Source organism: Mycobacterium sp. E1214 (genome assembly GCF_001666755.1).
Lineage (GTDB): Bacteria > Actinomycetota > Actinomycetes > Mycobacteriales > Mycobacteriaceae > Mycobacterium.
Genome location: NZ_LZJC01000140.1, coordinates 1 through 106,544 on the forward strand (window position 1 = coordinate 1; position 106,544 = coordinate 106,544).

Sequence of the window (106,544 nt, forward strand, 5' to 3'; positions counted from 1 at the left end):
TGGCCGTCATCGGTGGAACCGTCGGCATCATCGGTTTCCTCACGCTGACCACCGGCGCCCTGGTCGCGGTGCAGGGCTACGACACCCTGTCCAACATCGGTGTCGAGGCGATGACCGGCTTCCTGTCGGCGTTTCTGAACGTCCGGATGATCGCGCCCTGCACCGCGACCAGGGCGCCGGTGGTCAGCGTGAGGAAACCGATGATGCCGACGGTTCCACCGATGACGGCCAAAGCGCCTGTGCCCATCCCCATTTCGGCGATCAACCGCAACAGCTCACCCGGGTAGCGGCGCACCGCGTCGACGGTGGCGGCCAGGGACTGCCCGTAGAAAACGGTCTGCTCGCCCAACTTGCGGGTCGAGGCCACCAGCCTGGGCCCGACGGTGACGAACCACGGCGGTTCGCCTGCGACGCCGGTCATTTCGCCGTGACCTTCACGCCGAGCGCGGTGGTGAGGATGTTGATGAAAAACAGCGCCATGAACGAGAAAACGACCGTCTCGTTCACCGCGTTGCCGACCCCGGTGGGGCCGCCGCCCACCGACAAGCCCTTGTAGCAGGCGATCAGGCCCGCGGACAGCCCGAACAAGGTCGCCTTGATCAACGAGATCACCACCTGCGGAAGGCCGGTCACCAACGTCATGCCCGCGATGAACGCACCCGGGGTGACGTGCTGGACGAAGACCACGAAGACGTAGCTGCCGGTCAACCCGGTCACTGCGACCACCGAGTAGAGCAGGACGGCGACGAAGGTGGCGGCGATGATGCGCGGAACAACAAGCGCCTGAATGGGGTTGATGCCGATCACCTTCATGGCATCGATCTCCTCATTGATCGTGCGCGCGCCCAAATCGGCGCACATGGCCGTCGAGCCGGCACCCGAGACCACCATGGCGGTGACGACCGGCCCGACCTGCGTGACCGATGCCAGGCCGGCGCCGGCGCCGGACAGATCCCCGGCACCGATCTCGACGAGCAGAATGTTGAGCACGAACACGATGAGGACGGTGTAGGGAATCGACAGCATGATCGTCGGAAAGATGGATACCCGGGCGACGAACCAAATCTGTTCGAGCACTTCGCGCCACGCCCACGGCCCGCGCACCATGGCGCCGAGCGCCTCGGCGCAGAGCAGGAAGAATTGGCCCAGCGCGTTCATCGGCTTGGCCAGGCTCTGGCCATTCACCGAGCTGACCCAACCCGACGGCGGCCTTTCCGACTCACTGAAGACCCCCATTGTTCGTAACACGGTTATCCGTGCGTAACTAGCCGCTCGCGACGAGAACAGCGCTACTTACGCGCGGCCACCGTGGCACGTCGCGCACTAGGTTCCAGGAATCTACGGGCAACCCAGCCCGCACCGTCAGGTTTGCGCTCATCGAGATGCAATGTCACGAAGTGATCACGCGGCGCGCGTGCCGCAATGGGGCGGCACTTCGATCGCCACAGTTCGGGCAACGACGCTGTCCGGCAAGGGTTTCCCTCAGGGTGAGCCGAACGGACCCGCTCCGGGGCCCGCCCCGTCTGGTTAGACTTCCCGCGTGACCGATCACCCGTCGTCATACCTGGTGCTGGCCTCCCAGCGCAGCGGCAGCACGCTGCTGGTCGAATCGCTGCGCGCGACCGGCGTCGCTGGTGAACCGCAGGAGTTCTTCCAGTACCTGCCGACCACCAGCCAGGCCCCACAGCCCCGGGAGTGGTTCGCCGGTGTCGAAGACGAGACCATCCTGAGCCTGCTGGACCCGCTCGACGCCGGGACACCCGACCTGGCGCCGGCCGACGTCTGGCGCAGTTACATCCGCACCGTCGGCAAGACCCCGAACGGCGTGTGGGGCGGCAAGCTGATGTGGAACCAGACCCCGTTGCTGCTCAGTCGCGCCCAGGGTTTGCCCGACCGTAGCGGCGAGGGGCTGCGCGCTGCGATCCGCGACGTCGTGGGCGAGGAGCCGCTCTACATCTACGTCTACCGGCCCGACGCGGTGTCGCAGGCCGTGTCCTTTTGGCGCGCCGTACAAACCCGCGTGTGGCGGGGCCGCCCCGACCCGGTTCGCGATGCCCGCGCCACCTATCACGCCGGTGCCATCGCGCACGTGGTCACCATGCTGCGGGCCCAAGACGAGGGCTGGCGGAAGTGGTTCGCCGAGGAAGGCGTGGAGCCCCTCGAGATCCCCTATCCCGTGTTGTGGCGCAACCTGACTCAAGTGGTGGCGACCATCCTCGAATCGTTGGGCCTGGATCCGCAGCTGGCGCCCGAGCCGGTGCTGGAACGCCAGGCCGACAAGCGTTCCGACGACTGGGTCGACCGCTATCGCGCCGATGCCGAGGAACAGGGTCTGCCGACCTGACGCGTGGTCGCCGCCCGCCGTTCTGCGCCGCTCGACCGCAGCTGCGGCGCTAGATTCACCCCGATCCAATAACTTGGCTCCCCCGGTCCCGCGGGCAACCATTCCGACAAGGGCGCGCCGACGAGGGGCCCCCCGAAACCAAGAGGAGTGCTCGTGGTGGTGCAAGGCGCACCGGAAGGCGATGGCGGCGGCCCGGATACGCCGCGACGGAACGGCTGGCTGACGCGGCTCGGCGAAGATTGGTGGGCGACCATCCTGGCCGGCGTGATCACCGCGCTGGCGGTGGCAGGCGTGCTCCCGAAGATTCCGTGGTGACCCGGGTGAGCACCGTCAGCGTCGAACCGGACGAGACCACCGACGCCACCTTCACCAGCGCCAGGCCACTGGACTACGTTCCGGGCCTGTTGCTGCTGGTCGCGGTGGGCGTGCTGGGCAAGTACGCGCAGATCTGGTGGAATTCGACTGCCAAGCACCATCATTGGACCGTTCCGGACATCGAGTACGTGCTGTGGGCAATCGTCATCGGCCTGATCATCACCAACACCGTCGGCCTGCACCGGGTATTCCGGCCCGGGGTGCTGACCTATCAGTTCTGGCTCAAGGTCGGCATCGTCGCGCTCGGCTCGCGCTTCGTGCTGGGCGACATCGCCAAGCTCGGCGCCACCAGCCTGGTGCAGATCCTGGTGGACATGGTGATCGCGGGAACGATCATCATCTTCGCCGCCCGCGCGTTCGGCCTGTCCGGCAAGCTCGGTTCGCTGCTGGCCATCGGGACGTCCATCTGCGGGGTGTCGGCCATCGTGGCGGCCAAGGGCGCGATCCGGGCCCGCAACTCCGACGTCGGTTACGCCATCGCGGCGATTCTCGCGCTGGGCGCGGTGTCGCTGTTCGTGTTGCCACCGCTGGGACACGCGATCGGGCTGACCGACCACGAATTCGGGTTGTGGGCGGGCCTGTCGGTGGACAACACCGCCGAGACGACGGCCACCGGCTACCTGTATTCGGATCACGCGGGCAAGATCGCCGTGCTGGTGAAGTCGACCCGCAACGCGCTCATCGGGTTCGTCGTGCTCGGCTTCGCGCTGTATTGGGCCGGACGCGGCGAGGCCGACGAGATCGCGCCGGGAGCGCGGGCGAAGGCCGCGTTCGTGTGGGCCAAATTCCCGAAGTTCGTGCTGGGATTTTTGGCGGTGTCGGCGATCGCGACGGCCGGCTGGTTGAGCAAGGGCCAGACCGCCAACCTGGCCAACGTGTCCAAGTGGGCGTTCCTGCTGACCTTCGCGGGCGTCGGGCTCACCACCGACATCCGCCAGATCGCCCGCACCGGTTGGCGCCCGCTGGCCGTCGCGGTCATCGGCCTCACCGTCGTCGCCACCGTGTCGCTGGGTATCGTGCTGTTGACCTCGCGCGTATTCGGTTGGAGCGCAGGCACTTAAACCGACACCCAGAAAAGCCCGCCTACGCTTTCCGGCGCAGGCGGGCTTTTCGCTCGAAGGTCCGTCAGCCGATCGCCGCGCCGCCCTCGGCGATCCTGCGCACCGCCCTGAGGAACACGTCGATCTCGTCGAACGTGTTGTAGAAGGCGAACGACGGCCGCACGGTGGCCTCCAGGCCCAGGCGCCGCAACGCCGGCTGAGCGCAGTGGTGCCCGGCCCGCACGGCGATGCCCTCGGCGTTGAGGGCCTTGCCCACCTCGAGCGGCTCGTGCCCGGCCAACACGAACGACAACACGCTGGCCTTCTCCGTCGCGGTGCCGACCAGGCGCACACCGGGGATGTCGGCCAGCCGCGGTGTGGCGTATTCGAGCAGCGCGTGCTCGTAGGCGGCGATGCGCTCGACACCGAGCCGCTGCACGTAGCGCAGCGCCTCGGTGAGCCCGACGGCGTCGGCGATGTTGCCGGTGCCCGCCTCGAACTTGACAGGTGGCCCCTGGTACAGCGACCGTTCCAGGGTGACGTCGGCGATCATGTGCCCCCCGCCCTGCCAGGGCGGGGTCTCGGTGAGCGCGTCCGTGGTGCCGTAGAGCGCGCCGATGCCGGTCGGCCCGTAGATCTTGTGGCCCGAGAACACGTAGAAATCGGCGCCCAGCGCGGCGACATCGGTCGGGATGTGCTGGATGGACTGGGCGCCGTCGATGAGCACCCGCGCGCCGTAGCGATGCCCCAACTCCACGATCTTGTCCACCGGCACCACCGTGCCCAACGCGTTGGACACCTGGCTCGCGGCCACCAGCTTGGTCCGCGGACCGAGCAACTGCTCGAACTCGTTGAGCAACAGGTTGCCCGCGTCGTCGATCGGCGCGACCTTGAGGACCGCACCGGTTTTCTGCGAAATCAATTGCCAGGGAACGATGTTCGCGTGGTGTTCGAGGTGGGTGATGACGATCTCGTCACCCGGTTGCAGGTGCTTGCCGCCCCATGCGTGCGCCACCAGGTTGATCGCCTCGGTGGTGCCGCGGGTGAACACGATGTTCTCCGAGCTCGGCGCGCCGATGAAGTCGGCCACGGTGTCGCGGGCCTCCTCGTAGGCGTCCGTGGCCCGCGCCGCCAGTTCGTGCGCGGCGCGGTGGATGTTGGAGTTCTCGTGGCTGTAGAAGCGCACCAGGCGATCGATCACCACCTGGGGCTTCTGGGTGGTCGCGGCGTTGTCGAACCAGATCAGCGGCTTGCCGTTGATCACTTCGGCGAGAATCGGAAAGTCCGCCCGGATCGCGTTGACCTCGAACACCTCGTGTTCGTCGGGCAGTCGCGGTATCGGCCCCGCGCCCGTCAGGAAGTGATAGTTGCCCTCGTCCCCCGCGCCCGGCGCGGCCGCGGACGCGGCATCGGACCAGCCCAGGTCGCCGACTCCCGGCGCTCCCGGCAGCCAGGACGGCGATTCGCCCCGGGGGGCCACCGGCGCGGCGGCCGGGGCGGCGCCGGCCAGCACTCCGGGCACCGTCGGAACGATGCCCTGGCTGGGCACGGCGTACGCACCGAAGTCGGTGGGCACCGCGAAGGGATGCGCGGTACCCGCCGCTGCCGCGGCCGTCGGGTCGAGGCCGCCGCCCCAGGGCGCGACCGGCAGCGTCTGCGGCGGTGCGTCCGGCTGCGGGGAGGTCGGCGCCGGGACGTAGACGTCCCGAAAGCCCACCAGGGGAACGGGATTCGAATACACGTCGGCCGCGCCCGCCGCCGTGCGCCCGGTCGACGTGGGGGTGGTGGCGTCGGGAACGCTGCCGCGCGGTGCGACCGGCACCGTCTGTGGCGGGGTCTCGAGCGACGGCGACGTCGCGGCGGGCAGGTAGACGTCGGAGCCACCGGCCAGCGGCGCCGGCGACGGGTAGGCGTCGGCGGTGCCCGCCGCGGTCCGCGCGGCGGACGTCGCGGCGGTCACGTCCGGCACGCTGCCCCGCGGCGCGACCGGTGCCGACTGCGGGGGGCTGTCGGGACCGGGCCGGATGCTGGCCGCATACAGCTGGCTGGCCAGCGCGGCCAGTTCCGCGGCGCTGATCGGCAGGTCGCTTTCGGCGTCTACCGCGCGGTACTCACTTGTACTCATGGAACTGGTCCACGGCGACGCCGTCGAGCACGGCGAGCGCGTCGTCGGTCAGGACAGCCAGGGATGTGTACAGGGTGACCAGGTAGGTCGCGATCGCCGACTGGTTGATGCCGGTGAATCGGACGGAGAGCCCCGGCGCCTGCTCGCCCACCAGACCGGGCTGGAACAGGCCGACCACGCCCTGGCGCTCCTCACCGGTGCGCGCCAGGATGATCTTGGTCTTGCCGTCCTCCACCGGCACCTTGTCCGACGGGATCAGCGGGATGCCGCGCCACGTGATGAATTGCGCCCCAAAAAGATTCACGACGACGGGCGGTACGCCGCGGTAGGTGGCCTCGCGGCCGAACGCCGCGATGCCCAGCGGGTGGGTGAGGAAGAAGCTGGGCGTCTTCCAGACTTTGGTGATCAGCGCGTCCAGATCGTCGGGGGTGGGAGCGCCGACCCGGGTCTGGATGGTCTGTTCGGGCGTCGCCTGGGCGAGCAGCCCATATTCGGGGCTGTTGATCAGCTCGAACTCCTGGCGCTCCTTGATGGTCTCGATCGTCAGCCGCAACTGCTGGGTGATCTGGTCGTGGGGGCTGGAGTACAAGTCGGAGACCCGGGTGTGGATGTCGACCAGGGTGGAGATGCTGCGCAGCGTGTATTCGCGGGGGCTGGTCTCGTAATCGACGTAGGTCTCGGGCAGGGGCTCGTCGGTGCCGGCGCCGGCCTCGGCCTTGATGGCGACCTGCTCCGGGTTGACCACGCGGTTCACCCGGTAGATGCCCGCCTCCACCGGCACCCAGCTCAACAGGTGCAGCAGGAATCGGGGCGTGATCGTCGAAAGCTGCGGGACGGTCTTGGTCGCGTTCGCGAGTTGCCTGGCGGCAAGATCGCCGAGGGTCTGAGACTCGCTCTGAGCCGACGTCATGATGGTCCTTTCGTTTCCGTGGAAAACACCAGGGCGGTAGTGGTCGAATTCACCCGCGAAATACAATCTCGCCGAGCCGCGGCAAGTGTAAAACTCAGTGAGAATTTTTTCGCGCTGTCCGGCTTATCCGCAGGCCGGACGAGCCCGCGCACATCATGCCCTATGATGGGCCGCATGCACCAAGCCCCACAGCTGCGCCGTATGCCCTCGCGCTGTCTTGCTGTGTGCTGTTGTCGCTGTTGTTGATTGCCTGATTCGGCCATTCTCGCGTTCTAATCGTCGCGCTTTTTTCGCTGACGGGTGATATTCGCCCTCGCGCATAGCGCGCAACTCTCGAACTTCAGGAAGAACAGCAACCCATGACAGTGTTGTCCATACCGCCACGCGCCTCGGCGCCCGTGACGACCCGTCGCCGCGTCCTGGTCCGGCCCACCACCGAGGTCACCCGCATGACGCGTTATCGCGGCGGCACCTACTCGCACACCGTCGACACCATCGAGTTCGTCGACGGCAGCCGGGCGCGCACCGACCTGATCCGGCTCAACCCGAACCTGCGTGCCTACTCGCTGGATTTCTGCGGCATCGCACCCGACCGACCGACGCGCTACCGCCTGGGCACCTGGTCCACCCTGCCCCATCTGCACACCCGCGGGCATGAGGCCGAGGTCGACTGGATCCTGCGCAACTCCTTCCCGATGCGCACGACAGCGCAGTTGAGTGGGCAGTTGCGCGCCGCCGGGTACCTGCAGGGCCCGGCCAACATCAGCGAGCACCACGCCATCGCCGCCACGCAGGCCGCGATCTGGCAGTTCACCAACGGCCTCGCGCTCGACACCCGGCCCCGCAATGTCCCGGTGCGGGTGCAGCGCGGTCCCGGGCCGTCGCTGACCTTCGAATTCGACGGCGAACCGCAGCTGGGCGGCTACTCGGTGTGGACGGAGGCCGCCGGGCCCGTGCACCTGCGCTTGCAAAAATCCACCAATGGGACTGTCTGGCAGGACGTTTCGGGTTCTCACCTGACGGTGGACGCGGGCGCCGGCCGCCACCAGCGGACGCTGGGCGTCGGCAGCACGCTGTCGGCCAGCCGGCACGGCCGCGCCGGCAGCGGCTACCGCCACTACCGGTTGCTCGCCACGGCACAGGGCGGCGATCCGACGATCGACGAGGTGCGATTCTGGCTGACCGATACCCGCCACTACCGCAACGCCGACATGGTCGTGCACCTGTACAACTACCTGATCGACGGGGCGCGCAACGCGGCGCGCGGCGCGGACGAACTCCGGCTGGTCGAACACCAGGCGACCGCCGACTCGCACCTGGTGGGCCCGTTTCAGGTGCCAATCCCGTTGGCCCTCAGCGTCACTGAGGGACACACGCTGGTCGACGCCGACGGCGCGGTGATTCGCGATATTGTTGAGCCCGGCAGCGATTTCTACCTCCGTCCGGCACCAGGCACATCGGCAACGACAATGACAGCAAAGACAGCGCACAACCTCACCGGTCGCGTACTGACCGGGGTGGCCCTGGACGGCGCGCCGTACCGACTGACCCCCATCGCCCTGACCGTACCCACAGATGTAGCCATCGAATTCGACATCATCTGGCAGGCGAACGAGCCCTGTTCCGACACCGCTTAAGGGAGCTTCATGAGCATCGCGCAGGACGTCACACAGCTCATCGGCAATACGCCGCTGGTCCGGCTGAACCGGGTCACCGAGGGGGCGGTGGCCGACGTCGTCGCCAAGCTCGAGTTCTTCAACCCGGCGAACAGCGTCAAGGACCGCATCGGCGTGGCGATGCTCGACGCGGCCGAGGAGGCCGGCCTGCTCAAGCCGGACACCATCGTCTTGGAGCCGACGAGCGGCAACACCGGCATCGCGCTGGCGATGGTCTGCGCCGCGCGCGGCTACCGGTGCGTGCTGACCATGCCCGAGACGATGAGCACTGAGCGACGAATGCTGTTGCGCGCCTTCGGCGCCGAGATCGTGCTGACCCCCGGCGCCGAGGGCATGGCCGGCGCCATCGCCAAAGCCGAGGAGCTGGCCAAGAACGACCAGCGCTACTTCATCCCCCAGCAGTTCGAGAACCCCGCCAACCCGGCGATCCACCGCAGGACCACCGCCGAGGAGGTGTGGCGCGACACCGAGGGCAAGGTCGACTTCTTCGTCGCGGGCGTGGGCACCGGCGGCACCCTGACCGGCGTCGCCCAGGTGATCAAGGAACGCAAGCCGTCGACGAAGTTCGTCGCGGTCGAGCCCGCCGCCTCGGCGGTGCTCTCCGGCGGCCAGAAGGGGCCGCACCCCATCCAGGGCATCGGCGCCGGGTTCGTGCCGCCCGTGCTCGCGACCGACCTGGTCGACGAGATCATCCCGGTCGGCAACGAGGACTCGCTATCCATGGCCCGACGGCTGGCCCGGGAAGAGGGGCTGCTGGTCGGCATCTCCTCCGGCGCGGCCGTCGTCGCCGCCCTGCAGGTGGCCCGCCGCCCCGAGAACGCCGGAAAGCTCGTCGTGGTGGTGCTGCCGAGCTTCGGTGAGCGCTATCTGAGCACCCCGCTCTTCGCCGATCTGGCGGATTGACATGCTTGCCGACATTCGCCGCGACATCCGGGCCGCCAGGGACCGCGACCCGGCCCGGCCGACCACGTTGCAGGTGATCCTTGCGTACCCGGGCGTGCACGCCGTGTGGGGGCACCGGATCAGCCATTGGCTGTGGGGCCGCGGCGCGCGGGTGGCCGCACGGGTCTTTGCCGAGCTCACCCGGATCGGGACCGGGGTCGAGATTCACCCCGGCGCCGTCCTGGGCCCCGGGCTGTTCATCGACCACGCGACCGGCGTGGTGATCGGCGAGACGGCCGAGGTCGGCGAGGACGTCACGATCTACCACGGCGTGACGCTCGGCGGCAGCGGCAAGGAGACCGGCAAGCGCCACCCGACCATCGGTGACCGCGTGGTCATCGGCGCGGGGGCCAAGGTGCTCGGCGCGATCAAGGTGGGCAGCGACAGCCGGATCGGCGCCAACGCCGTCGTCGTCAAGGAGGTTCCCTCCGATGCGGTGGTCGTCGGGGTGCCGGGTCAGGTCATCGGCCGCAGCCGCCCCGCCACCGACGACTCGGGGATGCCCGACCTGGTCGGGGTGAGCCTGCAGTCGCTGCTCACCCGGGTGGCCGAGCTGGAGGCCCGCGTCGACGGCTCGCACACCGACCGCGTCATCCGGCCCCCGAAGGGCGGGGTCTGGTATGGCGAGGACTTCTCGATCTGACGGGCTGAGGCGATGACTTCCAGCGCGTGCACCGCACCAGGCGGTCCGGCGTGAGCGCGATGACGATCGCCGCGGTGGCGATCATCGTCACGCTGCTCGCCGCCGGGGCGGTGGGCGTCGTGATGAACCGGCGATCGGGCGTGTTGCGGCAGACCGCGCCCGCCGCGGAGCAGGACACCTCGGATTTGGGCTTGTCGCACAGCGGTCCGACGGTCGTGCATTTCAGCGCCGACTGGTGCGGGCCCTGCGCGTCGGTGCGCCGCGTGGTGGACCAGGTCTGCGCGGACCTGCCCGACGTCGCGCACGTCGAGATCGACATCGACGCCAATCCGGGTGCGGCCAAGCGGTTTTCGGTGCTGTCGCTGCCGACCACGTTCATCTTCGACGCCGACGGCCGGCAGCGGTACCGCACCGCCGGCGTGCCGAAAGCGGCGGACCTGCGTTCGGCGCTGGAGCCCCTGCTCGCCTGAGGTGCGTGCAGCGGGCCGGCGGGTTACCTGCCCGCCACCTTTAAATCGCCTGAGAGTCAAATACTTTCACTTCGTCATAGGCGGTGCCCTGACGTATAGTCAGGTGATGCACCAGCATGCAACGACGGCCGCGGCCTTTTCGTGTCGCGTCGCCGCGCGCTGTTGCTAGTGGCCTTTCACTGTTTCGTCACGACTCACCTTTGCGGCGGCGATGCCGCATGTCAGGCATCCACGACCGAGGAGATTCGACCATGATCGACGGGCTTACCAGCAGGGCACCGGTCAACCAACACCGCCGCGACACCACACGCGTGCTCGACATGGCGGTGGGCATCCTCATCGGGTGGCGCCGGTGCAGCGTCGACGCCGCGTTCGGCGAGTTGATCAACGCCAGCGAGCGGCACGGGGTCGGCGTCTTCGCCATGGCTTCGGGCCTGGTCGCCCTGGCCACCCGGCACGCCGAGGCCCCAGGCGCCGCCGGCAACGCGGCCCAGGTGGCCGCCGAACGCGAGTGGGGCCTGAACTACCTGCTGTGAGGGGTCAGGCGTTGACGGGGGCGGCGCGACCGGAGCGGCGCGGCGCGAGCAGCCGCCGCGCGGCGAGGTCCATGCCGAAACCCAGCACCCCGATGACCACGATCACCGCCACCACCTGGTCATAGGCGAGCTGGTCGCGGGCGTTGAGGATTTGGTAGCCCAAACCCGAACGGACGCCCAACATTTCGGCCGGGACCAGCACCACCCAGGCGATGCCCAACGCGATCCGCAAGCCCGTCAGCACGTGTTGGCGCACGGCCGGCAGCACGACGGCGGTGAGCAGCTCGAGGCGGGTCGCGTGAAACGTTCGGGCGACGTACAAGTACCCCGGTTCGATCGCGTGCACACCCGCGGCGGTGTTGAGCAGGATCGGGAACACGGCGGCGACGGTGATCAGGAAGATCACCGGCTCGTTACCGATGCCGAAGACGGCCACCGCGATCGGCGCCCAGGACAGCGGCGAAATCATCCGGACGAACTGCACCAACGGCAGCATCGCGCGGTCGATCGCCCTGCTCAGCCCCAGCGCCAGGCCGGCGGGGATCCCGAGCACGGTGGCGGTCAGCAACCCGATCACCAACCGCCACAAGCTGATTCCGATGTCACCGGTCAGTACGCCGCGGCCGAACAGGTCGGCCAGCGCAGGCGCCACCTTCTGCGGGGCTGTCTGGCGCAGCAGCGAGTGGGGCGCGGCCAGCACCGTGGTGGTGAGCCACCACAGCCCGATCGCGACAGCGGCCCCGACGATCGGCAGGAGCAGGCGGGCGACGGCGGTGCGCCGGCGCGGTCCCGGGCCCGCGGTGAGCGGCGGCGCAGCGTCGTCGTCGATCATCGTCATAGCGGTTGCACCTGTTCGATTCGGGTCAGGTCGGCGGCGAGGCCGAACGATGACGGGCCGCCGACGGCCGCAAGCGATTTGCGCACGAACGCGTCGTCGACGAGATCTTCGTGCACCCGGGACGGGTCGAGGCGGCTCAAGAAGCGCCGGTCACCGTCGACCACCGTCTGGTCCATGGCCTCGATGAGCCGCTGGGTGAACGTCGGGAAGGGGAACGGCTGATAACCCACGCGCTGCGGCGCCCAATCCGGGTGGGCATAGGCATACGGCGGCTTCGGGTAGGTCAACGCGAGCCGAATCGCCGGCTCGGGCTGGGGCAGGTACTTGCCGCCCGCGAGCGCGGCCGCCGCGGCATTCCGGTTGGCGTCGATGCGCAGTTGCGCGGCGACGACCGCATTGAGCAGTCCCTGCAGCGCCTCGGGGCGTCCGTCGATGACGTCCTGCCGGGTGATCAGGACGCAGCAGGCGTGGTCGCGCCACACGTCACCGAGGAACGTGTGGATGCGGCCGATCTTCTTCACCTGGGCCACCGCGTTGAAGGGGTCGGCGACCACGTAACCGCCGATCGACCGGTTGGCCAGCGCGGGCACCATGTCCGACGGGCTCATCACGATGAGCTCGACGGTGCGGTCCGCCCGGGACGCGCTGCGGCGCAGCACCGGCCGCAACCCGTGCGCGCGAAGGAGTTCCTGCAGCACGATGTTGTGAATCGACCACCAGAACGGGATGGCGACCTGCGTGCCGGCCAGGTCGGACAGGTCGGTGATGTGCGGCGCCACCGTGAGCGCGGAGCCGTTGGTGTGGTTCCAGCCCAGCACGCGCACGCCGCTGCCCAGGCCGTAGCGCAGCTGCACGGCCATCGGCATCAGCAGGTGGGCGACGTCGACCTGTCGGCTGATGAACGCCTCGGCCAGCGACGCCCAGCTGCGGAACAGCACGGGCCGGGCGGAGCTGACGCCGCGGCGCGGGTACAGCCCCGCCGCATGGGCGATCAGCAGCGGGGCCGCGTCGGTGATCGGCAGGTAGCCGACCCGCAACTGGCCGGTGAGGTTGCCGGGGTCGGTAGCCGCCGCGCGCGCGAGGTCGGCGATGCCGAAAACGCCTCCGGCGGTTGCCAATCCGGCCACAGCACCGGTCAGCACGCGCCGCCGGGAGAACGTCGGCGCGGTCACGGCGACACCGGTGCCGCGACCCGGTAAGTGTCCAGGACCTCACCGCGCAGCTGGGCCCGGTCGGCCGCCTCGTCGAGGGCCCACTCGCGGCGGATGCGCCCGTCCTCGCCGAGCAACACCACGCGTCGCGCCAGCGCCAGCGCCTCGTCGACGTCGTGGGTGACCAGCACGACCGTCACCCCCAGCTCGGTGGCCAGGTCCGCCAGCCACCGCTGCAGTTCGCCGCGGGTGGCGGGGTCCAGGGCGCTGAACGGCTCGTCGAGCAGCAGCAGGCGCGGCCGGGTGGCCACCGCGCGCAGGATCGCGACGCGTTGCGCCTGTCCCCCGGACAGCTGTTCGGGATACCGGCCGGCCAACGCGTCCAGGCCGAATCGGGTGATCAGTTCCGCCGCGTAGCGGGCGTCAAAGGTCTTGCGATGCGCGGCGAATCGCTTCGCGAACACCACGTTGTCGGCGACGGTCAACCAGGGCATCAGCAGCGGCTGCTGAAACACCACCCCGGTCTGCGGGCGGGTGCCGTCGGCGGGCCAGGTGATGGTTCCCGCGCTCAACGTCTCCAGGCTGGCCAGCACCCGCAGCAGCGTCGACTTGCCCGAGCCGCTGCGGCCGACGATCGCCAGCACCTCGCCGACGGTCACGCTGAGGTTGATGTCGGCCAGCACCTGTGACGCGCCAAAGCGCTTGGCCCCGGCCGTGATGCGTACCGCTTCTGTGGCCACCGGAGGCGTCCTTCCGAAAGTGAGGGAACCCGAGGGTTCACTGTCGCACACCGGCGGCCCACACCGCTCGGCGAGCGGGCAGCGGCCCGGCAAATCCGCAGGCGCACAGCGACTCCCGCCGACAACCCGATACGGACGTGCCCGGTATGCGGGACGACATTGGCACAGACAGAACGATCTGTCTACGTGGGTTGTGTGGTTAAGCTGCAGCCATGAGCACATCGTCGACCCGCGCGCGGGTGGGGAAGGCCGCGCGGACCGGGACCGCCCGACCCTCGGACCGGCTCTTGCGGGTCGCCTCCGAACTTTTTGCGGCACAAGGCATTCGGGCGGTGGGCATCGACCAGATCCTGCGCGACGCCGGGGTGGCCCGCGCCAGCCTGTACAGCTGGTACGGCTCGAAGGACGCGCTGGTGCTGGCCTATCTGACCGATTTGGATCAGGCTGACCGCAAGCGGTGGCGGCGCGCCGCCTCGCGCCTCGCCGCGCCGGGCGACAAGGTGCTGGCATTCTTCGACCTCGCGCGCGCGGCCGCGCCGCGGCGCGGGTATCGCGGTTGCCTCTACGCCAACGCCGCCGCCGAGTTTCCCGGCGTCGACCTCGAACCGGTGCGCGCACATCGGCGCTGGATGCACGCGACCATGGCGGACCTGCTGACCACCGCGGGAGTTGGCGGCGCGAACGACGTCGCGCACGAGATCCAGCTGCTCTACGACGGCGCGCTGGCCGGCGCGAAGATGCAACGCTGCGTGGCGCCGATCGTTCTGGGTCGCCGGCTGGCGGCCGACGTGCTGCACCGGGCGACCGGCGCCCGCCCGGGGGTGACGCGGTCCATGTGACGACCGCGCTGGTCGAGCGCGCCAACTGCAGGGGGATCCTGCACGTCGACGGCGGTCAAAGCGCCGGCCACTGACGCCCAGAAGATGCTCCCCCGCCTGGACTCGAACCAGGAACCTATCGGTTAACAGCCGAACGCTCTGCCAATTGAGCTACAGGGGATCAACACAATCGCGGGACGACTCTAGCGTACTGGCCCAACCGGGCCCAACTAACCGCGCGGTCCGGGGGCGGCCGCCGCCGGCTGCGCGGGCACCCCGCCCGGTGAGGCAGGATGGAACCAACGATCGTCGGGAGGAACGCTTTGATCCGGTATGCCGTGGTGCTGGGGTTGGGTTATGTGCTTGGTTCGAAGGCCGGGCGGCGCCGGTACGAGCAGCTCGTCGGGACCTATCGCGCCCTGACCAGCAGCCCGGTCGCCAAGTCGATGATCGAGGGCGGGCGCCGCAAGATCGCCAACCGGATCTCCCCGGACGCCGGCTTCGTCACCCTGACCGAGATCGACGACCAGACCGCGATCATGGAGCGGGACCCCGAGCGGGCAGGTGACGAGGCGCTCACACCGTCACATCGCCGCCGCTAGCCTGCTCCAGCAGGCTGCGGCGGTAGGCCTCCATCGCCACCAGGTCGCCGAACAGCGCGTGATACTCGTCGCCCTGCTCGATGGGCGACATGCGCTGCAGCTTCGATTTCACCTCGGCGATCTGCCGGCCCATCCACACCTCCTGCAGCCGGGCCAGCACCCCGCCGATGTAGCGCGGGAGCTTTTCCTCGTCGACGGCGATCGTCTCGACGCCGAGCTCGCTGATCAGGCCCGCGGTGAGCTCCGCCGTCGCCCCCTCGCGCACCGCCTCGATCCACTGCCCCCCGGTGATGCCGCTGGAGGTGCCGCCCGCGGCCTCGATGGCCGCGCGGACGGCGGCGTAGCCGGGGTGCGTGAAGCTCTCGACGGTCAGCGTGTCGAACACGGGGCCCGCCAGCGCCGGGTACTGCAGCGCCGACTTGAGCGCCTCACGCTGCGGCCACAGCGTGGGGTCGCGGGGGTCCGGGCGGGTGGCGGCGGGCCGGGCGGCCGCGCGGGGCTGCTGCTGGGTGGCGCGCCGCGGGGCCCCCTGCCCGGCCACGGCCCCGGCCTTGGCGCCCTTGGCCTGGCTGCGGACCCGGTCAATGACCTGGGCGACGTCGTCCCAGCCGACCCACCCGGCCAGCTGGCGGGCGTACTCGTCGCGCAGCGTCGGGTCCTTGATCTGGCTGACCATCGGCACGCAGCGGCGCAGCGCGGCCACCCGCCCCTCGGCGCTGTCCAGGTCCAGCTCGGCGAGGGCGGTGCGAATGGCGAACTCGAACAACGGCGTGCGCCGGGCCACCAGGTCGCGCAGCGCGCCGTCACCGGACCTCAACCGCAGGTCGCAGGGATCCATGCCGTCGGGGGCCACCGCGACGAAAGACTGCCCCGCCAAGTTCTGCTCGCCGTCGAAGGCCTTGAGCGCGGCGGCCCGCCCGGCCGCGTCGCCGTCGAACACGTAGATGAGTTCGCCGCGAAAGAAGCTGTCGTCCATCATGAGTCGGCGCAGCATCGCCAGGTGGTCGTCGCCGAACGCGGTGCCGCAGGAGGCGACCGCCGTGGTCACCCCGGACAGGTGCATCGCCATCACGTCGGTGTAGCCCTCGACGACCACCGCCTGGTGACCCCTGGCGATGTCGCGTTTGGCCAAGTCGATGCCGAACATCACCGACGACTTCTTGTAGAGCAGCGTCTCGGGGGTGTTGATGTACTTGGCTTCCATCGGGTCGTCGTCGTAGAGCCGCCGGGCGCCGAAGCCGATCACCTCCCCCGCGGAGGTGCGGATCGGCCACAGCAGCCTGCGGTGGAAGCGGTCCATCGGCCCGCGGCGACCCTGCCGGGACAGGCCCGCCGCCTCGAGCTCCTTGAACTCAAAGCCCTTGCGTATCAGATGTTTTGTCAGCGAATCCCAGCCCGAGGGCGCGTAGCCGCAACCGAACTGGCGGGCCGCGTCGGCGTCGAAATTGCGTTCCGTCAGATATTGCCGGGCCGGCGCCGCCTCGGGGGTCTCCAGCGCCGCCGCGTAGAACTCCGCGGCCGCCGCGTTGGCCGTGATGAGCCGGGTGCGGCTGCCGCGGTCGCGCTGGACGCTGGTCGCCGGCCCGGTGTAGTTGATGGTGTGGCCGATCCGGTCGGCGAGCAGTTCGACGGCCTCGACGAAGCTGACGTGCTCGATCTTCTGTATGAACGCATACACGTCACCGCCCTCCCCGCAACCGAAGCAGTGGAAGTGCCCGTGGTTGGGGCGCACGTGAAACGACGGCGACTTCTCGTCGTGGAAGGGGCACAGGCCCTTCAGCGAATCCGCACCGGCGCGGCGCAATTGGACGTAGTCACCGACGACCTCGTCGATGCGCACCCGCTCGCGGATGGCGGCGATGTCGCGGTCGGGGATGCGGCCGCGGCCGCGGGTCCGGCCGTCGGCGCCCCGCGCCCCGTCCCCCTCCCGGGGGGTGGGATAGCGCGAGCCGGCCGGGCTGGTCATCGGTTCAGTGTAGGGCGCCGGGCGGTTCGGCTAGCCCGTACCGATCACACCGCAGGCGACCCGGTCCATCGCGGTGTCGGTGTCGGAAACGCCGTGCAGCATCAGGGCGGTCTTGGTGCCGGCGAGCAATTCGTCGCGGTTGACCGCGTCGGTGGTGGTGACCAGGTAGGCCGACCCGTCCTGGCGGACCTCCAACGCCGTCAGGTCGCCGCTCTCCGGCTTACCGGTGTGACCGGGCGCCTGGTAGTGACCGCCGGCGGACAGGAAGTTGCCGGCCGGGCCGCCGGTGGGGGCGACGGAGTTCGGCTCGCACTTGCCGATCTCGTGGATGTGCAGGCCGTGGAAGCCGGGCGCCAGGATGCCGGGCGTCGTGGTCTTCACGGTGACGGTCACGTACCCGCCGGAGAACTCGAAGGTCGCGCTGGCCACCGACCGGCCGTCCGGCGCCTTGAGCTGCGCGGTGAGCGGGCCGGCGCCGGCGGCCGGGGTCGCTTCGGCGGACGACGAGGGCGCGTCGCTCTTCACGGGCGGGGTGGTGCCCGGCTGATTGCTCGCGTGCTGCGGTGAGCTGCAGGCGGTCACGGCGGCGACGGGAAGCCCGACCAGGAGAGCGGCGATGGCGGTGGGGCCGCTGAACTTCGTCATGCCGGGCAGCCTAACTCGCCAGCGCCGCGACGCCGCCACGATGGGACGACTTGGTCGCCGTCGACCGGCTACGGCGCGGCCTGGCGGGCGTCGATCTGCTCCAGCCGGCCCTCGGTGTAGGAGGCGATCTGGTCGACGACCACCCGCAGCCGCCCGTCGTCGTCGGCGGCGGCGGTGAATGCGGCGGCGAAGATGGGGTCCAGCGTCCGGGGTGCGCCGGCATGCAGCCACTCCGCCACCCGGTGGATGCGGTCGCGCTGCCCGGCCTGGGTCTGTTGATGGCGCGGATCGGACATGATGAACTGCAGCGCCAGGATTTTCAGCAGCGCCACCTCGGCGCGCACCAGGTCGGGCACCTCCAGGTTCGCCCGGTACCGCGCCAGCGGGCCCGGTCCGGCGGCCGCGCGGGTGGTGGCGATGGCGGCCGAGGCGAACCGGCCGACCAATTCGCTGGTCAGCTGCTTGAGCGCGACCGACGCCGCCAGCGTGGCGTCGTATTTGCCGACCGCGGCCACCACCGGCAGGCCCGACAGCCGCCGCGCGGCCGCGAGGAAATCGTCGGCGCTCAACCACGCGTGCTCGCTGGCCCCCAGCGCGGCCAAGGCCGCCGCCTCGTCGTCGTCGCCGAGCACCCGCAGGTCGATGCGCTGGGACACCACGCCGTCCTCAACGTCGTGCACGGAGTACGCGACGTCGTCGGCCCAGTCCATCACCTGAGCCTCCAGGCACGTACGACCTTCGGGCGCGCCGGCGCGCACCCAGGCCGCCGGCTCGCGGTCGGCGTCGTAGAAACCGAACTTGCTGCACCCGGCGGCGAGCCCCTCGGCGCGGGTCCACGGGTACTTGGTGACGGCGTCCAGTGACGCCCGCGTGAGGTTGAGCCCGGCGCTGTTGCCTTGAGCGTCAAGCACTTTCGGCTCGAGGCTGGTGAGGATCCGGAAGTTTTGAGCGTTGCCCTCGAAGCCGCCGTAGCCGGCGGCGACCTCGTCGAGCGCGCGTTCGCCGTTGTGCCCGTACGGCGGGTGCCCGATGTCGTGCGCCAACCCCGCCAGCTCGACCAGGTCGAGGTCGCAACCCAGCCCGATGGCCATCCCCCGCCCGATCTGGGCAACCTCCAGCGAGTGCGTCAGGCGGGTGCGCGGCGTGTCGCCCTCGCGCGGCCCGACCACCTGGGTCTTGTCGGCCAGGCGCCGCAGCGCGGCGCTGTGCAGGACCCGCGCGCGGTCCCGCGCGAAGTCGGTGCGGTGCTGCCCCTCGGTGCCCGGCAGGCCGGCGGTCTTCGGCGCTTCGAGGACCCGTCGGTCACGGTCGAAGTCGTCGTAGGGCTCGTGCTCGTTCGTCATCACCGAGGCACAGTCTGCCAGGCAACGCCCGGCTCGCCCGTCGCCGCCGCACGCAGTGGCACGGGACTAAATTGGCGGCTATGCGCATCGCCCGCCTGCTGGCCGTCGTCGCGACGGCCGTCGCGGTCGCCCTCGGCGGCGGTGTGCTGGTGGCGCCGCCGGCCGGCGCCCAACCGCCGTTGCGGCTGGCCGATTACGTCACCGATCAGTCCGCGGCGCTGTCGGATTCGGGGCGTGCGGCGGTGACCTCCGCGATCGGCAAGCTTTACGACGATCGCCACATCCGGTTGTGGGTCGTCTACGTCGACGACTTCTCCGGGTACAACGCCGTCGACTGGGCGCAGCGCACGGTGCGCTCCAGCGAGCTGGGCGAGTTCGACGCGCTGCTGGCCGTCGCCACCCGCAGCCGCGCCTACGCCTTCCTGGTGCCGTCCACCATCAAGAGCATCCGCCCCGGTCAGGTCGACGCGTTGCGGCGCAACAAGATCGAGCCGGCCCTGCATAGGGGTGACTGGAGCGCCGCCGCCGTCGCGGCGGCCACCGGGCTCGACACGTCGCCCCCGGCGTCGGGCCGGCTGGCGTTGCTGGCCATCCTGGCGGCGCTGCTCGCCGCGGTGGCGGTCCTGCTGCTGGTCATGCGGTATCGCCGCCGGCGCCGGCGGGCCGCCGCGCTGGCCGCCGCGCGGCGCGTCGACCCCACCGACGCCGCCGCCCTGGCCGCGGTGCCGCTGGAGGCGCTCGACGACCTGTCCCGGTCGCTGGTCGTCGACGTCGACAACGCCGTGCGCACCAGCGCCAACGAGCTGGACTTGGCCGTCGAGGAATTCGGCGACGAGCGGACCCGGCCGTTCACCCAGGCGGTGAGCAACGCCAAAGCCGCGCTGTCGCAGGCGTTCAGCGTGCGCCAAGAGCTCGATGACGGCGTCCCCGAGACCCCGGAGCGGCGCCGCGACCTGCTGACCCAGGTCGTCGTCGCCGCCGCGCGCGCTGACCGCGAGCTGGAGTCGCAGACCGAGGCGTTCGAGCAGCTGCGCGACCTGGTGATCAACGCCCCGTCCCGGCTGGACGCGCTGACCCAACGGTATGTCGAGCTCACCACCCGCATCGCGCCGGCGGAGCGGCGGCTCGCCGAGCTGCACAACGAATTCCACGCCAGCGCGCTGACGTCCGTCGCGGGTAACGTCACGGCCGCCAACGAGCGGCTGACCTTCGCCGACCGCAACATCGGCACCGCGCGCGAACTCGCCGCGCACGCCGTCAGCGGGCAGCAGGCCGGCCTGGTGGATGCGGTCCGCGCCGCCGAGGCGGCGTTGGGTCAGGCGGGCGCCCTGCTCGACGCGATCGACCACGCGGCCGGGGACATCCAGCACGCCGTCGACCGGTTGCCGTCGGCCATGGCCGACATCGGCAACGACATCCAGCGCGCCGACGAGCTGTTGCGCCGCACGGGCGCCGACGCCGCGCACCGCGACGACCTCACCGCGGCCCGCGAAGCGGCCGCCAGCGCCGTCGAGGGCGCGCGGGCGGGCGCCGCCGACGATCCGCTGGCGGCCTTCGCCCGGCTGACCAAGGCCGACTCCGACCTGAACGGGATGCTGGCCACGCTGGCCCAGGAGCAGGCCACCGCCGAACAGCTCACCCGGTCGCTGGAGCAGGCGCTGTTCACCGCGCAGACCCGGGTGCGCGCGGTCTCCGACTACATCGACACCCGCCGCGGCAGCGTCGGCCCGGAGGCCCGCACCCGGCTCGCGGAGGCCCAACGCCATCTCGACGCCGCGCAGGGCAAACGCGCAACCGACCCCACCGAGGCGATCGCCCACGCCAACGCCGCGTCGACGCTGGCCGCGCGGGCCCAGGCGCTGGCCAACGAGAACGTGCAAACCGCGCAGCGCGTCTACACCCGCCGCGGCGGGAGCGACCTGAGCGCCATGCTCGGCGGGATCATCATCGGCGACACGCTGAGCGCCGGGATGCGGGGCGGCTTCGGCGGGTGGAGCCCGACGTCGTTCGGCGGTGCGCCCACGTCTTCCGGCGGGGGATTCATGGGCGGCGGCGGCCGGTTCTGACCGGCCCGGCTCCTAGCCGGCGGCGGGCGAGTGCGGCACCACGCGGCCGGTGCGCGGCATCTCGAAGCGTGGTTCGGCGTCTCCGGCTGCCCAGCCCTTCCAGTCCTCGGTCACCATGGCGGGGCGGGGACGGTCGGTCGTGTCGGCGTCGGCGGTCACGTCTGACTTCGGCGCCCAGTGGTCGTAGTCGTCGGGCGGCACGGCCACGCCCCAGACCAGCGGGACGGACAGGCCGCCGAGCATGCCGGAGTCGCCTCGAACCGCCTCGACGGAGTCGTCCGGCAATGGTGAACCTAGAGGCAATAGCACCCCTGCCCCCTTCAACAGCAGACTTCCGGTGCGTTCGGACGCTGTGGCGAACTTAACAACACCTAACGGGTCACATAGTAAATCAATCGGAGAGCAATGGCCGCAAAACCTCGAATTTGTTTTACGTTCTCAGGCACAACGGGCGCTCGGGCAGCGGGGCCCGAGCCCGACGCAACGACGGCAGCCGGGGGCGAGCGGGCGGCCCGAGCCCGACGTGTTGCCCCGAAATCGTTGTCCGACAGTCGTTTCCGATACGTCGGGCAGCGGCGCGGCGGTAGGACCGCAGCCCCGCCGCCGCACCTCGGGAGGCGGCGCGCGTTTGCACAACGTGCGACAGAACAATTCCCGCCTGGGAACCGAAACATTGGCCGCCCGACGAATCACGAACCGCTAAATGCGTGCTAGCCGCGTTTCGATCGCGGCACCACGCGTGGGCGCTGCTGGACCACGTGCCGACCTCCGGGACCGCGGCCGACCACCTCGCGGTTCTCGCCCTCCGGCGCGCCCCGCCGGCTCATCGGCATCGCCGTCACGGGGGTCCCGCCGGCCGCACCCACCGCGCCGGCCGCCCCGGCCGCGGTCGGCGAGACAGCCACCCCCGCGATCGCCGGGGTGGGAAGGTAGGCCGGCATCGCCCCGGGCCACGCGGGGGGCACCGCGATCGGTCCGACGAATCGGGCGGTGCCGATGCCCGCCGACGCCGCGCCCAGGGCGCTCAGTCCCCCGCCGCCGCCGGCGGCGATCGGCTGCAGCGCGTAGACGGCGCTACCCGCAGCCAGCGGGGCCTCGACGGCGGAGGCCGCGCTGGTCGCGGCGGTCGCACCGGCCAGCGTCGGCGCCCCTTGGGCCGATCCCTGCGCCGCCGCCACCATCGGCGACATCAGCGCGGTCGCCGGCAGCAGCCCGACCTGCGCCACCGACGTCAGCGTCGACACCGGCGCCGAGGCCGTCGACATCAGCGACGTGACCGTCGAGATCGCGGGCGAGAGCGCCATGAACACCGACTGCAGCTGCGGGAAGAGCGAGACACCCGCCGACGACAGCGCCCCGGCGAACTGCGACACCAGTTCGGCCAGCGGCGTGGTGACCAAGCCGGCGAGGCCGGCCAGGCCGACCGGCGCCGCGGTGAAGGCCGGCAGCGTGGCGGCCACGGACGTGGCCCCCGCCTGGTAGCCGAGCATCGCCGCCACGTCCTGGGCCCACATCTCGCCGTACTCGAGCTCGGTCATCGCGATCGCCGTGGAGTTCTGACCCAGGAAGTTGGTCGCGATCAAGACCATGAGCCGGATCCGGTTCTCGATGACCTGCGGGGTGGGCACCGTCGCCGCGAATGCCGCCTCGAATTCGCTGGCCGCCCAGTTGGCCTGCGTGGACGCGGCCGCCGCCTGGGCCGCGGCCACGTTGAGCCATTCCACGTAGCGTTCCGCCGCCGCCACCATGGCCGCCGACGACGGGCCCGACCAGGCGCCGGCGACCAACTGCGTGATCACGGCCTGAAACGACGCGGCCGCGTCCGCCAGTTCGGCGGCCAGCATGTCCCACGCCGAGGCGGCGGTGAATAACGGGCCCGATCCCGCGCCGCCGTACATCAACGCCGAGTTGATCTCCGGGGGAAAGAACGCAAAAGCAGGAATCATCACAACCCAACCGACCGAAACGGCACGTTCTGCACAGCCCGACACCCACCCGCGGCGAGTAAGTACCCAAAACCGGATCTTAAGGCATGCTCGGCGGTTACGGCCGGTTCTTTATTCAACCCTTAATTGGGGGCTTCGGCGCTCGGTGGGGCCGGGGATTAGCAGCCCTTGAGGCGGGTCGCCAAGTAATCGGTCACGGCGTCGATGCCGACCCGTTCCTGCGTCATGTCGTCGCGGCGGCGCACCGTCACCGCGTGGTCGTCGAGGGAGTCGAAATCGACGGTCACGCAGTACGGCGTCCCGACCTCGTCCTGGCGGCGGTACCGGCGCCCGATCGCGCCGGCGTCGTCGAAATCGATGTTCCAGTACTGGCGCAACTCCGCGGCGAGGTCGCGCGCCTTGGGGCTCAGGTCGGCGTGCCGCGACAGCGGCAGCACCGCCGCCTTGGTGGGCGCCAACCGCGGGTCCAGGCGCAGCACCGTGCGTTTCTCCAGCACCCCTTTGGCATTGGGGGCCTCGTCCTCGACGTAGGCGTCGATGAGGAACGCCATGAACGACCGCGTCAGCCCGGCCGCCGGCTCGATCACGTACGGGACGTAGCGGGTGTCACTGACCTGGTCGTAGTAGGACAGGTCGACACCGGAATGCTTTGCGTGCGTTGACAAGTCGAAATCGGTGCGGTTCGCGATGCCTTCCAGTTCGCCCCACGGGTTGCCGGCGAAGCCGAATTTGTACTCGATGTCCACGGTCCGGTCGGAGTAGTGCGAGAGCTTGTCGGCGGGGTGCTCGAACAACCGCATGTTCTGCGGATCGATACCCAGGTCGACATACCATTGGTGGCGGGTGTCGATCCAATACTGGTGCCATTCCTTGGCGGTCGACGGCTCGACGAAAAACTCCATTTCCATTTGCTCGAACTCGCGGGTCCGGAAAATGAAGTTGCCGGGCGTGATCTCGTTGCGGAAGCTCTTGCCGATCTGACCAATCCCGAACGGCGGTTTGCGGCGCGAGGTGGTCACCACGTTGGCGAAGTTGACGAAGATGCCCTGGGCGGTTTCCGGGCGCAGATAGTGCAGCCCCTCCTCGGTCTCGATGGGCCCGAGGTAGGTCTTGAGCATCATGTTGAATTCGCGCGGTTCGGTCCACTGGCCGGGGTCGCCGGTGTCCGGGTCGCGGATGTCGGCGAGGCCGTTGGGCGGTGGGTGCCCATGCTTGGCCTCGTAGGCCTCGATGAGGTGGTCGGCCCGGTAGCGCTTGTGCGTGATCAGCGACTCGACCAGCGGATCGTTGAACACCTCGACGTGCCCGGAGGCGACCCACACCTGGCGCGGCAGGATGATCGAGGAGTCGAGGCCGACGACGTCGTCGCGGCCGGTCACCACCGCGCGCCACCACTGCCGCTTGATGTTCTCCTTGAGCTCGACGCCGAGCGGGCCGTAGTCCCACGCCGACCTCGTGCCACCGTAGATCTCCCCGGAGGGATAGACGAAGCCACGCCGTTTGGCCAGGTTCACTACGGTGTCGATGACGGACGCCACGGGGCGCTCCACTCCCTTTCTCAGCTCGGACAAGCGGGCGCGACGGGTGGCCGCGGCCCGCGAAACCTCAGCCATGGTATCGACCGGCGCCGCCGTCTTTGACATGCGTCATCGTGCATGTGACAGTGGAAGGTAGCCCGGCGCTCGAGTCGACCGCGACTACCGCGCCCACCTGGCACTCCTTCGAGGTGATGACGAGTTCCATGACGATGCCCTCCCCCGCGCCCTCCCCCGCTTCGCCCTCGCCGGCGGCCGCCACCCCGCCCGGTGCCGGCGGCATGGCGCTGGAGGTCGACGCGCACGATCACGGCGCGCTCGAGGCGGGCCTATCCGGCCTGACCGACTACCCGGTCCCGCCGCCGCGGGAGATCCTCGACGCGGCCGGCGAACTGCTGCGCGCGCTGGCCGCGCCCGTGCGGATCGCGATCGTGCTGCAGCTGCGCGAGTCGCACCGCTGCGTGCACGAGCTGGTCGACGCGCTGGGCGTGCCGCAACCGCTGGTGAGCCAGCACCTCAAGATCCTCAAGGCGGCCGGCGTGGTCACCGGCGAACGGTCGGGCCGCGAGGTGCTCTACCGGCTGGCCGACCATCACCTGGCGCACATCGTGGTCGACGCCGTCGCGCACGCCGGCGAGGACGCGCCGTGAGCACGCCGGCGACGATGCAGAGCGAACCGATGAGGTGGGGGCACCCCCCGCTTGCGGAGGAGAGCGGCGCCGATGGCTGAAGCGAGCGTCCGCTCCACCCGCCAGCGGGCGGCGATCGCCACGCTGCTGGAGACCCTCGACGAATTCCGCTCGGCCCAGGAACTGCACGACGAGCTGCGGCAGCGGGGCGAGAACATCGGGCTGACCACCGTCTACCGGACGTTGCAGTCGATGGCCGCGGCCGGCCTGATCGACACGCTGCGCACCGACACCGGGGAGTCGGTCTACCGGCGCTGCTCCGAGCACCACCACCATCACCTGGTGTGCCGCGACTGCGGCGCCACCATCGAGGTGGGCGACCACGAGGTCGAGCAGTGGGCGGCCGAGGTGGCGGCCAAGCACGGCTTCTCCGACGTCAGCCACACCATCGAGATCTTCGGGACCTGCGCCGACTGCCGGTGATTCGTGGCGTGTCAGGCGGTGAGAGTGCGCCCGATTCCGGCGCCGGTGTCGAGCACCAGCAGGATCAGGGTGCGCAGCGCCTCGTCGGTGAGGCCGGCGCCGGGGAAGTTGTAACGCAGCATCACGTCGGCGGTCTTCGACGCCCCCCTGCTCGAGTTGCGTTGCACCGCGGCCTTTTTCGCCTTCTCGATCAGCGTGACGCTGCCGAAGTTGGTGTCGCGCGCGGCCGCCGACACCTGGTCGGCCACCTTCTTGGTCAGCGGCAGGTCCCACGCCAGGATCTGGGTGAGCGAGATCAGGTCGAGGTCCTCGGCGATGTTGACCACCCGCAGCGAGGCGATGGTTCCGTCGTGCCGCACGGTCAGCGCGCCGTCGTCCTCCCGCACGAACGCGACGACGTCGGCGAGCACCGAGGGCAGGCGTTGTTGTAGCGAGGGCATCACGCGCTCCCGAATCGACGGTTGCGCGCGGCGTATTCCTCGCAGGCCGCCCACAGGTCGCGGCGGTCGTAGTCGGGCCACAGCTTGTCCTGGAAGATGTACTCGGCGTAGGCCGCCTGCCACAGCATGAAGTTGCTGGACCGCTGCTCCCCCGAGGTCCGCAAGAACAGGTCGACGTCGGGGATGTCGGGGCGTTGCAGGTGCTGGGCCACCGTCGACTCGGTGATGCGCTGCGGGTTCAGCCGGCCGGCCGCTGCCAGTTGGGCGATTTGCTTTGTGGCCTCGGCGATTTCGGCGCGGCCGCCGTAGTTGACGCAATAGTTGACGGTGATGACGTCGTTGTCCTTGGTCATCTCCTCGGCGATCGCCAGTTCGTTGATGACGCTGCGCCACAGGCGGGGCCGCGAGCCCACCCAGCGGATCTTCACCCCGATCGCCCGCAGGTTGACCCGACGCATGCGCACCACGTCCCGGTTGAAGCCCATCAGGAAGCGAACCTCCTCGGGCGAGCGCTTCCAGTTCTCGGTGGAAAAGGCGTACAGGCTCAACCACTTGACGCCGATTTCGATTGCGCCGCAGACGATGTCGATGACCACCGCCTCGCCGGCCTTGTGGCCGTCGGTGCGGGTCAGTCCCTGCTCGGTGGCCCACCGGCCGTTGCCGTCCATCACGATGGCCACGTGCCGGGGCAGGCGCTCCGCCGGGATGCGCGGCGCGGCGGCCTTGGAGACGTGCTGCGGCGGCCGGCTGGGCCCCCCACCCGGAGACGGCGGCAGGTCCGGGAAGACGACGGGCCAGGTCGACTTGTCGGGGAACACCGGGTAGTCGTCGGGCGCCGGGGGCAGCTGCGGGAAGCGGCTAGTGGTCACTCACGCCCCGCTGGCCTCGGGTGGGGAACACGGTGGCGTTGTGCCCGCCTCGCAGCGACAAGTCTCGACGTCCCGCGGTTGTCGCTGTGAGGCGGGCACAACGCATGCCGGCCCGACACAGGTGCCGGTGCGACGGGTGTGATCACGGCGCGCAGAGTCGTCCCGTCAACCACAGTCGCTATCCTGCCCGATCAGCGCCGCGCGCCGTTCGGCGATGGTGCGGTCGATGCGATACGTCCGCTCGACCAGGGGCAACGTCTTGAGCTGGCGCTCCAGATGCCATTGCAGATGCGCGGCGACCAACCCGCTGACATAGCTGCGGTGCGCCTGCGGTGTCTGTTCGGCGAAGTCCCAGTCGCCGTCGTGCAGCGCGGACATCAGGTCCAGCACCCCCGGGGGCGGCGTGGTCGCACCGGCCGGGCGGCAGTGACCGCAGACGCTGCCGCCCGCGCCGACGTGAAACGCCCGGTGCGGGCCCGGGGTGGCACAGCGGGCGCACTCGGTGAGCGCCGGGGCCCACCCGGCGATGCCCATCGCGCGCAGCAGGTAGGCGTCCAGCAGCAGCTCCCGCGACCGGCGGCCGTCGGCCACCGCCCGCAAGGCGCTCACCGTGAGGCGGTGCAGCGCCGGGACGGGCGCCCGCTCCTCGCCGGCGAGCCGCTCGGCGGTTTCCAGCATCGCGCACCCGCAGGTGTACCGGCCGTAGTCGCTGACGATGTCGGTGGCGAAGGCGTCGATCGACACGACCTGGGTGACGATGTCGAGGTTGCGGCCGGGGTGCAGTTGCGCGTCGATATGGGCAAACGGCTCCAGCCGGGCACCGAATTTGCTGCGGGTGCGCCGCACGCCCTTGGCCACTGCCCGGACCAGCCCGTGGTCACGGGTCAACAGGGTGACGATCCGGTCGGCTTCGCCGAGCTTGTGCTGGCGCAGCACAACAGCTCGGTCTCGGTACAGCCGCATCACAATAGTTTTGCACCCCGCCGCGACATTACGGGGATCCGCGCCGTTAGTCTCGTACCCCGTGATTGGCGCTTCCGGGTCCGGTTTCGGGGCCCTTTCCGGCTCGGGTTCCGGCCCCGGCCAGCGCCGTCTGCCCACCCTGACCGACCTGCTGTACCAGCTGGCCAGCCGCTCGGTGACGTCCACCACACTGGTCGGGCGCTCGCTGCACGCCATCCATGCCAGCCAGCCGACGCTCAACGCGTTCCGGGTGGTGCTCACCGAGTCGGCCCTGGCCGACGCCGCGGAGGCCGACCGGCGGCGCGCGGCCGGCGACACCGCGCCGTTGCTGGGCATCCCGATCGCGGTCAAGGACGACGTCGACATCGCCGGCGTGCCGACCGCCTTCGGCACCGAGGGAGACGTCGCCCCGGCCACCCACGACTCGGAGGTGGTGCGCCGCCTCAAGGCCGCCGGGGCGGTGATCGTCGGCAAGACCAACACCTGCGAACTGGGCCAATGGCCGTTCACCAGCGGGCCGGGCTTCGGCCACACCCGCAACCCCTGGTCACGCAGGCACACCCCGGGCGGATCGTCGGGCGGCAGCGCCGCCGCGGTGGCCGCCGGGCTGGTCACCGCGGCGATCGGCTCCGACGGCGCCGGCAGCATCCGGATCCCCGCGGCGTGGACGCACCTGGTCGGCATCAAGCCGCAGCGGGGTCGCATCTCCACCTGGCCGTTGCCCGAGGCGTTCAACGGGATCACCGTCAACGGCGTGCTGGCCCGCACCGTCGCCGACGCGGCGCTCGTGCTCGACGCCGCGTCCGGAAACGTCGAGGGCGACCGGCACAAGCCCCCGCCCATCACCGCCTCGGATTACGTCGGCAAGGCGCCCGGCCCGCTGAACATCGCGCTGTCCACCCGGTTCCCGTACACCGGCCTGCGGCCCAAGCTGCACCCCGAGATCCTGGCCGCCACGAAGGCCGTCGGGCACCAACTCGAACTGCTCGGTCACACCGTGGTCCCGGGCAATCCGGATTACGGCATGCGGCTGTCGTGGGACTTCCTGGCCCGGTCGACGGCGGGCCTGCGGGACTGGGAGGAACGACTGGGTGACGGCGTGGTGTTCGATCCGCGCACCCTGTCCAACCTGCGCATGGGACACGTGCTGGGACAGGCCATCCTGCGCAGCGCGCGCCGCCACGAAGCCGCCGACCAGCGCCGGGTCGGTTCGATCTTCGACATCGTGGACGTGGTGTTGGCGCCGACGACCGCGCAACCGCCGCCGCTGGCCCGCGCCTTCGACCGGCTGGGCAGCTTCGGCACCGACCGCGCCATGATCGCCGCGTGCCCGCTGACGTTCCCGTGGAACGTGCTGGGCTGGCCGTCGGTCAACGTGCCGGCCGGGTTCACGTCGGAGGGTCTGCCCATCGGGGTGCAGCTGATGGGACCGGCGAACAGCGAGGGCCTGCTGATCTCCCTGGCCGCCGAGCTGGAGGCGGTGTGCGGATGGTCGACCCGGCAACCGATGATGTGGTGGACCGACGCCGCGCCGCCCGCCGGCGCGCCGCCACACCAGCTTTGACACCCGAACCGCTTCGGGTGCACAGCGTTTGCCGACCCCGGCACCGGGTAGGTGTGCGCAGTGGGGAAACCGGATCATGACGCCGCCGAACTCGATGCCGTGGCACGGGAGCGGTTCGGCTGGGAACGCCTGACCGACGACCAACGCAGCGCGATGCGGGCGGTATTGGCCGGGCGCGACCTGCTGGCCGTGATGCCGACGGGTTCGGGCAAGTCGGCGATCTACCAGGTGCCCACCCTGCTGACCGGCGGTGTGACGCTGGTGGTTTCGCCGCTGATCGCCCTGCAGGACGACCAGCTCGCCGCCATCGAGGAGCATGGCGCGGGCACCGCGGTCGCGATCAACTCCGGGCTGCGCGCCGCCGAGCGGCGCCGCGGCTGGGCGGTGGTGGACCGGCACGACGCGAACTTCGTCTTCGTCTCCCCCGAACAGCTCGCCAACGACGACGTGGTCGGCCGGCTCACCCGGGCCGAGGTGTCGCTGATCGTCGTGGACGAGGCGCACTGCGTCTCGGCCTGGGGCCACGACTTTCGGCCCGACTACCGGCGACTCGGCGAGGTGTTCCGGCGCCTCGGGGCGGCGATCCCGATCGTCGCCCTCACCGCGACGGCGTCGGTGGTGGTCCGCCGCGACATCGTGGACCGCCTCGGCCTGCGCGACCCGGTCGTCGTCGTCACCAGCTTCGATCGGCCCAACCTGCACCTAGCCGTCGAACGCCATTTGAGCCCGAAAGACAAACAGCGCGCGGTCCTCGACGCGATCCCGGGGCTGCCCAGCCCCGGGCTGCTCTACGTCGCGACCCGCAAGGAGGCCGAGAGTTACGCTGAGGCTCTGCGTGACAAGGGGATTCGAGCGGCGTCGTACCACGCGGGCATGGCCCCCGCCGACCGTGACGAGGTGCACGCAAGCTTCCGCGACGACCAGTACGAGGTCGTGGTGGCCACGTCGGCGTTCGGTATGGGCATCGACAAACCCAACGTGCGGTTCGTCGCGCACGCCTCGATCCCCGATTCGTTGGACAGCTACTACCAACAGATCGGTCGGGCGGGCCGCGACGGCGAGGACGCGCTCGCGCTGCTGTTCTATCGGCCCGAAGACCTGGGCCTGGCACGATTTTTCACCACCGGCCGCCCCGACGAGGAGCTGTTGCGCGCCGCCTATGACGCCCTGGATACGACCCGCCCGACGAAGCTGGCCCAGCTGCGCGAGCGGCTCGGCGTGCGCGGCCGCAAGCTGACCAACGCCGTCAACCTGCTCGACGAGGCGGGGGCGGTCCGGTCGACCCGCAAGGGCCTGGTGCGCACGGACGCGGCGACCGATGACGCGGTCGCGCGCGCCCTGCGGACCGTGGACCTGCGGGAGCGCGTCGACGCGAGCCGGGTCGAGATGATGCGCGGGTACGCCGAGTCGAGCGGCTGCAGAAGGGTTTTCCTGTTGTCCTACTTCGGCGAACGGTTGGGCGGCCCCTGTGGGAACTGCGACCGTTGCGCGCACGCGGCCCGGCTGGAGGAGGTCGGCCCCGACGAGCCGGCGTTGCCCGTGGACACCGCCGTGCGTCATCGTGAGTGGGGCGACGGGGTGGTGATCGGCGGCGACCGAGACCGCTGCACCGTGTTGTTCGAGGAATTCGGCTACCGCACGCTGTCCATGGCGACGGTGCGCGACCACGGCCTGCTCGAGGTGCGGCGCTGACGTAGGCGCTTTATCCCGCTGATCGACCGGGTAGTCCTGATTGATGGATCAATCGAAGGCTCCGTTGCTCGATGCGCTCGCCGACTACCGCTTGAAGGACCGCTACGGATTCACCCCGCCGGGCCACCGGCAAGGCCGCGGCACCGATGAGCGCGTGCTGGCGGTGCTCGGCCGGGAACCGTTCCTCGACGACGTGCTGGCCAGCGGCGGGCTGGACGATCGCCGCACCCGTAATGGCTACCTGCGCCACGCGGAAGACCTGATGGCCGCAGCCGTGGGCGCCGACATCGCCTGGTTCTCCACTTGTGGCAGTTCACTTTCCGTCAAGGCGGCGATGATGGCCGTAGCCGGCGGCGACGGCGGCCTGCTGGTACCTCGGGACAGCCACAAGTCGATTGTCGCCGGCCTGATCTTCTCCGGTGTGCAGCCACGCTGGATCACCCCCCGCTGGGACGCCGCGCGGCACATGTCCCACCCACCGTCGCCGGAGGAGGTCGAGGCGGCGTGGGACCTACACCCTGACGCCGCCGGTGCGCTCGTGGTCAGCCCGAGCCCGTATGGCACCTGCGCCGACATCGCGGGCATCGCCGAGGTGTGCCATCGCCGCGGGAAACCATTGATTGTCGACGAGGCATGGGGCGCGCACCTGCCTTTCCACGAAGACCTCCCAACCTGGGCCATGGACGCGGGCGCCGACGTCTGCGTTGTCAGCGTCCACAAGATGGGCGCGGGGTTCGAGCAAGGCTCGGTTTTTCACGTGCAGGGCGACCTCATCGACACCGACCGCCTGTCGGCGTGCGCAGACCTGCTGATGACGACCAGCCCCAACGTCCTGGTGTACGCCGCCATGGACGGCTGGCGCCGGCAGATGGTGCAGCGCGGCCACGACCTGCTGGATTCGGCGCTGCAATTGGCGCGGCGACTGCGCGCAGAGATCGAGACCATCCCCGACGTGCAGGTCCTGGACGACGAATTGCTCGGCGTGCAGGCCTCGCACGACTTGGACCGGATGCAGGTGCTGATCGACGTATCGGCAACCGGCACCTCCGGATACCAGGCCGGCGACTGGCTGCGGGAGCACACGCGCACAGACATGGGAATGACCGATCACCGCCGAATTCTGGCGACGCTGTCGTTCGCGGACGACGATGCGACCGGGGCTCGCCTGCTGGACGCGTTGCGGTCGTGGCGCAAAGCCAGCGACGGGTTCGACCCGCCGCCGCCGGTCCACCTGACCTCACCGGACGACCTACAACTGGACTCCGTGTGCCTGCCGTTCGACGCCTTCTTCGGGCGCGTCGAAGTGGTGCCGGCAACCCAAGCGGCGGGGCGCGTCGCCGCCGAACAAATCACCCCGTACCCACCCGGCATTCCCGCCGTCGTACCCGGCGAGCGCCTCAACGACGCCGTGCTCGACTACCTGCGCTCGGGCGTAGCCGCCGGCATGAACATCCCGGATGCGGCGGATCGGTCGCTGCACACCGTTCGCGTGCTGGCCTGACCGCCGAACCCTACTTGGCGAGAATCCGAACTCAGCCACTCAGTGGCCTCGAAATGACCTTGTTCGCAGCGGCTTTCACCGAGTCGGGCAGCACACTGTTGGCCGCCCCCATGAGCTTCGACGACAGCGAGCTGGCCACCACCTTCTGATCGCCCCGCATCAGCGCCTCGAACCCCTGCCGAGCCACCTTGGCCGGGTCGTCCTTGGGCATCTTGCCGATCAGCGAGTCCTCCATCTTGGCGCGGTGGAAGAAGTTGGTGTCGGTCGGACCCGGCATCAGCGCGGTGACGGTGATCGCGGTGTCCTGCAGCTCGTGGCGGATCGCCTCGGCGAACGACTGGATGAACGACTTCGACGCGTTGTAGAGCGGCTGGTACGGGCCGGGCATCCCGGCCACGATGGACGAGGTGAACAGCAGCTTGCCCCGGTCGCGATTCGCCATGTCCCGCAACACCAATTTGGCCAGGTGCACCGTCGAGCGAACGTTGAGGTCGATGATGTTGAAGTCCTCGTCGAGTTCGCTCTTGAGGAACATCTCGCCCCGGCCGGTGCCCGCGTTGAGCGCCGCCGCGGCCAGTATCCGGTCGCCCTCGATCGTGCTCTGAAACAGGTGCTCGACGCCTTCCGGGGTCCGCAGGTCCACCTGGACCGGTTGGACCGCGACGCCGAATTCGGCCAGCTTCGCAGGCACCTCGTGGATGCCGTCGTCATCGGCGGCGACGACGAGGTCGTAACCGGCCTGGGCGAATTGCTTGGCGAGCTCGAATCCGATGCCACTGGATGCGCCGGTGATCAGCGCCAGTTGTGGTTGGGTCATACGCGGCGGCTACCCGGCGCCGATGGCGCGAAACCTTCGGCGCCGGATCGCCGTGCCGACCCTAGGAGTTCGAGCCGCCGAGCGCGTTTCGTTCGCCCAGCTCGTGCATGACGGCGCTGGGACCGTCGAAACTGTCCTTGTTCAACCCGCGCAGCGTCTCGACGAGGTCCTTGTCGGCGCCCTGCTGTTCGGCGTGCTTGGCCAGGTCTTGGGGCGACCCGGGGTAGTCGAATCCCGACAGGTACTTCTGAACTTCAGTCACTTGGTATGGCATGCCGTGGCGTCTACCCGCCGCGGTGCGACGAAAACGTCCACCAGCTTCGACAATCAAAAGCCGAGCCGGCCAAGCTGTTTGGGATCGCTCTGCCAGTTCTTGGCGACCTTGACCCGCAGGTCGAGGTACACCTTGGTGCCCAGCAGCTTTTCGATCTGGGCGCGCGCGGCGGTGCCCACCTCGCGCAGCCGGGCGCCGCCCTTGCCGATGATGATGCCTTTCTGGCTGTCGCGCTCGACGTAGAGCAGCGCGTGGACGTCGATCAGGTCGTCGCGGTCCCTTCGCGGGTTGACCTCGTCGATGACCACCGCCAGTGAGTGGGGCAGCTCGTCGCGCACCCCCTCCAGGGCCGCCTCGCGAATCAGCTCGGCCATCAACACTTCTTCGGGTTCGTCGGTCAGTTCGCCGTCGGGGTAGTACGCCGGGCCGACGGGCAGCGCGGCGGCCAGCACGTCGATGAGGACGTCGACCTGCGCCCCGGTGGCCGCGGAGACCGGCACGATCTCCGACGCGCCGCCCAGCAGCTCGCTCACCGCGACCAGCTGCGCGGCCACCCGGTCCTTGGGCACCTTGTCGATCTTGGTGACGATGCCAGCCAGGGTGGTCTTCGGCGCGGTGGAACGGATCTGCTCGACGATCCACCGGTCGCCCGGCCCGATCGCCTCGTCGGCCGGGATGCACAGGCCGATGACGTCGACTTCGCCGTAGGTGTCCCGGACCAGGTCGTTGAGCCGCTTGCCGAGCAGGGTCCGCGGCCGGTGCAGGCCCGGGGTGTCGACCAACACGATCTGAAAGTCCGGTCGGTGCAGGATGCCGCGGATGGTGTGCCGAGTGGTCTGCGGCCGCTTCGACGTGATGGCCACCTTGGCGCCGACCAGCGCGTTGGTCAGCGTGGACTTGCCGGTGTTGGGGCGGCCGACCAGGCACACAAAGCCGGAGTGGAACTGTTCAGTCATCACGCTCGACCCGTTCGCCGTCGGCCGACTCGCCGGATTCGGCGGGGCTGAGCAGCACCGTGCCGACGCGCACGCGGCCCCGGTGGTCGGTGCCGCCCTCGGCGTGCAGGCGCAGGCCGTGCGACACCACCTCGGCGCCCGGCAGCGGGACGCGGCCGAGTTCCAGCGCGAGCAGGCCGCCCACGGTGTCGACGTCGAGGTCGTCGTCGAAGTGCACGTCGTAGAGTTCGCCCAGGTCTTCGATCGGCAGCCGCGCCGAGACGCGAAAGTGCTTGTCCCCCAAGTCTTCGATGGGCGCGGTCTCGGCCTGGTCGTATTCGTCGGCGATCTCGCCGACGATCTCCTCCAGCACATCCTCGATGCTGACCAGGCCGGCGATCGCGCCGTACTCGTCGACCAGCAGCGCCAGGTGGTTGCGGTCGCGCTGCATCTCGCGCAGCAACGCATCCAGCGGTTTGGAGTCCGGCACGAACACCGCGGGGCGCATCACCTGGGCGACGGTCGCGCTGCGCCCGCCACCGGACTGAACAGCTTGCTGCACAAGGTCTTTGAGATACACCACCCCGACGATGTCGTCGACGTTCTCCCCGATGACCGGGATGCGGGAGTGGCCGCTGCGCACCGCGAGGTTGATCGCCTGGCTGGCGAGTTTGTCGCTCTCGATCCAGATCATCTCGGTGCGGGGCACCATGACCTCGCGCGCCGGGGTGTCGCCGAGCTCGAAGACGCTCTCGATCATCTTGCGTTCGTCGGCGGCCACGACGCCACGCTGCTGGGCCAGATCCACGACTTCACGCAGCTCGATCTCCGAGGCGAACGGCCCGTTGCGCAGGCCGCGGCCCGGCGTGATCGCGTTACCGACGATCACCAGCAGCCGGCTGACCGGCATCAACAACCACGAAATGGCTTGCAGCGGCAGGGCCGTCACCAGCGCGATGGAATATGCGTTCTGCCGGCCCAGCGTACGGGGCCCGACGCCGATGACGACGAAGCTGGTCACCACCATGATGGCCGCCGCGCCGAACAGGCCCCACCGCAGCCCGAAGTTGTCGTAGAGGAACACCACCAACAGCACCGTCGCGGTGATCTCGCACGTGTTACGCAGCAGCACAACGAGGTTGATGTAGCGGGGTCGTTCGGCCATCACCGTGGACAACGCGACCGCGCCGGGCCGCTCATCGCGCACCAGCTCCTGCACCCGCGCCATCGAGACGGTGCTGACGGCGGCGTCGATGGCGGCGAAGAGCCCGCCCAGAGCGATCAACGCGATCGCGCCGAGCAGCTCAGACCAGCCGGTCAATGGTCGAAATACCTTGACTTGTCCAGCAACCGGCGATCCCGCTCCTCCTGGCGATCCTGACGGTACGCCTGGACCTGGTCGGCGACCCACTCCACGAGCAGCCGGTCCTGAAGGGCGAACATCTCCTTCTCCTCGTCGGGCTCGCCGTGGTCGTAGCCGAGGAGGTGCAGCACGCCGTGGATGGTCAGCAGCGCCAGCTCGTGGCCCAGGCTGTGCCCCGCGGCCGCGGCCTGGCCGGCGGCGAACTCCGGGCACAGCACGATGTCGCCGAGCATCGACGGGCCGGGCTCCGGCGCGTCGGGGCGCCCGCCGGGCTCCAGCTCGTCCATCGGGAAGCTCATCACGTCGGTGGGGCCGGGCAGGTCCATCCAGCGCATGTGCAGGTCCGCCATCGCGGCGGTGTCCAACAGCACCATCGACAGCTCGGCCGCCGGGTTGACGTCCATCTTGGCGATGACGAACCGCGCGACGCTGATCAGCTCGGCCTCGGAGACGTCGACGCCCGACTCGTTGGAAACCTCGATGCTCACGGGAAGATCATGCACCCGTTCAGCGGCGGCCGCGCGAACCGGACGCGCGGCGGGCCGCCCGGTTCAGCGCCAGCTCGGGTTCCTCGAACTTCGCGTAGGCGTCGACGATCTCCGACACCAGCCGGTGCCGCACCACGTCGACGCTGGTCAATTCCGCGATGTGGATGTCGTCGACGCCGTCGAGGATCTCGATCGCCGAGCGCAGGCCGGACCGGGCGCCGCCCGGCAGGTCGACCTGGGTGACGTCGCCGGTGACGACGATCTTGGACCCGAAGCCCAGGCGGGTCAAAAACATCTTCATCTGCTCGGCGGTGGTGTTCTGCGCCTCGTCGAGGACGATGAACGCCGAATTGAGGGTGCGGCCGCGCATGTACGCCAGCGGCGCCACCTCGATCACCCCGGCGGACATCAGCTTCGGGATCAGCTCGGGGTCCATCATGTCGTACAGCGCGTCGTAGAGGGGCCGCAGGTACGGGTCGATCTTCTCGCTCAGCGTGCCGGGCAGAAAGCCAAGGCGCTCACCGGCTTCCACGGCCGGCCGGGTCAGGATGATGCGGCTGACCTGCTTGGTCTGCAGCGCGTTGACGGCCTTGGCCATCGCCAGGTAGGTCTTGCCGGTGCCGGCCGGGCCCACCCCGAACACGATGGTGTTGGCGTCGATGGCGTCGACGTAGCGCTTCTGGTTCAGCGTCTTGGGCCGGATGGTCTTGCCGCGCCGCGACAGGATGTCGAGGGTGAGCACCTCGGCGGGGGATTCGTTGTCGCCGCCGGACAGCATGGCCACGCTGTGCCGCACCACCTCAGGGGTCAGCGGCTGCCCGTTGGCCACGATCGCGACCAGCTCGGAGATCACCCGCTCGGCGAGCGCGACGTCGGCGGGCTGACCCGCCACGGTGACGGTGTTGCCGCGCACGTGCAGGGCGGCGCTCAGGCTGCGTTCCAGGGCGCGCAGGTTCTGATCGGCAGATCCCAACAAGCCGACGACGACATCGGGCGGAACGTCGATACTGCTGCGAACCTGGGCGTCGGCGTGGAGGGCTCCAGCTGCGTCGGCAGCGTTGGTCTCGCGGGGCGTCACGTGGTTTTCGAAGCCTGCCTTCTGGGCCGTCTGGGGAGCGTGGGGCTTGACCACCCATCTTACCGCCGGGCGCACCGTTGACCCAACGGTCAGCGGGCCGCCCGGCCCGCTCCGGCGGCGGCGGTTCGGGCCGGAACCGAATTTTTACGGCGGCCGCGACGTCTTTTCGGTGCAGTAGAAGAACCCCCGCCACGCGCTGTGAAAGGTGCCTTTATGTATCGCCAGATCCTCGATCCGGTCGCCCACTCGCTCGCGTGGAGTTCGCTGGCCGCGGCCCTGCCGCTCGCGGCGTTGTTCGTGATGCTCGGGGTCCTGCGGGTGCGCGCCTGGCTGGCGTCGGTGGTGTCGCTGGCCGTCGCGCTCGCAGTCGCCGTCGCCATCTACGGGATGCCGGTCGAGCAGGCGGTGCTGGCCGGCACCGAGGGCGCGGTGTTCGGCTTCTTCCCGATTCTGTGGATCGTGATCAACGCGCTCTGGGTGTATCAGATGACCGCGCGCACGGGCCATTTCGACGTGCTGCGGCGCAGCTTCGCGACGGTGAGCGACGACCACCGCGTGCAGGCGATCATCATTGCGTTCTCCTTCGGCGCCCTGCTCGAGGCGTTGGCCGGCTTCGGCACGCCCGTCGCCGTCACCTCGGTGATGCTGCTCGCCCTGGGCTTCCCGCCGCTCAAGGCGGCGGTGCTGTCGTTGGTCGCCAACACCGCGCCGGTCGCCTTCGGGGCGATGGCCACCCCGATCATCGTGCTGGCCAAGGTGTCGGGCATCTCCACCGAAACGCTGGGCGCGATGGTCGGGCGCCAGACGCCGCTGCTGTCGGTCTTCGTGCCGCTGGCGCTGGTCGCCATCGCCGACGGCCGGCGCGGCCTGCGTCAGACCTGGGGCGCCGCGCTGACCGGAGGCCTGGTGTTCGGCGTCGGGCAATACGCCACGTCCAACTTCCTGTCGGTGCCGCTGGCCGATGTGATCGCCTCCCTGCTGTCCGCCGGGGCGCTGGTCGCCTTCGTGCGCGTCCGGCCGCCGCGCCCGGCCGAGGCGCGCGTCGCGGCCGGCGTCGCCAGCGGCGCGGCGCCCGCGGCCGAAGCGCCGGAGCCCGCCGAGCCGCGCGATCCTCGCGGCCAGGTCCTGCGCGCCTACGCGCCGTACGCGATCATCATCGCCGTCTTCGTGGTGTGCCAACTGCCGCCGGTCAAGGCGCTGCTGGAGGAGGCCACCCGCACGGTCCGGTGGCCGGGGTTGCACCTGTTCACCGCCAAGGGCGTGCCCTCGGCCCTACCGGCCTTCACGGTCAACGCGCTCACCACGCCCGGGACCCAGATGCTGATCGCCGGCCTGCTGAGCATGGCGGTGCTGCGGCTGTCGGCGAAGGACGCGCTCAGGGCCTACGGCGCCACCCTGCACCAGCTGCGCTGGGCCATCGTCACCGTGATGGCGGTGCTGGCGCTGGCCTTCGTGATGAACGCGTCCGGCCAGACGATCACCCTCGGGACCTGGATGGCGGGGGCCGGCACAGCGTTCGCGCTCATCTCCCCCGTGCTGGGCTGGCTCGGCACCGCCGTCACCGGGTCGGACACGTCGTCGAACTCGCTGTTCGGGGCGCTGCAGGTGACCGCGGCGAGCAAGGCCGGGCTGTCGCCGGTGCTGATGGCGGCGGGCAACAGCTCCGGCGGCGTGCTCGGCAAGATGGTGTCGCCGCAGAACCTGGCCATCGGCGCGGCCGCGGTCGGGGTGTACGGCCGGGAGGGCGACATCTTCCGCCGCGTGGTGGTGTGGAGCCTGGCGTTCCTGGTTTTCATCTGCGCGCTTTCGGGGCTGCAGGCCGCGGTGCTGTCGGCCATGGTGCCCTGAGCGCCGGTCAGGGGCCCGGCGCGACGTCCCAGCGGGGCGTCAGGACCCCGAGGGCGCCCAACGCCACCGCGGCGGCCGTCGACGTGCGCAGCACCTGCGGCCCGAGCCGCACCGCCACCGCGCCCGCGTCGGTCAGCGAGGCGAGTTCCTCCGGCGCAATGCCGCCCTCGGGGCCGATTAGCAAGGTGATCGAATCGGCCTGCGCCACATCGCTGTCGGCGATCCGGCCGGTCGCGGACTCGTGCAGCACCAGCACCGTGGCGCCGGCGGCGACGTCGTCGCGAATCCGGCGGGCCAGCTCCGCGGTGGACAGCACCCCGTCGACGGACGGGATGTGCGGGCGGCGCGATTGCCGGGCCGCCGAACGGGCGACGGCCCGCCACCGCCGCAGGCCCTTGTCCACCCGCGCGCCCTTCCACTCGGCCACGCAGCGCGCGGACTGCCACGCGAGGAAACCGTCGGCGCCGGCCTCGGTGGCCAACTCGATAGCCAGCTCCGAACGCTCGGACTTGGGCAGCGCCTGCGCCACCGTCACCGCGGGGCGGCCGGGCTCGACGCTCCACCGCTGCAGCACCCGCGCCCGCAGCCCGTCCCGCCCGGCGTCCTCGACCTCGCAGTGCGCCAGGGCACCCGCGCCGTCGCCGAGCACCAGCCGCTCGCCCGGGCGGATCCGCCGCACCGTGGCGGCGTGGAAGCCCTCGTCGCCCTCGACGGCGGCGAGCGACCCCACGTCGGGCAGCGCCTCGACGTAGAACAGCGTCGCGACCATGCGCAGCCCGGGTCAGCGCCCGGTGAAGGTCTCGCGCAGCCGGCTGAACAGCCCGCCGTTGTTGTGTGCGCTCGAGCGGACCTCGGGCACCTCGCGGCTGCGGCGGGTCTTGAGCTCGCGCAGCAGTTCGGCGTCGTGATGGTCCAGGCGGGTCGGCACCACTACGTCGACGTGGACGTGCAGGTCGCCGCGGGCACCCGAGCGCAGGTGCGGCATCCCGTGGCCGCGCAGGGTGATGACCGAGGCCGGCTGCGTGCCGGGCGGGATGGTGATCTCGCTGACGCCGTCGAGGATGGCGTCGATGGTGACCGTGGCGCCCAGCGCCGCGTCCACCATCGGCACCGACACCGTGCAGTGCAGGTCGTCGCCCTCGCGGACGAAGATGTCGTGCGGTTGCTCGTGCACCTCGACGTAGAGGTCGCCGGCCGGGCCGCCGCCCGGCCCGACCTCGCCCTGCGCGGCGAGCCGCACCCGCATGCCGTCACCGACGCCGGCGGGGATCTTCACGCTGATGTCGCGGCGGGCGCGGACCCGGCCGTCGCCCATGCACTGGTGGCACGGGTCGGGGATGACCGTGCCGACGCCGCGGCAGGTGGGGCACGGCCGCGCCGTCATCACCTGGCCCAGCAGCGAGCGCTGCACGGTCTGGACCTCGCCACGCCCACCGCAGGTGTCGCACGGCACGGGCACGGAGTCGCCGTTGGTGCCCTTGCCCTGGCACCGGTCGCACAGCACCGCGGTGTCGACGGTGACCTGCTTGGTCACCCCGGTCGCGCATTCTTCGAGGTCCAGGCGCATCCGCAGCAGCGAATCCGAGCCCGGGCGCACCCGGCCAACGGGCCCGCGGGAGGTCCCGCCGCCGCTGAAGCCGCCGCCGAAGAACGCCTCGAACACGTCGCCCAAGCCGCCGAAACCGCCGAAACCGCCGCCGGCCGCGGCGTTTTCCAGCGGGTCACCGCCGAGGTCGACGATGCGACGCTTCTCGGGGTCGCTCAGCACCTCGTACGCGGCGCTGATCTCCTGGAATTTGGCCTGCGCGGCCTCGTCGGGGTTGACGTCGGGATGCAGTTCGCGGGCCAGCTTGCGGTACGCGCGCTTGATCTCCGCGTCACTGGCGTTCCTGCTCACGCCGAGCAGCCCGTAATAGTCGCGTGCCACGCCTGACTCTCCTATACCTGGTCTCTACGCCGCGCCCGGGCGACCCGGGCGCCTCGCGGGTGCGCGTTCATCGGGTGCCCAGGACTTCGCCGATATACAGAGCAACCGCGGCAACGCTGGCGATAGTTCCCGGATAGTCCATCCGGGTGGGCCCCAGCACACCCATTCCCCCGAAGACGGTGTCGGACGTGCCATAGGCGGTGGTCACCATCGAGGTGCCCGCCATCTGCTCGGCAGCGGTTTCGTGGCCGATGCGCACCGTCACCTTACCGGCTTCCTGCTGGGCCGCCAGCAACCGCAGCACCACGACCTGCTCCTCCAGCGCCTCCAGGATGGAGCGCAGCGAACCGCCGAAATCCGCGGCGTTGCGGGTCAGGTTGGCGGTGCCACCGAGCAGCAGCCGCTCCTCGGTGTGGTCGACCAGCGACTCCAGCAGCACCGTCGCGGACCGGCCGACGGCGTCGCTGAGGCGGTCGGCCCCGTGCAGGCCCCCGGCGAGGTCGGCGACCGCGACCGACGCGGCCGACAGCTTCTTGCCGACCAGGGCCGCGCCGAGCATCTCGCGCAGTTGGGAGAGCTGGTGGTCGTCGATGACGTCACCGAGTTCGACGACGCGTTGGTCCACCCGGCCCGAGTCGGTGATGACGACCATCAGCAGCCGGGCCGGCGTCAGCGCGATCACCTCGAGGTGGCGCACCGTGGACGACGACAACGTCGGGTACTGCACGACCGCGACCTGCCGGGTCAGCTGCGCCAGCAGCCGCACGGCGCGGCGCAGCACGTCGTCCAGGTCGACGCCGGACTCGAGGAAGTGCTGGATGGCGCGCCGCTCGGCGGAAGACAGCGGCTTGACGTCGTCGAGCCGGTCGACGAATTCGCGGTAACCCTTCTCGGTGGGCACCCGCCCCGAGCTGGTGTGCGGCTGGGTGATGTAGCCCTCGGCCTCCAGCACCGCCATGTCGTTGCGGACGGTCGCGGATGACACACCCAGGTTGTGGCGCTCCACCAACGACTTCGAGCCGATCGGCTCCTTGGTGGCGACGAAATCGGCGACGATGGCGCGCAGCACCTCGAACCGGCGCTCGTCGGCACTTCCCACTCGCCGTTCACCTCCCCGCTCACGTTCCGGCTCGCTAACCCAATGGACGGGTTCATTTTACGGTCTAGAACCGACACAGCCGTTACCAGCGGCGGCGGGAGCGACCCGGCCGGAACTTCTTCGGGCTAGCCTTGCCAGCATGAACCCCGCGGGCCCCGGCGACGCCTCGCTCGAGGCGGGCCGATGATCTTCAAGGGTGTGCGCGAGGGCAAGCCCTATCCCGAGCACGGGCTGTCCTATCGCGACTGGTCGCAGATACCGCCGCAGCAGATCCGGCTCGACGAGTTGGTCACCACGACGACGGTGCTGGCCCTGGATCGCCTGCTGTCCGAGGACTCCACCTTCTACGGAGACCTGTTCCCGCACGCCGTGCGGTGGAAGGGCATCACCTATCTGGAGGACGGGCTGCACCGCGCGGTCCGCGCGGCTCTGCGCAACCGCACCGTGCTGCACGCCCGGGTGTTCGACATGGACCTGCCGCCCGGCACGCCAAGCAACGGGTTTCGTTAGCGGCGCGATCGCCGCTGCCCGGGCCTGACGCGCAAAGAGCGGGCGCCGAAGCGCCCGCTCTTCGTCGGATGGCCGCAATCAGTGCCCGGCGGCCTGCAGCAGTTCCATCGCCGAGGACCGCGACAGCACCCAGCCGCCCTGGTTGATGAAGGTGACGCTCTGGTTCACCGGGTTGGCGAACTTCGGGCCGGAGACCGCTACCTGGGCGGTGGCGGAGCCCGGCGCGGCGCCCGGCTGGATGTTGGTGATGGTGAACGACAGCGGCAGGTCGCCGTTCTTGGCCGCCTTCTTCAGCTCGTGGTCGGCCAGGTGCGCCTCGGTGCCGCTGATGCCGCCCTCGACCAGGTTGCCCTTGCTGCTGAACGAGACGTTCGGGTCGGCGAGGCTGGTCAGCACGCTGTTGAGCTGGTCGGCCGTCGGCACTGCCGCGGCGGCCGGCGGCGGGTCCTGCGGCAGCGGGGCGCCCACGGCGGCCAGCCGCACCGAGGGGGCGGCGCCGGGCGTCGCGCCCGCGGCCAGGCCGGCGGCAGCGCCCCCGATGGCGGCCAGAGCCGCCACGCTGGTGGCAAAGTATTTGATGCTGTTCATGGTTCCCCCTTTGGTGGGCACGCACTTGGTAGGCCGTCGCTCGCGCTCACCGGATGGTCGTGTGAGTGTGCCTGTTGCGCTTATTGTTTCGCGCCGCGGCACCGTTACGTTACGACCGCGCCGTGAGAAAACGGCATGAGCAATCTGTGTGCAGGCTATGCGAGCCCTGATGGCGGCCGCGCCGGGGCCTCGTCCCGGCCCCGGGCGCGACCGCACCGCACTAGTTGATCGCCGTCGCCGCCTGGATCAGGGCGATGGCCGCGTCGTGCTGCACGACCCAGTTGCCGCCCTGGTTGACGAAGACCAGGTGCTTTTGCACCGGGCCGGCGAACTTCGGTCCCGTGATCGCCACGTCGGCCTGGGCCATGTTCGGGCCGGCCGGCGCGATGTTGGTCACGTTGAACTGCTCGGGGAAGTTGCCGTTGCGGTAGGCCTTGCGCAGGTCATGGTCGGCGACCATGCCCTCGTTCTGCGCGACGCCGTTTTCGACGAGGTTGTTCTTGTCCCTGTAGTTGACGCCGGGGTCGGTCACCTGGTTGCACAGGTTGGCCAGCTGGTCCGGGGTCGGCAGCCCGGGCGGGGGCGGGGGCGGGTCTTGGGGCAGCGGCGCACCGATCGCGGCCAGCCGGACCTGGTCCGGCGCCGCCAGGGACGCCACACCCGCGGCCGCTCCACCGACCAGGGCAACAGCCGCCACGCCGGTGACGACAGACTTCACGGTATTCACAGATCCCCCTTCGATGCGCATGGACCGTGGCGGGATCGACAAAATGCGCCCCACGCGGTCACACGTCTCCATGTTGTATTCGCTGTAAGTGTGCATTCTGTGACCCACAATTGAGTCTCGGCCCGGTCACGTTACGGCGGCGCTACGGCAGCACCGGGTGCGTCGCGGCGCCCCAGGGGTCCCCGTCAGTCGCGCGCGAGCGCGTCGATGAGGCTCTTCGGGCGGATGTCGGGCCAGTTCTGCTCGATGTAGGCCAGGCAGTCCGCGCGGCTGGCCTCGCCGTAGGCCACCCGCCAGCCGGCCGGCGTCTCGGCGAAGGTGGGCCACAGGCTGTGCTGCTCCTCGTCGTTGACCAGGACGACGAAAATCCCGTTGTCGTCGTCAAAGGGGTTGGTGCTCATCGCGTCTCCTCATCGATGGATTCTTCGCCGATCCCAGGGTTGATCCCAGCACACGGTCGGACAGCAACCCCAGGCAGCTCAGGTTCGGGAACCCGGGCCCCTGGGTCAGCCCGGACAGGTTGGGCAGGTAGAGCCTGGGCGTGACGTCGGCGACGGACAGGTCGTAGCCGATCGATTCCTGCAGGGTCTCGGCGGTCAGCGGTCCGCCCAGCCCGAGTTCGAGCAGGTCGAGCACGTCCTGGCCGAACAGCGAGGTGAACCATAGCGGGTCGGCCCCGGAGCCGTCGATCACCAGGTCGAAGCCGTGCACCGTCTCCAGGTGCTCGCTGCCGCGATTGGTCGACAGGGTCAGCCGGATCTGCCCGTCCCGGCCGACCGCGTGCGCCACCCGCCCGCGCAGGTGGCGGATCCGGTCGTCGGCCAGCAGCGCCTCCTGGACGTTGGCCGAGAACACCCCGCGGTCGGTGCGGGCCAGGGCGTCGCGCCGTTCGGCCATGGTGAGCGCCGGCCAGTTGGTGGGGTCGGAGAACAGGGAGTTCTCGAAGAAGCTCTCGCCGCGGGTGAACAGGGTGACCTGCGGGGAGATGACGGTGATGGTCGATACCCGGTGCCGGAACAGCTCGTTGAGCATGGACGCGGCGGTCTCGCCGCCACCGATCACCGCGACGCGCTCGGCGGTGATCCGGTCGTGGCCGGCGGCGCGGTCCCAGAACTGGGCGATCGAGAGCATGCGCGGGTTGCCGGGCAGCAACGACTTCTCGGCCTGGCCGGGGCCGGTGATCATCAGCGCGTCGGCGTGCACGGTGGTCTCGTGGGTGTGCAGGGCCCACCGGTCGCCGGTCACCGCGAGCCGCTCGACGTCGCCGTGGACCACTCTCATCCCGACCTGGTCGGCGACCCACCTCAGGTACTGGCTCCACTTGCGGTGCGGCGGGGCGGGCCGCCCGCGGTCGATCCATTCGGCGAACGACGCCGTGGCGATGAGGTAGGACTGCCAGCTGTACCGGGTCATCCGCTCGTCGAGCTCGGCGTTGCGGCGCGGCACCAACGCCGACCGGTAGGGAAAGCCGACGTCCTTCTCCGGGCTGGTGCCCAGCCGGTGCGCGCCGTCGGTCCAGCCGCCCGAGGCCTGCCAGTTGGCGCCCACCCCGGTGCGTTCCACGGCGACCACGTCGGGAACCTCGACACCCATCTCGCGCAGCACGAATGCCTTCGCGGCGACGGCCACGCCCTTGGCGCCGGCGCCCAGGATCGCCAGTGTGCTCATTCGACCATCTCCCGCAGTGTCTCTAGCCAAAGCTGTTGCAGCGCAGCGATGTCCGCGTCGCTGAGGATGTCGGGCAGCGCTCGCCACTGCGAGGCCAGCACCCGCTGGTCGTCGACCGTCAACACCATCGCGGCGATGGTGAGCTCGTGGCGCACGGCCAGGTCCGGCTCGGGCACCGGCGACACGCCGGCGAGCAGCTCGCGCTGCAGCGTCAGCCCGGTGCCGCCCGCGGCGTGCGCGGCTCCCAGATAATTCAGCAGCACCTGCGGCCCCGGGAAGGCGGCGAGCCGCCGCGCGGTGTCGTCGCGCAGGTAGCGCAGCAGCCCGTAGTCCAGGCCGTCACCCGGGATGCTCGCCAGCTGCTCGCCGACGCGCGCCGGGTCGGTCGAGTCGACCCGCACCGGGTAGATGGAACTCAGCAGCCCCACCGTGTCGCCGGTGTCGATCCCGGTCGCGTCGACGAGATCGTCGGCGCGACCGTGGGTTTCGAGCGCCAGCAGGGGTGGCGGCGTGGGCTGGTCGCGCTGCCGCCGCCAGCGTGTCAGCGCGGCGGCGGTGGCGGCGACCAGCAGCGTGGGCAGCGGCAGGCCGCTGCCCAGCAACCGGCGGGTGGTGTCGGCGTCGGCGGCGGCGGTGCGCACCAGCAGATCACGCGCCCGGTCGCGCTCCGGGTCGAGCCGTCGCGCCCCGAGGTCGGGGTCCGGCCCTGCCAGCTGGGCCGCCCAGAAGTCCGCGGTGTCCAGCCGGCCGGCGCGCTCGGCCAGGGCGGCGGCCCAGCGCCGGTAGCTGGTGTGTTCGCGCAGGGGCGCTGGCGGGTGACCGGTGGCCGCGGCCTGCAGCGCGGCCCCAAGCTCTCCGAGCACCACCCGCCACGACGCCGGGTCGAGCGCCACCACGTGCGCGGCCAGCAACAGCACGCTCTCGCCGGCAGCCGGGCGCAGCCACACCGCGGCCAGCAGCGAACCCCGCTCGGGGTCCAGCCGCTCGACGGCCTGGGCGACCTGGTCGACCACCACGGCGCGCGGGTCCCCGGGCACCGCAACCTCGGTCAGCACCTCCGGCGGCGACGTCGGGACCAGCGTCATGCTGGCGCGGTCCAGCCGGGTACGCAGCACCTCGTGGGCCGCGACGACGGCGCCCAGCGCGGCCCGCAGCTGCTCCCGGGTGACCGACGCGGGCAGCCGGATCGCCTCGGTCTGGGCCAGCCGCCGCGGGTCGCCGTATTCGTAGAGCCAGCGCCCGTTGGGCAACAGCGGCATGGGGCCGGTGTCCTCGTCGGCGGGGCGCAACGCGGCGGCCGCGGCCGCCTCGGAATCGATCGCCTCCGCGAGTTCTCGGACGTTGCTGCATTCCAGGACGAGGCGGGCGCGCAGCGCGATTCCCCGCGCCCGCGCCGCCTGCACCACCGACAGCGCCGTGATGCTGTCCAGGCCCAGCTGGAGGAAATCGGCCGCGACGTCGATCTGCGATTGCCCCAGCAGCTCGGCGAGCAGCTCGGCCAGGGCGGTTTCGGTGGCGGTCTGCGGCGCCGTCGCGGACCCGGGGGCTTCGGCGGTGTCCAGGGCGGCCAGCGCGGCCTCGTCGAGTTTTCCGTTCCCGGTCAACGGAATCGCGTCGACCAGCACGATGCGGTGCGGCACCATGTAACGGGGCAGCCGGGCGCCGAGCATGCCGCGTAGCTCGGCCGCCGTGGGCCCGCCGGCCGCGGCGGTGGCGACGTAAGCGGTGAGCCGCGGCACGCCCTGGTGGCGCCGCACCAGCACGCCGGCCTGGCGGACCCCGGGGTGCGATTCCAGCGCGGCGGCGATCTCGCCGGGCTCCACGCGGTGGCCGCGGATCTTCACCTGGGCGTCGGCCCGCCCGACGTAGTGCAGCGAGCCGTCGGGCAGGCGGCGCACCAGGTCGCCGGTGCGATACATGCGCCCGGCGGGCGCGTGCGGGTCGGCGACGAACCGCGCCGCGGTCTCACCCGGACGGCCCAGATAGCCGCGGGCGAGTTGCGGTCCACTCAAATACAATTCGCCCGTCGCGCCGCCGGGGACCGGCCGCAGCGCGGAGTCCAGCACGTAGGCGCGGGTGTGGCGGGTCGGGTGCCCGATCGAGGGCTGGTCGTGTTCGCCGATCGCGGCAACCACCGCCTCCACCGTGGTCTCGGTGGGCCCGTAGCAGTTGAACGCGGTCAACGCCGTCGCGTGGCAGGCCGCGCGGATCTGCGCCCAGGCGGTGACGCCCACGGCCTCGCCGCCCATCGCCAGCACGGCGAGCGGCGTCCGGCTCAGCAAACCGAAAGCCTGCAGCTGAGCAAACATCGACGGCGTGGTGTCGATCATGTCGACGCCGTGCTCGGCGATGGCGGCCACCAGCGCCTCGGCGTCGGTCTGGGTGGCCTCGTCGACCAGGTAGACCGCGTGCCCGTCGAGCAGGGCGACCAACGGCTGCCAGGCCGCGTCGAAGGCGAACGACCACGCGTGCGCGATGCACAGCGGCCGGCCCAGTGTCGCCGCCGCGGGCCGCACGACGCGGTCCAGGTGGTCGTCGGCGTAGGCGCCGACCGCGCCGTGGGTCCCGACGACACCCTTGGGTTCCCCGGTGGTTCCGGAGGTGAAGACGACGTACGCGGCCTGCCCGGGCGCCACGTCGACCGGGTCGAACCCGGACTGCTCGGCGTCGAGCCATTCCTGGATCAGCGCCTCGTCGAGGACGATCGCCGCTTGCGACTGGCGCAGAATGGAATCCACTCGCTCCGGCGGTGTGCCCGGCTCCATGGGCACGCAGACACCGCCGGCCTTGAGGACGGCCAGGATCGCGATGACGTATTCCGGGCCGCGTGAAAGGCGAATCGCGACAGCGCTTTCGGGGGCGGCACCGCGCCGCGCGAGCTGCGCTGCCACCCGGTCGGCCGCCTGGTTCAGCTCTCGATAGCTCAGCGAGCCGCCCCGCCAGCGCAGGGCCGGGCGGTCCGGCGCCGCGTCGGCGGCATCGGCGAACCGGACGTGGATGCCGCGCCCGGGTGTCGGACCTGCGGCGGGCACCGCCACGATCTGTTCGTCCTCGAACAGGACACTCACGTCGCGCAGTGGCCGCTCCCAGCTCTGCAACAGGTTCTCGGCGGCCAGCAGCACGCGGCGGCCGAACTGGGCGGCCGGCGTCGCGCCCAGCGCCCCGTCGATGACCTCGATCAGCACCACGAGCTCGGTCCCCGCCACGTGAGCGGCGATCGTGATCGGAAAGTGCGACAGCGTCTGCAGGGCCGAGGGCCGGAACGTGGCTCCGGCGGCGGACAATTCGGCTCCGGCGGTCAGACCGTCCAGCGGGAAGTTCTCGTAGACCAGCAGGGTGTCGAACATCTCCCCCACCCCGCCGAGCGCCCGCAATTGGGCGTGCCCGAGGTAGCCGTGCTCGCGCAGCAGCGCCGCATCGCGCTGCACGGCGCGGCATTGCTCACCGACCCGCGCCGCCGGATCCAGCCGGACCCGCAGCGGCACGGTGTTGACGAACAACCCGATCATGGTCTCCACGCCGGCCAATTCCGCGGGTCGGCCCGACACCGTCACCCCGAATACGACGTCGTGGGTGTCGGTGAGCCGCGACAACACCACCGCCCAAGCCATTTGCAGCAGCGTGTTGACGGTGACGCCGCGGGAGCGGGCACCGTCGACCAGCCGCGCGGTGGTATCGGGCGGCAGGCGCAACTCGGTGGTGCGGGGCAGGCCCCCACGCACACCATCGGCCGATCCCAGGGCCGCCGACAACAGCGTGGGCCCCTGCAGTCCGGACAGGTGCTGCCGCCAAACCTGTTGGCTGGCAGCCAGATCGCGCCCGGCCAGCCAGCCGATGTAGTCCCGGTACGGCCGCGGTGCGGCGGGCAGCGCGGCGGTGTCCCCGCCCGCCCGGTACAGGGTCATCATCTCGTTGACGAACACGGGCATCGACCAGCCGTCGATGACGATGTGGTGGGCGGTGAGCACCAGGCGCCAGCGCGCGTCAGGCAACTCGATCAGCAGGAACCGGATCGCCGGTCCGTGTTCGAGGTCGAAAGGCGTTCGGCGCTCGGCGGTCTCGAGCCGCCGCACCTCGTCGGCCGTGGCAGTGACGGTGCGCCACGGCAATTCGACGCGGGACGGGACGATCTGCACGGGCCGCGGGATGCCCCGGCTGAAGAAGCTGGCCCGCAGGTTCGGGTGGCGCGCCAGCATCAGCGCCGCGCAGTCGCGGAGCAGGGCGACGTCGAGCGCGCCGGAGATGTCGGCGGCCATTCCGATGACGTACGGGTCGTCGGCCGCCTCACCCTCGGCGAACTCGGCCAGCGTGGTCAGCGAGTACAGCCCCTCCTGCAGGGGGCTGAGCGCCATCACGTCCTCGATGTCGGGCGCGACATCGGTTTTGGCCGTGGTCATGTCGTGCCTTCGCGCGACGCCGACCACAGCTGGGTCACCGCGGCGAGATCGGTGGCCGACAGCCCCGAGGTGCTCATCGGTGCGAAGCGGGTGTCCGCCGCCTGGGCGCCCGGCTCGGGCTCGCCGGCCGCCTCGCCGAGAACGTCCAGGGCCGCGGCCAACTGCTGCACCGTCGGGTTCTCGAAGATCATCCGCGGGTTCACCGCCAGGCCGGCGGCCCGGGCCCGCGACGCCAATTGCACCGAGAGGATGCTGTCGCCGCCCAGGGCGAAGAAGTCGTCGAAGCGCCCCACTTCGGGCGTCGACAGCAACTCGGCGAACACCTTGGCGAGCGCGCGCTCGGTGTCGGTGCGCGGCGGTTCGGTCCGCCCGCTGGTGCTGACCTCCGGGCGGGGCAAACCCGGCCGGTTCAGCTTGCCGGACTCGGTCTTTGGCAGCGCGTCGAGAACGGTCAGCGACGACGGCATCATGTAGCCGGGCAGCGTCAAGCCGATCGCGGCGCGCACCTCGGCGGCGAACGCCGCCTTGGCGGCGTCGTCGGCCACCACCGCGTGGGGCACCACATACCCGGCCAGCGAGACGCCGCCGTGCGCCTCCCAGGTGCGGGCCGCCGCGGCGGCCACCCCGTCGACGGCCGCCAGCGCCGCCTCGACCTCGGCGAGCTCGACCCGAAAGCCGCGCACCTGTACCTGATGGTCGGACCGGCCGACGAATTCGAGCCGGCCGTCCTCGGTCCAGCGGGCCAGGTCGCCGCTGCGGTACAGCCGGGAACCGGGTTCGAAAGCGTAGGGATTCGCGACGAAGCGGGCGGCGGTGAGGCCGGGACGCTTCCAATAGCCGCGAGCCAGCTGGTCGCCGGCGTAGTAGAGCTCCCCCACCACACCGGCCGGCACCGGCCGCAGGCCGTCGTCGAGCAGATAGGCTTGCGCCCCCGCAACGGGCTTGCCCACCAAGGGGATCGGCGGGCTCAGCGGCCCGCGGGAGACGGCGCCCGAGGTTTCGGTGGACCCGATATTGTTGAGCAGCTGGGTGTCGGGCGCGCACACCGCCACCAACCGGGACAACAGCGACGCGCTCACCGGCTCACCGCCGCACACCAGCCGCGACAGCGCCCGCACCGCGTCCGGCCGGCTGTCGACCAACGCGGAGACCAGGCTGGGCACGGCGGTCACCTGGGCCACCGAATGCCGGATCATCAAGTCACCGAGGGCCTCCGGGTCGCGGTGCTCGGCGTCGTCGGCCAGGATCAGGGTCGCGCCGGCCGCCAAGCCGGCCAGCATCTCCATGCCGCCCTCGAGGAAGGTGATGGAGGCCTGCGCCAACCGGACATCGGTGGTCCTGGGCGGGTAGTGCCGCAGTTGCCAATCCAAGCGGGCCGCCATCGAGCGGTGCGTGCCCACCGCGCCTTTGGGCTTGCCGGTGGATCCGGAGGTGAAGACCAGGAACATCGGGTCGTCGGGATGTGGAAGCGGTAAGTCCTTCGACGGGGGTTGCGCGTCCAGCGCTGTCACCCGGGCGCGCACCTGCGGGTCGTCCAGCGAGACCAGCGTGACGCCGGGCAGCTGCGGCATGGTGTCCACGGCGTCGTCGGTCGCCAGGACCACCGGTGGCCGCAAGTCGTCGAGCATGAATTGCTTGCGCGCCAGCGGGTAGCCGGGGTCGATGGGGAAATAGCCGGCGCCGGCCTTCATGATGGCCACCAGGGCCACCACCATGTCGGCGCTGCGCCGCGTGGACAGCCCGACGAGGTGCCCCGGCCGGACACCGTGAGCGACCAGCAGCGCGGCGAGATTGTCTGAATGCTGGTGCAGCGCGGGGTAACTCAGCTCGGCGTCGGCGCAACGCACCGCGACCCGGTCGGCCGTCAACTGCCGGCTGGGTTCGAGCAGTTCGGGTATGGTGCGCGGCCGGTCGGCGGGCGGCTGCTCACCACGACTCCAGTCCTGCAGGATCCGCCGCTGCTCGCGGGCGTCGATCAACTGCACGTCCCGCAAAGTCCGGTCGAGGTCGTCGGCAAACCCCTCGACCACCCGCGTGAGCCAGCCGGTCAACCGCTCGACGGTGGCCCGGCTGTAGAGCTCGGTCCGGTAGATGACGTTGCCGTGGTAACCGACGCCGGCGGACTCTCCACTGCCGTCGGTGCCGAAGAAGTTGACGCTGAGGTCGGCGTGAGCCATGTCGAAAATCGGGTCGAGCGACGTGCACACGGTGTCCTGCCCGCCCCGATCCGGAGCCGGATCGATCACCCGGGTCGCGGGCAGATGATCGCGCACGTGGACGACGACCTGGAACAGCGGGTTGCGCGACAGCGAGCGCACCGGGCTGACGCTGTCGACCACTCTGTCGAACGGCAGATCGGAATGGGCGTAAGCGGCCAGCGCGGTCTCCCGGGCGCGGGCCAGCAGCTCGCGCAGGGTCGGGTTGCCGTCCAGGTCGTTGCGCAGCACCAGGATGTTGACGAAAAAGCCGATCAGCTGGTCTAATTCGGCCTCGGTGCGGCCGGCGGCCGGTGTGCCCAGCGGAATGTCCACGCCGCCACCGGCTTTGTGCAGCACCACGGCAACGGCCGTCTGCAGCAACATGAACTCGGTGACGCCGACCTCGCGGCACAGGTCGACGAGCTTGTCGCGGGTGGCCGCGTCGATGCGGAAGTCGACGGATTCACCCTCCCCGCTCGGCACCGGCTGGCGCGCGAAGTCCGGCCGCAGGCCGGTGTCCTCCGGTAACCCGGCCAGCTGCCGCGTCCAGTACTCGCGCTGCTCGTCGGCCACGGCGGACTCCTGGCCGCCCCCGACGGAGTCCAGGCCCAAGTAGGCGCGCTGCCACGCCGCGTAGTCCGCGTACTGCACCCGAAGCGGCGCCCACGACGGGGCGTCCCCGCCGCGGCGGGCCCGGTACGCCGTCATCAGGTCGGAGAACAGCACCCCGGCCGACCAGTGATCGGAGGCGATGTGGTGCACGACCAGTGACAGCACGTGTTCGGTCGGGTTGTCGGCGGTGCGCAGCACGGCGACGCGGATGGGCAGCTCGCGGTCCAGCTCGAAGCAGTGCCGCCGCTCGACGTCGAGTTGCTGCTGCAGCCAGGTGTCGTCCGCGCCCTCGGCGCGGCGCACCGGCAGGTCGCCGGCGGGGCCGACCACTTGATACGGCACGCCGTCGAGCTCGACGTAGGTGGTGCGCAGGATCTCGTGGCGGGCGACGACGTCACCGGCCGCCGCGACCAGGGCGTCGATGTCCCACGGACCCGACAGCGTGGCAGCGAAGGGGATGTTGTTGACGGGGCTGGGGCCGTCGATGCGGAACGCGAACCAGCTGCGCAGCTGCGACGCCGAGAGCGGCATCGGCTCGTCGTGGGCGGTCGCGATGAGCTTGGGCCGCGGCCGGGCCCGCTGACCGGAGGCGAGCTCGTCGACCCGTCGCGCCAGCAGCCCCACGGTCGCGAGCTCGAACACCTCGCGGATGGACAGCTCGGTCCCGCACTCGGAGCGGATCGCGGTGACGAGCTTGGTCGCGACCAGTGAGTGACCCCCAAGGTCGAAGAACGAGTCGTCGACGCCGACCCGGTCGTGCCCGAGCAACTGGGAGAACAGCGCGGCGATGCGGCGCTCGGTGGGGGTACTGGGGTCGCGGTATTCCACGGCCGCCGCGATCTGCGGCTGCGGCAACGCCTTGCGGTCGATCTTGCCGTGCGCCGTTATCGGAATCTCGTCGAGCACCACGTAGGCGGCCGGAGTCATGTAGTCGGGCAGCGCGGCGGCGACGCGGGCCCGAATGCGTTCCAGCTCAACAGTTTCGGTGCTGCCGCCCAGTGCCGGCGTGACGTAACCGACCAGGCTTCTGCCCAGCTGGGGCAGGTCGACGGCCACGACGACCGCCTGTCCCACGCTGGGGTCGACCAGGATCGCGGCGGCGATCTCGCCCAGCTCAATGCGGAATCCGCGGATCTTCACCTGTTCGTCGGCGCGTCCGACGAATTCGATGTCCCCGTCGGCGTTGCGGCGAGCCAGGTCACCGGAGCGGTACAGCCGCCCACCCGTGCTGAACGGGTCGGCCACGAATCGTTCGGCCGTCAACTGCGGCCGACGGTGATAGCCGTGGGCGACATGGCCGCCGCCGATGTAGATTTCGCCGATCACGCCGGGCGGGACGGGCTGCAGCGCGTCGTCGAGCAGGTGGATCTGGGTGTTGATCTTGGGCCGCCCGATCGGCACGATCCGGGTGCCCTGGGTGCCCTCGACCGGGTAGCTGGTGCAGTTGACCACGGTTTCGGTCGGCCCGTAAAAGTTGTACAGCAGCGCGTCGAAGGTGGCGTGGAACTTGTCGGCGATCTCACCGGGCAGCGCCTCCCCCCCGATGGGGACCCGCCGCAGCGTGCGCCACTGGCTGACGCCCGGCAACGACAAGAACAGCCCCAGCAGCGACGGCACGAAGTGCATCGACGTGATGCCCTCGCCGCGAAGCAGGTCGGTGAGATAGCCGATGTCGCGCAGCCCGTCGGGCCGCGGAATCACCAGGCGCGCACCACAAATGAGGGTCCCGAAGATCTCGCCGATGGACACGTCGAAGCTGGGCGACGCGACTTGCAGCAGCCGGTCGGTCTCGTCGACCCGGTATTCCCGGCCGAACCAGATGAAGTACTCGGCGATCGGGGCGTGCGGCACCGGCACGCCCTTGGGTAAACCGGTGGAACCCGACGTGTAGATCAGGTAGGCGGTGTTGCGCGGGCTCAACGGCCTGACCAGCTGCGCGGGCGGGGTCGAGGGATAGCGGTGCAGCGCGCCGACGGGTTCGCGGACAACGAGTTTGGCGTCGGCGTCGCCGAGGATGAAGCTCAGCCGATCCTCGGGATAGGTGGGGTCGACCGGCAGGTACACCGCGCCCGCCTTCAACACGCCCAGCGCGGTGATCACCAGCTCGGGCGACTTGTCGAGCAGCACCGCGACCCGGTCCTCGGTGCCGATGCGCTGCTCGATCAGCCAGTGCGCCACCCGGTTCGACTCCTCGTCGATCTCGCGGTAGCTGTAGTGCCCGCCTTCGTAGACGACCGCGACGGCGTCGGGCGCCACGCCGGCCCGCCGGCTGACAAGCTCCGGCAAGGTGGCCGCCGGGGTGTCGAACGCTTCGCCCGTCGAGACGTCGCGCAGCCACGCGGCGTCGTCACCGCCCAGCAATGCGCACCCGGACAGCGTCGTGTCGGGGTCGGCCAGCGCCGCGTCCAGCAAGACGGCGTAGTGGCGCAGCATCTGTTCCACCAGCTGCTGGTCCAGCACCTCCACGAGGTACTCGGCCTCGACCAGGGCGCCGCGGGAGCCGTCCAACTCGACCATGAAACTCAGTGGTAGCTGGTTGAAGTGGCCGCGCAGCTCCGCGCGCTCGCAGCGCACGCCCGGCGGGCTGAACCCGGCGCCGTCGGAGGCGCGCTGCCCGAAGCTGATCCGGGTCATCCGGTCGGCGCCGTGGCGGCGGTCCGGGTTCGATTCGCGCACCAGCCAGTCCAGGTCGGCCCGCGAGTGGGCGAAGGCGCCGACGGCGCTGTCCCGGGTCTCGGCCAACAGCTCACGAAAACTCTGCCGCGGCCGGGGTTGCAGCCGTATCACCACGGTGTTGCCGTAGTAACCGATCTCGTCCTCGGTGCCGATGCCGCGGTTCAGCACCGGCGCCGCGACCAGGAAGTCGGTCGACTGTGTGTAGCGGTGCACCAGCGCGCCGAAGGCCGCCATCAACACCATGTACGGGGTTGCGCGGAATTCTCGAGCCAACTCGCTCACCCGCTCGACGGTGCCCGCCGACAGCCGCGCCGTCGCACGCTGCGCGCGCCAGGAGCTCGGCACCACCGATCCGTTGGGGCCCGGAAGTTCGAGCGGCTCCGGCAGATTCGCCATCAGGGGCCGCCAGTACTCCAGGTCCTCATCGCGCAGCGAATGCTCCGGCGCGACGCGCGGGCCGGCGGGCGCGGCGGCGAAGCCGTCGGGGTCGGCGTACGCGCGGGTCAGGTCGGCGAAAAACGGCGCCCACGAGCCGTCGTCCCACGCGATGTGGTGGGCGGTGAACAGCAGCATCAGTTCCTCGGGCGCCAACCGGGCCGCGGTCACCCGCAGTGGGGAATCCGCGGACAGGTCGAAAGGCCGACGAAAGTCGCGCTGCGCCAACACGTCGAGGCGCAGCCGGCGGGCCTGGTCCGCCAGTCCGCTCAGGTCGTGTTCGGCCCATTCGGGTCGCAGCCCGACCCGCAACACCGGGCGGGGATCGCCCTCGGTGGTGGTCTCGTAGGTGGTGTGCAGGACGGGGTGTCGAGCCGCCACGGCGTCGACGGCCCGCCGCAGCCGCGCAACGTCGACGTTGCCGGTGACGCGGTAGGACACGCAAATGTTGAGCAGCGCGCTGTCGGGGTCGACCGACTGCACGAACCACATGCGATGCTGACCGACCGACATCCGGGGCCCCTCGGCGGTCGCCACCGCGGCCTCGGCGGCAGGCCGGGCCAGGCCGCGTTCGGCGATCTTGCGGCGCAACAGTTCCAGGCGCTCATCGTCGAGGCGGGCGTTGGTGCCCGTGGTGTCAGTCACGCTAGGAGTCCAACCTTTCCAGCATCGCGAGGGGTGAACGCTGCGTTCCGGTCGCGGCCGGGCGCTCGGGGGGCGTCGCGGGCGCCTGCGCGAGCAGCGCTTCGATCAATTCGCCGACGGTGATGCCACCGAGCATGCGGGCCACCGGAACCGAGCCGCCCACGGTCCGGCGCAGCCGCTTGCGCAGGTCGAGCGCGAGCAGCGAGTCGACGCCCAGGTCGATCAGCGACGTGCTCGGGTCGAGCCAGACGGAGCCGTCCAGGTGCAGCGTGGCGGCCAGCTCCGCACGCACCACCTCCGCCAGCGGCTTGGGGGTGGCGTCGGCACCCGCGGCCTGTCCAGGCTCCACAGCGCTGAACGGCATTGGCATGCCTTGGCTTTCGAAGAACACCCGCAAGCGATCGAAATCGGCGTCGAAGATCAGCGGGTCGCCACCGTAGCCATACAGGCTGGCGTCCAGCGCCCGGGCGGGGTCCATCGCCACCAGACCGGAGCGTTCGGTGCGGGCGATCTCGTCACCCACGACCACGCCGGCGTCCTGCCACAACCCCCAGCGGATCGCCGTGCAGTCACGGCCGGCGGCGCGCAGCTGGGCGGCCAGCACGTCGAGCATCCGGTTCGAGGCGGCGTAGGCCGCGTGGGTGTAGCCGCCCCACACTCCGAACACCGAGGAACACGCCAGGATTCGGCAGTCGGGGCGCAGCGGCCATGACTCGGCGAGCAGCGCGAGGCCACGCACCTTCGCCGCGCTCACCGCAGCCACGTCCGCACCGGTCAGTTCGGCGCGTGGCCGGGCGACGGCGACGCCGGCCGTGTGGATCAACAGCGACGCCCCGGATCCGCCGTATTCGGCGCCGGCGGCCGCCAGGGCGGCCCGATCGGTGATGTCGCACCGCGGCGCGTGCACCCGGACTCCGGCGCCGCGGGAATCCGTGAGCCGACGCAGCGCCTCGGGGTCGACGCCGTTGCGACTCAAGAGAACTACCGTGTTGGCGCCGCGCTCGAGGCACAGCCGCGCGTAGTGCAGGCCGATCGCCCCGCTGCCACCGGTGATCACGACGTTGTCCAGCGTGGCCGCGTCAAGCGGACGTGCGATCGCCGCGCCGCGGCCGTCGCGGAACGTCCGGACGTAGCGTTGTGGCGCGCCGTGACCGTCGGCGGCGCGCACCGCGACCTCCGAAGCCTCGCCGCGTAGCGCGGCGACGACGGCGGTCGCGGTGCGCGCGTCGACGTCACGGTCGGCCAGGTCGAGGTGCCCGAACGCCTGGTCCGGGAACTCGAATCCGACGCTGCGGTGCATCGCCGCCAGCGCCGCCTGCGCCGGGGCCTCGGCCGTGGCGCCCACCTGTTCGGCGCGCGCGGTGAGCAGCCACACCGCGCGGCAGCGCGGCCCGATCAGGCCGGCGTAGTCGGGTAGGCCCGCGTCGGGACGGCGCCCGATGTGGTCGATCGCCGCGGCGGGGTCGGTGTGATCGAGAGCGGGGGCGATGACGACCAGGATCTCGGCCTCGACGGGCGCGACGACGCGGGAGTCACCCTGTGCCGCAATGGCTTTGGTGATCCGCCGGGCCAGCTCGGCCGAGCTTTCGTCGGCGTGCAGGCCGATGGTCAGCGCGCCCGGCCGGTCGGCGACCGGCGCCGCGGCCTGCCAGTCCTCGACGGCGACGGTGAGCGCCGGCGCGGGCGGCCCTGCGTCAGCGAGCCGGTCCGGGGCCACCCACAGGTGCACCGCCCGCATCGGCGCGTTGGGGAACCCACGCAGCGGTGGGCGGTTGGCGGCCGGGACGGCGGGCGCCCAGTCGCAGGCGGGGTCGGCGGCGCCCAGGGCGGCGAGGCCCGCCGACAGCGCGTCGGCCGGCGGGGTGTCGCGGTGTCCGGATCCGGTGACCGTCGCGGCGTCGTCGCCGAGGATGCCGGCGAGCGGGTAGAGCAGCGACGGGTGCGCGGACAACTCGACGAACGTATCCGCGCCGAGCTCGCGGGCGCGCTGCACGGCGAGGTCGAACCGCACTGTGCCGCAGAGGTTTTGATACCAGTAGTCGGTGAAGTCGGCGGCTGGGTTTACCTCGGCGCCGAAGGTCGATCCGACGAACGTGATCGCTGCCTCGCGAAACGCCGAGCGCGGCGTCAGCTCGGCGAGGTCGGCCCGCAGGCCGCGCAACGCGCTGGTATGGCCGGGGTAGTCGACGGCGAGCTGGTGGGCGAAGACGTCGCGTTCCCGGGCCAGCCGCGTCGCGGCGGTCACCGCGTCGTGGTCGCCGGCGATGACGGTCGACGACGGCCCGTTGACGGCCGAGATCTCGAGCCAGCCCGGCGTCTCGGACAGCAGCGCCTCGGTCTTCGGCGCGCCGATGCCGAGTACCGCCATGGCGTAGCGACCCGTCAGCCGGCCGACGACGTTGGCGCGGGCCACCACCAGCGCGACGGCGTCGGGCAGCGTGACCGTCCCCGCCACGTACGCCGCGGCGACCTCGCCCAGGCTGTGTCCGACCGTGAACTGCGGCGCCACCCCGCACCGTTGCCAGGCCGCGGCCAGGCCGACGGCGTGGGTGAACTGCGCTCCCTGGATCTCGCGGCGCGACCAGTCACGGTCGTCGGCGCCCGCCAGATACGCCAGTGGGGAGGGCGTTTCGGCGTCGACAAACGCCTGCGCGCATCGGTCGGCGGCCGCGCGGTAGGCCGGCAGCCGCCGGTAGGCGTCGGCCCCCATGCCGGGCCACTGATTGCCCTGGCCGGGGAACACGAAGGCGATCCGCGGCGGCGTCGTCGTCGAGGACCGCGCGACGAGCGGGTGCTCGTCGCCGCCGGCGACCGCCGCCAGCGCCGCGGCGAGTTCGGCCCGATCCGCCGCCCGCACGACCGCGCGGTGACGCCGCACCCGCCGCAGCCGGAGCAGCGTGGCCGCGACCGCGGCGGGAACGTCGGCGGGATCTCCCAGGACCGGCGCGCCGTCGAGGTAGCGCAGGATCGCGGCGGCGTCCTGACGGATCAGCTCGGGGTGGTGCGCGCTCAGCAGCACGGGGGTGCGCCCGTCGGGCAGCGCGTCGGCGAGCATCACGCGACCTCGGGCATGGAAACGATGAGGTGCGCGTTGGTGCCGGCGATGCCGAACGCGGACGCGACTCCCGTGCGCTGGCCGTCGACCGCGGGCCACGGCGTCAGGGTCTGCGCCAGGCGTAAACCCTGTGCCTCCCAGTCGATTTCGGGGCTAGCCTCGGCGGCGTGCAGGGTGGCGGGGATGGCGCCGCGGTCGGCGGCGACGAGCACCTTGGCCAGCCCGAGCGCGCCCGCGGCGGCCAACGAATGGCCCACGTTGGATTTCACCGACCCGAGCAGCGCGCCGGTGCCGGGGTCGGTGTCGCCGTAAGTCTGGGCCAGCGACCGCAACTCCGTGCGATCGCCCAGGCGAGTGCCCGTGCCGTGCCCCTCGATCATGCCGACGTCACCGGGCTTGATGCCGGCCTGGGTCATGGCCCGCTGGAACAGCCGCACCTGCGCGTCACCGCTGGGCGCGCTCAGGCCGGCGCTGCGCCCGTCCTGGTTGATGGCGGTGCCGCGCACCTCGGCCAGGATCGGTCGCCCGGCGCGGATGGCGGCCGACTTGCGTTGCAGCACGAACATTCCCGCGCCCTCGGCCCAGACCGTCCCGCTGGCCTGTGCGCTGTAGGGACGGCAGAAGCCGTCGTCGGACAGCGCGTGTTGCTTGGAGAACTCGACGAAAAAGCCCGGCGACCCGAGGACGTTGACGCCGCCGGCCAAGGCGAGGTCGCAGTCGCCGTTCTGCACGGCGCGCACCGCGACGTGGCAGGCGACCAAAGCCGACGCGCAGGAGGAATCGAGCGTGACCGCCGGGCCGCTGAGCCCGAGCGTGTAGGCGATGCGCCCGGAGATCACGCTGAGCGCGGTACCGGCGAGCAGGTGGCCGCTGTGTTCGGAGAACCGCGCCATCTCCGGGCCGTACCCGGTCGCCGACGCGCCGACGAAGCAGCCCACGTCGTGCCCGGCGAGGTCGTCGGGGTTGATGCCGCTGTTCTCCAGCGCGCGCCACGCCACCCGCAGCGCCACCCGCTGCTGCGGATCCATCGCGACGGCTTCCCGCGGCGAGATGCCGAAGAATTCGGGATCGAAAGTGGCCGCGCCGGTGAGGAATCCGCCCCGGTCGTGGATCTGCTTGAAGCCGCCGCGGCGGGAGCCGGCGAGCAGCTCCTCGACCGCCCAGCCGCGATCGGTGGGGAACGGACCCAGCGCCTCACGGCCGTGGGACAGCAGGTCCCAGTAACTCTCGACGCTGTCGATGCCGCCGGGCGCCTCGACCCCCATGCCGACGATGACGACGGGGTCGGACGGGGCCTCGAAACGGGAATCGAAGGGACCGTCGAAGTCGTTGCCGGATAGCGTCATGCGTTCACCTGCGCGGCGATCGCGTCGACGTGGTCGTAGACGTAGAAGTGCCCGCCGTCGTACAGCGACAGTTCAAACGACCCCGCCGTGTGCCTGTCCCACAGCCGCAGCACGTCGGCATCGATGCGGTGATCGGCGCGGCCGCCCAGTACGTGGATGTCGGCGCGGATGCGGGCGTCCGGGCTGGGGTCGTAACGGTTGAACGCCTGGTAGTCGGCGCGCACCGCGGTGGTCAGCAACTCCGAGAATTCTTCGTCGGCAAGCAGTTCCGGGTCGGTGCCGCCCAGGTCGGCGATGTCCGCGAGCACCGCGTCGTCGCTGGTCGGCAGCTCGGGCATGTCGGCGACGACGCACGGCGGCGGGCCGGCCGACACCCACAACTTCTGCACGCCCACGCCGCGTTCCTCGGCGATCCGGGCGAATTCGAAGGCGACGACGGCGCCCATGCTGTGCCCGAAGAGTCGCAGCGGCGTGACACCGTGCCACGGCGCGGCGGCGAACAGATCCTCGGCCAGGGCGTGCACGGTCTCATGCGGGGGCTCGGCCAGCCGGTCGGCCCGCTGCGGGTATTGCACGACGTAGGTGTCGGCGCCCGCGGCCAGCGCGGTGGCGAGCACCCGGTAACTCGCGGCGGCGGCCCCGGCGTGCGGGAACACCACGATGGCACCCGCGCGGGGGCTCTCGGTGCGCCCGGGCGTCAGCTTGATCCAGGACGGGAACGTCGGCGGCATGCTCACCAGGTTATTCAAAGTCATTGCGACGCCGACGAGTTCGCGGCCTGCTGCGCGGACGCCAGCACCGATTCGGCGTCCATGCCGATGACCTCCAGATACAACTCGGCGACCTGGTCGAGCCGGCCCGGATCACCCTCGCGGGCGGTGAGCAGCGCGGCGAGCGCGGCGACGGTGCGGTTGGCGAAGACGTCGGCGACCATGACGTCCGGGCTGTCGAGCCAAGACCGCATGCGCGCGACGGCTTGGGTGGCCAACACCGAGTCCCCACCGAGGGCGAAGAAGTCGTCGTCCACGCCGACGCCGTCGCGACCCAGCAGGTCTCCGAGGATCGCCGCCAAGGCGGACTCCAGCGGCGTCGACGGCGCCCGGTGACCGGGCCGCCGCGCACCGGACACCGCGGCCTGCAGGTCGCGCGCGACGGCCCGGCGGTCGAGCTTTCCGGCGTCGGTGAACCCGATCCGCTGTACAACCACTATGTGGCGCGGAACCATATGTGCGGGAACGAGATCGGCGAGCGCAGCACCGATCCGCTCGGCGGTCAGGGTGGCGTCGTCGGCGTGCACCTGCGCGGCGAGCACGTCGGCCTCACCGGACGCGGTGATCAAGGCGGCCACCGCGGTGCGGACGCCGGGCACGCGCCGCAGCGCGGTCTCCACTTCGCCCAGCTCGACGCGGTACCCGCTGATCTTGACGCGGTGATCGGCGCGGCCGACGAACTCCAGCGTGCCGTCCGGCCAGTACCGCACCACGTCCCCAGTGCGATACCACGTTCGGCCGTCGTGCTCGACGAAGCGCTCGGCGGTGAGGTCGGGGCGGCCGCGGTAGCCGCGGGCCAGGCCGCGGCCCGTCACCCAGTACTCTCCCGGCACCCAGTCGGGACAGTCGGCGCCGTTGTCGTCGACCACCCGGCAAGCGTTGTTGGGCAGCGGAACACCGAACGGCAGTGCCACCCAGTTGGCCGGCAGCGCGTTCGTGTCGCCCACCTCGAAAATCGTGTTGTGGACCGGGGTTTCGGTGGCCCCGCCGAGGCCGGCGAAGCGTAGCCGCGGCGCCTCGGCGCGTAACCGGTGCACCACCTCGGGGCGCACCCAGTCACCGCCCGTGGGCACCACCCGCACCGACGACAGCAGCCCGTGGCCGACCTCGACCAGCATCTCCAACCAGCCGGGCATGAAATGCAGCACGCTGACCCGGTGGGCGTCGATCAGCCGCGCCCAGGCGTCGGGGTCGCGGCGCTGCTCTTCGTCGACCATCACGATCGCGCCGCCGGTCCGCAAGGTGACGAAAACGTCCATCACCGAGATGTCGCCCTCCAGGGTCGACAGGGCCAGGCAGCGGTCGGCGGGGCCGATGTCGAAGTGCCGGCCGATGAATTCCACGGTGTTCATCGCCGCGTCGTGGGTCACTTCGACGCCCTTGGGCTCGCCGGTGGATCCCGAGGTGAACAGGACGTAGGCCAGTTGCGCGGGATCGACTGGGGCGGGCTCGATCTGGGCGCCGCCGGCGCCGGCGAGGATGTCGGCCAGCGGCAGCGCGGGCACCGGCAGCGACGGCCGCTGCCCGCCGCCCACCACGGCCACCCGCACCCCGCCGGTGCCCAGGATGCGTTCCGCCCGATCGCGGGGTTGGTCGGGGCCGATCGGCAGGTACGCGGCGCCGGCGGACAGGATGCCCAGCACCGCCGCAACCTGTTCGGCGCCCTTGGGCCCCAGTAGCGCGACGGTGTCGCCGGCGGTCACGCCGGCCCCGCGCAGCGCCCCCGCCACGGCCAGCGCCTGGTCGCGCAGCTGCGCGTAGGTGAGGTCACCGGAGCTGGCGAACACCGCGGGCGCGTCGGGCTGGCGGCGCGCCTGCCGGAAGAAGCCGTCGTGCAACGCTTCCCCGCTCGGTGCGGCGGCGCGGCCGTTGACCGCGTCACGCACCGCCCGCTGTGCGGCGGGCAGCGCCGGCGGACCCGACGCCGTCCAGGCGTCGTCGTCGCCGGCCAACCGCAGCAGTTCGTCGATGTGGTGGGCGAACATGGCGTCGACGACTCCCGGCGCGAAGACCCCTTCGCGCACATCCCAATTCACCAGCACGCCGCCGTCGAACTCGGTCACCTGCGCGTCGAGCAGCACCTGCGGGCCCTGCGAGATGATCCAGCCCGGCGTGCCGAAGTGGTCGGTGACCGCGGGGCCGAACAACTCGCCGAGGCCCAGCGCGCTGGTGAACACCACCGGCGCCAGCACCTGCGTCCCGCGGTGGCGGCTGAGGTCGCGCAGCACCGCCAGCCCGGGATACGCGGAATGGGCCGCCGCCGTTCGCATCGCGTCCTGCAGCACCTGCGCGCGCGCCGCCGCGGTGTGCACCCCGATCAGGTCGACGTCCAGCAGCAGCGAGGAGGTGAAGTCGCCGACCAGCGCGTCGACGTCCGGGTGCAGTGCCTGGCGGCCGAACAGCGGCACGTTGAGCAGGAATCGCGACGACGCCGACCAGCGCGCCAGGGCGTGGGCGAACGCCGCGGCCAGTGTCATCGCCGGGGTGACGCCGCGGGCCTGCGCGCGGGCGAACAGCGCGTCGCGGGTGTGCGGGTCCAGCCAGTGCCAGCGCCGGCTGCTGCGCCGCTCGCCGGTCGCGGGCGCGCGCGCCGGCAGGGCCGGCGGGTCGGGCAGCTGCGGAATGCGCTGCGCCCACCAGGCCCGGTCGGCGTCGCGGGCGGGCTGCGGCCGCGCCTCGGCCGCCTCGACGGCGCGGCGGTACTGCCGATAGCTGTAGCCCAAGGCGGGCAGGTCTTGCCCGCCGTAGAGGGCCGCGAGGTCGGCCATCAAGGTGCGGTAACTCATGGCGTCGGCGGCCTGCATGTCGAGGTCGACGTGCAGGCGCGACCGGTGGCCGGGCAGCAGGGTCAGCGTCAACTCGAAGACCGCCCCGTCGAGCTGCTGGTGCGACTTCGCGTCACGCACCGCGGCGAGCCGCTGGTCGACGGCGTCCGCGTCCAGGTGCCGCAGATCCTCGACCGCGACGGGGAACTCGGCGTCGGTCGCGGGGATGCGCTGGGTGCCGTCGGGCAGGAACTGCACCCGCAACATGGGGTGCCGGCGCGCCAGCGCGGTGGCGGCTGCGCTCAGCCGGTCCGGATCGAGGGGGCCGCCGTCGAATTCGACGTAGAGGTGCCCGGCGACGCCGCCGAGTTGCTGCGTGTCCTGGCGCCCAACCCACATGGCGTGCTGCATGGGGGCGAGCCCGAACGGCTCGTCGGCGGCCTGCCCCTCGGCGGGGTCAGGCTGGTCGGGTGGCGCCTGCGGGTCGGCGGCGTCCGCCGGCACCCCCGCGTCGACCAGCGCGGCCCACGCCTCGACGGTGGGGTCGGCGGCGAGCATGGCGAAGTCGACCGCGATGCCCTGACGGCGCCAGCGGCCGGCCAGGGTCATGATCCGGATCGAGTCCAGCCCATGGCCGATGAGGTTGCTACCCGGCTCGATGGCGTCGACTCCGACGCCGAGCAGGTCGGCGACCGCTGCCCGGATCTCGTCCGAGCGCGCCGAGGCATGCACTACGAGCCCCTCCTGAGAATTAGCACAGGCTTCCCTAATTTTTTGGTTACCCTATCGTCGATCCCGGCATCCCCGCTACTACGCCCCCGTGTGAGGAATTCCATGACGCCGCAAACCCGCCGGCCGCCGACCCAGGACGGCTCGTTGGAGGGGTTCGTCCCGTTTCCCGCCGAACGCGCCGCGGCCTACCGGGCGGCGGGCTACTGGGCCGGGCGGACCCTCGACAGCGTCCTCGCCGACGCCGCGGCCCGCTGGCCCGAGCGGACGGCCGTCGTCGACGCCCTCGCCCCGGACTCCGGCCTCACCTACGCCGAGCTGGACGAACAGGCGCACCGCGCCGCCGTCGGGCTGCGCGAGGTGGGCATCGCGGCGGGTGATCGCGTGCTGCTGCAGCTGCCCAACGGTCGCGAGTTCGCGGTCGCGCTGTTCGGCCTCCTGCGGGCCGGCGCCATCCCGGTGCTGTGCCTGCCCGGCCACCGGGCGGCCGAGTTGAGCCACTTCGCGGCCGTCAGCGGCGCCACCGGCCTGCTGATCGCGGACGCGACGAGCGGGTTCGACTACCCGGCCATGGCCGCCGGCCTGGTGGCCGAGCATCCGGTGCTCGAGCACGTCATCGTCGACGGCGAGCCGGGCCCCTTCATCCCGTGGGCGCGGCTGCGCGACCGGGCGTCCGCCCCGTTGCCGGCGCCGCGGCCGGACCCGTCCTCGCCGGCGGTGCTGCTGGTGTCCGGCGGCACCACCGGCACCCCCAAGCTGATCCCCCGCACGCACGACGACTACCTGTTCAACGCCACCGCCAGCGCCGAGGTCTGCCGGCTCACCGCCGACGACGTCTACCTGGTGGCCCTGTCGGCCGGCCACAACTTCCCGCTGGCCTGCCCGGGTCTGCTCGGCGCGATGACGGTTGGCGCCACCACCGTGTTCGGCGCCGACCCCAGCCCCGAAGCGGCCTTCGCGGCCATCGACCGCCACGGCGTCACCGTGACCGCCTTGGTGCCGCCGCTGGCCAAGCTGTGGGCGCAGGCCTGCGAGTGGGAGCCGGTGACACCGAAAACCCTGCGGCTGCTGCAGGTCGGCGGCGCTCGGCTCGACCCGGCCGACGCCAGCCTGGTGCGCACCGCGCTCACCCCGGGCCTGCAGCAGGTGTTCGGCATGGCGGAGGGGCTGCTGAACTACACCCGCCTCGACGACCCGCCCGAAGTCGTCGAGCACACCCAGGGGCGGCCGCTGTGCGCGGCGGACGAGCTGCGCGTCGTGGACGCGGCCGGGCACCCGGTGGCCCCCGGCGACGAGGGTGAACTGCTGGTCCGCGGGCCCTACACCCTCAACGGGTACTACCGCGCCGAGCGCGACAACCAGCGCTGCTTCGACCCGGACGGCTTCTTCCGCAGCGGCGACCTGGTCCGGCTGCGGCCGGACGGCTACCTGCAGGTCACCGGCCGGGTCAAGGACGTGATCTGCCGCGCCGGTGAGACCATCTCCGCCGCCGACCTCGAGGAGCAGATGCTCAGCCACCCCGCGATTTTCGCGGCCGCCGCGGTACCGTTGCCCGACCCGTACCTGGGTGAAAAGATCTGCGCCGCCGTGGTTTTCGACGGCGCGGCGGTCACTCTGGCGGAGCTCAACGCCCACCTGGACGGGCGGGGCGTCGCCGCGCACACCCGGCCCGACGTGCTGGTGGCGCTCCCCGCGCTGCCCACCACCCCGATCGGCAAGATCGACAAGAAGGCCATCGCCGCGCAGCTGGGCGCAGCCGCAGGAAACTGAGTCACCCCTCGACGGAGCGGCAGCGCGGCGATTCGATAGCCGACCGTGACCGGATCGTGTCGCGACACGTGCTGCGGCGCCACGGTTTCGCCGACGGCGCGGGCCCACAATGCGGGAATGACGTCACCGCGCGAGCCGGCGCGCGAGTTCTCGCGCCAGGCCTTCCTGCGAGCTGCCGCCGGGATGTTCGCCGCGGGCACCGCGCTCGGTTCCGCGGGCGCCGCCTGGGGATCCGGGCGGGCTGCCGCCGCGCCGAACGCGCCCACGGCGGGCTGGAACGGCCTGTCGTCGGCGATCACGGGGCCGGTGGTGCTGCCGGACAACGGTCAATTCGGTGCCGCGAAGGCGGTTTTCAACACCAACTACAACGGCTCGACGCCCGCGGCCGTCGTCGTCCCGCACTCGGTGGCGGACGTGCAGAAGGCGATGGCGTTCGCGGCCGCCCACAACCTCAAGGTCGCCCCGCGCAGTGGCGGGCACTCCTACGTGGGCGCGTCGACGGCCAACGGCGCCATGGTGCTCGACCTGCGCCAGCTGCCCGGCGGTGTCAACTACGACCCGGCCACGACGACCATCACGGTGACCCCCGCGACGAGTCTGTACGCCATGCACGAGGCGCTCGCCGCCGCCGGACGCGGCATTCCGACCGGCACCTGTCCGTCGGTGGGCGCCGCGGGGCATGCCCTGGGCGGTGGCCTGGGCGCTCAATCGCGGCACGCGGGCCTGCTCTGCGATCAGTTGACGTCGGCGTCGGTGGTGTTGCCGGGGGGTCAGGCGGTCACCGCGTCCGCGACCCAAAACCCGGACCTTTTCTGGGGTTTGCGCGGCGGCGGTGGCGGCAATTTCGGGGTGACGACGTCGCTGACGTTCGCGACCTTCCCCACCCACGACGTGGACGTCGTCAACCTGAACTACCCCGCGCAGGCCTTTGCGCAGGTTCTTCTCGGGTGGCAGAACTGGCTGCGTACCGCCGATCCCCAGAGCTGGGCGCTGGCCGACGCCACCGCCGACCCGATGGGCCCGCATTGCCGCATCATGGCGACCTGCCCGGCCGGTTCGGGTGGCAGCGTGGCGGCTGCGGTCACCAAAGCCGTTGGGCTGCAACCGGCGGGCACCGACAGCCACACGTTCAACTATCTGGACCTGGTGCGGTACCTGGCCGTCAACAACCTCAACCCGTCGCCGCTCGGGTACGTCGGCGGGTCCGACGTCTTTCAGAGCCTCACCCCGGCCGCGGCACAGGGAATCGCGGCCGCCTTCAACGCCTTTCCCGGGGGCGCCGGGCGCGCTCTGGTGATCATGCACGCCCTCGATGGCGCGCTGGCCACGGTGGCGCCGGGCGCCACGGCCTTCCCGTGGCGCCGGGACGCTTCGCTGGTGCAGTGGTATGTCGAGACGGCCGGTGATCCTGCGGCCGCCACCGGCTGGCTCAACACCGCACACCAAGCGGTGCAACCGTATTCGGTGGGCGGCTACGTCAACTACCTCGAGGCCAACCAGCCGGCGTCGCGGTACTTCGGCCCCAACCTGCCGAAGCTGAGTGCCGTCAGGCAGAAGTACGACCCGAACCGGGTGATGTTCTCCCCGTTCAACATCTGACCCGCCGGCTAGCCGGCTCAGTGCCGGCTCAGCGTCAGTGTCCCCGCGGTCCTGAGCACCTTGCTGGCGGTGATCTTCTCCGCCCGGCGCGCCTCGCGCGCGAGGTAGCGCTGCTTGGACTCCTCGAACTTCTCGCAGCTGTCCTCGAGCTCTTTGAGCAACAGCGCCAGGTCATCTCGCATCCACGCGGCCTCGCCGGTGAAGTCTTCGCGCTCGAACACCCGCCACTTCTTGAGCACCGGCATGACCACCTCGTCGAGATGCATGCGCGGGTCGTAGACGCCGCCGACGGCGATGATCACCGCCTTGCGCCGAAACTCCGGGACGGTGAAGCCGGGCATCTTGAAGTTGCGCAGGATCCGATGCACCGACCGCATCGCCTGGTTAGGGGCGATGTCCAGGCCCGCCGCGCTGACGTCACGGTAGAACAGCATGTGCAGGTTTTCGTCGTGTGACACGCGGGCCATCAGCTGCTCGGCGATGCTGTCCTCGCTGAGCTTGCCGGTGTTGCGGTGCGAGACGCGGGTCGCCAGTTCCTGAAACGAGACGTACATGACCGAGTCGAACAGGCTCTCGGCAAACATGTCCCCCTGGCTGTTCTGGCCCGGGCTGAAGCCCCGGGTCATCTGCTCCATGCGGAGCTTCTCGAGCTCCACCGGGTCCACTGCCCGCGTGACGACCAGGTAGTCGCGCAGCGCCGTGCTGTGCCGCGCCTCTTCGGCCGTCCAGCGGTTGATCCACTGACCCCACGGGCCGTCCGTGCTGAAGTTCATCGCGATCTCGCGGTGATAGGACGGCAGATTGTCCTCGGTCAGCAGGTTCTGGACCATCGCCACCTGTGCCACGTCGGGCAGCCGGCTCTGGCCGGGCTCCCAATCCTGGCCGCCGAGCGCGTAGAAGTTCTTCCCATCCGACCACGGGACGTAGTCGTGCGGGCTCCATTCCTTGAACATGGACAGGTGGCGATTGAGCAGCGCCTCGACCACCGGTTCGAGTTCGTGCAGCAGCTGCAAATTCGTCAGATCCTTGGTCACGGCGCCCTCCCAGCTACCTCGTGCGGCCGCGCGCAGTATCTGTGTCACGCGGTTACACCAAGATGGCACGCTGCCGAAAACCGCAGCTAGGGCCAAAAGTCCCGTCGGGGCCTTTCCCATCACACGGCCGCCGGGTGGAGGTAGGCGCACAAGACGTTGGCCACCCCATCCGCAACGTGGTGACCCACAACCCCTAGAGGCGGGGAATCAGATAGGGCGCCAGCGTGGACAGCTTCTCGCAGGTTTCCTCAAATTCGCGTTCCGGCGTGGACTCTTCGATGATGCCGGCGCCGGCGCGCAACCACGTTTCGCCGTTGCTTTCGTAGGCGGCGCGCAGCGTCAGCGCGGCGTCCAGACCACCGTTGGCCGAAATCATCACGACGGCACCCGAATACAGGCCGCGCGGCCCCTCGTCGAGGCGCAGGATCGCGTCGACGCCGCCGGCTTTCGGAATGCCCGAGGCGGTGACGGCGGGGAACAACGCCTCCAGCGCGTCCATCCTGTCGTTGGCCGAATCCAGCCGCCCGCTGACCGTGGAGCCAAGGTGCTGCACGCTGCCGCGTTCGCGCACCGTCATGAAGTCGGTGACCACCGCGGTGCCCGGCTCGGCGATCTCGGTCATCTCCTGCAGCGAGCTTCGCACCGAAATGGCATGCTCCACAATCTCTTTGGAATTCGATTCGAGCTCGTCGCGGGCCTGCCGGTCGCGGATTTCGCCGCGGCCCAGCGCGCGGGTGCCCGCCAGCGGTTCGGTGACCACCGTCCCGTCGTGGCCGACGGCCGCCACCAGCTCGGGGCTGTAACCGACCGCGCGCATTCCGGCCAGCCGCAACAGAAAGGACCGCACGGGCGTGTTGTGCCGTCGCGCCAGCCGATAGGTCGACGGAAAGTCCAGCGGGAACGGCACTTCGACGCTGCGCGAGAGGATCACCTTGTGATACGCACCCGCGGCGATCTCCTTGACGGCGGCCGCGACGCGGTCGCGGTATCCGGAGGGGTCGGCGTGCACGTCGACCGGGCGCGCCTCGCCCAGTTGCGGCACTCCGTCGCGCAGCAGTTTCACGACGGCGTCGCGGTGGGCGTCCGTCGCGTCGACGAACCGGATCGCCTCGCGGGTCACCACGATGCGGGTTTCGGGCCAGAACAGGCGGGCCAGCGGGGTGCGCGGCGCCAGCCGATGCTGCAGACCGTAGCGATACACGCCGAATTCGAAGGCGATCCAGCCGAACAGCTGTTGGGTTTCCAGCAGCAGTCTGTCGGTGGCCTCACCGAGGACCGGGCCGGGCCGCCCGGACCACGACTGGCGCTGCGTGACGCCGTCGCGCAGGATCCGAAGCTCGTCGCTGTCCAGCTCGATCATCGCCCGCACGCCGCTGGCCAGCACCCATTCGCCGCCCTGCTCGTAGAGCAGGTACTCGTCGCCGGCCCGTTCGGGCAGGCTCACGGCCAGCTGGGCCGCGAGATCCGCCGGATCGACGTGCGGGGGAAGCGGGATCGACGGTGACGCGGAGCCGGCAGGACTTGTCTCGACGCTCACCTCGGTCACGGTTAGTAAATGTAGCCTAACCTATGTAAAAGTGTGCAACCCGCTCCGACCGCCCCGCGCCCGGGCCGCCGTCATTCAGCTAAAACTCGTGTGGAGTTAAAGCGCCGACTCGCGCGGTGGGTCGGCGCGCGAGCCGCGCGCTGACGCCCCGGGCAGCCTATCCGCCCTGTTCAACCGGCCACCCACAGAGGTGATCACCGGCCAGTCCGGGGCTCGCCCGGCCGGCGCCATCCCCAAACGTTTCCCAGCCGTTCACCTCGTGGCAGCGCCGCACGCCGCTTTCGTAACCGGTTGTCCTTAGGATGGGCACCTATCTGGCGAACCCGTTGTCGGGCGCGACGCATGCACGACGGCCGGACATGCTCCGGGAAAGGAGTGGCGTCGGTGAGCCCCTGCGTACACCCCCGGGCGTTGCTCGCCGTCGTGGCCGCCCGCCACGCCCCGGTCTCGGCTTGAGAGGAACCCGATGTTCGTGATCCGGCTTTTCAATGGCGAGGAAATTCAGGCGAGTGAGGGCGACGAACTCGAAATCAATCAGCAGACCGGCGTCCTTTCGGTTTCTCGAGTCGACGGTTTCGAAGAAATCACCACGCATTACTCGCCGTCCGCCTGGGCGTCGGTGACGCACCGAAAAAAGGGTGCCGGGGTTCGGCCCTCGCTGATTTCGTCTAATCGCTGAGTCACCGCCCTCGCCCACAGCGTTTGCACAGCAACCTCACACCATTCTCCATTGTGACGTACCTCCAGCAGCCGGCTGACCTGGACCGGTTAACACGCCCGTAACCAGCACTTTTGCCCGTCTCGACACGTCCACACGGGTTGTGCATTTCGAGTGGCGGATTGACTGCGGCAGGGCTAAATTTTGTGCCGGTCGTCGGGATGTTCGTTGTTGCTCCGGCTTGCGGACGGTGCTTCCCTGATCGCCGCGGAACACTAGGGAGGCAACGATGCTGCACGAGTTCTGGCAGAACTTCACCCATAACCTCTTCAAGCCGCTGCTGCTGTTTTTCTACTTCGGCTTTTTGATCCCGGTCCTTAAGGTGCGGTTCGAATTCCCGTACGTCATCTACCAGGGCCTGACGATGTATCTGCTGCTGGCCATCGGTTGGCACGGCGGTGAGGAACTCGCGAAGATCAACGCTTCCAGCGTGGCTGTCATCGTCGGTTTCATGGCGCTGGGGTTCGCGCTGAACTGCGCGATCGGCGGGCTGGCCTACTTCGGGCTGAGCCGCCTCAAATCGCTGCGCAAGGTCGACCGAGCGACGATCGCCGGCTACTACGGGTCGGATTCGGCGGGAACGTTCGCCACCTGCGTGGCCGTCCTGGCCGCCGTCAACATCGCCTTCAACGCCTACATGCCCGTGATGCTGGCGGTCATGGAGATCCCGGGCTGCCTCGTGGCGCTCTATTTCGTTGCGCGACTGCGTCATCGGGGGCTGGACGCGGCGGGCTACATGCCCGACGAGCCCGGCTACACCGCGCCGGCCAAGGTCAGCGTCGGCCCGGGAACCGCGGCCCAACCCCCGCACGGCCAGAGCCTCGAGGCGGAGACCACGCGCGGCGTCGAACAAGAGTTGGAGTTCTCCCTGGAGAAGCTCGAGCACCCGGATTGGGAGCCCGCCCCGCCGGCGCCGAAAGGCAAGAAGGGGTCTCTGTTTTCGCGGGAGCTGTTCCAGGAGGTATTCCTCAATCCCGGGCTGGTGCTGCTCATCGGCGGCATCGTCATCGGCCTCGTCAGCGGCCTGCAGGGGCAGAAGGTCGTGGCCGACGACGACAAATTCTTCGTCATGGCATTCCAGGGCGTGCTGTGCCTGTTCCTGCTCGAGATGGGCATGACGGCGTCGCGCAAGCTCAAGGACCTCCGGTCGGCGGGCTTGGGCTTCATCGTGTTCGGCTTGGTGGCGCCCAATGTCTTTGCGACGCTGGGCATCGTGGTGGCGTGCAGTTACGCCTCGCTGACGCACACCGACTTCAAGACCGGCACCTACGTGCTGTTCGCGGTCCTGTGCGGCGCGGCCTCCTACATCGCCGTTCCGGCGGTCCAGCGCCTCGCGATTCCCGAGGCCAGCCCGACGCTGCCGTTGGCCGCGTCGCTGGGCTTGACATTCTCCTACAACGTGACGATCGGGATTCCGCTCTACATCGAGATCGCCCGCATCTTCGAACGCCTATTCGGCGTCTGACGGCACGGTCAGTCCAGCAGCATCCGCACGACCGCGTCGGCCAGCAGCCGCCCCCGGGGCGTCAGCACCAGCCTGCCGTCGCCGGGCGACAAAAGCCCGTCCCGCACCGCGACTTCGGCGCGTTCGCGTTCGGCGTCGCTCAGCGAGGTCAACGGAAGACCTTGGCGCAGGCGGGTTTTGAGTAGCACGTCCTCGGTGTGCAGCGCTTCGGCGTCGAGTTCCTCGAAACCCGCGACGGGAAGCTCAGCGGCGGTGAGCTTCTCGGCGTAGGCGTTGGGATGCTTGACATTCCACCAGCGTGTCGCGCCCACGTAGCCGTGCGCGCCCGGCCCCGCACCCCACCACTGGCCGCCGTCCCAGTAGCCGAGGTTGTGGCGGCACGCACCGCCCGGCCGCGACCAGTTGGACACCTCATACCAGGTGAGCCCGGCATCGGACAGCCGCGTATCGAGCAGCTCGTAGCGGTGGGCCAACACGTCGTCGTCCGGTGCCGCCACTTCCCCGCGCCGGACGCGCCGGGCCAACGCGGTGCCCTCCTCGACGACCAGGGCGTAGGCGGACACGTGGTCCACGCCGGTCTCGATCGCCGTATCGACCGAGCGCAGCAGGTCGTCGTCGGTCTCCCCCGGCGTCCCGTAGATCAGGTCCAGGCTGACGTGCTCGAAGCCGGCCGCCAACGCCTCGCGGGCGGCCGCGGCGGACCGATTCGGGGTGTGGATGCGATCGAGCACGCCCAGCACCCGCGGCGCCACCGACTGCATCCCCAGCGAGATCCGCGTGAAGCCGGCCGCACGGGTGGCGTCGAAGAAATCCGGCCAGGCGGACTCGGGGTTGGCCTCGGTCGTGATCTCGGCGTCGGGCGCCAGTGTGAAATGGTCGCGCACCATGTCCAGCAGCCGGGTCACGCGGGCGGGACCCAGCAGCGACGGGGTGCCGCCACCGACGAAGACGGTGTCCACCGTGGGTCCGCCGAGGCGCGCGGCCGCCAGCGACAGCTCGATCCGCAGCGCGTCCAGCCAGGCGTCGGGGTTCACGCCGCCCAGTTCGGCCGGCGTGTAGGTGTTGAAATCGCAGTATCCGCACCGGGTGATGCAGAACGGCACGTGGACGTACAGACCGAACGGGCGCCCGTCGGTGGCCTGCAGCTCGGGCAGGACGACCGATTGCTCGCGAAGGGTCATGCCAAATGATCCCACGCCGGGCCACCCGGCACCGTCCGTCGCCGTCCAGCAAATCCGGCGGGACGCCCTATTTCCCGCAAAGTTGGCCTGATCTACCAATTTTGCGAAGTAATTTAAATCACCTTGAGGCCAGATTTGCCCTGCTGAAATGGCTCATCCGGGAGCGTGGCACAATGGTCTGGTGCCTGTCGCCCTACCTCGCCCGCGCGTTGCGTTAGTGGCGCGGCGGCACATTGATCTCAAGCGCGTCTGCAGCTGTATCTGTCTGCCTTGATGTCGTAGACCCAGCCCATCTGTGTCTCCAGCTGGCCGACGGTTCTGCGTCACCTGACGGTGTCGGTGAACTGCGCTGCCCGGGTTGGAGATGTTCGCAAAAGGAGAACCTCCGATGACCACAGCCCGTCCCGCGAAAGCCCGTAACGAGGGCCAGTGGGCACTGGGGAATCGCGAGCCGCTGAACCCCAACGAAGAGATGAAGCAGGCCGGCGCCCCGCTGGAGGTGCGCGAGCGCATCGAGAACGTCTACGCCAAGAACGGCTTCGACAGCATCGACAAGAGCGACCTGCGTGGCCGATTCCGCTGGTGGGGGCTGTACACCCAGCGCGAGCAGGGGTACGACGGCTCGTGGACGGGCGACGAGAACACCGACAAGATCGAGGCCCGCTACTTCATGATGCGGGTCCGGTGCGACGGCGGCGCCCTCTCGACCGCCGCGCTGCGCACGTTGGGCCAGATCTCCATTGAATTCGCCCGCGACACCGCGGACATCTCCGACCGCGAAAACATCCAGTACCACTGGATCGAGGTGGAGAAGGTTCCCGAGATCTGGCGCCGCCTCGACGCCGTCGGGTTGCAGACCGCCGAGGCGTGTGGCGACTGCCCGCGCGTGATTCTCGGCTCGCCGCTGGCCGGCGAGTCGCTGGACGAGGTGTTGGACCCGACGTGGGCGATCGACGAGATCGTGCGGCGCTACATCGGCACGCCGGAGTTCGCCGACCTGCCGCGCAAGTACAAGACCGCGATCTCCGGTCTGCAAGACGTGGTGCACGAGGTCAACGACATCGCCTTCATCGGCGTCAACCATCCCGAGCACGGTCCCGGGCTGGATCTGTGGGTCGGCGGTGGCCTGTCCACCAATCCGATGCTGGGCCAGCGCGTCGGGGCCTGGGTGCCGCTGCACGAGGTTCCCGAGGTGTGGGCGGCGGTCACTTCGATCTTCCGTGACTACGGCTACCGCCGCCTGCGGGCCAAGGCGCGGCTGAAGTTCTTGATCAAGGACTGGGGCATCGAGAAGTTCCGGCAGGTTCTCGAGACCGAGTACCTCAAGCGGCCGTTGATCGACGGTCCGGCGCCCGAACCGCTCAAGCACCCGATCGATCATGTCGGGGTGCAACGGCTCAAGAACGGGCTGAACGCCGTCGGCGTCGCACCGATCGCGGGCCGCGTTTCGGGCACCATCTTGACGGCGGTCGCGGACCTGGCCGAGCGCGCCGGTTCCGATCGGGTCCGCTTCACGCCGTACCAGAAGCTGGTCATCCTCGACGTGCCGGACGACAAGCTCGACGACCTGCTCGTCGGGTTGGAGGACGTGGGCCTGCAAGCTCGACCCTCGCAGTGGCGGCGTAACTTGATGGCCTGCACGGGAATTGAGTTCTGCAAGTTGTCGTTCGCCGAAACACGGGTCAGGGCGCAGAGTTTGGTCCCCGAGCTGGAGAGCCGACTCGAGGATCTCAACTCCCAGCTGGACGTCCCGATCACCGTCAACATCAACGGTTGTCCGAATTCGTGTGCGCGCATCCAGATCGCCGACATCGGCTTCAAAGGCCAGATGGTCGACGACGGTGAGGGCGGTTCCGTGGAGGGATTCCAGGTCCACCTCGGCGGCAGCCTGGGCCTGGACAGCGGGTTCGGCCGAAAATTGCGGCAGCACAAGGTCACCAGCGAGGAGATGGGCGACTACATCGAACGTGTCACGCGCAACTTCATGAAATATCGCAGCGCCGGTGAGCGTTTCGCCCAGTGGGCCATGAGGGCGAATGAGGACGATTTACGATGAATGATCAGGCAACGAAACTACCCGAAGCCAGGCTGCGCGAGATCGCGGCGCGGGCGGCGGTCGAGCTCGAGGGCGCAAGCGCCACAGATATTTTGGCGTGGACCGACCGGACCTTCGGCGGCTTCAACGGCCCCCGCGGCTGGGCCACCTGCAACTATGTGGTGGCGTCCAGCATGCAAGAGGCCGTGCTGATCGACCTGGCCGCCAAGGTCCGCCCGGGCGTGCCGGTCGTGTTCTTGGACACCGGATATCACTTCGCCGAGACCATCGGCACCCGTGACGCGGTCGAATCCGTTTACGACATCCACGTGCTCAACGTCACCGCCGAGCAAAGCGTCGCCGAGCAGGACGCGCTGATGGGCAAGGACCTGTTCGCGCGTGACCCCGGGGCCTGCTGCCAGCTTCGCAAGGTCACCCCGCTGCGCAAGGCGCTGCGCGGCTATTCGGCGTGGGTCACGGGTTTGCGCCGCTCGGAGGCGCCGACGCGGGCCAACGCCCCGGTGGTCGGTTTCGACGAGGGGTTCAAGCTGGTGAAGATCAACCCCTTAGCCACCTGGACCGACGCGGACGTGCAGGACTACATCGACGACAACGGTGTGCTGGTGAATCCTCTGATCGAGGAGGGGTATTCATCGATCGGGTGCGCTCCGTGCACGGTGAAGCCGCTCGCGGGGGCCGATGCCCGCAGCGGCCGCTGGCAAGGCTTGGCGAAGACGGAGTGCGGGCTGCACGCCTGACACCGCGTCAGCGAGCGGCCAGCGCGCCGCACTCTTGGATGCGCGCGTTGTGTAATCAGCTAGCGCCGGCGCTAGCGGAGTCTGGTCGGTGGGTCGAGCACCATAGCTCGCGGGCGAGTGAGGCCGGAACGCTGAAAATCTGTCATCCGCAGATGCGCCGCCAATTCCACGCCCGGCGAGGTGCTAAGACGGCAAGACCAAATACCTTGAGCTAGGCCGAGGTCAGCGTGCTCGTGTCGCGGCCGGCGCCGGAGGCGGAATCGGATCCGTTCACCGCGAGCGGCGGCACCCGCGTCGCCCGCACGAAGACGGTGTCGCCCTCCCGCAGGCTCAGCGCCTCAGCGTCGCCCCGGGTGATCTGGGCCGTGAACGACCCGCCGGTGGCGGCGCTGGTCAGTTCGACGCGCACCTCGAAGCCCAGCACCACGACGCGATCGACGACGGCGCGGGCGACGCCCGCGGACTCCCCCGTGCCGTCGGCCGCCGCGACGGCCATCTCCGGGGTGCGGCCCACACGGATGTCGTGCGGGCGCACCAGGTTGCCGTTCAGCGTGGAGACCGCCCCCAGGAACGACATGACGAACGCGTTGGCCGGGGCGTCGTACACCTCGGTCGGCGAGCCGACCTGCTCGATGCGGCCCTGGTTGAGCACCGCGATGCGGTCTGCGACATCGAGCGCCTCGGCCTGGTCGTGCGTCACCAGCACCGTCGTCACGTGCACCTCGTCGTGCAGCCGCCGCAGCCAGGCGCGCAAATCCTCGCGCACCTTGGCGTCCAGCGCGCCGAACGGCTCGTCGAGCAGCAACACCTCCGGGTCCACCGCCAGCGCGCGGGCCAGGGCCATCCGCTGGCGCTGCCCGCCGGACAGCTGGTTGGGGTAGCGGGTCTGAAAGCCGCTCAGGCCCACCACTTCCAGCAGGTTGTCGACCTTCTCTTCGATTTCGGCCTTCGGCCGCTTGCGAATCTTGAGCCCGTAGGCCACGTTGCCGCGGACCGTCAAGTGTTTGAACGCGGCGTAGTGCTGGAAGACGAACCCGATCCCGCGCCGCTGCGGCGGCACGCGGGTGACGTCGCGGTCGTTGATGGTGACGGTCCCGCTGTCGGGCTGGTCGAGGCCGGCGATGGTGCGCAGCAACGTCGACTTGCCGGAGCCGCTGGGCCCCAGCAGGGCGGTCAGCGAACCGGTTGGCACGGCGAAGTCCACGTGATCGAGGGCGACGAAGTCGCCGTAACGCTTGTAGGCATCGCGCACGACGATCGCGTGGTCACCGCGGGCGTGCGGGCCGGCTTCGGTCATGAGGACGTCTTTCATGTCCAACCTATCGAGCCGCTCTGGCCCTGCGAATGTCAAGGATCACCTGGAAGACCAGCACCAACACGGCCACCCCCATCAACAGCGTCGACAGCGCATAGGCGCCGTACTCCGCCCCGCGGTTGTACCGGTCCGAGACCAGCAGTGTCAACGTCTGCGACTTCCCCGGCAGGTTCGACGACACGATGATCACCGCGCCGTACTCGCCCAGCGTACGGGCGATGGTCAGCACGATGCCGTAGGTCAGGCCCCACCGGATCGACGGCAGCGTGATCCGCCAGAAGGTCTGCCACCACCCCGACCCGAGCGTCGCGGCCGCCTCCTCCTGGTCGGTTCCCAACTCGTGCAGCACGGGCTCGACCTCGCGCACCACGAACGGCAGCGTGACGAAGATGCTGGCGAGGACGATGCCCGGCAGGCCGAAGATGATCTTGAGACCGAGGTCCTTCTCGACGAACCCCAGCGCGCCCGCCGATCCCCACAACACGATCAGCGCCACGCCCACGATGACGGGCGAGACCGCGAACGGCAGGTCGATCACCGCCTGCAGCACGCCCTTGCCGCGAAACCGGTTGCGCGCCAGCACCAAGGCGGTCGGGATGCCGAACACCACGTTCAGCGGCACGACGATGGCGACCACCAGCAGGGTCAGGTTCAGCGCCGAGATCGCCGCCGGCGTGCTGACCCAGTCGACGAACTGGCCGAACCCGGGCCGAAACGTCCGCCACAGGATCAGCGACACCGGCACGACGAGCAACACGAACAGGTACGTCAACCCGACGGACCGGAGCAGGTATCGCACCCACGGCGAGGACGTCACGCGGCCAACTCCTCACGCTTGGCGGCGCGCCCGCCCACCACCCGCAGCGCGAACAACACGACAAACGAAATGGACAGCAGCACAATCGAAATGGCGGCAGCGCCGGTGCGGTCGTCGTTCTCGATCAGGGTGCGGATCCACTGCGAGGACACCTCGGTTTTGCCGGGCACCGCTCCGCCGATCAGCACCACAGAGCCGAACTCGCCGATCGCGCGGGAAAACGCCAGGCCCGCACCGGACAACAGCGCGGGCGTCAGCGACGGCAGCACGATCGAGGTGAAGATCTTGGGGCCGCTGGCGCCCAGCGACGCCGCGGCTTCCTCTGTCTCCCGGTCGATCTCGAGCAACACCGGCTGCACCGCGCGCACCACGAACGGCAGCGTCACGAAGGCCAGTGCCACCGCCACGCCCCACGCGGTGTGCTGCAGATGCAGCCCCACGGGACTGTTGTTGCCGTACAGCGCCAGCATCACCAGGCTGGCGACGATGGTGGGCAGCGCGAACGGCAGGTCGATGATGGCGTCGACCAACCGCTTGCCGAAGAAGTCGTCGCGCACCAAGATCCACGCGATCAGCAGGCCGAAGACCAGGTTGACCAGGGTGACCCCGGCCGAGATGGTCAGCGTCACCCGCAACGACTCCAGCGCCGCGTTGGACGTCACCGCGAGCCAGAAGGCGTGCGCGCCGCCGGCGGCCGACTGCCAGGCGATGGCGGTGAGCGGCAGCAGCACGATGACCGATAGCCACAGCGTCGCCACGCCCACCCGCAGCGAGGTGGTGCCGGAGCGGCGCCGGGCCGCCGGCCGGCCGCCGGCGCCGGTGGGCACGCCGAGGCCGGGCCGCACCGCCTGCGGATCGGGTGTGACCGCGGCCGTCATCCGGTGGCCTTCGTGTAGATCTTGGTGATGCTGCCGTTGGTCTTGTCGAACAGCTGCGGGTCGACAGTCGCCCAGCCGCCGAGGTCGGCGATGGTCCACAACTTGGCGGGCGCCGGGTATTGGGCGCGGAAGTCGGCGGCGACCGACGGATCCACCGGCCGGAAACCCGCCTGCGCCCACACCCGCTGCGCCGCGGCGGTGTACTGGAAATTCTTGAACGCGACGGCCGCGTCCAGGTGCGGGCTGGTGGTCACCACCGCCACCGGATTTTCGATCTTGAACGTCTGCGCCGGGTTCACATGTTCGACCGCCTTGCCCGCCCGCTCGGTCGCGATGGCCTCGTTCTCGTAGCTGATCAACACGTCCCCGCTGCCCTGGACGAATACGTCGGTGGCTTCCCGCCCGGAGCCGGGACGCAGCTTGATGTGCTCGCGCACCAGCTTGCCGATGAAGTCGACGCCGGCCTGACTGTTGGCGCCGCCCTCGCTCTTCACGGCGTACGGCGCCAGCAGGTTCCACTTCGCCGAGCCGGAACTCAGCGGGCTCGGCGTGATGACCTCCACGCCCGGACGCAGCAGGTCGTCCCAGTCCTTGATGTTCTTCGGGTTGCCCTTGCGGACCACCAAGCTCACCACCGATCCGAACGGAATTCCCTTGGTGGCGTCGGCATTCCAATCCTTGGAGATCTTGCCGGCCTTGACCAGGCGCGCGATGTCGGGTTCGACCGAGAAGTTTACGACGTCGGCGGGTTTGCCGTCCTGGACGCCGCGCGACTGGTCGCCGGAGGCGCCGTAGGACGTGACCACCTGGATGCCCCGGCCCTCGTCGGAGGCGTTGAACGCCGGGATCACCTTGCTCCACCCGGGTTCCGGGACCGAATAGGCGACCAGGGTGATGCTCGCGCGCGCATTCGTCGGGCCGCCGCCGCCCACGACGTCGCTGGCGCCACCGTGGCAGGCAGCGACGACGCCGACGATCAGGGCGAGCGCGACGACGGCCCGCCAGCGCTGGGCGCTGCCGGAGTCGTTGAGCATGTGGGGCCTTCCGACGCTGGATTGAAAGGGATGCGGCTCCCATCGCTGCGGCGGCAAGGCATCGGGCATGGCCGGCGAACTCACCGACTCCACACCTGGCCGCGCGCGGGCCGGGGAGTCAGCGACAACAGTGCACGAGCAGACGGCAAGCCGATGAGCCGGACGCCCTGTGCATGCGCGAAGCCTAACAGCTATGTAACCGCGCCACCGAGCGGGCGAAGCCGTCAGTGGGTGGCCCACCACGTGACGAGCACCAACACCACGAGCGCGACGAGCACCAACGTCACGTGTGACCGGGGCATCGCGTTAACCGGGTGTCACGTCGGCGTGGCGGGCCCGGCGCATCGCCCTGATGCCCCGGCCGAGCAGGCCGTCGAGGGCCGCGGCCGTGAGGTAGGCCACGAACAGCACCACGGGCATCACCACCATGGCCTGCAGCACGAACGCGAGCCCGGAAAGCCACAGTTCGTTGCCGTCCCACCAATTCAGGAAGGCGTTCATCGGGGTTCACACTAGGCGCCCTCGCTGTGGAAAACCAACGTGCCGAGGCCCGCGGCGCCCCAACCCGCTCGAAAAGGGCTTTCGTTGCCGGTGCACGCGGCGGCACCCGCCCCGGGCACCGCCGCGTGGCGCAATGCATGGACGCCGGCCCGCTCAGCAGTGAAAATGTCCTGATGGTTCTGCACGCTCAGCCCGACGACCCCGCCGACACCCTCCCCGAGGAGGCGTTCGAAGCGGCGTCGGCCCCCCCGCTGTCCTCCCCGGTGGCCGTCACCGCGCCCGGCCCTCTGGCCCCCAGCGCCGGACTGCGGAATCCCTTTCCCCCGATCGCCGACTACTCGTTTCTGTCCGACTGGGAGAACACCTGCCTGATCTCGCCGGCCGGATCGGTGGAGTGGCTGTGCGTGCCGCGGCCGGATTCCCCCAGCGTGTTCGGCTCGATCCTGGACCGCAGCGCCGGCCACTTCCGACTGGGCCCGTACGGCGTCTCGGTGCCCTCGGCCCGCCGCTACCTGCCCGGCAGCCTGATCATGGAGACCACCTGGCAGACCCATACCGGCTGGTTGATCGTGCGCGACGCGCTGGTGATGGGGCCGTGGCACGACATCGAGCGCCGCTCCCGCACGCATCGCCGCACGCCGATGGACTGGGACGCCGAACACATCCTGCTGCGCACGGTGCGCTGCGTCAGCGGCACCGTCGAGCTGATGATGAGCTGCGAGCCGGCGTTCGACTACCACCGCGTCGGCACCACCTGGGAGTACTCGGCCAACGCCTACAACGAGGCCATCGCCCGCGCCACCAAGCATCCCGACGCGCACCCGACGATGCGGCTGACCACCAACCTCAACATCGGCCTGGAGGGCCGGGAGGCGCGGGCGCGCACCCGAATGAAGGAGGGCGACGACGTCTTCGTCGCCCTCTCCTGGACCAAGCATCCGGCGCCCCAGACCTATCAAGAGGCCGCCGACAAGATGTGGCAGACCACCGAGTGCTGGCGGCAGTGGATCAACATCGGCAATTTCCCGGATCACCCGTGGCGGGCCTACCTGCAGCGCAGCGCGTTGACGCTCAAGGGCCTGACCTATTCGCCCACCGGCGCGCTGCTGGCGGCCAGCACCACGTCGCTGCCGGAAACGCCTCAGGGTGAACGCAATTGGGACTACCGCTACGCCTGGGTGCGCGACTCCACGTTCGCGCTGTGGGGCCTCTACACGCTGGGGCTGGACCGCGAGGCCGACGACTTCTTCGCCTTCATCGCCGACGTGTCCGGCGCCAACAGCAACGAGCGCCACCCGCTTCAGGTGATGTACGGCGTGGGTGGCGAGCGCAGCCTGGTCGAAGAGGAGCTCAACCACCTTTCCGGCTACGACCACGCCCGGCCGGTGCGGATCGGCAACGGCGCGTACGACCAGGTGCAGCACGACATCTGGGGCTCGATCCTGGACTCCTTCTATTTGCACGCCAAGTCGCGCGAGCAGGTGCCCGAGACGTTGTGGCCGGTGCTGAAGAAACAGGTCGAGGAGGCCATCAAGCACTGGCGCGAACCGGACCGCGGCATCTGGGAGGTCCGCGGCGAACCGCAGCACTTCACGTCGTCGAAGGTGATGTGCTGGGTGGCGCTGGACCGCGGGGCCAAGCTGGCCGAGCGGCAGGGCGAGAAGAGCTACGCGCAGCAGTGGCGCGACATTGCCGAGGAGATCAAGGACGACATCCTGCGTCACGGCGCGGACTCGCGCGGCGTGTTCACCCAGCGCTACGGCAGCGACGCGCTCGACGCCTCGCTACTGCTCGTGGTGCTCACCAGGTTCCTGCCGCCGGACGACCCGCGGGTGCGCAACACCGTGCTGGCGATCGCCGACGAGCTCACGCAGGAGGGCCTGGTGCTGCGCTACCGGGTCGAGGAGACCGACGACGGGCTGTCCGGCGAGGAGGGCACCTTCACCATCTGTTCGTTCTGGCTGGTCTCGGCACTGGTGGAGATCGGCGAGGTCGGGCGGGCCAAGCGGCTGTGCGAGCGGCTGTTGTCCTATGCCAGCCCGCTGCACCTGTACGCCGAGGAGATCGAACCGCGCACGGGACGGCAGTTGGGCAACTTCCCGCAGGCGTTCACCCACCTGGCGTTGATCAACGCCGTCGTGCACGTGATCCGCGCCGAGGAGGAGGCCGACGGCTCGGGCGCGTTCCAGCCCGCCAACGCGCCGGTGTGACGAGCGTCAGCTTAAAGCGCTGACCTTATCCCGCATCACCTGGGCGATGTCGAGGGCGCTGCCGTTGATGTCGCTGGTCACGTCCGGTGACTGCGGCTCCCGCGCGAAGTCGACCTCCACTTCGATGAGGCAGTTGCCGCGGACTCCGATGGCGCGCGCCGCCGGGATCGCGGGAGCGTTCGGCAGCGGCACGTTGAGCTCCATCGAAAGAGCGGCGCTGGCAACAGAACTGGTGACCTGCACGTTGCTCACGCGCACCCGGAGCCCGAAGCCGCGGCCACCGGCCGGCAGCGTCTCGCCTTCGCAGGCCTGCCACTGCCGGGAAAACGTGGTGAACAACGCGTTGGCGTCGGCGGACGTGGGCAGGCTGACCACGCCTTCCTTGACCCTGGTCACCGTCGCCGACTCCGTTGTGGGACGCCACGTTTCGAGCGCGACGTTGCGCACCGAACCGGGGCGGTAGGCGCTCTGCTGCAGCATCACCGCCACACCGAAGCAGTCCGGGACCTGGCCCGACGGTGCGCCCTGCAACAGCTCCGGCCCTCCGAAGCTGGGCGGGAAAAGCGGGTCGATGTCTAACGGCTGCTTGACGATTCGGGACAGGGCGCTCTGGCCGAGCAGCACTCTTTTGATCGTGTGCCCGGTGAGCCAGCGCGGCACCGCGTCCGGCGCTGGGCGGGCCACGCCCCCGACCGTCGCCGAGCAGCCCGTCGCCAGCGCGGCGACGGCCGCCACCATCGCCGCGCGCCGGGACCAATCCATCCGAGTCATCACACTTCTCGCCCTTGTCTTCCGCGGCGCCTGTCCGACGCCGGGATCACGAGGCAGTCTAGGGTGACTACCACGACGGCCGTCGTCGGCCACGCACAACACAGCGCCTCGTCAGCGATGTTTCAGCTGCCGGTCAGCTGCGCGCCAGCCCAGCGCGCTGACTCTGGTCGTCGGGTCCGCGATCCGACAGCGCTGGTGTGGGATCGCCCTTCGTCGAAGGATTCGGTTGCTGTACAGCGCAACTGCGCCCCCACCGCGATCATTCCCGCTCAGCCCAGCGCTGTGACCTTGTCCATCATCGCGTGCGCGACCTCGACGGCGCTGGTAGAGAGGTCGGCCGTCCCCGGGTCGGAGGGTCGCCGACCGTTGAAGAAGACGACCTCGACGTCGACCAGGCAGTTCGACCGGACGCCCAGCGCCCGCGCCTCCGGCGAGGGCCGCAGCGGCGGGAGATTGGGTATGACCGACGAGGCGAGCTTGGTTGCCGCGATGACGGACGGATCGGCGAGGCGGACGTCGCTGATGGCGTTGGTCGTGTTGACCGGACCGCTCTGCTCGGACGTCGTCATGCCGTTGCACCGCTGCCACTGCTGGGAGAACTGCGCGAACATCTGCTGCGCCTGCGCGGCCGACGGCAGCGTCACCACGCCCTCCATCACGCCGACCACCTGCGCCGGATCGCCGTTGTTCCACCACTCCTCGGCCGCGAGGTCCCGGACATCCGCGGACTGGTAGACGCTCTTCTGCAGCATCGCCGTCACGCCCAGGCACCCGTCCTGCGACCGCAGGACGTCGTACAGCTTGTCCGGTCCGCCGACGTCGACGCCCTCCCGGGTGACGAAGGTCTGTGCGAAGAGTCGCGACAGGTCGACGTTGTCGAGCAGGACCCGCTGAACCGTCGCGCCGAACAGCGGCCGCGGTTTCAGGTTCGGGGCCGGTACCGCCGTGCCGCTCACCGCCACCCCACAACCCACCGCCGACGCGGCGACCACCGCCAGCGCCGCCACCGTCTTCACCACGCGCATCGTCTCCCCCTCGCCAGCACGTCGGGTTGCATCAGCTCACCGCCAACCTGTCCATGATGGCGTGCGCGATCTGGATTCCGCTGGTTTTCATGTCGGCATTGCCCTGGTTCGCGGGGTCGCCGTTACCGATGAACTCCACCGCAACCTCCACGAGATGGTTGCCCCGGACGCCGAGGGCACGCGCAACCGGTTGCGGGTAGTCGACGGCCTGAGGACCGGACGATCCCAGGACGCTTGCCGCGACCACCGAATCAGCCACGCGGACATCGGATATGGCGCGCACGCCGTGGGGCTTGACGTACTCCGACGTCACGGTGGTGCCGTCGCACGCCTGCCATTGCGCGGCGAACTTCGCGAACGCGGCGGCGGCGTCTTGCGGGGTGGGAAGCGACACCACCCCCTCTTGGACGTCATCGACCCTGACGGGTTGATACGGGGCCGCCCACATGACGGTCTCGACCTCCAGCACCGGTACGGACGCGTAGGCGATGGCCGCCGACGCGAACGCCACCCCGATGCACTGGGCGGGCGTCGCGTTGTCCTGGTTGGTGCCCAACTTCTCCCGCCCGCCGTGGTGCGGCCCCCACGTCGGATGTTTTTTGAACGGCTGAGCCAGCAGATTGCCCAGCGTCTCGCCGTCGAGGAGCAGCTGCTTGTCGTGCGTTGGTGTGGGATTCGACGCGGGCCGGGCCGCGCCGTCGACGGTCTTCGCGCAGCCAGTCGCCAGCAGCACCGTCAACACCACGACGGCGCAGCGGCGGTTGATCACTTCTTGCCCTTGTCCCCCGCGGCGTCGGCGGACAGCGCCGCGACGAAGGCCTCCTGCGGGACGTCCACCCGGCCAATGGTCTTCATCCGCTTCTTGCCCTCTTTTTGCTTCTCGAGCAGTTTGCGCTTGCGGGTGATGTCGCCGCCGTAGCACTTGGACAGCACGTCCTTGCGGATCGCCCGAATGTTCTCGCGCGCAATGATTTTCGATCCGATCGCGGCCTGCACCGGCACCTCGAATTGCTGGCGCGGAATCAGCTCCTTGAGCTTGGTGGTCATCTTGTTGCCGTAGGCCGCCGCGCCGTCCTTGTGCACGATCGCGCTGAACGCGTCGACCGGCTCGCCCTGCAACAGGATGTCGACCTTGACCAGCGACGCCTCCTGCTCGCCGGCCTCCTCGTAGTCCAGGCTGGCGTAGCCCCGGGTACGCGACTTCAGGGAGTCGAAGAAGTCGAAGATGATCTCGCCCAGCGGCAGCGTGTAGCGCAGCTCGACCCGCTCCGGCGACAGGTAGTCCATGCCGCCCAACTCGCCGCGACGCGCCTGGCACAGCTCCATGATGGTGCCGATGAACTCGCTGGGCGCGATGATGGTCGTCTTGACGACCGGCTCGAAGACCGTGCCGATCTTGCCTTCGGGCCAGTCGGACGGGTTGGTGACCCGGATCTCGGTGCCGTCGTCCTTGATCACCCGGTACACCACGTTCGGCGACGTGGAGATCAGGTCCAGGTCGAACTCGCGCTCGAGCCGCTCGCGGGTGATCTCCATGTGCAGCAGGCCGAGAAACCCGCAGCGGAAGCCGAAACCCAGCGCGACCGAGGTCTCCGGTTCGTAGGTGAGGGCGGCGTCGTTGAGCTGCAGCTTGTCCAGGGCGTCGCGCAGGTTCGGGTAGTCGGACCCGTCGACGGGGTACAGGCCGGAGTACACCATCGGCTTGGGCTCGCGGTACCCGGTGAGCGCCTCCTTGGCCCCGTGCCGGGCCGTCGTCACGGTGTCACCGACCTTGGACTGGCGGACGTCTTTCACGCCGGTGATCAGGTAGCCCACCTCGCCCACGCCCAGGCCGTCGCTGGCCTTCGGCTCGGGCGAGACGATGCCGACCTCGAGCAGCTCGTGGGTGGCGCCGGTGGACATCATCGCGATGCGCTCGCGCGGCGTGATCTTGCCGTCGACCACCCGGACGTAGGTGACCACGCCGCGGTAGATGTCATACACCGAGTCGAAGATCATCGCCCGCGTCGGCGCGTCGGCGTCGCCCTGGGGCGCCGGCACCTGCCGGACCACCTCGTCGAGCAGGGCCGCCACCCCCTCGCCGGTCTTGCCGGACACCCGCAGCACGTCGTCGGGTTCGCAGCCGATGATGTGGGCCAGTTCGCCGGCGTAGCGGTCGGGGTCGGCGGCGGGCAGGTCGATCTTGTTCAGCACCGGGATGATGGTCAGGTCGCGGTCCAGCGCCAGGTACAGGTTGGCCAGCGTCTGCGCCTCGATGCCCTGCGCGGCGTCGACCAGCAGCACCGCGCCCTCGCACGCCTCCAGCGCGCGGGACACCTCGTAGGTGAAGTCGACGTGCCCGGGGGTGTCGATCAGGTGCAGCACGAACTGTTCGTCGCCGACCTTCCAGGGCAGCCGCACGTTCTGCGCCTTGATGGTGATGCCGCGCTCGCGCTCGATGTCCATCCGGTCGAGGTATTGGGCGCGCATCGACCGCTCGTCGACGACGCCGGTCAGCTGCAGCATCCGGTCCGCCAGCGTGGACTTGCCGTGATCGATGTGGGCGATGATGCAGAAATTCCGAATCTGCGCCGGCGCGGTGAAGGTCTTGTCGGCGAAACTGCTGATGGGAATCTCCTGGTGTAGGGGCGTTCGAGCGGCCGAACTCGGCAGCCTCCAGGGTATCCATGCAGGCCCGCGCGAACCTACTTGGACGCCGTGGCACCCGGCCGCCGACGTCTAAACTGCGTGTATGGCGTCTGCCCGGAAATCGCAGTGGAAGACGTTCCAGCGGTTCGCCGAGAGCCTGGTGTTCAATGCCGTCAGTGGTTCTCCGCGGCTCGCGCGGCACGTCCAAACCTCGCAGACGGTGTTGCGCGAGCTGCAGCACGCCGTGAAGATCACCGCGAACGTCATCGCCGCCGCCACGCCGCAGCCGGCGGCCGAGATCGCCGCGGGCCGCCCGGTCACCAGCGCCAGCTCCCCGACCGCGCACCGGGCGCGCAAGCTGATCTACGCGCCGAGCCTGGACGGTCGCGCGGATCCGGGCGAGATCGTGTGGACGTGGGTGGCCTACGAGGACGACCCGAGCCAGGGCAAGGACCGCCCGGTGCTGGTGGTCGGCCGGGAGCGCAGTGTGCTGCTGGGACTGATGCTGTCCAGCCACGAACACCACGCCGGCGAGCGCGACTGGGTCGGCATCGGCGCGGGCGCGTGGGACTACGAGGGCAGGCAGAGCTGGGTCCGGCTGGACCGGGTGCTCGACGTGCCCGAGGAGGGCATTCGCCGTGAGGGCGCCATCCTGGACCGCGAGGTCTTCGACGTCGTGGCCGCGCGGCTGCGCGCGGACTATTCGTGGAGCTGAACGCCGCGCGGGAGCGCGGTGAGGAGGAGTCGGGCCGTCAGCCTCGCTGACGACGATGCGCCGCGCCTGCGCGCGGCGAGGAGGAGTCGGGCCGTCAGCCTCGCTCGACGACGATGCGCCGCGCGGGAGCGCGGTGAGGAGGAGTCGGGCCGTCAGCCTCGCTCGACGACGATGCGCCGCACGAGAGCGCGGTGAGGAGGAGTCGGGCCGTCAGCCTTGCGTGATGTAGGAGTGCAGCTGTTGCTGCTCGGCCTCGAGTTCCTCCATGCGGGTCTTCACGACGTCGCCGATGCTGACGATGCCGATCAGCTCCGTGCCGTCGAGCACCGGCACGTGCCGCACCCGGTTGTTGGTCATCAGCGCGCTCAGCGAGTCGACGGTGTCGGACTTGGTGCAGGTCGCGACCATGGTCGTCATGATGTGCGACACCGGGCGGTTCAGGACGTCGGGGCCTTGGGCGTGCAGTTGGCGCACGACGTCGCGCTCCGAGGCGATGCCGACGACCCCCTCGGCGCCGACCACGACCATGGCGCCGATGTTGCGCTCGGCGAGGCCCGCGAGCAGCTCGCTGACCGTCGCGTCCGGGGAGACGGTCGCCACCGCGGCGCCCTTGTTTCGCAAGACGTCCGAAATCCGCATCAGGCCTCCTCGATGTGATCCGCTTCACACCAGGCTACGGCTAAGCACGTCGGCGCAAAAGCCATCGATGGGAGCGGCCCGATCGCGTGCGGCCGGGCGGCGCCGATCCCGAGACACGGCAGCGGCCCCGGCTGCAAGATGAGGGCCATGATCGAGATCGTTTTGCTGGGCACCGGAAGCCCCATTCCCGATCCGCGCCGCGCCGGGCCGTCGACGCTCGTCCGAGCGGGTGGCCAGGTGTTCCTGGTGGACTGCGGCCGCGGTGTGCTGCAGCGCGCGGCCGCGGTCGGCGTGGGCGCGGCCGGCCTGTCGGCGCTGCTGCTCACCCATCTGCACAGCGACCACATCGGCGACCTGGGCGACGTCCTCATCACGCGGTGGATCAGCACGTTCACGCCCGACCCCGCGCCGTTGCCGATCATCGGCCCGCCCGGCACCGCCGAGGCGGTGCAGGCCACGCTCGAGGCGTTTCGCCACGACATCGGTTACCGGCTGGCACACCACGCCGACCTGACCGGGCCGCCGGCGGTGCAGGTCCACGAACACACCGAGGGGCCGGTTTGGGACCGCGACGGCGTGACGATTCGGGTCGGCCCGACCGATCACCGACCGGTGGCCCCCACGCTCGGGTTCCGCGTCGAGCACGGCGAGGCGTCGGCGGTGCTGGCCGGCGACACCGTCCCCTGCGCCGGGCTGGACCGGCTGGCCGCCGGTGCCGGCGCGTTGGTGCACACCGTCGTCCGCAAGGACCTGATCTCCGCCATCCCCCAGCAGCGGCTGCGCGACATCTGCGACTACCACTCCTCGGTCGAGGAGGCGGCCGCCACCGCCGCCCGCGCGGGCGTAGGCACGCTCGTCCTGACCCATTACGTGCCGGCGCTGGTTCCGGGCCAGGAGGACCAGTGGCGCGCGCTGGCGGCCACCGCCTTCGACGGCCGCGTCGAACTCGGCGACGACCTGCACCGCGTGCAGGTCGAGGCGCGCCCGCAGAGCGCGGCTACGCCAGCCGGGTGACCTCCACGATCACGTCGAGGTCGGTCGCGCCCTCACCGGAGTAGATGCCTTTCAGCGGGGACACGTCGGCGTAGTCGCGGCCCTCGCCGACGCTGACGTACTGCTCGGTGATCGTGGTGGCGTTGGTCGGGTCATAGCTCCACCACTCACCCGTCCACGCCTCGATCCAGGCGTGGCTGCGCCCGTCGACGGTGTCCCCGACGACCGCGTCGGCCTTGGGGTGCAGGTATCCGGACACGTAACGGGACGGAATTCCGCTGGCGCGCAACAACATCAGCGATAGGTGCACGAAGTCCTGGCACACACCCTTGCCGGCCTTCAGCGCGTCCAGGCCTGATGAGTGCACGCTGGTGGTGCCCGGCAGGTATTCGAGCTCGTTGCGGACCCAATTGGCCACGGCCACAACCGCTTCGGCCGGCTGGCAACTCTTGGTCAGTTTCTTGGCCACCGAGACGACCCGCTTGCTGGCCGGCGTGTGCTCGGTGGGTCGCAACAGCTCGTCATAGCGATCGATGACGGCGTCGGTGCGCAGTTCGTCCCACCCGATGTCGGCCTGCACCGGCTCGGGCCGCTCGGTCTCCACGACGGAGGACGACATCACCGTGAGGTCGGTGTGCGGCGCGTGCAGGTCGAACGCCGTCACCGCGGTGCCCCAGTAATCGACGTAGCGATACGACCGGGTGGCGGGAATGGTCTCGACGCGGTTCAGGACGACGTTTTGCCGGCCGGTCGAGCGGGGCGTCAGCCGGGCCTCGTTGTAGGACGCGGTCACCGGCGACTGGTAGGCGTAGCCGGTGGTGTGCACGACCCGCAATCTCCACATCAGGCGTCCGCCTTTCCGGCGGCCAGCGGGGTGCGGCGGGTGGCGTCCGACCACGCCACCCAGGGCGTGACGTGAAAGTACTGCAGCGACAACGCTTCCCCGACGTCGCGGCAGGTGCGCTGCAGGCCGGCCAAGCGGCTCTCCAACGACTCCAGCAGCACGCCAGGGTGGACGAATTCGAGCTCGCTGCGCGCCTGCCCGAGCAGCCGCTGCGCCTCGGCCGTCGCGCCGATCCGGCTGGGCCGGTTGTGCAGGAGCTCTTCGAGGTTGTGTTCGGCCAGCCGCAGCGAGTAGAACACCGAGCGCGGAAACAGCCTGTCCAGCAACATGAATTCGACCACCCGGGCCGCGTCCAACACGCCGCGGTAGGTGCGCAGGTAGGTGTCGTGCGCCCCCGCCGAGCGCAGTAGGGTCACCCAGGCCGGGGACGACGCGCTGTCCCCCACCCGGGAGAGCAGCAGCCGCACGGTCATGTCGACGCGCTCGATCGCGCGGCCCAGCACCATGAACCGGTAGCCGTCGTCGCGCGACAGCGTCGAGTCGGCCAGGCCGGCGAACATCGCCGCGCGGCCCTCGATGAATGACAGGAACTCGTGCGGCCCAAGGCGTTTGGCGGCCCGCTCCCGTTCGGGTAGCGCATTGTAGGTGGTGTTGAGGCATTCCCAGATCTCGCTGGACGTCACCTCGCGGGCGGACTTGGCGTTCTCACGGGCCGCCGTGATCGCGTCGACGATCGAGCTGCCGCCGCGAGTGTTGGTGTTGTAGGCGACCAGGTCGGTCAGCGACCAGACGTCCAGGTGGTGGTCGGGGGGTTCGATGCCCAGCACCCGCAGCAGCAGCCGCGACGCCTGGTCCGGGTCGACGCTGGAGTCTTCGAGCAGTTGGTGCAAAACCACGTCCAGGATGCGCGCGGTGTCGTCCGCGCGCTCCACGTAGCGGCCAATCCAGAACAGCGCCTCGGCGTTTCGGGCCAGCATCAGCGGACCTGCCTCTGCCGTTGTCGTTGCTGTTGCCTTTGTTGTTGGCCTTGCTGTTGTTGGCGCTGCTGTTGTTGCTGACGCTGGCGGCGCTTTTGTTTCGGGTCGTCCTGCGGCTGCTCGGTCTGCAGCGGCTGCTGGTGCGACGACCGCACCGGCTCCTCGGGCTCGGGTTCGGCCATCGAGGTCGGCAGCGATCGCACCACCTCGGCGGCGCCGAGTTCGCGGTCGCCGGCCGCCGCGCGCGGGGCCAGTACCCAGGTGTCCTTCGAGCCGCCGCCCTGGCTGGAGTTGACCACCCGCGAGCCCTCGACCAACGCCACGCGGGTCAGCCCGCCGGGTAGAACCCACACGTCCTCGCCGTCGTTCACCGCGAACGGCCGCAGGTCGACGTAGCGCGGCGCCAACTCGCTGCCGATCTGCGTCGGCACGGTCGACAGCTCCATCATGGGCTGCGCGATCCAGCTCCGCGGGTCGTCGCGCACCTTCTTGGCGACGGCGGCGAGTTCCTTCTCGGAGGCGTCGGGGCCGAACACGATGCCGTAGCCGCCGGACCCCTCGACCGGCTTGAGCACCAGCTCGTCGATGCGGTCGAGCACCTCTTCGCGTTCGTCCTCCAGCCAGCAGCGGTACGTCTCGACGTTGGCCAGCAGCGGCTTCTCGCCCAGGTAGTACTCGATCATGGTGGGCACGTAGGTGTAGACCAGCTTGTCGTCGCCCACCCCGTTGCCGATGGAGCTGGAGATGACCACGTTGCCGGCGCGGGCGGCGTTGACCAGGCCTGCCACCCCCAGCACCGAATCGGCCCGGAACTGCAGCGGGTCCAGGAACGCGTCGTCGATGCGCCGATAGATGACGTCGACCTGCCGCTCCCCCTCGGTGGTGCGCATGTAGACCTGGTTGTCGCGGCAGAACATGTCGCGGCCTTCGACCAGCTCGACGCCCATCTGGCGGGCCAGCAGCGAATGCTCGAAGTACGCCGAGTTGTAGACCCCCGGGGTCAGCACCACCACGGTCGGGTCGGCCTCGTTGGTGGCCGCCGAGTTGCGCAGGGCCCGCAGCAGGTGCGACGCGTAGTCGTCGACCGCGCGGACCCGGTGGCTGGCGAACAGGTTGGGGAAGACGCGCGCCATGGTGCGCCGGTTCTCCATGACATAGGACACCCCCGACGGGGAGCGCAGGTTGTCCTCGAGGACCCGCCAGACACCCTTTTCGTCCTTGATGAGGTCGATGCCGGCGACGTGGATGCGCACACCGTTGGGCGGGACGATGCCGACGGCCTGGCGGTGGAAATGCTCGCACGATGTGATCAGGCGGCGCGGGATGACACCGTCGTTGAGGATTTCCTGGTCGCCGTAGATGTCGTCGAGGTACAGCTCGAGGGCTTTGACACGTTGGACGATGCCGCGCTCGAGCCGGTTCCATTCGGCCGCGGAGATGACCCGGGGCACCAGGTCCAGCGGGAACGGCCGCTCCTGGCCCGACAGGGAGAACGTGATGCCCTGGTCGATGAACGCGCGGGCCAGCGCCTCGGCGCGGGCCTCCAGCTCGGAGGCGTCCGACGGTGCGAGCTCGGCGTAGATCCCCTTGTACGGACCGCGCACGGCGCCCTGGGCGTCGAACATCTCGTCGAAAGCGAGGGCGTAGGCGTCCGCCGCCCCGTTGTAGCCGCCGAAGATGCGCTCAGAACGCGCAGCCCGAAGCCCCCGCTCGGTTTCCTCAAGCTGGTTGGTAAGACTCACTGTTCAGATGCTGCCTCAGGTCGACGACATGGCAACCGCCGTGTTCCCCTTTTGGGAGAAAACGTAACCGACTGCTAACCTGGGCAGTCGCTGTGGTGATTTCCAGCGCCATACCTGAGCGTGACCCCGATGCCTGACCAAATTTGACCGAAGAAGGAACTCCAGCGTGGCCAACATCAAGTCGCAGCAGAAGCGCAACCGCACCAACGAGCGCGCCCGCCTGCGCAACAAGTCGGTGAAGTCGTCGCTGCGGACGGCCGTTCGCGCGTTCCGCGAGGCCGCCCATTCCGGGGACAAGGACAAGGCCGCCGAGCTGCTGGTGTCCACCAACCGCAAGCTGGACAAGGCGGCCAGCAAGGGCGTCATTCACAAGAACCAGGCCGCCAACAAGAAGTCGGCGTTGGCGCAGGCCCTCAACAAGCTCTGAGGTTGCCCTCGGCCGCTCACCGAGTGCGGTGGGCGGCCAACTCGGCGACCTGCCGGACCGCGGATTCCAGCGCGTAGTCGGCGTCCACCACGGCTCCCTTGACGTTGGCGTTGAGCGCCGCCACCACTTTCATCGCGCTCGCCACCGATTCCCGCGACCAGAAGCGGGCCTGCTTCTGGGCCTTCTGCACCCGCCACGGCGGCATCCCCAGTTGCGAGGCCAGCCGGTACGGATCCCCCGAGAGCGGGCCGACCCGGCCGATGGTGTGTATCGCCTCGGCCAGAGCGTCGGCCAGCACCACCAGCGGCTCGCCGCGCAGCATCGCCCAGCGCAGCGCCTCGGTGGCCCCGGCGACGTCCCCGGCGACCGCCTTGTCGGCGATGTCGAACCCCTTCACCTCGGCCTTGCCGCTGTGATAGCGCCGGACGGCGGCGGCGTCGACCGCCCCGCCGGTGTCCGCCACCAGCTGGGAGCACGCCGAGGCGAGTTCCCGCAGATCGGAGCCGACGGCGTCGAGCAGGGCGGTCACCGTCTCCTCGTCAACCTTGACCCGCAGCGCGCGGAATTCCTTGCGGACGAAGTCGACGCGCTCGGAGGCCTTGGTGACCCGCGCGCACGGATGCACGACGGCGCCCAACTTCTGCAGCTCGCCGGCCATGGCCTTGGCGCGCCCGCCACCGGAGTGGACCACGACCAGGACCGTGCCGGACGGCAGGTCCTTCGCGGCCTCGACGATCATCGCAACGGCGTCCTTGCCCGCCTCGGCGGCGGCCTCCAGGACGACGATGCGCTCGTCGGCGAACAGCGACGGGCTCAGCAGTTCGGCAAGCTCGTAGGTGCTGACGTCGCCGGCCCGCATCCGGTTGACCGGCACATTGTTGGTGCCGAGGTCACCGCCGCCGTGGCGCGCCGCCGACCGCAACACCTCGGACACCGCCCGTTCGACCAGCAATTCCTCGTCTCCCAGGACCAGGTGCAACGGCGCAAGCTCGCTCACCCCACGATGGTGTCACGGCCCACCGACTCGGCCGAACCGGCTGCTGCCCGGACCGCCTCAGACGCGGGCCGGATCGAGCAGCGCGGCCAACGACCAAGCCGGTGGGCAGAGCGCGGCGACCACCGCGGCGGTCGCGACGGCGCGGCGATACCACCGCCGGGACCACAGCAGGCGGGTGGCCGCGGCGAGCAGCACGGTCAGCGCGCCGACCAGCAGCACCCCGGCCGTGCCGGGCGGCACGGGCAGCGTCGCGGCCGGCACCCCGGCCGCCCATCGGGCGACCCCGCGCACCCACCACAGCTCCGGGCCGGTGAAGCGGATCAACGCCGCCGCCCCGCCCGGCCAGAACGGGCACAGCGCCGCCGCGGTGCCCAGCACCGTGATCGGCGCGATCACGGGCGCGGCGGCCAGGTTGGCGCCGGCCGCCACCACGGAGAAGCGTCCGGAGATGCCGGCCACCAGCGGCGCGGTCACCACCTGGGCGGCGCAGGCGACGGCGAGCGCGTCGGCCAGCGGTTTCGGTAAGCCGCGGGTGACGAGGCGCCGCGACCAGGCGGGCGCGACGACGATCAGCGCGGCCGTCGCGACCACCGACAGCGCAAAGCCCACGTCGACGGCCAACTGCGGGGCGACGGCCAGCAACAGCAGCACCGTCGCGCACAGGGCGGGGACGGCCTGCCGCCGCCGCGACGTGAGCATGCCCGCCAACGCGACGGCGCCCATGACGGCCGCCCGCAGGACGCTCGCCGACGGCTGCACAACGACAACGAACGCGGCCAGCGCCAGCGCGGCGAGCACGACCGCGGGCCGCGGGCCGAGTAACCGGGCCGAGAACAGCACGGCCCCGCACACGATCGTCACGTTGGCGCCCGACACCGCCATCAAGTGGGTCATCCCGGCCGCGCGGAAGTCGCGGCCGGTGGCGGCGTCGACGGCGGAGGTGTCGCCGAGCACCAGCGCCGGCAGCAACGCGGCCTGCTCGGCCGGCAGGACGGCGCGGACGGCGGCGGCGAACCGGGTTCGGACGGCGTGCGCGGCCCGCTGCACCGGCGCCGCGGTGCCGGCGGTGGGCCGGCCCGTCGCGGTGAGCTGGGCCACCGTCAGGTCATGGCGGCTGGGCCGGCCGATCCGGGCGGTGAACCGCAGCGGTCGGCCGACCATCACCTCGTCGGTGCCGAAGTCCGGGGCGCGGGCGAAAACGACCACCCGGCCCGACATTCGGGCTTCGCGCACCCGCTGCAGGCTGGCCCTGAACATGACGCGGCCCCGCCCCACCGGCGCCGCACTCTCGGTAGGGGTCAGCGTCACCGGTACGGCCTGGCCGTACTCGGCGGTGATCGCATGGTGGCTCACCGCGTCGGCCCGCAGCGCGATCGCCATGCCGAAGCCGGCGCCCACCACACCGATCGCGACCAGCCCCGCGCTGATCGCCGCCCACCGCCCGCCCGCCCCCGGCCGGCGCGCGTCGTGCCATGCCCACGCACCGGCCAGCGCCGCCAGGACGAGGCAGCACCACGCCAGGGTCCGGCCCACCGGCCAGCGGATCCCGGCGGCGGTGACGACCCAACAGGTCAGCGCGGCCGGCACCAGGCGCACGTCGACCGGCGCCACGGGTGAGGCGCCAGACCCGGTCGGGGACATCGCGATCAGACACGGACCAGGGCGCGCAGCTTCTCCAGCCGCGCGGGGCCGATGCCGTCGACGTCGGCGAGCTGGTCGACGCTGGTGAACTTGCCGTTGGTCTGCCGCCACGCCACGATCGCCGCGGCGGTGACCGGTCCCACGCCGGGCAGCGCGTCCAGCTGCGCCACGGTGGCGGTGTTCAGGTCAACCGCCTCCCCCGGCTTGGCCTTCGCGGGGCCCGACCCCGGCGCGGTGCTCGGCGGCGCGTGCGTGGGCGTGCGGTTGGACGCGGGTCCGGAGGCTACGGAGCTGCCGAGCCCGGCCGGCTGTCCGGGCGCGGGGGCCACGCCGACGACGATCTGCTCGCCGTCGTCGAGCGGGCGGGCCATGTTCAGCCCGATGGTGTCCGCGCCGGTGACGGCGCCGCCGGCGGCCTGCAGGGCGTCGGCGATGCGCGCGCCGGGCGCCAGGGTGACCAGCCCGGGGCTGTGCACCAGGCCGACCACGCTGACCACCACCGGCCGGTCCGGGGCGGCCGGTCCGGCGCTGGGCGACGGGCGCGGGCCGGCCGTCGACGCCTTCTCCACCGGCGGCAGTTTGGCCGACATCACCGGCGCCGGCCGGTCTCGCAGCACCGTGAAGACGGTCACCAGCACGGCGAGCGCCGCGACGATCGCCAGCCCGATGGCGCCCGCCCGCCCCGGGTCGGCGCGCAACCGCGCCGCCCAGCCGCGGCCGTCGGACACTTCCGGAAGCCACCGCGGCAGCAGCGAATCCTGGTCGTCTCCTTCGTCCTCGGACGCGGGGTCATCACCGTCACCGGGTGCCGGGTCGGGGGCCGCGGACCGGACGTCGAGGTCCGGCTCGGCGCCGAGCCGGCGCTGCAGCCGCTCGGCGGGAAGTTCCGTTCGCATGGCCCGACGGTAGGCCCGCCGCCCGTCGTCATCCGCGCGTCCGACGGCGTCCCGGCGCCCTGCTGTGGACTAACCGGAGGCTGTGTACAAGCGCGGTTACCGATGAGTCAAGATGGAGCGAGGAACTGGAGACGCGCGTCACTTTCGCGGGGTCACCACGTTCACCACCAGGCAAAGGAGGCCGCCATGCAATTGGCACTCACACCGGAGGAAGCCGCGTTCCGCGACGAACTTCGCACCTTCTACACCACCAAGATCCCCGAAGAGGTGCGCCAGCGGGTGCGTTCGGGCTCGGCGGAGGTGAACCACGAGGACATCGTCACCAGCCACAAGATCCTGCACGAGCACGGGCTCGCCGTGCCCAATTGGCCGGTCGAATGGGGCGGCAAGGACTGGACACCCACTCAGCACCAGATCTGGGCCGACGAGATGCAATTGGCGTGCGTCCCCGAACCGCTGAACTTCAACACCAAGATGGTCGGCCCCGTCATCGCCGAGTTCGGCTCGCAGGAGATCAAGGAGCGCTTCCTGCCGCCGACGGCCAGCCTCGACATCTGGTGGTGCCAGGGATTCTCCGAGCCGGAGGCGGGCTCGGACCTCGCCTCGCTGCGCACCACCGCGGTCCGTGACGGCGACAGCTACGTCGTCAACGGGCAGAAGACCTGGACCACGCTGGGGCAGTACGCGGACTGGATCTTCTGCCTGGTGCGTACCGACCCCGACGCCCCCAAGAAGCAGGCCGGGATCTCGTTCCTGCTCTTCGACGTGAAGACGCCGGGCGTGACGATGCGGCCGATCAAGACGATCGACGGCGGCCACGAGGTCAACGAGGTGTTCTTCTCCGACGTCCGGGTTCCGGCGAATCAGCTTGTCGGGGAAGAGAATCAAGGCTGGACCTACGCGAAGTTCCTGCTGGGCAACGAACGCACCGGGATCGCCGGTGTCGGCCGGACCAAGGTGCGTCTCGCCGAGGTGAAAAAGCACGCCGCCGCCACCGGCCTGCTGGCCGATCCGTTGTTCGCGGCCCGGCTCGCCGAGGCCGAAAACGAGTTGCTGGCACTCGAACTCACGCAGTCACGGGTGGTGTCCAGCTCGTCGGACGGCAAGCCCAACCCGGCCTCGTCGGTGCTCAAACTGCGCGGCAGCGAACTGCAGCAGGTGGCCACCGAACTGCTGGTCGAGGTCGCCGGCCCGGACGCGCTGCCCGCCGACGGGGCGGACATCGCGTCGCCGGCGTGGGCGCAACACAGCGCGCCGCACTACCTGAACTATCGCAAGACGTCGATATACGGCGGCAGCAGCGAAGTGCAGCGCAACATCATCTCGTCCACCATTCTGGGATTGTGAGGCAGCCATGGACTTTCAGCTGAGCGACGAGCAGGCGCTGCTGCGCGACACCACGCGCGAGCTCCTGTCCCGCACCTACGACCCGGAAACCCGCAACAAGATCATCTCCTCCGACCTCGGTTGGAGCCGCGAGGTGTGGAGCCAATTGGCCGACACCGGGATCCTCGGGCTGGGCTTCGACCCGGAAGAGGCGGGCCAGAACGAGATCAGCGTCGTGCTCATCGAAGTCGGGCGGCGGTTGGCCCCCGAGCCGATCCTGCACGCCGCGCTGGGCCCCGGTTCGCTGATCGCCGAACTGGGCACCGACGCGGACAAGGAACTGCTCGACGAGGTGGCCGCCGGGCAGCGGCTGCTGGCGTTCGCGCACCTGGAGCCGCGTCGGCCGCAAGCCGATGGCCTGGCGACTCGCGCTGAGCGACAAGGTGATTCGTGGACCGTCAGCGGGCGCAAGAACCCCGTGCTGGCCGGCGACAGCGCCGACACCCTGGTGGTCAGCGCGGCGCTGCCCGACGGCGGCACCGGCCTGTTCCTGGTCGACGCCGCCGCCGACGCGGTCACCCGCCACCCCTACCCGACGTTCGATGGCCAGCGCGGAGCCCAGATCGATCTGGACAAGGCGGCGGCGCAACCCCTCGGAGCGGGCCAGGACGCGTCGCGCGCCATCCGCGACGCCACCATCCGCATCCAGTCGGGGCTGTGCTCGGAGGCGGTCGGCGCGATGGAGGAGGCGCTGCGCCTGACCACCGATTACCTCAAGACGCGCAAGCAGTTCGGCGTCACGCTCAGCAAGTTCCAGGCGCTCACCCAGCGCGCCGCCGACATGTACGTCTCGCTGGAACTGGCGCGCAGCATGGGCCTGTACGCGGCGATGTCGATCGCCGACGGCAACCTCGACCCCGTCATCGCCTCGCGCGCCAAGCTGCAGATCGGCCGCTCGGGCCGGCACATCGCGCAGGAAGCGGTGCAGCTGCACGGCGGGATCGGCGTGACCGCGGAATACCCCGTCGCCCACTACGCGGCCCGGCTCACCGCGATCGAGCACACGCTCGGCACGTCCAGTGACCACCTGCACAACCTGATCGATCACCTGGGCGACTACGACCTGGCGAGGCTGTAGCGCGTGGCCGAGCCGCCGAAGCTGTCGGCGAAGGTCGTCGAGTTCCTGAGCGCGGGCACCCGCACCGGCATGCTCGGCTACCTCGCCGCCGACGGGCGGCCGCTCGTCGCGCCGGTGTGGATCATCGTCGACGACGACCAGGTGGTGTTCAACACCGGCCGCGACTCGGCGAAAGGCCGTGCCCTGTACCGGGATTCGCGGGTGACCCTCTGCGTCGACGACCCGCACCCGCCGTTCTCCTTCGTCCAGGTGCAGGGCGTGGCGACCCTGACCGACGATCCCCAAGAGTTGCTGAGCACCGCGACGCGCATCGCCGGCCGGTATATGGGTGCGGATCGGGCCGAGGAGTTCGGCCGCCGCAACGCCGTGCCCGGCGAACTGGTGGTGCGTGTGCGTCCCACCAAGGTCATCGCCGGGTTCGACATCAGCGAGTAGCCCCCGTCACGCCAGCCTCACTCACGTCAAAGGAGCCGCGATGAGCATCACCAGCACAGACCGTCCGCTACGGGTCATCCAGTGGACCACCGGCAACATCGGGCGGCGTTCACTGCACGCCATCATCGGCAGGCCCGACATGGAATTGGTCGGTGTCTACGCCCACGGCGCGGACAAGGTGGGCGTCGACGCCGCCGAGCTGTCCGGCTGGCCGGAACCGACCGGCGTCCAGGCCACCAACGACGTCGACGCGCTGATCGCGTTGGGCGCCGACGCCTGCTGCTACAACCCGTTGTGGCCCAGCGTCGACGAGTTGGTGCGGTTGCTGGAATCGGGTGTCAACGTGTGCACCAGCGCGGCCTGGATCACCGGCGGCAAGCAGTCGCCGCAAGACCGCGAGCGCATCCTGGATGCCTGCAAGCGCGGCGAGTCGACGATCTTCGGCAGCGGCGCCCACCCGGGCATGACCAACATGGTCGGCATGGTGCTGTCGGCCTCGTGTGAGCGCGTCGACGAGATCCGCATCACCGAGTCGGTGGACTGCTCGACTTACGAATCGGCGGAAACTCAGAGGGCCATGGGCTTTTCGCAGGATCCCGACACCCCGGGGCTCGCCGAGAACGTGCGTCGGGAAAGCGAGGTGTTCGCCGAATCCGCGGCCATGATGGCCGACGCGATCGGGGCCACGCTGGACCGGATGACGTTCGACGTGACGTTCACCGCGGCCACCGCCGATTCCGACCTGGGCTTCATGACCATCCCCGCGGGCACCGTCGGCGGCGTCTACGGCTACCACCGCGGCTGGCAGGGCGACCGCAACGTCGTCAGCGTCGGGTTCAACTGGACCATGGGCAATCACGTCGAGCCGCCCAAGCCGCTCGAGCACGGGCACGTGATCCAGGTGTTCGGCCTGCCCAACATGCGCACGGTGTTGCACTGCCTGCCCCCCAAAGACTGGTCGGAGCCCGGCTTCATGGGTCTGGGCATGATTTACACCGCCATGCCGGTGACCAACGCGGTGCCCGCGGTGGTGGCCGCCGCCCCCGGGATCGCGACCCTGGCCGACCTGCCGCCGGTCACCGGGCGGGTGGCGGCCCCATGACGCTATGGCGTCCGCCACACTAACGCGCCCCGGAGGAACGCCCCCGTGCACTAAGGTTTAGAGTGCTTAGCCGAGCAAATGTTTCGGTGACAACGGGTGTCGTCAGCGGCGATGGCGGGTTCTCGCAATACGCGTGCGAGGCCGGCGGGCGGTGAAAGGCGGTCGGGCAGTGGCTGGTTCGAAATCAGGCTCACGTTCCGGCGTGCTCACGCGCGGACTCAAGCGGGCGTGGATCCCCCTGGTGTTGGTGGTGGTTCTCAGCATCTCCGCGGTGGGGGTGTCCCGGCTTCACAAGGTCTTCGGCTCCAAGGACCTCAACGCCAACGCCGGCGCGGGCATCGAGATCGTGCAGTTCAACCCCAAGGTCGTCGTGTACGAGATCGCCGGGCCGCCCGGCAGCACGGCCAATATCAACTACTGGGACGCCGACGCGAACACGCACCAGGTCAACGGGGCCCCGCTGCCGTGGCAGGTCACGATCTCGACCACGTTGCCGTCGGTGAGCGCCAACATCATGGCGCAGGCCGACGCCGATGAGATCAGTTGCAAGATCACCGTCGACGGAATCGAGCGAGAACATCAACAGTCCGCGGGGCACAACGCCCAGACCTTCTGCCTGGTGAAGTCCGCATGACCGACATCAACAACAAGATCGGCAGCCACCGCGACCTGAGCGCCGACGACACGGGTCCTATCAGGACCGCCGACGGCGGCAAGCCCGAACGCGGCCACCGCCCCTTCCTGCCGCACATGATCCGCATCTTCGCGGTGCCCATCATCATCGGCTGGGTCGCCGTCACGGTGCTGGTGAACGTCCTCATTCCCCCGCTCGAGACGGTCAGCGAGATGCACTCGGCTCCGATGACCCCGCTCGACGCGCCTTCGATGAAGGCGATGATGTTGATGGGGCACAACTTTCACGAGTTCGACTCCAACAGCACGGTGATGATCGTGATCGAGGGTCAGCAGCCGCTGGGCCCCGACGCGCACAAGTACTACGACGAGCTGATCCGCAAGCTGCGCCAGGACCCGAAGCACATCCAGCACATCCAGGACTTCTGGGGCGACCGGCTGACAGCGGCCGGCGCGCAGAGCGCCGACGCCAAGGCGTCGTACACGCAGATCAACCTCGCCGGCAACCAGGGCACGACGCTGGCCAACGACTCCGTCGAGGCCGTCCGCAAGGTGATCGAACACACCCAGGCGCCCCCCGGGGTGAAGGCCTACGTGACCGGCCCGGCCGCCCTGTCCGACGACATGCACCTGATCGGCAATGACAGCCTGGCCAAGATCACGTTGTTCACGCTGGCCGCCATCGCGATCATGCTCTTGTTGGTCTACCGGTCCATTTCGACGACGCTGATCCAGCTGTTCATGACCTTCGTCGGGCTGGCCTGCTCGCGGGGTGTGGTCGCGCTCCTCGGGTACAACGACGTCTTCGGGCTCACCACGTTCGCCGCCAATATCCTCACGATGCTGGCGATCGCCGCCGCGACGGACTACGGCATTTTCCTCGTCGGTCGCTACCAGGAGGCGCGCCAAGCCGGTGAGGACCCCGAAAGCGCTTACTACACCACCTTCAAGAGTGTCGCCCCGGTGATCCTGGGGTCCGGTCTCACGATCGCCGGCGCCACCTACTGCCTGAGCTTCGCGCGGTTGCCGTGGTTCAACACCATGGGCGCGCCCGTGGCGATCGGCATGCTCGTCGTCGTCCTGGCCGGCCTCACGCTCGGTCCGGCCGTCGTCTTCCTGGGCAGCCGGTTTCACCGCTTCGAGCCCAGGGGCGCGGCCAAGCGGACGGGGCTGTGGCGTCGGGTCGGCATCGCGGTCGTTCGTTGGCCCGCACCGATTTTGGCCGTCAGCGGCGCCGTCGTCCTGGTCGGCATGGTGGTGTTGCCCAGCTTCAAGACCAGCTACAACGACCGCTATTATCTGCCGGAATCGGCGCCGTCGAACGTCGGGCAGGCCGCCGCCGACCGGCACTTCTCCCAGGCCCGGATGAACCCGGATCTGCTGATGGTCGACGCCGACCACGACATGCGCAACCCCGCCGACATGTTGGTGCTGGACAAGGTCGCCCGCAACGTCCTGCGAACCATCGGCATCGCGATGATCCAGGACATCACCCGGCCGTTGGGCATCCCGATTCAGCACAGCTCCATACCGTTCCAGAACAGCATGCAAAGCCAGACGACGATGCAGAACATGCAGTTCCTCAAGGACCGGATGGGCGACATCCTCAAGATGGCCGACGAGATGCAGACCATGATCGGCACCACCGAGCGGATGTACCGGGTGACGCAGGACCTGGCCAACGCCGCCGACGACAGCGCCAAGACCACCAGGGAGACGTCGGAGATCACCGACGAATTGCGGAACCACATCGCCGATTTCGACGATTTCTTCCGGCCGATCAAGTCGTACTTCTACTGGGAGAAGCACTGCTTCGACATCCCGATCTGCTGGTCGCTGCGGTCGTTGTGGGACTCCCTCGACGGTTTCGACGACCTGGCCGGGCAGTTCCACATCCTGTCCGACGACATCACCCGTACCGCCGCGGCGACGCACGAGATGCTGGTGCTGATTCCGTCGATGATCAACTCGCTGAAGATCACCCACGGCCTGACCCTGACGATGTACCAGACGTTCAAGGCGATGCTCGACCAGATGGACGCGTTGAGCAACACCGCGATCGTGATGGGTCAAAGCTTCGACCAGTCCAAGAACGACGACCTGTTCTACCTGCCCCCGGAGGCGTTCCAAAACCCGGACTTCCAGACGGGTCTGCGAATGTTCTTGTCGCCGGACGGCAAGTCGGCGCGCTTCTTCGTCACCCACCAGGGTGACCCGATGAGCCCGGAGGGCATCGCGCGTGTCGACGCCGAACGGGTGGCCGCCCAGGAGGCGCTGAAGATGTCGTCGCTGTCGGACGCCAAGGTCTACCTCGGTGGAACCGCCGCGACGTTCAAGGACATGGCCGACGGCGAGAAGTACGACTTGATGATCGCCGTGCTGTCCGCCCTGACGCTGATCTTCATGATCATGTTGATCCTGACCCGCAGCGTGGTGGCCGCGGTGGTCATCGTCGGCACCGCCGCCAGCTCGATCGCCGCGTCGTTCGGCTTGTCGGTGCTGATCTGGCAGGACCTGGTGGGCCTCAAGATCCACTGGATCGTGGCGGCGCTCTCGGTCATCATCCTGTTGGCCGTCGGCTCCGACTACAACCTGCTGCTGGTGTCGCGGTTCAAGGAGGAGATCCACGCCGGGCTCAAGACCGGGACGATCCGCTCGATGGGCGGCACCGGCGGAGTGGTTACCGCGCGGGTGCACCACCTGCGGCCACCAGAACCACCGGCCCAGCAGGGTGGCGATCGACGGCATCAACAGGGTGCGCACCACCAGCGTGTCCAGCAGCAGGCCGATGCAGACGGTCGAGCCGAACTGGCCCAGCACCTTCAGATCACTGCCCAGCATGGACGCCATGGTGAACGCGAACACCAGACCCGCGGCGGTAACCACTCCGCCGGTGCCGCCCATCGAGCGGATCGTCCCGGTCTTGAGCCCGGCGTGGATCTCCTCCTTGAA

General features: G+C 70.1%; 87 protein-coding genes, 1 tRNA gene and 4 pseudogenes. 36 read left to right on the forward strand and 56 right to left on the reverse strand.

Going from position 1 to position 106,544, the window contains the following annotated elements; genetic code table 11:
* Nucleotides 1-59 precede the first annotated feature (59 nt).
* Nucleotides 60-107 (forward strand): annotated as a pseudogene (locus A5700_RS27455) (hypothetical protein); the annotation flags it as partial.
* Between the two features lie 47 nt (nucleotides 108-154).
* On the opposite strand, the pseudogene A5700_RS19420 reads toward A5700_RS27455, so the two are convergent.
* Nucleotides 155-421: pseudogene (locus A5700_RS19420) on the reverse strand (ABC transporter permease); the annotation flags it as partial.
* On the reverse strand, nucleotides 418-1,158 hold the full coding sequence (locus A5700_RS19425) for an MlaE family ABC transporter permease (RefSeq protein ID WP_369828291.1): 741 nt from the start codon (nucleotides 1,156-1,158) through the stop codon (nucleotides 418-420). The gene A5700_RS19425 and the pseudogene A5700_RS19420, both read right to left, overlap by 4 nt.
* A 382-nt stretch (nucleotides 1,159-1,540) precedes the next feature.
* Between A5700_RS19425 and A5700_RS19430 the strand changes: the two genes are divergently transcribed.
* The 3 genes from A5700_RS19430 (at nucleotide 1,541) to A5700_RS19435 (ending at nucleotide 3,780) form a co-directional block, all read left to right on the forward strand.
* Entirely contained in the window at nucleotides 1,541-2,344 is an 804-nt protein-coding gene (locus A5700_RS19430; protein ID WP_068065788.1) for a Stf0 family sulfotransferase, read from the forward strand.
* 153 nt (nucleotides 2,345-2,497) lie between these two features.
* Complete coding sequence (locus tag A5700_RS26200) at nucleotides 2,498-2,659, forward strand: hypothetical protein (RefSeq protein ID WP_156671303.1); 162 nt, start codon at nucleotides 2,498-2,500, stop codon at nucleotides 2,657-2,659.
* Nucleotides 2,653-3,780: a YeiH family protein gene (locus tag A5700_RS19435; protein WP_068065784.1), complete on the forward strand. Its 1,128-nt coding sequence runs from the start codon at nucleotides 2,653-2,655 to the stop codon at nucleotides 3,778-3,780. Before A5700_RS26200 ends, A5700_RS19435 begins: the two co-directional genes overlap by 7 nt.
* A gap of 64 nt (nucleotides 3,781-3,844) precedes the next feature.
* On the opposite strand, the gene A5700_RS19440 is transcribed toward A5700_RS19435, so the two are convergent.
* Together A5700_RS19440 and A5700_RS19445 are read right to left on the reverse strand one after the other, a co-directional pair.
* Nucleotides 3,845-5,884 carry a family 2A encapsulin nanocompartment cargo protein cysteine desulfurase gene (locus tag A5700_RS19440; RefSeq protein WP_068065781.1) on the reverse strand — a complete coding sequence of 680 codons (2,040 nt, stop codon included), beginning with the start codon at nucleotides 5,882-5,884 and terminating at the stop codon, nucleotides 3,845-3,847.
* Nucleotides 5,871-6,794: a family 2A encapsulin nanocompartment shell protein gene (locus A5700_RS19445; protein ID WP_068065778.1), complete on the reverse strand. Its 924-nt coding sequence runs from the start codon at nucleotides 6,792-6,794 to the stop codon at nucleotides 5,871-5,873. Before A5700_RS19445 ends, A5700_RS19440 begins: the two co-directional genes overlap by 14 nt.
* A 359-nt stretch (nucleotides 6,795-7,153) precedes the next feature.
* On the opposite strand from A5700_RS19445, the gene A5700_RS19450 reads away from it, so the two are divergent.
* From A5700_RS19450 to A5700_RS19470, 5 genes are all read left to right on the forward strand, one after another.
* Nucleotides 7,154-8,431: a TQXA domain-containing protein gene (locus A5700_RS19450; protein ID WP_068065773.1), complete on the forward strand. Its 1,278-nt coding sequence runs from the start codon at nucleotides 7,154-7,156 to the stop codon at nucleotides 8,429-8,431.
* A gap of 9 nt (nucleotides 8,432-8,440) precedes the next feature.
* On the forward strand, nucleotides 8,441-9,373 hold the full coding sequence (gene cysK / locus A5700_RS19455; protein ID WP_068065770.1) for a cysteine synthase A: 933 nt from the start codon (nucleotides 8,441-8,443) through the stop codon (nucleotides 9,371-9,373).
* A gap of 1 nt (nucleotide 9,374) precedes the next feature.
* Nucleotides 9,375-10,055 (forward strand): serine O-acetyltransferase, encoded by a 681-nt coding sequence (gene cysE, locus A5700_RS19460; protein WP_068065767.1) that lies wholly within the window; start codon nucleotides 9,375-9,377, stop codon nucleotides 10,053-10,055.
* Nucleotides 10,056-10,114: 59 nt separating this feature from the next.
* Nucleotides 10,115-10,525 (forward strand): thioredoxin family protein, encoded by a 411-nt coding sequence (locus tag A5700_RS19465; protein WP_369828292.1) that lies wholly within the window; start codon nucleotides 10,115-10,117, stop codon nucleotides 10,523-10,525.
* A 251-nt stretch (nucleotides 10,526-10,776) separates the two neighbouring features.
* On the forward strand, nucleotides 10,777-11,061 hold the full coding sequence (locus A5700_RS19470; RefSeq protein WP_068065762.1) for an ANTAR domain-containing protein: 285 nt from the start codon (nucleotides 10,777-10,779) through the stop codon (nucleotides 11,059-11,061).
* 4 nt (nucleotides 11,062-11,065) lie between these two features.
* Here A5700_RS19470 and A5700_RS19475 read toward each other — a convergent pair whose 3' ends face one another.
* The 3 genes from A5700_RS19475 to A5700_RS19485 are packed head-to-tail and all read right to left on the reverse strand — an operon-like array spanning nucleotide 11,066 to nucleotide 13,790.
* Entirely contained in the window at nucleotides 11,066-11,893 is an 828-nt protein-coding gene (locus tag A5700_RS19475; RefSeq protein WP_156671308.1) for an ABC transporter permease, read from the reverse strand.
* 2 nt (nucleotides 11,894-11,895) lie between these two features.
* Nucleotides 11,896-13,071 carry an ABC transporter substrate-binding protein gene (locus tag A5700_RS19480; RefSeq protein WP_068065754.1) on the reverse strand — a complete coding sequence of 392 codons (1,176 nt, stop codon included), beginning with the start codon at nucleotides 13,069-13,071 and terminating at the stop codon, nucleotides 11,896-11,898.
* Nucleotides 13,068-13,790: an ABC transporter ATP-binding protein gene (locus A5700_RS19485; RefSeq protein WP_068065751.1), complete on the reverse strand. Its 723-nt coding sequence runs from the start codon at nucleotides 13,788-13,790 to the stop codon at nucleotides 13,068-13,070. The genes A5700_RS19480 and A5700_RS19485 overlap by 4 nt, the downstream gene beginning before the upstream one ends.
* A 212-nt stretch (nucleotides 13,791-14,002) precedes the next feature.
* Here A5700_RS19485 and A5700_RS19490 point away from each other — a divergent pair, with 212 nt between their 5' ends.
* The gene (locus A5700_RS19490) at nucleotides 14,003-14,629 is read left to right on the forward strand and encodes a TetR/AcrR family transcriptional regulator (RefSeq protein WP_068065746.1); all 627 of its coding nucleotides are present in this window, start codon (nucleotides 14,003-14,005) and stop codon (nucleotides 14,627-14,629) included.
* Between the two features lie 87 nt (nucleotides 14,630-14,716).
* On the opposite strand, the gene A5700_RS19495 is transcribed toward A5700_RS19490, so the two are convergent.
* Nucleotides 14,717-14,789 (reverse strand) — tRNA-Asn (locus A5700_RS19495).
* Between the two features lie 142 nt (nucleotides 14,790-14,931).
* Here A5700_RS19495 and A5700_RS19500 point away from each other — a divergent pair.
* Nucleotides 14,932-15,210, forward strand: coding sequence for a hypothetical protein (locus A5700_RS19500; protein ID WP_068065744.1), 279 nt, complete (start codon nucleotides 14,932-14,934; stop codon nucleotides 15,208-15,210).
* Here the strand turns inward: A5700_RS19500 and dnaG are convergent.
* From dnaG to A5700_RS19515, 3 genes are all read right to left on the reverse strand, one after another.
* Nucleotides 15,185-17,176 (reverse strand): DNA primase, encoded by a 1,992-nt coding sequence (gene dnaG, locus A5700_RS19505; protein ID WP_068065741.1) that lies wholly within the window; start codon nucleotides 17,174-17,176, stop codon nucleotides 15,185-15,187. The two genes, A5700_RS19500 and dnaG, sit on opposite strands and share 26 nt — an antisense overlap.
* A gap of 30 nt (nucleotides 17,177-17,206) precedes the next feature.
* Nucleotides 17,207-17,821, reverse strand: coding sequence for a superoxide dismutase family protein (locus A5700_RS19510; protein ID WP_068065738.1), 615 nt, complete (start codon nucleotides 17,819-17,821; stop codon nucleotides 17,207-17,209).
* 68 nt (nucleotides 17,822-17,889) lie between these two features.
* Nucleotides 17,890-19,164 carry a deoxyguanosinetriphosphate triphosphohydrolase gene (locus tag A5700_RS19515; protein ID WP_068204940.1) on the reverse strand — a complete coding sequence of 425 codons (1,275 nt, stop codon included), beginning with the start codon at nucleotides 19,162-19,164 and terminating at the stop codon, nucleotides 17,890-17,892.
* 80 nt (nucleotides 19,165-19,244) lie between these two features.
* On the opposite strand from A5700_RS19515, the gene A5700_RS19520 reads away from it, so the two are divergent.
* Complete coding sequence (locus tag A5700_RS19520) at nucleotides 19,245-21,230, forward strand: TPM domain-containing protein (protein ID WP_068065733.1); 1,986 nt, start codon at nucleotides 19,245-19,247, stop codon at nucleotides 21,228-21,230.
* Nucleotides 21,231-21,242: 12 nt separating this feature from the next.
* Here the strand turns inward: A5700_RS19520 and A5700_RS19525 are convergent, their stop codons facing one another.
* From A5700_RS19525 to A5700_RS19535, 3 genes are all read right to left on the reverse strand, one after another.
* On the reverse strand, nucleotides 21,243-21,473 hold the full coding sequence (locus tag A5700_RS19525) for a hypothetical protein (RefSeq protein WP_068065797.1): 231 nt from the start codon (nucleotides 21,471-21,473) through the stop codon (nucleotides 21,243-21,245).
* Nucleotides 21,474-21,940: 467 nt separating this feature from the next.
* Nucleotides 21,941-23,176 (reverse strand): PPE family protein, encoded by a 1,236-nt coding sequence (locus A5700_RS19530; protein ID WP_068065732.1) that lies wholly within the window; start codon nucleotides 23,174-23,176, stop codon nucleotides 21,941-21,943.
* Between the two features lie 158 nt (nucleotides 23,177-23,334).
* On the reverse strand, nucleotides 23,335-24,726 hold the full coding sequence (locus A5700_RS19535; RefSeq protein ID WP_068065729.1) for a glycine--tRNA ligase: 1,392 nt from the start codon (nucleotides 24,724-24,726) through the stop codon (nucleotides 23,335-23,337).
* A gap of 191 nt (nucleotides 24,727-24,917) precedes the next feature.
* Here A5700_RS19535 and A5700_RS19540 point away from each other — a divergent pair, with 191 nt between their 5' ends.
* A complete protein-coding gene (locus tag A5700_RS19540; RefSeq protein ID WP_068065794.1) occupies nucleotides 24,918-25,361 on the forward strand; it encodes a helix-turn-helix transcriptional regulator in 444 nt (147 codons plus the stop codon).
* A gap of 72 nt (nucleotides 25,362-25,433) precedes the next feature.
* Nucleotides 25,434-25,823, forward strand: a complete 390-nt coding sequence (locus tag A5700_RS19545; RefSeq protein ID WP_068065726.1) for a Fur family transcriptional regulator — start codon at nucleotides 25,434-25,436, stop codon at nucleotides 25,821-25,823.
* An 11-nt stretch (nucleotides 25,824-25,834) separates the two neighbouring features.
* Here the strand turns inward: A5700_RS19545 and A5700_RS19550 are convergent, their stop codons facing one another.
* The 3 genes from A5700_RS19550 to recO form a co-directional block, all read right to left on the reverse strand.
* Nucleotides 25,835-26,263 carry a hypothetical protein gene (locus tag A5700_RS19550; protein WP_068065724.1) on the reverse strand — a complete coding sequence of 143 codons (429 nt, stop codon included), beginning with the start codon at nucleotides 26,261-26,263 and terminating at the stop codon, nucleotides 25,835-25,837.
* A complete protein-coding gene (locus tag A5700_RS19555; protein ID WP_068065720.1) occupies nucleotides 26,263-27,132 on the reverse strand; it encodes a decaprenyl diphosphate synthase in 870 nt (289 codons plus the stop codon). The genes A5700_RS19550 and A5700_RS19555 overlap by 1 nt, the downstream gene beginning before the upstream one ends.
* 165 nt (nucleotides 27,133-27,297) lie before the next feature.
* A complete protein-coding gene (recO, locus tag A5700_RS19560; protein ID WP_068065715.1) occupies nucleotides 27,298-28,095 on the reverse strand; it encodes a DNA repair protein RecO in 798 nt (265 codons plus the stop codon).
* Between the two features lie 61 nt (nucleotides 28,096-28,156).
* On the opposite strand from recO, the gene A5700_RS19565 reads away from it, so the two are divergent.
* From A5700_RS19565 to A5700_RS19575, 3 genes are read left to right on the forward strand one after another with little or no spacing between them, the layout of a single operon-like run.
* Entirely contained in the window at nucleotides 28,157-29,659 is a 1,503-nt protein-coding gene (locus tag A5700_RS19565; protein WP_068065712.1) for an amidase, read from the forward strand.
* A gap of 51 nt (nucleotides 29,660-29,710) precedes the next feature.
* Nucleotides 29,711-31,351 (forward strand): RecQ family ATP-dependent DNA helicase, encoded by a 1,641-nt coding sequence (locus A5700_RS19570; RefSeq protein WP_068065710.1) that lies wholly within the window; start codon nucleotides 29,711-29,713, stop codon nucleotides 31,349-31,351.
* A 43-nt stretch (nucleotides 31,352-31,394) separates the two neighbouring features.
* The gene (locus A5700_RS19575) at nucleotides 31,395-32,852 is read left to right on the forward strand and encodes an aminotransferase class I/II-fold pyridoxal phosphate-dependent enzyme (RefSeq protein ID WP_068065707.1); all 1,458 of its coding nucleotides are present in this window, start codon (nucleotides 31,395-31,397) and stop codon (nucleotides 32,850-32,852) included.
* 31 nt (nucleotides 32,853-32,883) lie between these two features.
* Here the strand turns inward: A5700_RS19575 and A5700_RS19580 are convergent, their stop codons facing one another.
* From A5700_RS19580 to A5700_RS19605, 6 genes are all read right to left on the reverse strand, one after another.
* Nucleotides 32,884-33,669, reverse strand: coding sequence for an SDR family oxidoreductase (locus tag A5700_RS19580; RefSeq protein WP_068065704.1), 786 nt, complete (start codon nucleotides 33,667-33,669; stop codon nucleotides 32,884-32,886).
* A 61-nt stretch (nucleotides 33,670-33,730) separates the two neighbouring features.
* Nucleotides 33,731-33,931, reverse strand: coding sequence for a DUF2795 domain-containing protein (locus A5700_RS19585; RefSeq protein WP_231973692.1), 201 nt, complete (start codon nucleotides 33,929-33,931; stop codon nucleotides 33,731-33,733).
* A 65-nt stretch (nucleotides 33,932-33,996) separates the two neighbouring features.
* The gene (era, locus tag A5700_RS19590; protein WP_068065694.1) at nucleotides 33,997-34,899 is read right to left on the reverse strand and encodes a GTPase Era; all 903 of its coding nucleotides are present in this window, start codon (nucleotides 34,897-34,899) and stop codon (nucleotides 33,997-33,999) included.
* Nucleotides 34,892-36,199: a hemolysin family protein gene (locus A5700_RS19595; protein ID WP_068065691.1), complete on the reverse strand. Its 1,308-nt coding sequence runs from the start codon at nucleotides 36,197-36,199 to the stop codon at nucleotides 34,892-34,894. The genes era and A5700_RS19595 overlap by 8 nt, the downstream gene beginning before the upstream one ends.
* Nucleotides 36,196-36,729 carry an rRNA maturation RNase YbeY gene (gene ybeY / locus A5700_RS19600; protein ID WP_068065689.1) on the reverse strand — a complete coding sequence of 178 codons (534 nt, stop codon included), beginning with the start codon at nucleotides 36,727-36,729 and terminating at the stop codon, nucleotides 36,196-36,198. Before ybeY ends, A5700_RS19595 begins: the two co-directional genes overlap by 4 nt.
* A 19-nt stretch (nucleotides 36,730-36,748) precedes the next feature.
* Nucleotides 36,749-37,807 carry a PhoH family protein gene (locus A5700_RS19605; protein WP_068065791.1) on the reverse strand — a complete coding sequence of 353 codons (1,059 nt, stop codon included), beginning with the start codon at nucleotides 37,805-37,807 and terminating at the stop codon, nucleotides 36,749-36,751.
* Between the two features lie 213 nt (nucleotides 37,808-38,020).
* Here A5700_RS19605 and A5700_RS19610 point away from each other — a divergent pair, with 213 nt between their 5' ends.
* The gene (locus tag A5700_RS19610) at nucleotides 38,021-39,655 is read left to right on the forward strand and encodes an L-lactate permease (RefSeq protein ID WP_068065687.1); all 1,635 of its coding nucleotides are present in this window, start codon (nucleotides 38,021-38,023) and stop codon (nucleotides 39,653-39,655) included.
* Between the two features lie 7 nt (nucleotides 39,656-39,662).
* Here A5700_RS19610 and A5700_RS19615 read toward each other — a convergent pair whose 3' ends face one another.
* From A5700_RS19615 to hrcA, 3 genes are all read right to left on the reverse strand, one after another.
* Nucleotides 39,663-40,424, reverse strand: a complete 762-nt coding sequence (locus A5700_RS19615; protein WP_068065684.1) for a 16S rRNA (uracil(1498)-N(3))-methyltransferase — start codon at nucleotides 40,422-40,424, stop codon at nucleotides 39,663-39,665.
* Nucleotides 40,425-40,436: 12 nt separating this feature from the next.
* Entirely contained in the window at nucleotides 40,437-41,582 is a 1,146-nt protein-coding gene (dnaJ, locus tag A5700_RS19620) for a molecular chaperone DnaJ (protein WP_068065681.1), read from the reverse strand.
* Nucleotides 41,583-41,649: 67 nt separating this feature from the next.
* Nucleotides 41,650-42,681 (reverse strand): heat-inducible transcriptional repressor HrcA, encoded by a 1,032-nt coding sequence (gene hrcA / locus A5700_RS19625; RefSeq protein WP_068065673.1) that lies wholly within the window; start codon nucleotides 42,679-42,681, stop codon nucleotides 41,650-41,652.
* 183 nt (nucleotides 42,682-42,864) lie between these two features.
* Between hrcA and A5700_RS19630 the strand changes: the two genes are divergently transcribed.
* On the forward strand, nucleotides 42,865-43,191 hold the full coding sequence (locus A5700_RS19630; protein ID WP_068065670.1) for a type II toxin-antitoxin system VapB family antitoxin: 327 nt from the start codon (nucleotides 42,865-42,867) through the stop codon (nucleotides 43,189-43,191).
* A gap of 78 nt (nucleotides 43,192-43,269) precedes the next feature.
* Here the strand turns inward: A5700_RS19630 and A5700_RS19635 are convergent, their stop codons facing one another.
* The 10 genes from A5700_RS19635 to A5700_RS19680 form a co-directional block, all read right to left on the reverse strand.
* Complete coding sequence (locus A5700_RS19635; protein ID WP_068065667.1) at nucleotides 43,270-43,779, reverse strand: hypothetical protein; 510 nt, start codon at nucleotides 43,777-43,779, stop codon at nucleotides 43,270-43,272.
* A 220-nt stretch (nucleotides 43,780-43,999) separates the two neighbouring features.
* Nucleotides 44,000-44,506 (reverse strand): hypothetical protein, encoded by a 507-nt coding sequence (locus A5700_RS19640; RefSeq protein ID WP_068204945.1) that lies wholly within the window; start codon nucleotides 44,504-44,506, stop codon nucleotides 44,000-44,002.
* Between the two features lie 185 nt (nucleotides 44,507-44,691).
* Nucleotides 44,692-44,907: an MbtH family protein gene (locus tag A5700_RS19645; protein ID WP_068071213.1), complete on the reverse strand. Its 216-nt coding sequence runs from the start codon at nucleotides 44,905-44,907 to the stop codon at nucleotides 44,692-44,694.
* Nucleotides 44,888-46,174 carry an NADPH-dependent L-lysine N(6)-monooxygenase MbtG gene (mbtG, locus tag A5700_RS19650; protein WP_068071214.1) on the reverse strand — a complete coding sequence of 429 codons (1,287 nt, stop codon included), beginning with the start codon at nucleotides 46,172-46,174 and terminating at the stop codon, nucleotides 44,888-44,890. Before mbtG ends, A5700_RS19645 begins: the two co-directional genes overlap by 20 nt.
* A complete protein-coding gene (locus tag A5700_RS19655) occupies nucleotides 46,171-50,571 on the reverse strand; it encodes a non-ribosomal peptide synthetase (protein WP_068071220.1) in 4,401 nt (1,466 codons plus the stop codon). Before A5700_RS19655 ends, mbtG begins: the two co-directional genes overlap by 4 nt.
* A complete protein-coding gene (locus A5700_RS19660) occupies nucleotides 50,568-57,137 on the reverse strand; it encodes a non-ribosomal peptide synthetase (protein ID WP_068071218.1) in 6,570 nt (2,189 codons plus the stop codon). Before A5700_RS19660 ends, A5700_RS19655 begins: the two co-directional genes overlap by 4 nt.
* Before the next feature lies 1 nt (nucleotide 57,138).
* Entirely contained in the window at nucleotides 57,139-60,192 is a 3,054-nt protein-coding gene (gene mbtD, locus A5700_RS19665; RefSeq protein WP_068204947.1) for a mycobactin polyketide synthase MbtD, read from the reverse strand.
* A complete protein-coding gene (locus A5700_RS19670; RefSeq protein ID WP_068068537.1) occupies nucleotides 60,192-61,538 on the reverse strand; it encodes a polyketide synthase in 1,347 nt (448 codons plus the stop codon). The genes mbtD and A5700_RS19670 overlap by 1 nt, the downstream gene beginning before the upstream one ends.
* A complete protein-coding gene (locus tag A5700_RS19675) occupies nucleotides 61,535-62,269 on the reverse strand; it encodes a thioesterase II family protein (protein ID WP_231973755.1) in 735 nt (244 codons plus the stop codon). Before A5700_RS19675 ends, A5700_RS19670 begins: the two co-directional genes overlap by 4 nt.
* A 20-nt stretch (nucleotides 62,270-62,289) precedes the next feature.
* Nucleotides 62,290-65,805 (reverse strand): non-ribosomal peptide synthetase, encoded by a 3,516-nt coding sequence (locus A5700_RS19680; protein WP_068068531.1) that lies wholly within the window; start codon nucleotides 65,803-65,805, stop codon nucleotides 62,290-62,292.
* Between the two features lie 102 nt (nucleotides 65,806-65,907).
* Between A5700_RS19680 and A5700_RS19685 the strand changes: the two genes are divergently transcribed.
* Nucleotides 65,908-67,572, forward strand: coding sequence for a (2,3-dihydroxybenzoyl)adenylate synthase (locus A5700_RS19685; protein ID WP_068068528.1), 1,665 nt, complete (start codon nucleotides 65,908-65,910; stop codon nucleotides 67,570-67,572).
* A gap of 117 nt (nucleotides 67,573-67,689) precedes the next feature.
* Nucleotides 67,690-69,171: an FAD-binding oxidoreductase gene (locus tag A5700_RS19690; protein ID WP_068068525.1), complete on the forward strand. Its 1,482-nt coding sequence runs from the start codon at nucleotides 67,690-67,692 to the stop codon at nucleotides 69,169-69,171.
* Between the two features lie 17 nt (nucleotides 69,172-69,188).
* Here the strand turns inward: A5700_RS19690 and A5700_RS19695 are convergent, their stop codons facing one another.
* Nucleotides 69,189-70,205 carry an acyl-ACP desaturase gene (locus tag A5700_RS19695; protein WP_068068522.1) on the reverse strand — a complete coding sequence of 339 codons (1,017 nt, stop codon included), beginning with the start codon at nucleotides 70,203-70,205 and terminating at the stop codon, nucleotides 69,189-69,191.
* A gap of 193 nt (nucleotides 70,206-70,398) precedes the next feature.
* On the reverse strand, nucleotides 70,399-71,751 hold the full coding sequence (locus tag A5700_RS19700; RefSeq protein WP_068068519.1) for a salicylate synthase: 1,353 nt from the start codon (nucleotides 71,749-71,751) through the stop codon (nucleotides 70,399-70,401).
* Nucleotides 71,752-72,217: 466 nt separating this feature from the next.
* Between A5700_RS19700 and A5700_RS19705 the strand changes: the two genes are divergently transcribed.
* Both A5700_RS19705 and A5700_RS19710 read left to right on the forward strand, forming a co-directional pair.
* Complete coding sequence (locus A5700_RS19705) at nucleotides 72,218-72,430, forward strand: hypothetical protein (RefSeq protein WP_068068516.1); 213 nt, start codon at nucleotides 72,218-72,220, stop codon at nucleotides 72,428-72,430.
* A 268-nt stretch (nucleotides 72,431-72,698) separates the two neighbouring features.
* Nucleotides 72,699-73,934 (forward strand): sodium-dependent bicarbonate transport family permease, encoded by a 1,236-nt coding sequence (locus tag A5700_RS19710; RefSeq protein ID WP_068068513.1) that lies wholly within the window; start codon nucleotides 72,699-72,701, stop codon nucleotides 73,932-73,934.
* An 8-nt stretch (nucleotides 73,935-73,942) separates the two neighbouring features.
* Here A5700_RS19710 and hemW read toward each other — a convergent pair whose 3' ends face one another.
* Nucleotides 73,943-75,115 (reverse strand): radical SAM family heme chaperone HemW, encoded by a 1,173-nt coding sequence (gene hemW, locus A5700_RS19715; RefSeq protein ID WP_068068510.1) that lies wholly within the window; start codon nucleotides 75,113-75,115, stop codon nucleotides 73,943-73,945.
* Nucleotides 75,116-75,263: 148 nt separating this feature from the next.
* On the opposite strand from hemW, the gene A5700_RS27460 reads away from it, so the two are divergent.
* The 3 genes from A5700_RS27460 (at nucleotide 75,264) to A5700_RS19725 (ending at nucleotide 77,908) form a co-directional block, all read left to right on the forward strand.
* Nucleotides 75,264-75,389 (forward strand): Ms4527A family Cys-rich leader peptide, encoded by a 126-nt coding sequence (locus A5700_RS27460; protein WP_369828290.1) that lies wholly within the window; start codon nucleotides 75,264-75,266, stop codon nucleotides 75,387-75,389.
* A 114-nt stretch (nucleotides 75,390-75,503) separates the two neighbouring features.
* The gene (locus A5700_RS19720; RefSeq protein WP_068068508.1) at nucleotides 75,504-77,171 is read left to right on the forward strand and encodes a nitrite/sulfite reductase; all 1,668 of its coding nucleotides are present in this window, start codon (nucleotides 75,504-75,506) and stop codon (nucleotides 77,169-77,171) included.
* Nucleotides 77,168-77,908, forward strand: coding sequence for a phosphoadenylyl-sulfate reductase (locus A5700_RS19725; protein ID WP_068068506.1), 741 nt, complete (start codon nucleotides 77,168-77,170; stop codon nucleotides 77,906-77,908). The genes A5700_RS19720 and A5700_RS19725 overlap by 4 nt, the downstream gene beginning before the upstream one ends.
* Before the next feature lie 211 nt (nucleotides 77,909-78,119).
* Here the strand turns inward: A5700_RS19725 and A5700_RS19730 are convergent, their stop codons facing one another.
* The 5 genes from A5700_RS19730 to A5700_RS19750 form a co-directional block, all read right to left on the reverse strand.
* Complete coding sequence (locus tag A5700_RS19730) at nucleotides 78,120-79,205, reverse strand: sulfate/molybdate ABC transporter ATP-binding protein (protein ID WP_068068548.1); 1,086 nt, start codon at nucleotides 79,203-79,205, stop codon at nucleotides 78,120-78,122.
* Nucleotides 79,206-79,227: 22 nt separating this feature from the next.
* Entirely contained in the window at nucleotides 79,228-80,040 is an 813-nt protein-coding gene (cysW, locus tag A5700_RS19735) for a sulfate ABC transporter permease subunit CysW (RefSeq protein WP_068068503.1), read from the reverse strand.
* Nucleotides 80,037-80,918 (reverse strand): sulfate ABC transporter permease subunit CysT, encoded by an 882-nt coding sequence (gene cysT, locus A5700_RS19740; protein WP_068068500.1) that lies wholly within the window; start codon nucleotides 80,916-80,918, stop codon nucleotides 80,037-80,039. The genes cysW and cysT overlap by 4 nt, the downstream gene beginning before the upstream one ends.
* Nucleotides 80,915-81,952, reverse strand: a complete 1,038-nt coding sequence (locus A5700_RS19745) for a sulfate ABC transporter substrate-binding protein (RefSeq protein ID WP_068068497.1) — start codon at nucleotides 81,950-81,952, stop codon at nucleotides 80,915-80,917. The genes cysT and A5700_RS19745 overlap by 4 nt, the downstream gene beginning before the upstream one ends.
* Nucleotides 81,953-82,258: 306 nt before the next feature.
* A complete protein-coding gene (locus A5700_RS19750; protein WP_068068492.1) occupies nucleotides 82,259-82,453 on the reverse strand; it encodes a hypothetical protein in 195 nt (64 codons plus the stop codon).
* A 173-nt stretch (nucleotides 82,454-82,626) separates the two neighbouring features.
* Here A5700_RS19750 and A5700_RS19755 point away from each other — a divergent pair, with 173 nt between their 5' ends.
* The gene (locus A5700_RS19755) at nucleotides 82,627-84,663 is read left to right on the forward strand and encodes a glycoside hydrolase family 15 protein (protein WP_068068546.1); all 2,037 of its coding nucleotides are present in this window, start codon (nucleotides 82,627-82,629) and stop codon (nucleotides 84,661-84,663) included.
* Between the two features lie 6 nt (nucleotides 84,664-84,669).
* Here A5700_RS19755 and A5700_RS19760 read toward each other — a convergent pair whose 3' ends face one another.
* The 4 genes from A5700_RS19760 to lepA all read right to left on the reverse strand — a co-directional run bounded on the left by A5700_RS19760 (nucleotide 84,670) and on the right by lepA (nucleotide 89,123).
* Nucleotides 84,670-85,425 carry a sensor domain-containing protein gene (locus A5700_RS19760; RefSeq protein WP_068068489.1) on the reverse strand — a complete coding sequence of 252 codons (756 nt, stop codon included), beginning with the start codon at nucleotides 85,423-85,425 and terminating at the stop codon, nucleotides 84,670-84,672.
* A 278-nt stretch (nucleotides 85,426-85,703) separates the two neighbouring features.
* Entirely contained in the window at nucleotides 85,704-86,459 is a 756-nt protein-coding gene (locus tag A5700_RS19765) for a sensor domain-containing protein (protein ID WP_068068486.1), read from the reverse strand.
* Between the two features lie 31 nt (nucleotides 86,460-86,490).
* Nucleotides 86,491-87,228 carry a sensor domain-containing protein gene (locus tag A5700_RS19770; RefSeq protein WP_068068483.1) on the reverse strand — a complete coding sequence of 246 codons (738 nt, stop codon included), beginning with the start codon at nucleotides 87,226-87,228 and terminating at the stop codon, nucleotides 86,491-86,493.
* A complete protein-coding gene (gene lepA, locus A5700_RS19775; protein ID WP_068282625.1) occupies nucleotides 87,225-89,123 on the reverse strand; it encodes a translation elongation factor 4 in 1,899 nt (632 codons plus the stop codon). Before lepA ends, A5700_RS19770 begins: the two co-directional genes overlap by 4 nt.
* 67 nt (nucleotides 89,124-89,190) lie before the next feature.
* Between lepA and A5700_RS19780 the strand changes: the two genes are divergently transcribed.
* Nucleotides 89,191-89,802 (forward strand): type II toxin-antitoxin system PemK/MazF family toxin, encoded by a 612-nt coding sequence (locus tag A5700_RS19780; protein WP_068068477.1) that lies wholly within the window; start codon nucleotides 89,191-89,193, stop codon nucleotides 89,800-89,802.
* Nucleotides 89,803-90,012: 210 nt separating this feature from the next.
* Here A5700_RS19780 and A5700_RS19785 read toward each other — a convergent pair whose 3' ends face one another.
* Nucleotides 90,013-90,441, reverse strand: coding sequence for a CBS domain-containing protein (locus tag A5700_RS19785; protein ID WP_068068474.1), 429 nt, complete (start codon nucleotides 90,439-90,441; stop codon nucleotides 90,013-90,015).
* Between the two features lie 147 nt (nucleotides 90,442-90,588).
* Between A5700_RS19785 and A5700_RS19790 the strand changes: the two genes are divergently transcribed.
* Nucleotides 90,589-91,455 (forward strand): ribonuclease Z, encoded by an 867-nt coding sequence (locus tag A5700_RS19790; RefSeq protein WP_068068469.1) that lies wholly within the window; start codon nucleotides 90,589-90,591, stop codon nucleotides 91,453-91,455.
* Here A5700_RS19790 and A5700_RS19795 read toward each other — a convergent pair.
* Genes A5700_RS19795 through A5700_RS19805 form a run of 3 tightly spaced genes read right to left on the reverse strand, consistent with a single transcriptional unit; the run spans nucleotide 91,439 to nucleotide 94,997 of the window.
* Nucleotides 91,439-92,278: a transglutaminase family protein gene (locus tag A5700_RS19795; RefSeq protein WP_068068543.1), complete on the reverse strand. Its 840-nt coding sequence runs from the start codon at nucleotides 92,276-92,278 to the stop codon at nucleotides 91,439-91,441. The genes A5700_RS19790 and A5700_RS19795 overlap by 17 nt on opposite strands.
* Entirely contained in the window at nucleotides 92,278-93,255 is a 978-nt protein-coding gene (locus A5700_RS19800; RefSeq protein ID WP_068068467.1) for an alpha-E domain-containing protein, read from the reverse strand. Before A5700_RS19800 ends, A5700_RS19795 begins: the two co-directional genes overlap by 1 nt.
* Entirely contained in the window at nucleotides 93,255-94,997 is a 1,743-nt protein-coding gene (locus tag A5700_RS19805; protein ID WP_068068464.1) for a circularly permuted type 2 ATP-grasp protein, read from the reverse strand. Before A5700_RS19805 ends, A5700_RS19800 begins: the two co-directional genes overlap by 1 nt.
* A 166-nt stretch (nucleotides 94,998-95,163) precedes the next feature.
* On the opposite strand from A5700_RS19805, the gene rpsT reads away from it, so the two are divergent.
* Complete coding sequence (gene rpsT / locus A5700_RS19810; RefSeq protein ID WP_068068461.1) at nucleotides 95,164-95,424, forward strand: 30S ribosomal protein S20; 261 nt, start codon at nucleotides 95,164-95,166, stop codon at nucleotides 95,422-95,424.
* Between the two features lie 16 nt (nucleotides 95,425-95,440).
* On the opposite strand, the gene holA is transcribed toward rpsT, so the two are convergent.
* The 3 genes from holA to A5700_RS19825 form a co-directional block, all read right to left on the reverse strand.
* A complete protein-coding gene (gene holA / locus A5700_RS19815; RefSeq protein WP_156671310.1) occupies nucleotides 95,441-96,403 on the reverse strand; it encodes a DNA polymerase III subunit delta in 963 nt (320 codons plus the stop codon).
* Nucleotides 96,404-96,478: 75 nt separating this feature from the next.
* A complete protein-coding gene (locus A5700_RS19820) occupies nucleotides 96,479-98,062 on the reverse strand; it encodes a ComEC/Rec2 family competence protein (RefSeq protein WP_068068455.1) in 1,584 nt (527 codons plus the stop codon).
* A 5-nt stretch (nucleotides 98,063-98,067) separates the two neighbouring features.
* Nucleotides 98,068-98,958, reverse strand: coding sequence for a ComEA family DNA-binding protein (locus A5700_RS19825; RefSeq protein WP_068068450.1), 891 nt, complete (start codon nucleotides 98,956-98,958; stop codon nucleotides 98,068-98,070).
* Between the two features lie 186 nt (nucleotides 98,959-99,144).
* Here A5700_RS19825 and A5700_RS19830 point away from each other — a divergent pair, with 186 nt between their 5' ends.
* The 6 genes and pseudogenes from A5700_RS19830 to A5700_RS27050 all read left to right on the forward strand — a co-directional run.
* Nucleotides 99,145-100,305, forward strand: coding sequence for an acyl-CoA dehydrogenase family protein (locus A5700_RS19830; RefSeq protein WP_068068447.1), 1,161 nt, complete (start codon nucleotides 99,145-99,147; stop codon nucleotides 100,303-100,305).
* A 7-nt stretch (nucleotides 100,306-100,312) separates the two neighbouring features.
* The gene (locus A5700_RS19835) at nucleotides 100,313-101,422 is read left to right on the forward strand and encodes an acyl-CoA dehydrogenase family protein (protein WP_068068444.1); all 1,110 of its coding nucleotides are present in this window, start codon (nucleotides 100,313-100,315) and stop codon (nucleotides 101,420-101,422) included.
* Between the two features lie 3 nt (nucleotides 101,423-101,425).
* Nucleotides 101,426-101,857, forward strand: coding sequence for a PPOX class F420-dependent oxidoreductase (locus tag A5700_RS19840; protein ID WP_082960416.1), 432 nt, complete (start codon nucleotides 101,426-101,428; stop codon nucleotides 101,855-101,857).
* Nucleotides 101,858-101,897: 40 nt separating this feature from the next.
* A complete protein-coding gene (locus A5700_RS19845) occupies nucleotides 101,898-102,959 on the forward strand; it encodes a dihydrodipicolinate reductase (protein ID WP_068068440.1) in 1,062 nt (353 codons plus the stop codon).
* A gap of 202 nt (nucleotides 102,960-103,161) precedes the next feature.
* Nucleotides 103,162-103,593, forward strand: a complete 432-nt coding sequence (locus tag A5700_RS19850) for an MmpS family transport accessory protein (protein ID WP_231973754.1) — start codon at nucleotides 103,162-103,164, stop codon at nucleotides 103,591-103,593.
* A pseudogene (locus tag A5700_RS27050) lies at nucleotides 103,590-106,280 on the forward strand (RND family transporter); the annotation flags it as partial. The gene A5700_RS19850 and the pseudogene A5700_RS27050, both read left to right, overlap by 4 nt.
* Nucleotides 106,281-106,349: 69 nt before the next feature.
* Here A5700_RS27050 and A5700_RS27315 read toward each other — a convergent pair.
* Nucleotides 106,350-106,496: pseudogene (locus A5700_RS27315) on the reverse strand (MMPL family transporter); the annotation flags it as partial.
* Nucleotides 106,497-106,544: the final 48 nt, after the last annotated feature.

Bases quoted from the DNA above. Each gene is read 5' to 3' on its own strand.
- A5700_RS19425 (WP_369828291.1), bottom strand. From the start codon at position 1,158: ATGAACGCGCTGGGCCAATTCTTCCTGCTCTGCGCCGAGGCGCTCGGC.
- A5700_RS19440 (WP_068065781.1), bottom strand. From the start codon at position 5,884: ATGAGTACAAGTGAGTACCGCGCGGTAGACGCCGAAAGCGACCTGCCG.
- A5700_RS19445 (WP_068065778.1), bottom strand. From the start codon at position 6,794: ATGACGTCGGCTCAGAGCGAGTCTCAGACCCTCGGCGATCTTGCCGCC.
- A5700_RS19450 (WP_068065773.1), top strand. From the start codon at position 7,154: ATGACAGTGTTGTCCATACCGCCACGCGCCTCGGCGCCCGTGACGACC.
- cysK (WP_068065770.1), top strand. From the start codon at position 8,441: ATGAGCATCGCGCAGGACGTCACACAGCTCATCGGCAATACGCCGCTG.
- cysE (WP_068065767.1), top strand. From the start codon at position 9,375: ATGCTTGCCGACATTCGCCGCGACATCCGGGCCGCCAGGGACCGCGAC.
- A5700_RS19465 (WP_369828292.1), top strand. From the start codon at position 10,115: ATGACGATCGCCGCGGTGGCGATCATCGTCACGCTGCTCGCCGCCGGG.
- A5700_RS19470 (WP_068065762.1), top strand. From the start codon at position 10,777: ATGATCGACGGGCTTACCAGCAGGGCACCGGTCAACCAACACCGCCGC.
- A5700_RS19475 (WP_156671308.1), bottom strand. From the start codon at position 11,893: ATGATCGACGACGACGCTGCGCCGCCGCTCACCGCGGGCCCGGGACCG.
- A5700_RS19490 (WP_068065746.1), top strand. From the start codon at position 14,003: ATGAGCACATCGTCGACCCGCGCGCGGGTGGGGAAGGCCGCGCGGACC.
- dnaG (WP_068065741.1), bottom strand. From the start codon at position 17,176: ATGACCAGCCCGGCCGGCTCGCGCTATCCCACCCCCCGGGAGGGGGAC.
- A5700_RS19510 (WP_068065738.1), bottom strand. From the start codon at position 17,821: ATGACGAAGTTCAGCGGCCCCACCGCCATCGCCGCTCTCCTGGTCGGG.
- A5700_RS19515 (WP_068204940.1), bottom strand. From the start codon at position 19,164: ATGACGAACGAGCACGAGCCCTACGACGACTTCGACCGTGACCGACGG.
- A5700_RS19520 (WP_068065733.1), top strand. From the start codon at position 19,245: ATGCGCATCGCCCGCCTGCTGGCCGTCGTCGCGACGGCCGTCGCGGTC.
- A5700_RS19525 (WP_068065797.1), bottom strand. From the start codon at position 21,473: ATGCTCGGCGGCCTGTCCGTCCCGCTGGTCTGGGGCGTGGCCGTGCCG.
- A5700_RS19530 (WP_068065732.1), bottom strand. From the start codon at position 23,176: ATGATTCCTGCTTTTGCGTTCTTTCCCCCGGAGATCAACTCGGCGTTG.
- A5700_RS19540 (WP_068065794.1), top strand. From the start codon at position 24,918: ATGACGATGCCCTCCCCCGCGCCCTCCCCCGCTTCGCCCTCGCCGGCG.
- A5700_RS19545 (WP_068065726.1), top strand. From the start codon at position 25,434: ATGGCTGAAGCGAGCGTCCGCTCCACCCGCCAGCGGGCGGCGATCGCC.
- A5700_RS19550 (WP_068065724.1), bottom strand. From the start codon at position 26,263: ATGCCCTCGCTACAACAACGCCTGCCCTCGGTGCTCGCCGACGTCGTC.
- recO (WP_068065715.1), bottom strand. From the start codon at position 28,095: ATGCGGCTGTACCGAGACCGAGCTGTTGTGCTGCGCCAGCACAAGCTC.
- A5700_RS19575 (WP_068065707.1), top strand. From the start codon at position 31,395: ATGGATCAATCGAAGGCTCCGTTGCTCGATGCGCTCGCCGACTACCGC.
- A5700_RS19580 (WP_068065704.1), bottom strand. From the start codon at position 33,669: ATGACCCAACCACAACTGGCGCTGATCACCGGCGCATCCAGTGGCATC.
- era (WP_068065694.1), bottom strand. From the start codon at position 34,899: ATGACTGAACAGTTCCACTCCGGCTTTGTGTGCCTGGTCGGCCGCCCC.
- A5700_RS19610 (WP_068065687.1), top strand. From the start codon at position 38,021: ATGTATCGCCAGATCCTCGATCCGGTCGCCCACTCGCTCGCGTGGAGT.
- A5700_RS19615 (WP_068065684.1), bottom strand. From the start codon at position 40,424: ATGGTCGCGACGCTGTTCTACGTCGAGGCGCTGCCCGACGTGGGGTCG.
- A5700_RS19630 (WP_068065670.1), top strand. From the start codon at position 42,865: ATGATCTTCAAGGGTGTGCGCGAGGGCAAGCCCTATCCCGAGCACGGG.
- A5700_RS19635 (WP_068065667.1), bottom strand. From the start codon at position 43,779: ATGAACAGCATCAAATACTTTGCCACCAGCGTGGCGGCTCTGGCCGCC.
- A5700_RS19645 (WP_068071213.1), bottom strand. From the start codon at position 44,907: ATGAGCACCAACCCCTTTGACGACGACAACGGGATTTTCGTCGTCCTG.
- mbtG (WP_068071214.1), bottom strand. From the start codon at position 46,174: ATGAGCACACTGGCGATCCTGGGCGCCGGCGCCAAGGGCGTGGCCGTC.
- A5700_RS19655 (WP_068071220.1), bottom strand. From the start codon at position 50,571: ATGACCACGGCCAAAACCGATGTCGCGCCCGACATCGAGGACGTGATG.
- mbtD (WP_068204947.1), bottom strand. From the start codon at position 60,192: ATGCTCGCCGACGCGCTGCCCGACGGGCGCACCCCCGTGCTGCTGAGC.
- A5700_RS19670 (WP_068068537.1), bottom strand. From the start codon at position 61,538: ATGACGCTATCCGGCAACGACTTCGACGGTCCCTTCGATTCCCGTTTC.
- A5700_RS19675 (WP_231973755.1), bottom strand. From the start codon at position 62,269: ATGCCGCCGACGTTCCCGTCCTGGATCAAGCTGACGCCCGGGCGCACC.
- A5700_RS19685 (WP_068068528.1), top strand. From the start codon at position 65,908: ATGACGCCGCAAACCCGCCGGCCGCCGACCCAGGACGGCTCGTTGGAG.
- A5700_RS19690 (WP_068068525.1), top strand. From the start codon at position 67,690: ATGACGTCACCGCGCGAGCCGGCGCGCGAGTTCTCGCGCCAGGCCTTC.
- A5700_RS19705 (WP_068068516.1), top strand. From the start codon at position 72,218: ATGTTCGTGATCCGGCTTTTCAATGGCGAGGAAATTCAGGCGAGTGAG.
- A5700_RS19710 (WP_068068513.1), top strand. From the start codon at position 72,699: ATGCTGCACGAGTTCTGGCAGAACTTCACCCATAACCTCTTCAAGCCG.
- hemW (WP_068068510.1), bottom strand. From the start codon at position 75,115: ATGACCCTTCGCGAGCAATCGGTCGTCCTGCCCGAGCTGCAGGCCACC.
- A5700_RS27460 (WP_369828290.1), top strand. From the start codon at position 75,264: ATGGCTCATCCGGGAGCGTGGCACAATGGTCTGGTGCCTGTCGCCCTA.
- A5700_RS19720 (WP_068068508.1), top strand. From the start codon at position 75,504: ATGACCACAGCCCGTCCCGCGAAAGCCCGTAACGAGGGCCAGTGGGCA.
- A5700_RS19725 (WP_068068506.1), top strand. From the start codon at position 77,168: ATGAATGATCAGGCAACGAAACTACCCGAAGCCAGGCTGCGCGAGATC.
- A5700_RS19730 (WP_068068548.1), bottom strand. From the start codon at position 79,205: ATGACCGAAGCCGGCCCGCACGCCCGCGGTGACCACGCGATCGTCGTG.
- cysT (WP_068068500.1), bottom strand. From the start codon at position 80,918: ATGACGGCCGCGGTCACACCCGATCCGCAGGCGGTGCGGCCCGGCCTC.
- A5700_RS19745 (WP_068068497.1), bottom strand. From the start codon at position 81,952: ATGCTCAACGACTCCGGCAGCGCCCAGCGCTGGCGGGCCGTCGTCGCG.
- A5700_RS19750 (WP_068068492.1), bottom strand. From the start codon at position 82,453: ATGAACGCCTTCCTGAATTGGTGGGACGGCAACGAACTGTGGCTTTCC.
- A5700_RS19755 (WP_068068546.1), top strand. From the start codon at position 82,627: ATGGTTCTGCACGCTCAGCCCGACGACCCCGCCGACACCCTCCCCGAG.
- A5700_RS19760 (WP_068068489.1), bottom strand. From the start codon at position 85,425: ATGGATTGGTCCCGGCGCGCGGCGATGGTGGCGGCCGTCGCCGCGCTG.
- A5700_RS19765 (WP_068068486.1), bottom strand. From the start codon at position 86,459: ATGCGCGTGGTGAAGACGGTGGCGGCGCTGGCGGTGGTCGCCGCGTCG.
- A5700_RS19780 (WP_068068477.1), top strand. From the start codon at position 89,191: ATGGCGTCTGCCCGGAAATCGCAGTGGAAGACGTTCCAGCGGTTCGCC.
- A5700_RS19785 (WP_068068474.1), bottom strand. From the start codon at position 90,441: ATGCGGATTTCGGACGTCTTGCGAAACAAGGGCGCCGCGGTGGCGACC.
- A5700_RS19790 (WP_068068469.1), top strand. From the start codon at position 90,589: ATGATCGAGATCGTTTTGCTGGGCACCGGAAGCCCCATTCCCGATCCG.
- A5700_RS19795 (WP_068068543.1), bottom strand. From the start codon at position 92,278: ATGTGGAGATTGCGGGTCGTGCACACCACCGGCTACGCCTACCAGTCG.
- A5700_RS19800 (WP_068068467.1), bottom strand. From the start codon at position 93,255: ATGCTGGCCCGAAACGCCGAGGCGCTGTTCTGGATTGGCCGCTACGTG.
- A5700_RS19820 (WP_068068455.1), bottom strand. From the start codon at position 98,062: ATGTCCCCGACCGGGTCTGGCGCCTCACCCGTGGCGCCGGTCGACGTG.
- A5700_RS19825 (WP_068068450.1), bottom strand. From the start codon at position 98,958: ATGCGAACGGAACTTCCCGCCGAGCGGCTGCAGCGCCGGCTCGGCGCC.
- A5700_RS19830 (WP_068068447.1), top strand. From the start codon at position 99,145: ATGCAATTGGCACTCACACCGGAGGAAGCCGCGTTCCGCGACGAACTT.
- A5700_RS19835 (WP_068068444.1), top strand. From the start codon at position 100,313: ATGGACTTTCAGCTGAGCGACGAGCAGGCGCTGCTGCGCGACACCACG.
- A5700_RS19845 (WP_068068440.1), top strand. From the start codon at position 101,898: ATGAGCATCACCAGCACAGACCGTCCGCTACGGGTCATCCAGTGGACC.